Raw genomic sequence first — 115,343 nt, 5'->3', positions numbered from 1 at the left:
GAGGACGCCATGGTCGGCACCATCGGCCTGTTGGTAGAGGATTTCGGCAGCAGCGCGATGATCGGCGGTCTGGTCATGGTTCCGGAAGGGACGCTGCGTGCGGGTGGAATCGAGGCGGGGCGGCTCATGGCGGCATTCGCCTTCGGGCCGCTCGGGATTCACCGGGTATGGGCGGGGCACCGCCACGATCATCCGGTGATGGACACGGTGATGTCGGGAGTGGGCTTGACGCCGGAGGCGCGGCTTCGGCAGCTGTACCGAACCCAGGGCCGGTGGCGCGATGTGTGCACCTACGCGGCCTTGCGGCCGGAATGGGCTGCGACGGCGACACCGGCCGAGCGTCGAATCCTGGCGTTACGGCCTACCGCGCCAAGGGAACACGCCACCACAGGTCGGTGAGCAACCCTGCCGAATCGGGCTCCGGGCGCGCCGGGGCGCGATAGCATCGCCGAATACTGGCCCGTGCAATCACCTTTGCCCGAATTGCCACCACCCGAAACGCGCAGCGGCCGGCGACGGGAGGAACTCCACCGCCGGCGAGATCCGAAGTGGAGATCACCGATGGCAGTGCTGATCGACTCCGACTACTTCACACCGGCGGACCGGCGGGAGGCAGTCACCGCGATCCTGCAGGAAGCCGACATCGGGGCGAACCTGCAGATGTGGGATTCGCCGGCCGAAGTGGTCAGCCGGCACCAGGCCTGGATGCTGGGTCCGATCGCGCTCACCCGCTCGGAGGTATCCGGTCACCAGGTCTGGCGGACACGTCGGCATGAGCGAACAACGCCCAGCGACACCCTGACGGTCACTGTTCAGAACGGACAGGTCCGCAGGCACGAACAATTCGGTGCGCAAACGCTGATCGAGCCCGGCGCCTGCGAAGTGATCGACCTGGCCACCACGTTCGCCTCCGGCTGGCACGGTCTCGGGGGAACGCTGTGCCTGCAGTTGTCCAGGGAGCGCCTCGGCATTTCCGCGGAAACGGTCGTCGCGGCTCACGGGCGGCTGGCGGCATCGCCGCTGTACCCGATGGTCACGGCGCAGATCCAGCATCTCGTCGCGATCGCCGACCAGCTCGAAGCAGATCCGGCCGCCGCTTCCGTGGGCGAGTCGTGCCTGGAAATGGTTCGGGCGCTACTGATCTCGGCAGCGGGCCGCGGTCCGGGTGACGGCGCAGCCATGCCGGAGCAACTGCTGATCGAGCAGATCCTCGGGTATGTGCGGACACACCTGTCCGACTCGACCCTGAAGATCCCCGGTATCGCCGCCGCCAACAACATCTCCGTCCGGCACCTGTTCAAGGTTTGCGCGCAGTCGGGTATCAGCCTCGAGCAGTGGATCATCGAACAACGCCTGGTCAGGGCCCGCGACATGCTGATCGACAGAGGTTACGCGCACCGGTCCATCGCGTCTGTGGCCGGTGCCGTGGGTTTCCGCGACGCCGCTCACTTCGCCCGGCGATTCCGCGAAGCATTCGGCATCACGCCACGTGACTGGCGCCGCAGCGCCACTGATACGGACAACCCACCGAAGTAGCCGGGGTTGTCGCGCCCGGCTGCAAGCACGTTTGTGCGTGCACAGTCAGTTGCCGTGCAGTGACAGCCTCCTTCGAAGGCCGATACACCGATATCTTTCGAATGTGGCTGCGCGAGACCGCATCAGGAGTACGAGTGTTCGCTACGGGCACCCGCGCCGATGCAGTCCGTGCCGAGGGCATCGAGAGAGAGGGGAGACCATGTCCACAAAGATCGGCAAAGCGATTCGGGCGGCGAGGATGGCCTCCGGATTCACCCAGGCGGAGTTGGCCGACTGGATCGGAATCGCGGACGGAAACCAGATCAGCCGTTGGGAACGCGATGTGGTGACACCCAGTGCCGACAGTGTCGGCGAATTGTCGCGAGTCCTGGGGGTGCGTCTCGACAACTCGGTCGGAGATGCAGTGGCGTGCTGATCTGAATGCCGTTCGCCGAGCCCCGGCTGGCTTCCACAGCTACGAAACGACCTGGGAGCTCAGGTCGCTCAGGAGGATTCGGACGGCGTCGCCGTCATTGCCGATCAAGGTCGCATCGTGGAGGTCGAGCTGGTCGTGTCGTGCATGATGGCGATCATGGGCGGCCCGGCACTTCCAGAAACGCGCGGTCACGCGCAGGCGACGGTGTGGCTGTGGCCGGGGCACGCTGTGTACCGAGGCCCTTCCCTGCAGCTCGACGCGCACTGCGGCACCGTGCATTGCCTGGCGGTCGGGCTGGACGCGCCGTTCACCTTGCACGTGGGCGGCCGGGAGGAGACCGCGCGTTCTGCGCTGATTCCGCCCCGGATGATCCATCGGATCGTCTGCAACGGCGAGCGGATGCTGTTCTGCTATATCGATCCGAGCTCGCCGCAAGCAACCAGTTGCTGGAATCGCATGACCGCGCACGACCAGGGAGTCGGTCTGGCGCACAGCAAGGAAGATGACCTGATCGATCTCGCCGCGCGGCCGCGGTTCGATCCCGTCGCGGCAGTAGACCTGGCCTGCGGCCCCGGCGTGGCGAACATCGACGCCAGGATCGTGGCCGCGGCGGCGACCCTGCAGGCCCACCCGGCCCGCTCGAACTCGGCCGCCGAACTGGCTGCCGAAGCTCACCTGTCCACGTCACGTTTCCTGCACCTGTTCAACGCCGACGCAGGCACCAGCTTCCGCCGATACCGGATGTGGGCTCGCATGCTCAGCGTCGGCCGTGCCGTTGCGAAAGGCACCGATTTGACGACAGCGTCCTCGGACGCCGGATTCGCCAGCCCTTCCCACTTCAGCGACGCCTTCCACGCCATGTGTGGCCTCACCGCCAGCAGCCTGCTCGCCGCGGGCACTCGCGTCGTCGTCCTGGATGGAGTACCGGGCAGGAACGACCTCGCCTGAGCGGTGTCGAGAGCGAGGCGCGTGCCGGGTCGGTGCACGAGAATGGTCAGATGCTCATCCGAATCGTGGGGACGCAACTGCCCGGGTTGTCCTGCCGGCCGGCGGGGATCGAGACGCCGTACTCGAACATCCATGTATGCGTGCAGCGGAAGAATCGTCCACAGGAGCTGCTCGATCCGCAGCGTGGCGACGCGGACGCTGTCACCTGGACTGTGGAATGCGCCGTCGACGGCGCCGATATCCGCGGGCCCTACATTCAGGGCAGGCCGGGGGAGCGGTTCCTCTATCTCAGCTGGGGCACCGTCGATGACACGGGAACCATCACCATGTTCCGGCGGGCCAAACTGATGCTCGCCGACGTGCCCGCCGAGGTTCTGGCCGCCGCGACGGAATCGGGCGTACTCGAGGCTCGGCTCGGTCTCACCGATGCGACCGGAAACCCGGTGTGCGCCAGGGTGAAACCGGCCCTGATCCGCTGGACCGACGCGACTTGACCGCGGCGCCGACCTCGACCGGCGGGCGCAGGCAGGTCGGGTACGAGGGCGGTCTTCAGTGGCAGGATGTGGGCGTGGGTGACTTCTTCGAACGGATCGTCGATCTCGAGGTGTCCGCGGCCGACGCGGGTGCGTTGGCGGAGCGGATGGTCGACTGGATGGTGGGGCGGGGGTGGCTGCTCCGGGAAACCTCGGGCGCGGCGATGTACAGCCTCCAGGTCGACGAAGGGTATGTGGCGGGCCCCGAGTGGGCCGAGATCGCCCAGAATTGGGGCGGCGATTGGACCCCCGCGCCGGTCGCCGTGATAGTCGGCAGAAATGCCCACTACAGCGGTCAGGGTGAGATCGAACCGGCCGCCGCGATGTGTCCACAGTGCCAGGCGCGCACTGTGATCATCGACTACCCGCAGGTATGGGAAGCTGATCCCGCAGTGTGGCAACCATTTTCGAACGCCATCGACTCCTGGAAAGAAACCGGCGAAGGCGCGGCCACCTGCGCCACCTGCACCACGACAGGCCCGATCACCAGCTGGCAGTGGGCCGACGATTTCGCCCTCGGCGCCCTCGCCTTCGACTTCTGGGGCTGGCCACCCCTGACCGACGAGTTCGTCACCGAGTTCACCGCCCAGCTGGGCCACCGGACCGAACACCACATGGGCAAGTTCTGAGTCGAGGCCACGTTCGGCGGCCGAACAACCCGCGGATCATCGTCAGCGCGCTCGACCAGCCGGGAAACCGGCGGTCCGATGATGGCCGTGCTCACGGATCAAGGTCGCTGAAATGCCTCCGACCAGCGCGTATTCGCCAGGCGGCAACCCGTACGCCCTGCGCGCAGGGTCGGCGGGCGTCCGTCGGTGAGCGGGGTTCAGTGCGACGCCGATCTCACCAATGGGGAGCGGTCCACAGTGAAATTGCGGCCCTCACTACCATGGATATGGCGCAAATATCGATGAACCCAGAGGACGTGTGTTGACTACCGAACAACTTGATCGCTGGAACGCTCAGGAAGCTGCTGCTGAGGCGATGATTCCGATCATCGGGACGTTGTACCGCAGCAAGGGTGTGACGATTCTGCTGCACAGTCGGTCGCTGGTGAACAAGTCGGTGATCAGCATTCTGCGGACGCATCGATTCGCGCGGCAGATCGGCGGCGAAGAGCTGTCGGTGGACGAGACGTTGCCATTTCTGCAGGTGATCAGCCGGTTGGATCTGGGGCCGTGCAAGATCGATCTCGGTCAGCTCGTGATGGCCTATCACGCGGATGAGCGTGGGCTGTCGGTCGAGGAGTACACCACGTCGGTGCTCGCGCAGGTGAGTGATGACAACAAGGCCGTGTCGCAGGGGCCGCGCGATGTGGTGCTCTACGGGTTCGGGCGGATCGGGCGGCTGGTCACCCGGCTGCTGATCGAGAAGGCCGGGTCGGGCAACGGGCTGAGCCTGCGTGCGGTGGTGGTTCGCCGGGGTGGCGATGACGACCTGGCCAAGCGGGCGTCGCTGCTGCGCCGGGATTCGGTGCACGGGCACTTCAACGGCACGATCAAGGTCGATACCGACAACGAGACGATCACCGCGAACGGCAACGTCATCAAGTTCATCTACAGCGATGACCCGACGACGATCGACTACACCGCCTATGGCATCGACAATGCGATCCTGATCGACAACACCGGTCGCTGGCGTGATCGTGACGGCCTGGAGCAGCACCTGCGCCCCGGCATCGCGAAGGTGCTGCTCACCGCGCCGGGCAAGGGTGACGTGCCCAACATCGTGCACGGCGTCAACCACCGCGATCTGGACCTGTCGCAGCAGATCTTCTCCTGCGCCTCGTGCACGACCAACGCGATCGTGCCGCCGCTCAAGGCCATGGACGACGAATTCGGGATCGTCCGCGGACACGTCGAGACGGTGCACTCGTTCACCAACGACCAGAACCTGCTGGACAACTACCACAAGGCCGATCGTCGCGGCCGCTCCGCGCCGTTCAACCTGGTGCTCACCGAGACCGGCGCCGCCTCGGCCGTCGCGAAGGCGATGCCGGACTTCAAGGCCAAGATCACCGGTAACTCGATCCGCGTTCCCACCCCGGACGTCTCGGTCGCGATCTTGAACCTGCAGCTGAAGCAGGACACCACCAAGGAAGACGTGCTCGCCTACCTGCGTCAGGTCTCCCTGGCGGGCCCGTTGAGCCGCAACCTCGACTACACCGCCGCCACCGACGCGGTCTCGAGCGACTTCATCGGCTCGCGCGCGGCCTCGATCATCGACGCCAACGCCACCATCGTCGAGGGCGACACCGCGATCCTCTACGTCTGGTACGACAACGAGTTCGGCTACTCGTGCCAGGTGGTACGGACCGTGCAGTACATCTCGGGCATCGAATACCCGACCTACCCGCAGCTGGGTGCGCAGTCCGACGTACGCGAACTGACCGACGCGCGGTAGCGACACGGTGGTGAGGCGGGCACCGGGTCTCTGACCTGGGCCCGCCTACCTCGTCGACCGGATGCGGAGCGCGTGCGGCGAACGTGACCGCTTGTCGGGCCGCGCGATGTTGTGCATACTGGCCACATGACATCGAGTCGAAAGGGCGTCCTGCGCCCGGGCCGTTGAGCCCCACGCCGGTCATCGAACCGGCTTCTCTCCCGCATGAACGCGGGGAATTCACCGATAATCCGCAGTGCTCCCGTGTGTCGTATGACGATTCGCGCCTGGCCCTCTGGCTGCGTGTGCGCGAACTCGCCGTGCCGCCCGGGATGATCGATGTCGCCGGGTCCCGGCGTCTCGTCGGCGACTGGTCCGGGGCATGCGCCGCGGCGCACGTCGATGTGGATATCGATCTGCGGTCGTTGGCGCGGACGCACGGGCGGGGACTCGCCGCTCGCGTGCGGGCCGACCTGCGGTATCTGGCACCGGATCTGTTGCGCTGGCATCTACCCAGAATCGCGCCGGACGGATTGTTGCGGCCCGGGTTGACGATGGTGTTGGCTCGCTACGATGCCGACGACGTCGCGAACCTCGGCACCGGAACACCGTGTCCCAGTAGCCTGCACCTGGTTGTCCGTACGCCACCGGCGTGGGCGGCTGCCGGTCAGCGGATCAGCCTCGCGCTGTGGGACACGATGAGCCCCGCGACGAGTGCCCGCATGCACCCACACCCGCGACCCAACAGTCGCTACCGGCTCGACCTGCACCGTCACCTGTGGGATTCGCGCAGAGTGGGGGAGTTGCGAACCCGCTCTGGGGATTCCGTGTCGCTGCCGCCGGATGGCGCCCCCGGCTTCGGGCTGCCCGGTCCGATCGCGTGGGCAGATCGCCCCGACCACGGGCCGGCTGATCCGATCACGCAGGCCGGTGGGCTCGACTTCGGCCTGTCCGCAACGGTGCTGCCAGGTTGTGCCGTCGACCGTTGGGCGGACGAAGCGGGAATTCTGCTGCGGGCGCAGGGATGCCGGTCCGGACTGGTTCTGGTGCGGTGCGGTGCGCGGAAGCGGGTCGTGTTGGACGTGCGTGCGGATGACTCACCCGCAGTAAGGATTTCGAGGGAGCACCCGCGCGGCGGAATCTCCGCCCTTCCGGTCCTGCCCGATGCTGCGACCTGGGTGCTCCCAGACCTGGAATTGCTGCGCGCGGGTGCGATCACCGCCGATCGACTGCATCCACTGGTCGCTTCCGCGCTCGGACGCGACGGCGCGCCGACCGAGACACCCGGGGTCACCGCCGATCATCGGATCGTCGAGTGCCGGGGCGAGCGCCACCGGATCGGTTTGGTGAACGGGGTGCTCGCCGCCTTGGACCACGACCCCACCGAAATCCGGCGCGAGGAACTCCTGGCAGCCCTGACCGGAACCCCGATGCCCTGCCTGCAAGCCATCGACCGATCACTGCGCCAACCGGATTGGCTCGTCGGCGTCTGCGACCGACTGGACCACGGCGATATCGACGGTGCCCTCACCATCGTCGAAGCCAGGCTCGGTGCCGACGCGGTGCTGCGTGACGGGCCACTCAGGGACGCACTCGAAGCCGCTGTACGGCAACGGATTACCTACGGCTTGTTTCGGGCCGGCCTCCCCGCACCGGGTCGCGGCCACGTCCCTCCCATCCGGCGCGACCGCCGCGAGCGTCGAGCACATCCGCGACACGCGGCATTGGGCTGACGCGACCGGCACATCGGGGTCATGCGTTCTCGCACCGGCGAGCGCCTGCCAAGCATCCAGCGCGTCCACACTCCATGGATTCGCACTGACCTGCTGATCGGTGTATCGGGTCAGCCGACTTCGCGTTGACGGGCCGAGCTCACATCCGGCTCGGTTGTTGGCCGGCCTTCGCCCGCACGTCAGCCGGCTCGCACTGAACTCGACTTCGCACCAACCGTCCCATCCATCGAATTCTTCTGGACCCAAAGGTGATTCGCACATGACTGTTCCCACTCTCTGCCCGCCGCTCACGATTCGCGCCGCCGGCTCCCAGCTCGATGTCGCCGGTGAACTCCTCGCTCTGCTGGGCGCGGTGAAGACGGAGCCGCGTCGCAACGCGCAACTGGAAGCGCTGACCTTGGCCGTGGCCGCCGACCTGCCGGTGCTGCTGTGGGGTGAGCCGGGCATCGGCAAGACCGCCGCGTTGACACAACTCGCCGAGTCCCTGGACCTACCGCTGACCACGGTGATCGCGAGTGTGCATGAGCCGTCGGACTTTTCGGGTCTGCCGATCATCGGCGACGACCCCGCGAACCAGGGTGTGCCGATGGCGCCGCCGGATTGGGCCGTGCGGCTGGTGAAGGTCGGGCGCGGCTTGCTGTTCCTCGACGAACTGTCCACCGCACCTCCCGCCGTGCAGGCCGCGCTGCTGCGCGTGGTCCTCGAAAGGCGGGTCGGCGCACTGGAATTGCCGCCGGGCGTGCGCATCGTCGCCGCCGCCAACCCGCGCTCCTCGGCGGCCGACGGCTGGGAGCTGAGTCCGCCGCTGGCGAACCGATTCGTGCACCTGCAGTGGGCCCACGACCACGACGTCGTTGTCCGAGGTCTCGGCGGGACATGGCCGCGCGCGACCCTGCCCCGTATCGCACCCGAAAGACTCTCGGAGGCAGTGGCATTCGCTCGTCGCTCGGTGTGCACGCTGCTCGCGGCGCGGCCGAAGCTCGTGCATCAGATTCCCACCACCGAGACCCGAAGGGGCGGTCCTTGGCCGTCGCCGCGAAGCTGGGAGATGACCGTGCGGCTGATCGCCTTCGCCACCGCGGCCGACACCAGTCGCGATGTGCTGTCGCAGTTGATCCGCGGCACGGTCGGTGACGGCGCCGGTTTCGAATTGCTGACCAGCATCGATCGGATGGATCTGCCCGACCCGGAGGCGCTGCTGACCGATCCCGACACCGCGGAGCTGCCGGAGCGGGGCGACCTGCGCCAGGCGGTGCTCGACGGTGTGGTGGCCGCCGTCCGCAAACGACCGGAGAAGTCTCGTTGGGACGCGGCCTGGTCGTTGCTGGTCAAAGCCGTGGAAACCGGAGCGCCTGACCTGGTGGTTGTTCCCGCGACCACCCTCGCCACGCTGCGCCGCGACGACTGGGAAGTGCCCGCGTCGATCGAACAGCTCGCCGCGGTGGTATCGGTGTCCCAGAGTGCCGATCGCGCCGCCGCCCGCGTTGCCGTCAAGGCGGGCCGATGAGGGCCGACATCACCGGGCTGGATTTCGTCAAGCTGTATGCCGCACGGCTGCACGCGGTGTCGGCCCGACCGTATTTGGCCACCGCCCTGTACGCGCTGCACATCGTCGAGTCGCCGGTGGTGCCGACGATGAGCGTGGACAAGCACTGGCGGTGCTACGTCTCGCCCAGGTTCGTCGACCACACGCCGGTGGAGGAACTGGCTTCGATACTGGTGCACGAGGTTTCGCACCTGCTGCGTGACCATCACGCGCGCAGTGACCGCTACGCCCATACCCACGACCTGACCGGCCCGGGCGAGCGACTGCGGATGAATATCGCCGCGGATGCCGAAATCAACGATGACGCGTTCGGCGACGGTCTGGTCCAGCCGGCTGGGGCGGTCCTGCCCAGAACACTGGGACTCGACGAAGGCCAGCTCATGGAGGACTATCTGGGCCAGTTCCGGCTCGGGCGTCTGACCCAAGACCTGGCCTGGCTCGACTGTGGCAGCGGTGCGGATGGATCGGACCGCGAGTGGGACCTGGGGCCCGACGGTGCGGACGGGCTCAGCGAACAGCAACGCGACGGCGTCCGGTTCCTGGTGGCGCAGGGCATCATCGGCCGTCCCGGTGACGCGCCACAGGGGTGGCGGCGCTGGGCGAAAGAGGCCTTGCACCCGTCCCAGCCATGGCGGGATCTGCTCGGCGCCGCCCTCCGCGCGGCAACATCGGCCCCCGGCGTCGGCGAGGACTACACCTACCGGCGCCCGGCCCGGCGTTCGACGGCACTACCCGGCATCGTGTTGCCGAGCTTGCGCCGCACCCCACCTCGGGTCAGCGTGGTCATCGATACCTCGGGATCGGTCAGCGATGACGAACTGGGCAGCGCCCTGCTCGAAGTGGCCGCGATCGTCCGCGCCGTCGGCGGCCGCCGCGACCTGGTCACCGTGTTCTCCTGCGACGCCGCGGCCCGCATCGCCCACCCGCTGTGCCAGGCCGAGGGGATGCTGCTGATCGGCGGTGGCGGCACCGACCTGCGAACCGGCTTCACCAAGGCCCTGCGCACCCGCCCGGATGTCCTCGTGGCCCTGACCGACGGCCAGACGCCCTGGCCGTCCCAACAACCGGCGTGCCGAACCGTGGTCGGCCTGTTCAGCCGGGAGCGCGCGTGGCAGGAGAACAACCCGGACTACGTCCCGGACAGACCACCCGCGTGGGCGCGGGTGGTCGACATCGGCTGACGCCGGGAAGTCGCCCTCCTACTGGACGCGCCGCGCCCGCACCAGCGGCGCTACCAGCATGATCGAGCCCGACAGGAAGAGTCCGGCGAGCGGGATCAACGGAAGATAGGACACCCACACCACCGGCTCTTGCCGCGCCAGCGCGATCACCGTCGCGACAACCGTGACGACGAACACCACCGCCGACCACCGGTGCGCTCGGCGAACGCGCCGGACACCCGAACTCTGGCCGGATGCCGGTGCGCGTCGCGAGCCGCGGTAGACCAGCGCGAACATCAGCGAACCGGACAGAAAGAGTCCGGCTAGCGGAAACAGCGGCAGGTAGACCACCCATTCCGGTCCACTCAGCGACAACCCGATCACCGTGATCAGTACTGCCGCGAGAAAGCTGACGGCAAGCCATCGATGAGCTCGTCGAACCTCGATGATGTTCATCGAAAACCCTTTCGTTGATCGGTGGAAACAATGCTTCCACGGCACCGACTTCGAAACTTCTCGATTCGTGATCGTTTCTCCCGCTCCGTGTCCGACGGTCGATGGGAACCGACCCCGCCGCCTCGTATCGAACATTCCGATCCGTCCATTGAATTTCCCGATCGAATCGACGCAGTCAGTGCGCTGACCTGTGAAAACAGTCGGAAGAGCGTTGCGGCGGAGCGGATTTCGGAATTCGCGGCGTCCGGCACCGAATACCGTTGATCAACGTTTGCGAGCAGGCGCTGCGAAAATGAGAACGAGGATTGTGATGACCAACGGTGTGAGTTCTTCGATGGGCCGGGAATTGCCGCTGCGCGGTGCGGTGAACGCACGGGATCTGGGCGGGTTGCGCACGAGGGACGGGCGGCAGGTGCGCCGCTTGCGGGTGCTGCGGTCGGATCTGCTCACCGGGCTGGACGCCGAAGATGTGTCGTTCCTGCTGACCGAGTGTGGGCTTCGCACGATCGTCGACCTGCGTGCGCCGGGCGAGATCGTCACGGACGGAACAGGTGTCGTGGTCGACGCCGTCGCTGACTACCGCAACCTGCACGTCTACGGCGCGGACCGGGTGCGCCTCGACCTCACCGAGGTCGCGCCCGACGGAAGCATGTTCGACCGGTACTGCGAATACCTCGAGCACAGCAGCGAGAACATCGCCGCCGTGCTGCGCCTGCTCGCCACCCCGGGTCAGTTGCCCGCGCTGGTCCACTGCGCCGCGGGCAAGGATCGCACCGGGGTGGTGATCGCGCTGCTACTGGCCGTCGCCGGGGTGCGCGCGGACGACATCATCGCCGACTATGCCGCCACCACCCCGAACATCGCGGCGCTGCGGGCTCGCGGCGGGCGGGTTCGACCGGTGGATGACGCGGCAGATCGGCTCCCCGCCTGGGTCTTCGCCGCCGACGCGGCAACCATGCGCCAGTTCCTGATCCACCTGGACACCGAGCACGGTGGCGCCACCGCGTGGGCGACCAGCGCCGGTCTCGACGAGGCGACGCAGCGGCAGCTGGCCGAGAACCTGCTCTGTGACTGAGGTCACAAATCGACAGCGATTTCGTCCCATTCTTCCCAGAACGTTTTCTAGCGCTTGGGAAGGTCTTTACTATTGACGCGACTCTGTGTCTGGAGTCCGCTCTCTTTCGAGCAGTGCTGCAGATCCGTCGTTCGCTCGCAGCTCAGCATCAATTGCCAGTGCATGTTCGACCGATGAACCGGGAGCTCATCCGCCCCGGCGAAGGAGAATGATGACCGACAATGATCCGGGCACCACCACCGCGACGGCGCGCACGCTGTCGCATGCGTCACTGAAATCGGTTCTCCAACAAGATCTTCCAGCGTCACTCGTGGTGTTTCTCGTCGCGCTGCCGCTGTCGCTCGGGGTCGCGCTCGCCTCCGGCGCGCCGGTCGTCGCCGGGCTCATCGCCGCCGCCGTCGGCGGGGTGGTCGCGGGATTACTCGGCGGCTCGAAGGTTCAGGTCAGCGGACCCACCGCGAGTCTCGCTGTCGTGGTGGCGGGAGCGGTCCAGCAATTCGGTTGGGCCGCCATGTGTTTCATCACCGTCGGGGCGGGTGTACTGCAGATCTTGTTCGGGCTCAGCCGCGTCGCGCGAGCCGTGCTCGGTATCGCGCCGGTGGTGGTGCACGCGATGCTCGCCGGCATCGGGGTGGTCATCGCCCTGCAGCAGGTTCACGTGCTCCTCGGCGGAACGACGGTCAGCTCGCCGTGGGGCAGCATCGTCGAGCTACCGCGTCAGGTGATGTCGGTGCAGAAGGGCGACTTGTTCGTCGGGCTGCTGGTGATCGCCGTGCTGATCGGATGGCAGTATCTGCCGCGCCGGGTTCGGGTGGTGCCCGGCCCGCTGGTCGCGGTGGTGGCGGCCACGGTGGTCTCCTTGATACTGCCGGTGACGGTGGAACGGGTGCGCCTCGACGGCTCGCTGCTCGACGGGATCGGGTTGCCCGCGTTGCCGCACGGCGGGTGGCTGCCGCTGGTGCTCACCATGCTCACCGTCGCACTCATCGCCAGTGTGGAGACGCTGCTCTCGGCCGTCGCGGTCGACAAATTGCGCCCCGACCAGCGCACCGACTTCGACCGCGAACTCTGCGGTCAGGGCGCGGCGAACATGGTCTCGGGCGTGCTGGGTGGTCTGCCGATCGCGGCGGTCATCGTCCGCAGCATCACCAACGCCAACGCGGGCGCCCGCAGCAGGGCGGCGACTGTGCTGCACGGTGGCTGGATCCTGGTGTTCGCGGTCGCGCTGGTCGGCCTGGTCCGGCAGATCCCGACGGCGGCGCTGGCCGGGCTGCTGGTGCTGATCGGGGTGCAGTTGGTGAAGCTGGCGCATATCAAACGTGCCCGCCGCACCGGCGACATCTACGTCTACCTGGTCACCGTGATCGCGGTCGTCGCGCTGAACCTGTTGCAGGGCCTGGTGATCGGGCTGCTCGCCTCGTTCGCCTTGCTGCTGTGGCGGGTCGTGCGGTTCACCATCGTCGCGGCGCCGCGCACCGACGGCACCTGGCTGGTGCGCATCGCGGGCACCTGCACCTTCCTGGCCGCGCCCCGGCTCACGACCGAACTGGCGAAGGTGCCCGACGGTGTGGACGTGACGGTCGAGATGAGTGTGGACTTTCTCGACCACGCGGCGTGCGAGTTGCTCTCGGACTGGGCCGACGCCCGTGAATCCGGCGGCGGCACAGTCGACTTCGTGGAACTCGGCACCGCCAGGATGGCCCGCACCCACGACGGGCCGCCGGAACACGGGCACGCGCGCAAGGCGGTCGACGAGGCGATTCGGCCATGGCGGCGCAGCGGCGGCGTCGACCCGATCGCCGCAGGCATCGCGGCCTATCACCGCAAGCACGCGCACCTGATGCGGCCGCATCTGGCCGGGTTGCGACACCGGCCCGATGCCGACACCTTCTTCCTGGCGTGCGCCGACGCCCGCATCGTGCCCAATGTCATCACCAACAGCGGTCCCGGTGATCTGTTCACCGTCCGCAACGTCGGCAATCTGGTACCGGTCGGTGGCAGCGACGTCTCGGTCGAGGCCGCGCTGATCTACGCGCTGGACAAGCTCGACGTGCGCTCGGTGGTGGTGTGCGGGCACAGCGCCTGCGGTGCGATGGAGGCGCTGTACCGGCAGGTTCAGGCCGGGCCGGGTCTGGACGACTGGCTCGCGCACGCTCAGCCGACTCTGGCCGCGTTCCACAGCGGTCATCCGGTCGCGACGGCGGCCGAGCTCGCGGGCTTCGGCCCGGTCGACCAGCTCGGCATGGTCAATGTCGCCCGCCAGGTGCAGACCCTCGTCGACTATCCGGCGATCCGCAGCGCGATGGCCGAACGCGGTGTCGCGGTGACCGGGTTGTTCTTCGACCTGGCGACCGCGCGGGTGATCGAGATCCACGCCGACGGGATCTCGGGTTCAGAGGAGGCCCGCAGGGTCGCCGCCGAGCCCGTGTAAAGGGGGGTAGGTGTGGGTCACACCACAGACTGCCTGCCGTTATGGCGAGACCCACTGTTTCTGCGGCACACTGGCTTTGCCAATTCTTTACCAATAGGTTGGTTCTACCCGTACCCGGTTCGCCGATGCACCGGAATCTTGCTTCATCCCCCTTTGCTTCACCACCGCCCTCGTGATGATCGGCCTCGGCCCTGCGCCGGGAGTCGGCGAAGGAGAGTCATGTCTGTCGAGAACGACCTTGCCCCGCCCCGGGTGGACGGCCCGTCGAACGAGCCGTCCCGCCCCGCCTGGCAACAGACGCTGCTGCGTCACGATCTACCCGCTTCCATCGTTGTTTTCCTTGTCGCGCTGCCGCTTTCGCTCGGCATCGCGGTCGCCTCCGGCGCGCCGATCGCCGCCGGTCTCGCCGCCGCCGTGATCGGTGGTGTGGTCGCGGGCCTGCTCGGCGGCTCGGTCCTGCAGGTCAGCGGCCCGGCCGCGGGTCTGACCGTGGTCGTCGCCGAATCCATCGCCCAATTCGGTTGGCGCACAACCTGTTTCATCGTGGTCGCCGCGGGCGTGCTGCAAATCCTGTTCGGACTCAGCCGGATCGCGCGCGCCGCGCTAGCCGTCGCCCCGGTGGTGGTCCACGCCATGCTCGCCGGTATCGGCATCACCATCGCCCTGCAGCAGATCCATGTGCTGCTCGGTGGTTCCTCGCACAGCACCGCGCTGCGCAATGTGATCGAACTCCCCGGTCAGCTGCTGTCGCTGCACGGTAGTGACGCGCTCGTCGGCGCCGTGGTGATCGCGGTGATGCTCGGCTGGAAGTACGTCCCATCGAAGCTGCGCGCGGTGCCCGGTCCGCTGGTCGCGGTGCTCGTGGGCACCGTGCTCTCGCTCGGTCTGCCCGATGTCGAGCGGATCGCGCTGAGCGGGTCGGTCTTCGACGCGCTCGGCCTACCGGAACTGCCATCGGGCAACTGGTCGGCCATCGCCATGATGGTGCTCACCATCGCGTTGATCGCGAGCGTGGAGAGCCTGCTCTCGGCCGTCGCGGTCGACAAGATGCACACCGGTCCGCGCACCGGATTCGATCGGGAACTGCTCGGTCAGGGCACGGCGAATGTCGTATCGGGTCTGGTCGGTGGCCTGCCGATCACCGGCGTGATCGTGCGAAGCGCCACCAATGTGCAAGCGGGCGCGCGGACAAGGGCTTCCACTGTGCTGCACGGACTCTGGATTCTGCTGTTCTCGGTGGCCCTGGTCGGCCTGGTGGAACAGATTCCCAAGGCCGCGCTGGCGGGCCTGCTCATCGTCATCGGCATGCAGTTGCTGAAACTGGCCCACATCCGGTTGGCCAGGCGCACCGGTGATCTGCTGGTCTATGTGGTGACCGTGCTCGGCGTGGTGTTCACCAACCTGCTCGAAGGCGTCGTCATCGGGCTCGCGCTGGCGTTCGGGCTGCTGCTGTGGCGGGTCGTGCGCGTGCAGGTGACGGCGTCCCCGCTGTCCGACGGACGCTGGCAGGTCCACATCGACGGCTCGTGCACCTTCCTCGCGCTGCCGAAACTGTCGGGCGAGCTGGCGAAGGTGCCCACGGGCGTCGATGTGATCGTCGAGATGACCGTCGACTTCCTCGACCACGCCGCGTTCGAGGCGATCGAGGAATGGCAACGTCAGCAGGAAAGCGGTGGTGGTCGTGTCGATTTCGTCGAAATCGGCAGTGCGCGGATGGCCGATACCCCCGCCGCGCCGCCGATTCGCGGATTCGGTCGCGCCGCCATCGACGACATGCTCCGTCCGTGGCGGCACCAGAAGTCCGGCGGCGACGCGGTGACCGCGGGTGTCGCGGCCTTCCACCGCGGCCACGCCCACGTGGTGCGTCCGCATCTGGACGGGCTGCACCACAGCCAGGATCCGGACTCGTTCTTCCTGACCTGCTCGGATTCGCGGATCGTGCCCAATGTGATCACCAACAGCGGACCCGGCGATCTGTTCACCGTGCGCAATGTGGGCAATCTCGTGCCGGTCAGCGGTGACGATTCCGTCGAAGCGGCACTGAGTTTCGCGCTGGACAGTCTCGCGGTGCGTTCGGTGGTGGTGTGCGGGCACTCCTCGTGCGGCGCGATGAAAGCGGTCTATTCCGCCGCCGACACCGCGGGTGGCCTGAGCTCCTGGTTGCGGCACGCCGAGCCGACACTGCAGCGGTTCCTCGCGGGCCATCCCGTGGCCGCCGCGGCCAGGGCAGCCGGGTACGACGAGGTGGATCAGCTGAGCATGGTCAATGTCGCCGTGCAGCTCGAGACGCTGGGACGTAATCCCGCGGTGCGCCGCGCTGTCGCCGAGCGTGGGTTGGCGGTGTCGGGGCTGTTCTTCGACATCGCGACATCGCGGGTGCTCGAGGTGACTGTCGACGGAGTGAGCGCGATCGACGATCACGCGGCACTCACCGTCACCCGTTGACGACACTCCGCCGGTGCCGCGGGCATCGGCGGAGGAACGCTTGCACGGCTGCGCCGATCAGGACACCGCGACTCGGCGGTGGTCGGACTCGTAGGCTGGAAACCATGACCAGCGATCCGACCGCCGCCGAGCGCGTCACCGACGGCCCCGAATCCGCGGACACCGAGTCCGCCGACGGGCCGGGGCGGTGGGATGGAGTCAAGGACCGCGGGCGCGCCTTCCGGGGACACGTCGCGCGGCGCCCTACCCTCAACCTCGGCTACCGCATCGCCGTCGGCGTGGTCGGTGGGTTGGTGCTGATCATCGGGATCATCACGATCCCGTACCCCGGACCCGGCTGGGCACTGGTGTTCGCGGGATTCGGCATCCTGGCCACCGAGTTCGTCTGGGCCCATCACACATTGAACTGGGTGCGCGGCAAATACCGGATCGTCATGGACTGGTACACCTCGCGCGGCTGGTTCATCAAGGTGCTCGGCGCGGTGGGCACCTTCGCCCTCGTCCTGGTGACGTTGTGGCTGCTCGGTACTTATTCGATGGTCGCAGGGTGGATCGGAGTCGATTGGCCATGGTTGCGCAGTCCCCTGATGTCGTGAGCACGGTTCCGGGCCACCTACTCACCGACCCCGCCTGGGTCGCGGCCCGGATCGACGCGATGAGCCATACCTGGGGCACCGATGTTCCCCGGGTCGCGGGCACCCTGTGGTGGTGCATGGTCGCCTCGACCTTGGTCGAACAGATCACCGTCGCCTACGCGGCGGGCACGCCAGCGCCGGTCGCCGCGCTCGGCGAATTCGACTGTGCGGTCCGTCCCGACGGTGGTGTCGAGCACGCGGAATTCCGCCGGGTGCCGGTCGACGCCACCGGGCGCTCGGTGCGCTCGGACGTGGGTGGCGAGACCGGTGCGGCGGCGGCCGAGGAGGTCGCGACCGCCTTGCGTGACACCTTGACCGCGGTGATTTACCAGGTCGCGGCAGTGTCCGGGGCCGGGGCTCCGTCGCTGTGGGCGGTCGTCGCCGATGCCATCGGCAACCGGGCACTCGACGCGGGCACCAAGGAGGCCGCGACCCGACTGGCGGCGGATGTGGGCTCGCGCCTGCCCGCGCCACGGTTCGTCACCGTCGAGGGCCGCACCTTCGTCCGGCGCGCCTCGTGCTGCCTGGTCTATGAGGTGCCCGGCCGGCAGATGTGCACGAGCTGCCCGAAACGTTCGCCTGCCGATCGAGCCGAACAGCTGGCCGCCGCCGCACGCACCCGATTCTGAATCGGCGACCCGGTCCCTCGACGCCGTCGCCGGACAGCCGCGTGCCCGGCACGGACAGCGCCCACCTTCGCCGTCACTGACCAACACGCGGTCATAGGTCCATCGACACGGCGCATCGGGCCTCCCGATAGCATGGTGCGGCGCGCAGGTGCCCCTGCGCGAGCCGCCGGACGGACCCGGTATCGACGTCAAGGAGAACATTCCCGTGACCACCTCTGCACCCATCAGTCCCGTCGCTCTCGTTCGGGTGCCGGCCGGGACTACCGCGGGCGCAGCGGTGCGGGAAGCGGGCTTGCCCACGAAGGGCCCGGATACGGTCGTCGTCGTGCGTGATGTCGACGGCGCACTCAAGGATCTGTCCTGGATCCCGGCCGAAGACGCCGACGTCGAGCCGGTGCCCGCGAACAGCGAGGACGGGCGCAGCGTGATCCGGCACTCGGCCGCGCATGTGCTCGCCCAGGCGGTGCAGCAGGAGTTCCCCGACGCGAAACTCGGGATCGGCCCGCCGATCAAGGACGGCTTCTACTACGACTTCCAGGTCGACAAGCCGTTCACGCCCGAGGATCTGGCCAAGCTGGAATCGCGGATGAAGAAGATCATCAAAGGCGCGCAACGCTTTTCGCGTCGCGTCGTGGAGATCGATGACGCCCGCGTCGAACTGGCGAACGAGCCGTTCAAGCTGGAGCTGATCAGCGACAAGTCCGGCATCGACGATCCCGAGATCATGGAGGTCGGCGGCAACGAGCTGACCATCTACGACAACCTCGATCCGCGCACCGGCGACAAGCTGTGGGGCGACCTGTGCCGCGGCCCGCACATCCCCACCACCAAGTTCATCCCCGCCTTCAAGCTGACCCGTTCCTCGGCCGCCTACTGGCGTGGCGACCAGGACCGCGAGGATCTGCAGCGCGTGTACGGCACCGCGTGGGAATCGGCCGAGGCGATGGACGCCCACCTGGAGCTGCTGGCCGAGGCCGAGCGCCGCGACCACCGCAAGCTGGGCCTCGAACTCGACCTGTTCTCCTTCCCCGACGCGCTCGGGTCGGGTCTGCCGGTGTTCCACCCCAAGGGCGGCATCATCCGCAAGGAGATGGAGGAGTACTCGCGTCAGCGGCACGTCGACGCGGGCTACGAGTTCGTCAACACCCCCCACCTCACCAAGGGGCATCTGTACGAGATCTCGGGCCATCTCGACTGGTACAAGGACGGCATGTTCCCGGCCATGCACCTCGATGCCGAACTCAACGAGGACGGCACTGTCCGCAAGCCCGGCCAGGACTACTACGTCAAGCCGATGAACTGCCCGATGCACAACCTGATCTTCGGCGCGCGCGGCCGGTCCTACCGTGAGCTGCCGCTGCGGATGTTCGAGTTCGGCTCGGTGTACCGCTACGAGAAGTCCGGCGTGATCCACGGCCTGACCCGGGTGCGTGGCATGACCCAGGACGACGCGCACATCTACTGCACCAAAGAGCAGATGCACGCCGAGCTCACCAGCACCCTGCAGTTCGTCCTCGGCCTGCTGAAGGACTACGGCCTCGACGACTTCTACCTCGAGCTGTCCACCAAGGATCCGAAGAAGTACGTGGGTTCGGACGAACTCTGGGCCGAGGCCACCGAAACCCTCGAGAAGGTCGCCGAGGCATCCGGCCTGGATCTGGTGCCCGACCCTGGCGGCGCCGCGTTCTACGGCCCGAAGATCTCCGTGCAGGTCAAGGACGCGCTCGGCCGCACCTGGCAGATGTCGACCGTGCAGCTCGACTTCAACCTGCCCGATCGTTTCGACCTCGAGTACACCTCCTCCGACGGCACCAAGCAGCGTCCGGTGATGATCCACCGCGCCCTGTTCGGCTCGATCGAACGGTTCTTCGGCGTGCTCACCGAGCATTACGCCGGTGCGTTCCCCGCCTGGCTCTCGCCGGTGCAGGTCGTCGGTATCCCGGTGGCGGAGAACTTCGCCGAGCACCTGGATGGCGTGATCGAGCGGCTGCGTGACGCAGGGGTGCGCGCGCAGGTCGACCGCAGCGACGACCGGATGCAGAAGAAGATCTTCAACCAGACCGCGCAGAAGGTGCCGTTCATGCTGCTGGCGGGCGCACGCGACGTGGAAGCGGGCGCGGTGAGCTTCCGGTTCCGCGACGGCACCCAGGTCAACGGCGTGCCCGTCGCCGACGCGGTCGCCACGATCACCACCTGGGTCGCCCACCGCGAGAATGCCTCACCCACCGCCGCGGGGTTCGAGGTCGTCTCCGCTGCGGTCGGGTCATGAGCGAGAACCTCGCCCCCGACGCCGGCTCGATCGTCGACGCCGGGGCGGGCCAGCCCGACCGCCTCCAGCGGTTGTGGACGCCGTACCGGATGTCCTACATCACCGGTGAGATCAAGCCCAAGGACGCGACCGGGCATCCGTTCACCGATATCCCGAAAATGTCGGATGAGGACGGCCTGATCATCGCGCGCGGCGAGCACGTCTACGCCGTGCTCAACTTGTACCCGTACAACCCAGGGCACATGATGGTGGTGCCTTACCGCCGGGTAGCCGACCTGGAGGACCTCACGCCCGCCGAGAGCGCGGAACTGATGGCCTTCACCCAGCGGGCCATTCGCGTGATGAAGCAGGTCTCGCGGCCTGCCGGATTCAACGTGGGTCTCAATCTCGGTGGTGTGGCCGGTGGTTCGCTCGCCGACCACCTGCACCAGCACATCGTGCCGCGCTGGGGCGGGGATGCGAACTTCATCACCGTGGTCGGCGGGGTGAAGGTGATGCCTCAGCTGTTGCGCGAAACGCGGCAGCTGCTGGCGGAGGCGTGGGAGGAATAAAGACCGTGCTCAGCTTCTTCGGCCGCCAGACGTTTGCGAAAGCGACTGCGCCGCTGGGCAAAGCGCTCGTCGGGACCGGGCTCACCCCGGATGCGATGACGCTGATCGGCACCACGGCGACGATCGCCGCCGCGGTGACCCTGTTCCCTTCCGGACACCTGTTCTGGGGAACGATGGTGATCTGGCTGTTCGTCATGTTCGACATGCTCGACGGGGCGATGGCGCGCGCCCGCGGCGGCGGCACCAAGTACGGCGCGGTTCTCGACGCCACCTGTGACCGGGTGGCCGACGGCGCGATCTTCGGCGGACTCGCCTGGTGGGCGGTCTATCACGAGCACAGCAGGCAACTGTTCGCGCTGACCTTGATCGTGCTGGTCACCTCGCAGGTGATCTCCTACGCCAAGGCGCGGGCCGAGGCGAGTGGGCTGTCCGCCGACGGTGGACTCATCGAACGCCCGGATCGCCTGGTCATCGTGCTGGTCGGCGCGGGGCTCACCGGCATCGGCGGGCACTGGGGGATCGGCTGGCTGACCTGGGCCGTGTACGTGGCGATGTGGGTGCTGGCGGTGCTGAGCATCGTGACGGTGTTCCAGCGGGTGCTGGCGGTGCGCAATTCGCCGGGTGCGCGGGTGGTCATTCCGCCGACGCCGCAGCCGGACGCGGCGGAGGGGTCGGCCTCGTGAGCCTCAAAGATCGGTTGAGCGACTGGGGGTACGCCGCAGGCTGGGGTCTGGTGCGTTCGGCGCCGGAAGGGTTGGTGCGCAAGGTCTTCGACCTCGGCGCCGATCGTGCGGTGAAGGGCGGCGGACCGCAACAGTTGCGCCGCAACCTCGCCCGTGTCCTCGGTGTGCCCGCCGACCAGGTGCCCGACGAGCTGATGCGGGCGAGCATGCGCTCCTACGCCCGCTACTGGCGTGAAGCGTTCCGGCTGCCGTCGATGGACCACAGCGCGATCGACTACTACGTCGACGGTCTGGAGAATGTCGACGCCGCGCTGGAACAGGGTCGCGGCCTCATTCTGGTGCTCCCGCACTCGGGCAACTGGGATATGGCCGGTGTGTGGCTGGTGCAGCACTACGACAACTTCACCACTGTGGCCGAACGACTGAAGCCGGAATCGCTGTTCGAGCGGTTCGTCGCCTACCGCGAGAGCCTCGGGTTCGAGGTGTTCCCGCTGACCGGTGGCGAGCAGCCGCCCTTCGCCGCACTCGCCGAACGGCTGCGCCAGAACCGGATCGTGTGCCTGATGGGCGAACGCGATCTCACCGGCAAGGGCGTGCCGGTGGACTTCTTCGGTGAACGAACCTGGATGCCCGGCGGTGCCGCGAAACTGGCCATCGAAACCGGTGCCGCGCTGGTTCCGGTGCACGGCTGGTTCACCGTCGACGACGACGGCACCGAGAATTGGGGCCTGAAAGCCGAACCGGCACTGGATGTTTCCGGTGGCGTGTCGGCCGCGACGCAGGCGCTGGCCGACCGGTTCGCGGCCAATATCGCCGAACATCCGGCCGACTGGCACATGCTGCAACCGCTCTGGGAGGGCGACCTGTCGTCCGAACGACTGTCGCGGATGCAGGACACAGGGGGCCAGCGGTGAAGATCGGGATGATCTGCCCGTATTCATTCGACGTCCCCGGGGGCGTGCAGGCGCATGTGGTCGAGCTCGCCCGGGTGTTCATCGAACGTGGGCACAAGGTGAGCGTGCTCGCCCCGGCTTCCGACGACACACCGCTGCCCGAGTTCGTCGTCTCGGCGGGTCGCGCCGTCGCGATTCCCTACAACGGGTCGGTGGCGCGATTGTCGTTCGGCCCGATGGCCTACACCAGGATCCGCCGCTGGATCGACAGCAACGACTTCGACGTGCTGCACATCCACGAACCCAACGCCCCGAGCCTGTCGATGCTGGCGCTCAAGATCGCCGAGGGGCCGATCGTGGCGACCTTCCACACCTCGACCACGAAGTCGTTGGTGCTCAGCACTTTTCAGGGTGTGCTCCGCCCGTATCACGAGAAGATCAGCGGGCGGATCGCCGTGTCCGAGCTGGCCAGGCGCTGGCAGGTCGAGGCGCTGGGATCCGACGCGGTGGAGATCCCCAACGGTGTCGATGTATCCGCGTTCGCGCGCGGTGAGCCGCTCGACGGATATCCGCGCGCGGGCCGCACGGTGCTGTTCCTCGGTCGCTACGACGAACCACGCAAGGGCATGGACGTGCTGCTCGGCGCGCTGCCCGCGCTCATCGAACACCATCCCGGCGTGGAGATCCTCATCGTCGGGCGCGGTGACGAGGAACGGTTGCGCCGTGAGGCAGGCGAGCACGCGGGGCATCTGCGGTTCCTCGGACAGGTCTCCGACGCCGAGAAGGCCGCCGCGCTGCGCAGCGCCGATGTGTACGTCGCGCCGAATCTGGGCGGCGAGAGCTTCGGCATCATCCTGATCGAGGCGATGGCCGCTGGCACCCCGGTGGTCGCCAGCGAGCTCGACGCCTTCCGGCGCGTGCTGCGCGACGGGACAGCGGGCCTGCTCACCCCGATCGGTGACTCCGACGCGTTGGCCACCGCCATCGACACCCTCCTCACCGACGACGAGACGCGCGAACGACTGGTCAGTACCGCCACCCAGGTGGTCGCGGGCTACGACTGGCCGGTCGTGGCCGAACAGATCCTGCGGGTGTACGAGACCGTCACCATCGGCGACAACCGGGTGCGGGCCGCCGGATGATCACCTTCTCCGCGACCACCGTCCTCGTTCTCGGGCTGGTCGCACTGCTCGTCCTCGCCCTCGGAGTGTGGGCCTACTCCACCGCGAACCGCCTGGACAGGCTGCACGTGCGCTCCGATCAATCCTGGCAGGCACTCGATGCCGCACTCGCCCGTCGTGCCGTGGTCGCACGTGCGGTGGCCATGTCGGAGGCCGGTCCGGTGAGCACCGATCCGCGCCGCGCAGAACGGGCCACCCAGCTCGCCGCGCTGGCCGATCGCGCCGAACGCGCCGATCGCGGCAACCGGGAAACGATCGAGAACCAGCTCTCCGCCGCGCTGTCCCTCGTCGACATCGACCACCTGCGACCCCAGCTGGTAGCCGAACTCGCCGACGCCGAGGCGCGCGTGCTGATCGCGCGCCGCTTCCACAATGACGCCGTGCGCGACACCCTGGCCCTGCGCACCCGCAGGCCCGTGCGCATCCTGCACCTCGGCGGTACCGCACCGCTGCCGCACTATTTCGAGATCACCGAGCGCGCCACACCCGCCGCCGCCACCGGCCTGGTCGTGCACATCACCCGCACGTCCGCGCGGGTGATCCTGCTCGACGAGCAGAACCGGGTGCTGCTGCTGCGCGGCCACGACCCGATGATCCCCGAGGTCGCCTTCTGGTTCACTGTCGGTGGCGGGGTCGAACCGGGGGAGACCCTGCGCGACGCCGCGGTCCGCGAGATCCACGAGGAGACCGGTCAGCGCGTGGATCCCGCGTCGCTGCGCGGTCCGCTGTGGCGTCGCGTCGCGGTGTTCCCGTTCAACGGCGAACTCATCCGTTCCGAGGAACTGTTCTTCACGCTGCGCTCGCCGGGTTTCGAATGGCGCCCCGCCGACCTCACCGCCCTGGAACGCCGCACGATCACCGACCACCGCTGGTGCTCCGCCGACGACATCCGCGCACTCGACGACGCGGGCGAGGCCGTCTACCCGTATCACCTCGACGAGCTGCTCACCGAGGCCGTGACCGCGGCCGCGGACGATACCCAGCACGTCGTGCGCTCGATCCGCTGAGGCGGCCGGGGCACGGAACTCGACGCCACTGGAGAAGGCCAGACGGGGGCGGTGTCTGCATCGCTGCTGGTCGTGGCAAGGCCAGTGGTGCTCAACTGGCTATGAAGGCCGAATTCGGGCAGTTCTAGAATCGACGGTGACAGCAACCCCCGAGCGACTTGATTGGCGCCCATGACACAGGAGACATTCGTGACTACGCCTGAGACCACCAACACCGTCGGCACCGCCCGCGTGAAGCGCGGCATGGCCGAGATGCTCAAGGGTGGCGTGATCATGGATGTGGTCAACGCCGAGCAGGCCAAGATCGCCGAAGACGCAGGCGCCGTGGCCGTGATGGCGCTCGAGCGGGTGCCCGCCGACATTCGCGCCCAGGGCGGCGTGTCCCGGATGAGCGACCCGGACATGATCGACGGCATCATCTCCGCGGTCTCGATCCCCGTGATGGCCAAGGCCCGCATCGGCCACTTCGTCGAGGCTCAGATCCTGCAGAGTCTCGGCGTGGACTACATCGACGAGTCCGAGGTCCTCACCCCCGCCGACTACGCCAACCACATCGACAAGTGGAACTTCACCATCCCCTTCGTCTGTGGTGCCACCAACCTGGGTGAGGCGCTGCGTCGCATCACCGAGGGCGCGGCCATGATCCGCTCCAAGGGCGAGGCCGGCACCGGCGACGTGTCCAACGCGACCACCCACATGCGCACCATCCGCGGCGAGATCCGTCGCCTGACCTCGCTGTCCGAAGACGAGCTCTTCGTGGCCGCGAAGGAACTGCAGGCCCCGTACGAGCTGGTCCGTGAGGTCGCCCAGACCGGCAAGCTGCCGGTCGTCATGTTCACCGCCGGTGGCATCGCCACCCCGGCCGACGCCGCCATGATGATGCAGCTCGGCGCCGAAGGCGTATTCGTCGGCTCGGGCATCTTCAAGTCCGGCAACCCCGAACAGCGCGCCGCCGCCATCGTGAAGGCCACCACCTTCTACGACGACCCGGACGTGCTGGCCAAGGTCTCGCGTGGCCTGGGCGAGGCCATGGTCGGCATCAACGTCGAAGACATCCCGCAGCCGCACCGTCTCGCCGAGCGCGGCTGGTGATCGTGGGCCCGATTTCGTTCGGGCACTGAAACATTCGCCTCGGCGGGCGTCGTGATCGCGACGCCCGCCGAGGCATTTTCGTGCTAGGACTCAGCGTTCCAGGATCGGTGTGAGGGTGTCGAGACGGGTCGCGTTATCGGTGGCGCCCTGCGGGTGAACGGGCGGAGCGTCGATCTGTTCGAATGATAGGGTCGCGCCGAACAGGTTGTAATCGATTGCAGCTCAGGCAAATTCATGTCAGGAGTGGGTGGCTTCATGAGCCTGAAGGTCGCAAAGATTCTGCTGCTGATCACTGACGCATTGCTGATGCTGTACTGGGTGGCGGTAGCGGTGGACGCGATTCCGAAGGAGTCGGCCTTCCGTGACTACTCCGATCCCATGATGCAGGCATGGAATTGGTCCTTCTTTCCACTCGATCTCGCCGCCGCGGTGTTCGGGTTCGCTGGGGTCTATCTGGTCAGCCGCCGTCATCGGCTCGGCTGGGTGGTCCTCACGATCGGGCTCACGCTGACCTTCTGTGCCGGGTTCATGGCGATCTCGTTCTGGGCCTACTACGGAGACTTCAACGCGATCTGGTGGATCTCCAATGCGGCGCTGATGGTCGTTCCGGCCATCGTCTTCACGATTCTCGTTGTCGACCGCGCCGCCGGTGCTGAGGTCGGCTCCGGACCAGGTCGGTGACGAAGCTCGCTCCTACGGCTGGCCCGCCGCGCCTTCGGTGTCGGCGGTGAGGGCGTCGGCGAAGTTCTCGGCGTAGCCGAGGATGAGTTGGCGCTGGGTGGGCAGGAGGACGGCTAGTTCGTGCCAGGCGATGGCGGTGGGTGAGCCGTAGAGGTGGGTGAGGTCGGTGACCAGGGCTGCTGCTTGTTCGGGGGTGGGAGGGGTGGGGCGGGCGAAAGCCAGTAGGGAGGCGCCGATGGCGATGTGGCGGTAGCCGTGGGTGGTCATGCGGCGGATGACGGTGTGGTTGTCGTAGGTGCTCCAGTCGTCGGCGAAATACCCGTTGGGGATGCCGGCGATGGCGAGGTCGTCGCGGTCCACCGGGACGCGCTGGATCAGGATGACGTCGTCGACCACGCGGTCGGGGGAGCGGTTGGCGGCGACGAGTGCGGTGAGTTCGTCCTCGGAGGCGTTGCGGGTGTCGCGCAACGATTCCCAGGGCACGCGGGCGGACGGGTTGTCGAGCAACGCGGCGATCCGGGAGACCGTGGCGTTCTCGGCGTGGTGGGTGGCGGCAGGGTCGTCCGGGTCGTCGTGTCCGTCGCCCTCCACGAGCCCGAGGGTGGCGTGCATGCTCGTGTACGCGCACTGGCCGAGATCGTCGAGCGTGCACAGGATCCGCGCGTCGGGATGATCCATGCGGACGAGCTCTAACGCGTCGAGCAGCTGGGCGAAGGTGGTGACGTCGTCGAGGCGGGCAACGGTGTTGGAGTCCAGCCGGTTACGTCGAACGGGTGGTTCGCCCGGCTCGAAAGTCGTCATCTGCACGGTGACATCCTGGCACGGCCCTCGGCGCGTCGTCGCGATCCCGCGGGCGGTGTTCGATGTGGGTCTCGGATGGCCCGCGCCCCGCGGCGTCGCGCGCATGCCGCGCGGTGGATGCCCGGGAATTGCTGCCAACTGGGCATACCGTACAGTCGGTCCGTGACCGCGCTCGACTTGTCCTTGCTGGTCGTCGCGGGATTCTTTACCGGGTTGATCGGTTTCGTCACCGGGATGGCCTCGATCGTCTCCTATCCGGCGCTGCTGGCCGCCGGTCTGCCGCCTGTCGCGGCCAATGTCACCAACACGGTCGCCATGGTCGCCGTCGGTGTCGGGGCGACCGCGAATTCCGGACGTGAACTCATCGGGCGCGGGGCCACTCTGGTGCGCTGGGCGGTGCTGTCGGCTGTGGGTGGGCTGCTCGGTGCGCTCGCCCTGCTGGTCGCGCCGGACGGCGCGTTCGAGGTGGTGGTGCCGTTCCTGGTGGCCATGGCGTCGATCGCACTGCTGGTGCAACCACTGGTCCGCCGCCATGTCGGCGAGCTCAGCGCGCCCTGGATCGTGCCGGTCGGCATCCTGCTCACGTCGGTGTACGGCGGGTATTTCGGCGCGGGCGCGGGCGTGATCTACCTGTCGATGATGCTGCTGTGCACCTCCGAATCCATCTGGAGCGCATCGATTCTCAAGAGCTACCTGCTCGGCATCGCGAACCTGGTCGCCGCGATCGGATTCGCGGTGTTCGGGCCGGTGCACTGGGGTGCGGCGCTGGCGCTGGGCGCGGGTGCGCTGGCGGGTGGCTGGTGTGGTCCGCCGGTGGTGAAAGTGATCCCACCGAGTGTGTTGCGGGTGACTGTCGGGATCGGCGGACTCGGCCTCGCCGTATTCCTGGCCCGATAGGCGTACCTCCGCATTCGCTCCGGCCGTGCGCGATAGAGGACCGCTGCGCGTCTGCGCCCGATAGGCGTACCTCCGCATTCGCTCCGGCCGTGCGCGATAGAGGACCGCTGCGCGTCTGCGCCCATGAGGCGTACCTCCGCCTTCGCTCCGGCCGTGCGCGATAGAGGACCGCTGCGCGTCTGGGCCCATGAGGCGTACCTCCGCATTCGCTCCGGCCGTGCGTGGTCGAGGACCGCTGCGTGTCGGCGCCTATGAGGACCGCGGGTTCGCCTGCCGGGGTGCGGCGCTGTCCGTAGCCTGGAAACGGTGCACCAGTCAGACAGTGAAATCGCAATCCACGCAACAGAAGTCGCTTCTGAAGTGATTCGGTCGGCGTTCCACGCTCCGCTCACTCACTACGCCAAACAGGGCGACGATTTCGCCACGCAGGCCGATATCGCGGCCGAGGATGCCATCCTCGACGTCCTCGCGGCAGCGCGTCCCGGCGACCGGTTCGTCGCCGAGGAATCCGGAGTCACCGGTTCGGCCCGTAGCGATCGGACCTGGTTCATCGATCCACTCTGTGGCACCAGGAATTTCGCTGTCGACACCGCGTTCGTTGCGGTCAATGTCGCCCTGCGCGACGGCGATACCGTGCAGGTGGCGGCGACCGCCGACCCGTTCGCCCGCGAAGTGTTCTGGACCGCGGGGGAGGGTGCGTTCCGGCGCGCCGACGGTCGCGACGAACCATTGCGCCCGCAGGCCGGAAGTCACCTGGTCGATGTCGATCTCGATCACCCGTTCCCGTGGTCGAGCCCGGCGCGACTGTTCGACGCCGAGGGTTTCGCGGGCGAGTTCCATGGCCGGGTGTTGTCGACCTCGCTGGCCCTTGTCTGGGTCGCGGCCGGACGGCGCGCCGCCTACATCACCGGCGGCGATATCCGCGACAGTGTGCATTTCAGCAGCGCGATCGCGGTGTGCCAGGCGGCGGGCTGCGTGGTCACCGGCCTCGCCGGGCAGCCACTGCACACCGCGCCGCACGGGCTGATCGCGGCAGCGGACGCGCCGACCCATGCCCGACTGGTCGAGGCGGTGGCGGGTCTGCGTTCCGGGTAATGCTGGGGTGCATCACAATCCGGTGTATCTCACAGACCCACGTTGTCTGTGTCTCAGAGTTTCCTCAACATCACTGGGTAGCGTCCTGGCCGTGGCATCGAGGCCTGCGCTGAGTGGCGCCGGTCTGGGCCGTCGCCCAGTGGGCGAGATTCCGACCCGACGTAAGGACGAGTGGATGAAGTTTCGTAGGACCGGACGAGTCGCGATCGCAGGACTGGCTGTGGTCTTTGCCCTCGGCCTGAGTGCGTGCAGTGACGACAAGGGTGACAAGCCCGCCGCCAAAACCACCACCAGTGCCAAGGCTGAGGCTTCGGCGGCTGCGAACCTGCCCGCCGTGCCGACGGTGGAGCAGCTCAACGCCCAGCTCACCACCGCGCTGGATCCGTCGGTCCCCAATGATCAGAAGCTGGACTTCGTGCAGGGCGGCGAGGCCGATCCCGAGCTGCCGAACCGCTTGGCCCAGGCCGCCTCGGATGCCAATGTCGTGGTGCAGGTCACCGAGGTGACCTCCTTCGGTGACAGTGTCAACGCGAAGGCCAATTTCACGGTCAACGGTCAGACCAATGTCGTCGACGTGCCGTTCGTGGCCGAGGACGGCAAGTGGAAGGTCCAGAAGTCGTGGGCCTGCGGCATGATGACCAACCTGGGTCAGACCTCGGTCGCCTGCGCCTGATCGTCCTCGCTCGAGCCCCGTTCGGAATTTCCGGACGGGGCTTTCGCGTCGGCGCCTCGGTGTGCGCGATGTCAGCTGCGCAGTGCCGCCCGATCGGGATGGTCCCAGCGAACCGTCCAGGTCGCTTCCTCGGGATTGTCGGCAGTGTGATCGCGCACAGCGGGCAAGGTCCATCGCTGTTCGGCGGGCGTGCGGCGCAGCGCCGCTTGCACACTCAGCTCCAAGCGGATCGTGAGATCGAAATCCAGGCCGCGACCCAGCAGCATCGGCCCGGCGAGCACCAGCACCAGATCGGCCTGCGCCACGCGAATCGCCGCCCGTGCGGACCTGTCTCGCTCCTCATCCCACAGCGCGGGCAACCAGCGCCCTTCGGTCCGCATCGCGTCCACGATCTCGCGCCGCACCGCCTCGTAGTCGAACCATGCTGTGCGATAAGACCATTCGTCGGCGCGCCCGTATTCCATGCGCAGCGACGCGGGTCGCACGTAGTCGTGCATCGACACCACCGCCGCCGATCGGCCCCGATCCGAGAGCGTCTCCACGATCCGGCGGCCGAGCTCGACGGGTGCAGCGGCATCGGCACCGTCGACCGCGAGCACCCGCCGCCCCGGCAGCTCGACGAGCCCGTCCGCGACGAGTCGGGCGAGGGCGGCGGGCGAGGTGGGAGTGAACGTCGGCACCGGACCATCTCAGCAAAATTCGGGGCCGCCGTGCGGAGCCGGACATACCGCCCGGTCGGCAAGGCGATAATCTCGAGCGCATGGCGACAATCGAAGAGGCGCTCGCGATCGAGCGGCTGGAGCGCGACATCTTCCGTGGTGCTTCCACGGAGTCTCAGCTACCGCGCACCTTCGGCGGTCAGGTGGCCGGGCAGGCGCTGGTCTCGGCGGTTCGCACCGTGGACCCCAGCTTCCAGGTGCATTCCCTGCACGGCTACTTCCTGCGACCGGGCAACCCGGAGGAACCCACCGTCTACCTGGTAGAGCGCATCCGCGACGGCCGGTCCTTCTGCACGAGGCGGGTCACCGGCGTGCAGGACGGGCAGGCGATATTCACGATGTCGGCCTCGTTCCATCACGGTGACGAAGGGCCGGAGCACCAGGACGTGATGCCCTCGGTCGAAGGCCCCGACGACCTGCCCGACGCCAGCGTGACGATGACCCCGGAGCGGCTGTGGGCCATGCGCGAGTGGGAGCACTGGGACATCCGCACGCTCCCGCAGGAACAGGTCGTCGCGCGCGACGGCGCCGTCTCCCCGCAGCAGGTGTGGTTCCGGTACCGGCACGCGCTGCCCGACGACCCGATGTTCCACGTCTGCACGCTGGCCTATATGAGCGACATGACGCTGCTCGGCTCGTCGAAGGTGACCCACCCCGACGAACCGACCCAGAACGCGTCCCTCGACCACGCCATGTGGTTCCTGCGCCCGTTCCGCGCCGACGAATGGCTGCTCTACGACCAGTCCTCACCCTCGGCCGGCTTCGGCCGCGCGCTCACCGGCGGCAAGATCTGGGACCGCGAGGGCAATCTGGTCGCCGCGGTCGTCCAGGAAGGTCTGATCCGCACGCCGCGCCACAAGTAGCACGCCGGTGGTGATCCGGTGCGGGTGGTCGCCGCACCGGATCACCACGACTACCGAACCTGCACGCGCAGGTGGCACACCACGGTGTCGCTCATCCGGCGCAGCACCCGTTCGAGTTCGTCGCTGCGGTGGCTCGGCAGCACCCGATCCCACCCGTTCGGCGGATCGATCTCCGCGATCACCACGACCTTGCGCCGACTGCCGAAATTGTCGCGGACATAGCGGGCCACCGGTCCGCCGACGGTGGCGTCGCTGTCCTCGAGCAGGACAAGGCGCACCCCGGGATGCCAGACATCCCAGGCTTTCGTGAACGCCGACGTCGACTCACCCGGCAGGCAGACGTGCACAGCGGTGACGTCCTCGCCGATCGACAGGGCGGCCGAGAGCGCTTCGCGACTGAGCTCGCACACTTCCGCGATCGGCACGATGATCGCGGTCCCGGTCGGGCGCGGCTGCGCGGGTACCGCACCGATACCGCGGGAACCACCGATCCTGGTGTAGGCGTTGCGAATCCGGTCCATGCCGAGCATCAGCAGCGGCAGCACGAGCACGATCAGCCAGGCACCCTCGGTGAACTTCATCGCGGTGGTGACGACGGCCGCGACGAAGGTCAGCAGCGCGCCGAAGCCGTTGAGCGCGATTCGCCAGCGCCAGCCGTCGGCGCGGGTCAGCCACCAGTGCCGGACCATGCCGGTCTGGGCGATGGTGAACCCGACGAACACGCCGATCGCGAACAGCGGGACGAGCGCGTTCATGCTGCCCGCGGCAGCCACCACCAGCACCGCGGCACTGATCCCGAGCGTCAGCACGCCGTATCGGTAGACCCGGCGCGGGGTGGCCACGGAGAACCGGTGCGGCAGGCAGTTGTCGTCGGCGAGCAGTCTGGTGAGCGTCGGCAGCCCGCCGTAGGAGGTGTTCGCCGCCAGCGCGAGCAGGATGACGGTGGCGAATTGCACCACGTAGTAGCCGACGCCGTGGCCGAGCGCGGCCTCGGTGAGTTGCGAGAGCACGGTGGTGCCCTCGATCGGCCGCAACGAGAACTTCTCGATCAGGATGGCGAGGCCGATCAGCATCGTGCCGAGCAGCAGGCCGAGCGCGACTTCGGCGTGCTGGGCGCGCCGCACGCGCGGCTGCTCGAAGCTGGGCACCGCGTTCGCGATCGCCTCGACACCGGTCAGCGCGGCACAGCCACTGGAGAACGCCTTGAGCAGCAGCAGGACACCCACGGTGTGGATATCGCTGACCGCCGCGGCGCCCGCGGTGACGGCCGCTGGTTCCGAACGCAGCAGCCCGCCGATGATCACCACGAAGATGCCGCCGACGAACACCGCGGTGGGCAGCATGAACGCCTTGGCGCTCTCGGTGATGCCGAGCAGGTTGAGCGCGGTGATCCCGATCAGCACGGCCAGACAGATCCACACCGTGTACCCGTGCAATCCGGGGAACGCCGAGGTCAGCGCCGCCACCCCGGCCGCGATGGAGACCGCGACATTGAGCACGTAGTCGACGATGAGCGAAGCGGCGGCGAGCAGACTGGTTCGGTCGCCGAGATGCTTCTTGGCGACCGCGTAGGCGCCGCCGCCGTTCGGGAACGCGGCGATCACCTGCCGGTAGGAGGCGATGAGGACGGCCAGCAGGGCCGCGATGGCCAGGGTTACCGGCAGGGTCATGCCGAGTCCGAGCCCGCCCGCGGTGGCCAGGACCAAGACGATGGCCTCCGGGCCGTAGGACACCGAGGCCATCGCGTCGAGGGACAGTCCGGCCAGGCCGGTGGGAACGGTCAGTCCGCGGCGCTCCGGGACGATCTGCGCAGGTCCTGGGGACTTGCGTGGCAGCAGTGCAATCACACATTGCAGTGTCGACCCGTTGCGCGCGGATGCACCCACCGTTGACGGAACCTTGACGCCGCGGCGTGAGCGGGCCCACACCGCCGGTGCTCGTAAGCTCAACGGCTGTGAACGCAACCTCGACCCGTACCCGCCCGACCATCGGTGTCCTCGCGCTGCAGGGTGACGTGCGCGAACACGTTGCCGCGCTGGAGCACTGCGGGGCGAAGCCGGTGCTGGTGCGGCGCGAATCGGAGTTGGCGGCCGTCGACGGGCTCGTGCTGCCCGGTGGTGAGTCGACCGCGATTTCCAAGCTGTTGCAAGCGTTCGACCTGCTCGAACCGTTGCGGGCGCGGCTGCGCGACGGGCTGCCCGCGTTCGGTTCCTGCGCGGGCATGATCCTGCTCGCTTCGGAGGTCCTCGACACCAGGGCCGACGCGCAGCACCTGTCCGGCATCGATATGACGGTGCGCCGCAACGCGTTCGGTCGTCAGGTCGACTCCTTCGAAACCGACCTGGACTTCACCGGTCTCGACACGCCCGTGCGCGCGGTGTTCATTCGCGCCCCGTGGGTGGAGCGTGTCGGTGACGGTGTCGAGGTGCTGGCGCGGGTGCCGCACGGTCCCGCGCAGGGGCGCATCGTCGCCGCCAGGCAGGGCAATGTGGTGGCGACCTCGTTCCATCCCGAGGTGACCGGCGATCTGCGGGTGCACGAACTGTTCGTCGACCTGGTCCGCATCGCACGCTGAAAGCCCGCGTAGGCGGGCGTCGCGCGCGGTGAGTAGGCTGGATCGAGCTTGTCCGCCCGGGCAGACGCGCAACCGACTTGAAGGAAGTAGGGCATGAGCGGCCACTCCAAATGGGCCACCACCAAGCACAAGAAGGCGGGAATCGACGCCAAGCGCGGCAAACTCTTCGCCAAGCTGATCAAGAACATCGAGGTGGCGGCCCGCACTGGTGGTAGTGACCCTGCGGGCAATCCGACGCTGTTCGACGCCATCCAGAAGGCGAAGAAGACATCGGTCCCCAACGACAACATCGAGCGCGCCCGCAAGCGCGGCGGTGGTGAAGAGGCCGGCGGCGCCGACTGGCAGACGATCATGTACGAGGGCTACGGGCCCAACGGTGTCGCCGTGCTGATCGAGTGCCTCACCGACAACCGCAACCGCGCCGCGGGCGAGGTCCGGTTGGCGATGACCCGCAACGGCGGCAACATGGCCGATCCGGGTTCGGTGTCGTACCTGTTCGCCCGCAAGGGTGTGGTGACCCTCGAGAAGAACGGCCTGTCCGAGGACGACGTCCTCGAGACGGTCCTCGACGTGGGCGCCGAAGACGTCAACGACCACGGCGATGTCTTCGAGATCATCTCCGAGCCAGGCGATCTGGTCGCGGTGCGGTCGGCTCTGCAGGCCGCGAACATCGACTACGACTCCGCCGAGTCCGGTTTTCAGGCGTCGGTGTCGGTCGCGGTCGACGCCGAGGGCGCCCGCAAGGTGTTCAAGCTGGTCGACGCGCTCGAAGACAGCGACGATGTGCAGAACGTGTACACCAATGTCGACATCTCCGACGAGGTCGCGGCCGAACTCGACGACGAGTAGGTTTCCCAGCCACGTGAACCGCCCCGGCCGTGAATTCGGCTGGGGCGGTTCACGTTTCGGCTAGGACGCCCGCTGTTTGTAGTAGTTCGACATCGACGGGTAGTAGTCGGCGAAATCCGGGCGTTCGGTGTGCGTGCACGCGGCGACGAACATGTCCGCGTAGTACTCCCAGCCCGGACCGATCTGGGGGATCTCCGCCAGCTGGTATTCGGACGTCAGATGATGGACCAGGCGCAGCTCGGTGGCCGCGCCGGTGTCGAGCAAGGTCACCTCCAGGCGCCACAGGCCGATCTGGTCGGTCGAGGAGATGCCGAGGTGGATCGGTGGGGTGCAGTCTTCGATGCGCATCGGCGTCCACGGTTCACCCTCCTCGAACCGCATCTGCACCCGGATGGTGTTGCCGGTCCCCGCTTCGCCTTCCCAGGTGCCGTACCACCCCGAGGTCAGATGCGGATCGGTCAACCGCGCCCACACCTCCTCGATCGGCAACCCCAACGACCGGGCGATCACCAGATCCCGCCCGTCGGGCGTCGACACGATGTCACCGGTGGGTTTGGCCATGCGTGGTTCTCCTCGCCTCGGACGGACCGACCATGCCTGCTCTCCTCGACCGTACCCGTGGTCGAAATCCACCCCCCGGCACAATGCTGATCATGACGCGAATCGATGCGGTCCGGGGCGACATCACCGAACAGCAGGTGGACGCGGTGGTCAACGCCGCGAATTCCTCGCTGCTCGGCGGCGGTGGGGTCGACGGGGCGATCCACCGCAAAGGCGGCCCGCAGATCCTGTCCGAATGCCGTGACCTGCGCGCCTCCCACTACGGCAAAGGTCTGCGAACCGGGCAGGCGGTGGCGACTACCGCGGGTCGGTTGCCGGCGCGCTGGGTGATCCACACTGTCGGCCCCGTGTGGTCGCCGACCGAGGACCGCTCCGAGCTGCTCGCTTCGTGTTATCGCGAATCCCTGCGTGTGGCAGACGAATTGGGGGCGGCGACAGTCGCGTTCCCGGCGATCTCCACGGGCATCTTCGGCTGGCCGCTCGACGATGGCGCGCGGATCGCGGTCGACACCGTACGCGCGGCCGAGACAGCGGTGACGCAGGTGTGGTTCGTGCTGTTCGACGATCGTGCGCTCGAGGTTTTCACCGCCGCGCTCGGGTAAACGCTCGCTGGGCGATGGCGACTGTCGACGGTGGTCAGCCTATCGGGTGGAGCACACGCTCACCAGGCACGACGGTGAGGTTGCCGCGACAGTGTCGTATGTGAGCGGGCTGCTCGACCTGCGCCTGCGCAAGTTGGTCGCGGATCCGGCGCGGGTCTGGGCTGAGCACGCACGCGATCCCGCGTTACTCGGGCTGCCGCCCCGAGCGGCGTGAGAGTCGTGTCGTTGGTCGGTCGGAACCCGGGAATGCTCTAGACTTTCGAACAACTGTTCGTGTCTTCGAAGGGGTGGCCGGTGCGGGTGATGGGCGTCGATCCGGGGCTTACCCGGTGCGGGCTCAGCATGGTCGACAGCGGGCCGGGCCGGAAGGTGGTCGCCCTCGATGTGGGGGTGGTGCGCACGCCGCCGGATGCCGAGCTGGCATTGCGGTTGATGGCTGTCGCCGATGCCGCCGAGGAGTGGATGGATACCCATCGGCCCGAAGCTGTCGCGATCGAGCGGGTATTCGCGCAGCACAATGTGCGGACCGCGATGGGGACAGCACAGGCCGGTGGGGTGATCGCGCTGGCCGCCGCGCGGCGCGGGATCCGGGTGGCGTTCCATACGCCCAGCGAGGTGAAAGCCGCTGTCACCGGCAATGGTACGGCGGATAAAGCGCAGGTCACCGCCATGGTGACGCGGATTCTCGGGTTGCAGGTCGCACCGAAACCCGCCGATGCCGCCGACGCGCTCGCGCTGGCCATCTGTCATTGTTGGCGGGCGCCGCTGATGGACCGGATGGCGGCCGCGCAGGCGCAGGCGGAGCAGGTCCGCCGCCGCTACGAACAACGGCTCGCCGAACAACGGAAGGTGGTGCGCGGGTGATCGCGTCGGTACGCGGTGAGGTACTCGAGATCGCGCTCGATCACGTGGTGATCGAGGCCGCGGGCGTCGGGTATCGCCTCAATGCCACCCCGGCCACCCTCGCCGGGCTCACCCGCGGTGAACAGACCCGCCTCTACACGGCGATGATCGTGCGCGAGGACTCGATGACCCTGTTCGGGTTCGCCGACACCGAAGCGCGCGAACTGTTCGGGCTGCTGCAGACCGTTTCCGGCGTCGGCCCCCGTCTGGCGATGGCGGTGCTGGCCGTGCTCGAACCCGAAGCACTGCGAAAAGCGCTGGCAGAGAGCAATGTCGCCGCCCTGACCCGGGTCCCCGGCATCGGCAAACGCGGCGCCGAGCGGATGGTCGTCGAACTGCGCGACAAGGTGAACCAGGTGGCTGTTCCCACCGGTCCGCCCGGCGCGGAAATGCCGAGTACCCCTGTGCGCGAACAGGTTTCCGAAGCGCTCATCGGCCTCGGGTTCCCCGCGAAGCAGGCCGAACAGGCCGTCGACACCGTCCTGGCCGACCAGCCGACCGCCACCACCTCGGTGGCTTTGCGCGCGGCGCTCGGCCTGCTCGGCAAGAACAGGTAGACCGTGTACGACGACGACATCGACGAGACCGACGAATCCGACCTCACCGCCCGGTATCTCAGCACCGACGGCGAAGCCGAGACCGGCCTGCGTCCCACCTCGCTCGACGAGTTCATCGGCCAGCCCCGCGTGCGCGAACAGCTCGCCCTAGTCCTGCGCGGCGCCAGCCAGCGCGGCGCCACCCCCGACCACGTCCTGCTGTCGGGACCGCCCGGCCTCGGTAAGACCAGCATGGCGATGATCATCGCGGGCGAACTCGGCACCGCCCTGCGCATCACCTCGGGTCCGGCACTGGAACGCGCGGGCGACCTCGCCGCCATGCTGTCCAACCTGGTCGAGGGCGATGTCCTGTTCATCGACGAGATCCACCGAATGGCCCGCCCGGCCGAGGAAATGCTGTACCTGGCGATGGAGGACTTCCGCGTCGACGTGGTGGTCGGTAAGGGCCCCGGGGCGACCTCGATCCCCCTCGATATCGCCCCGTTCACCCTGGTCGGCGCCACCACCCGTTCGGGTGCGCTCACCGGCCCGTTGCGCGATCGCTTCGGCTTCACCGGCCACATGGACTTCTACGACCCCGCCGAACTGCTGCAGATCCTCACCCGCTCGGCCCGCATTCTCGGCGTGCAGATCGACCACGACGCCGCCGCCGAAGTCGCCGGACGCTCCCGAGGTACCCCGCGTATCGCCAACCGGCTACTGCGCCGCGTCCGCGACTACGCTGAGGTCAGGGCGGACGGCATCATCACCCACCCGATCGCGATGGCGGCGCTCGAGGTCTACGACGTCGACGCGCTCGGCCTGGACCGGCTCGACCGCGCCGTCCTCGGCGCGCTCGTGCGTGGATTCGGTGGGGGACCGGTGGGCGTATCGACCCTGGCCGTTGCCGTCGGCGAGGAGGCGGCCACCGTGGAAGAGGTCTGCGAACCGTTCCTGGTGCGCGCTGGACTCGTCGCCCGCACACCCCGCGGCCGGGTCGCGACGGCGGGCGCCTGGGAGCATCTGGGCTTGGTACCGCCGCCCGATCTGGTCATCGGCGCCATCGAAGTGCGTGGGCGTGAACCGCAACCGAGCGCCGAGGGCTACGACTGAGATACCGCGGCTCCAGGCGGGCACGGCGCCGCGACGTCGTCTACTGTCGATTCAGTGGCAGTCCTAGAGGTGGTGCAACGACTCCCCGAGCCGTTGCGTTCCCTGCTGATGAAGCATCGGGAACTTCTGAAATTCGCCGTGGTCGGCGCGATCACCTGGTTCATCGATACCGGTGTCGTGTACGCGGTGAAACTGACCGTGCTCGGCGACAAGCCGCTCACCGCGCGCCTGCTCGGCGCGCTGATCGCGACCATCGCCTCCTACATCCTCAATCGCGAGTGGTCGTTCCGCGCACGCGGCGGCAGGCAGCGCAGTCACGAAGCCGCCCTGTTCTTCACGGTCAGCGCACTGGGCATCGCGGTCACCATGATCCCGCAGGCGATCTCGCTCTACGCGCTGAATCTACGTGTGCCGCACGTGGATCCGACGGTGCAGATGGTCGCCAACTTCATCTCGGGACAGATCTTGGGCGTCCTGCTGGCCATGGCGTTCCGCTTCTGGGCCTTCCGCCGCTACGTCTTCCCTGACGACCTGCGCGAAGCCGAACTCCACAGCATCCAGGGATAGGGAGAGGGGCGGCACCACCGCGGCGCAGCCGCCCATCACGGTACTCGGCCGCCTTGATCTGGACTGACCGGAGGGTGCGACGAAGGAGTGCCCGGAGGGAGGGAAGATCGAGGCTTCCAGGCCGAGAACCCGCGGCGCCAGCCGCAAAAATTACAGTCGTTCGGGGTGTTCCAGGGCCGTGATCACCAGGTCGATGAAGGCGTCCACTTCTTCGCGGGAGTAGCCGCGGGTGCCGAGCCGGGTGTCGGTGAAGCGGACGCTGCGCACATCGGAGGTGGTGAGGCTGCCGGGGCCGTTGTGGGCCAGGGTCGCCGCGACCAGGTCGAGGAAGGCGTCGACCTCTTCCTCGTGGTAGCCGCGCCTGCCGACGGCGGACTGGGTGAAACGCATGCGGTGCACGTCGTCGGGGGTGAGCATCTCGGCGACATCGTCGCCCGCACGCGCCGCGGGAACGGGAGCTCCGCCCTTCTGACGATGTTCGAGCTCGGTCCGCACCCGGTCGAGGAAGTCGTCGACCTGGTCGGCCTGATACCCGCGACCGCCGAAACGCGGTGCGCCGAAGTGCACGTGGCGGATGTCGTCGGCGGTGAGTGCGCCCTGCCCGTCGAGGGTGGCCGACACTCGTTCCAGAAAGGCGTCGACCTCGTCTGCGTGGTAGCCGCGATGCCCCAGCGTCGGCATGGCGAAGTGGGTGCGGCTCACATCGTCGGGCGTCACAGCGGTCATTGTCTCAGGATTGCCCTTCTATCCCACGGCTTTTCGCTATCGGGCAGCGGCGCGCACGCCATCGATGAACAGCCGCCGCACGGCGTGACTGTACACCGCCATCGACGCTGGATCGGGGGTTCGCATGCCCGCGACGAGGCCGGCGACGATCATGCCGAGCGCCGCCTTGGCGGTGTTGGCGGTATCGATATCGGCACGGAGGTAACCGATGCGCACGCCGTGCTCGAGGTAGCGCGTCATGAGGATCTCGGTGACATCGACCAGGCCGTACACCCGTTCGGTGAGTTCGTCGTCGATTCCGGTGGCGTGGAACAGCAGTAGGTGCGCCGTACGCGGATCGTCGAGCAGGACGCGGTTGAGGGAATCGCCGATCCGGTCGATCAACGCGGCGTATTCGGAGATGGTGGACGCGCTCTCGGGCTCGATGTCATCGTCGAGCGCGCCGAAGATGCGCCCGCTCACCTCGTCGATGACATGGTCGATGATGTCGCGCTTGTTCGCGAAATAGCGGTAGAAGGTGCCGTGCCCGATGCCGAGGCGCGTGGCGATATCGGCGATTCCGGTGGCGTGATAGCCCTTCTCGGCGAAGCAGTCGAACGCGGTATCGACTATCTCCCTGCGCAATTCGGCTTTTCGCTGGTCGATTCGCGAGGGTGGCTTCGTCACATTGACGATGTTACAGTCGACGTAACGAGAATGACGCGTCATTCTTGCGATTCGGCATTCACAGATCTCGATGTGGAGGTTCGACGTGGTACCTCAGTTCGACGCGGTCGTCGTCGGCGCGGGTTTCGGTGGCATCGGTGCCGGTATCGAACTCGACCGGCTCGGGTTGCGCGATTTCGTCATCCTGGAACGGGAGGACGACCTGGGCGGCACCTGGCATGTGAACAGGTATCCGGGTCTGGCGGTCGATATCGCCTCGGTGACCTACTCCTATTCTTTCGAGCCGAACCCGCGCTGGACCCGGCTGTTCGCACCCGGCGCCGAGCTGAAGAAATACGCCGAGCACGTGGCAGGCAAATACGATCTGCGCAGGCGGATGCGGTTCGGGACCGTCGTCGACGGTGCGCGCTGGGATGCCGAAGACCAGCAGTGGGTGGTGACGATCGCCGGCGGTGAGACGCTCACCGCGCGCTATCTGCTCGCGGCGACGGGGTTCTTGTCCCAGCCCTACACTCCGCCGTTTCCCGGCATCGAGTCCTTCGCGGGCAAGATCATCCACACCACCGACTGGGACGCCGATTACGACCTGACCGGTCGCAAGGCTGCCATCATCGGCACCGGTGCCACCGCGGTGCAGTTGGTGCCCGAGGTCGCGAAGAAGGTCGGCGAACTGACCGTCTTCCAGCGCACCCCGATTTGGGTGGTGCCCAAGGTCGACGCCCCGATTCCCGGGGTGGTGCGGGAACTGTTCGACAGAGTTCCGCTCACGCAGAAGGCGGCACGGCTGGTCAATACCGGCATGCTGGAGGCGCTGATGGTCGTCGGCGTGCTGCATTACAAGCAGGCCAAACCATTGAACCGGGCGGCCGCCGCGTTGGCCAAGGCGCACCTGTTCGCGCAGGTGCGTGATCCGGCGACCAGGCAACAGCTCACCCCGCACTACGACTTCGGCTGCAAGCGCCCGACGTTTTCCAATCAGTACTTCAAGACGTTCAACCAGCCGCACGTACGGCTGGAAACGAACTCGATCGACCATGTGGAACCCGACGGCATCGTCACCGCCGACGGCCACAAAACCGAGATCGACACCCTGCTGCTCGCCACCGGTTTCAATCTCTGGGACGTGAACTTCCCGGCCATCGAGATCGTCGGCCGCGACGGCGTGAACCTCGGAAAGTTCTGGCGCGACAACCGTTTTCAGGCCTATGAGGGCATCACTGTGCCCAAGTTCCCGAACTTCCTGAGCCTCAACAGCCCCTACTCCTACAGCGGGCTGTCGTACTTCACCACCATCGAAGCCCAGATGAAGCACATGGGCAGATTGTTCACCGAACTGTTCCGCCGCGGCGAGCAGACCTTCGAGGTCACCGACGAGGCCAATGCGGAGTTCCTCGACCGGATGACCGACAAGCTGGGTTCCTCGGTGTTCTACGGCGGCGACTGCGCCACCGCGCGCAGCTACTACTTCAACCAGCACGGCGAAGCGGCGCTGCTGCGGCCGACCAGCACCGCCGCCGCGCACCGCGAGGCTGTCAGCTTCCCACTCGACGATTACACCTACGGCCCCGTCTCCTGAGCACCTCGGCCCCGGTTCGCGCACCCACCGGCCGGGTCGTTTTCACACGCGCGTCGGTGTCCGGTGTGTCGCCGCGGCGGGGAACTGGCAGACTGTCAGGCGTACTTGCACGTCCACCACTGACTAGGGACTGACTTCGACGATGGACTTCCTGTTTCCGCTGCTGATCCTGGCCCTGCTCGTGCCGATGTTCTTCGGTATCCGCAAACAGAAGCGTGAGGCCGAGAAGGTCTCGACGATGCAGGAGGCCCTGAAGGTCGGTGACGCTGTCGTCACCACCTCCGGTCTGTACGGCACCGTCGTCGATCTCGACGAGAACACCGTCGATCTGGAGATCGCCGAGGACGTGGTCACCACCTGGCTGCGCCAGGCGATCCGCGAGGTGCGCGCCGACGAGCAGACGGTCGAGGAGGCTCCCGAGGTCACCGACGCCCCCGCCGAGGAAGCCGTCGAGCAGACCGAGACCCGGCTGACCAAGGACTGACCAGTCCCTTTTTCCCGCCCGGGCGCGTACCAGCGTTCCGGGCCGGGCACCGTTGTGCCCACCGATCCAGCCTCGACTTCCGCCTAGGAGATGACCTGCTGTGCCACCTTCCCAAGGATCGGCGCATCCGTTCCGGCTGCTCGGCGTCTACGCCGCGCTGCTGGCCGTGATCTACGCGCTGGTGTTCTTCACCGGTGACCATTCCCCGTCGGCCAAGCTCGGCATCGACCTGCAGGGCGGTACCCGCGTCACGTTGACCGCGCGTACCCCCGACGGCAACAAGCCGAGCCAGGACAGCCTGAAGAAGGCGCAGGAGATCATCGAGAACCGTGTCAACGGTCTCGGCGTCTCCGGCTCCGAGGTGGTCATCGACGGTGACAATCTGGTCATCACGGTGCCCGGCGAGGACAGCCAGCAGGCACGCGCGCTGGCCACCACCGCCAAGCTCTACATCCGCCCGGTGCTGTTCGCGACCGAGCCGCAGGCAGGCGGGGCGGCACCGCCCGCGACCGGTACCGCGCCACCAGGCACCGCACCCCCGGCCACGGACGCTCCGGTGCCCGCGCCGGGCGAGGCGACCCCGCCCGTGCCCGGCGCGGTGACCCTGCCCGGCGATGCGACGCTGCCCGGCGATGCGACGCTGGCACCGACCACCCCGGCGCCGCAGTCGCGGGTGTTCCCCGCACAGGCACCGCCGACGCCGACCCCGACGCCCGGTGGTCTCACCCACCAGCAGCAGCAGGCGAAGGAGATCGCCGACGCCAAGGCGCTGCGCCAGAGCACCGATCAGCAGGTTCAGCAGGTCGCTGTGGCGGCCATGGACTGCACCAAGCCCGACCCGCTGGCCGGAAACGACGATCCGGCCCTGCCGCTGGTCACCTGCTCGCAGGACGGCACCGAGGTGTTCCTGCTCGGCCCGAGCCGCATCGACGGCCAGGAGATCGCCGACGCGACCTCCGGCCTGAACTCGCAGCAGGCCCGGCACGAGGTGAACCTCGAGTTCAAGTCCGCCGGTGCCGACGCCTGGTCGGACCTGACCGGTGAGTACGTCAACAAGCGGGTCGCTTTCGTGCTCGACTCGCAGGTCGTCAGCGCGCCGCAGGTGCAGCAGGGGCCGCAGCTGGGTGGTCGCACCTCGATCTCGGGTAGCTTCACCGCCGACAGTGCGTCCGAGCTGGCCAACACTCTGAAATACGGTTCGCTGCCGCTGTCGTTCCAGACCTCGGAAGCGGAGACGGTCTCGGCGACGCTCGGCCTTTCCTCGCTGAAGGCGGGTCTGCTGGCCGGTGCCATCGGCCTGATCGCGGTGCTGCTCTACTGCCTGCTCGTGTACCGGATGCTCGGCCTGCTGGCCGGGTTCTCGCTGATCGCGGCCGGTGTGGCCGTCTACGGCATCATCGTGCTGCTCGGCCGGTGGATCGGCTTCACCCTCGACCTCGCGGGTATCGCCGGTCTGATCATCGGTATCGGTCTGACGGCGGACTCGTTCGTGGTGTTCTTCGAACGCATCAAGGACGAGATGCGCGAAGGCCGCAGCTTCCGGTCGGCGGTGCCGCGCGGTTGGGCACGAGCCCAGCGCACCAACCTCTCCGGTAAGACGGTCAGCTTGATCGCCTCGGTCGTGCTGTATCTGCTCGCCGCCGGTCAGGTGAAGGGCTTCGCCTTCACCCTCGGCGTCACCACCGTGCTCGACGTGATCGTGCTCTACCTGGTCACCGCACCGCTGCTGATGCTCGCCGCCCGCTCGCCGTTCTGGGCGAAGCCGTCGGTGAACGGCCTCGGCTCGGTTCAGCAGATCGCCAGGGAACGCGGCCAGGCCAGGTCGAAGGAGATGTCACGATGAGCAACGACAACCCCACCGAGGAATCGGTGAACCTGGACAAGTTCGAGCCCGCGCAGGGCCCGAAGCACGGATTCTTCGAACGTCTCTACACCGGCACCGGCGGCTTCCCGATCGTCAGCAGGCGCAGGTTCTTCTACACGCTGTCGGCGGTGCTGCTGCTGATCTCGCTGCTCAGCATCGCGGTGCGTGGCTTCACCCTCGGTATCGACTTCGAGGGCGGCTCGCGCATCCAGATCCCCGCGGCTGACAACGTCAGCACCCAACAGGTGGAAGATGTCTACGCCGAGACGCTGGGCCATGGGCCGGTCTCGGTGCAGAAGGTCGGCTCCGGGGCCTCGGCCACCATCCAGGTGCGCTCGGAGACCCTCGACCTGACCCAGACCGAGCAGGTCCAGTCCGCGCTGTTCGATCGGTTCCAGCCCAAGGACTCCGCGGGCGAGGTGAGCCGCAACGCCATCAGCATCGCCGAGATCAGCGAGACCTGGGGCGGGCAGATCACCCAGAAGGCGCTGATCGCGCTGGCGGTGTTCGTGCTGTTGACGATGATCTACATCGCCATCCGCTTCGAACGAGACATGTCGATCGCGGCGATCGTGTCGCTGTTCTTCAACCTGTTCGTGACGGCGGGTATCTACTCGCTGGTCGGGTTCGAGGTGACACCGGCCGCGGTGATCGGTCTGCTCACGATTCTGGGCTACGTGCTCTACGACAACGTGGTGGTCTTCGACAAGGTCGAGGAGAACACCCGCGGTGTGCTGCACCTGAACAAGCGCACCTACGCCGAACAGGCCAACCTGGCGGCCAACCAGACCCTGATGCGGTCGATCAGCACCACGATCATCGGCATTCTGCCGATCATCGGCATGCTGGTGATCGCGGTGTGGCTGCTCGGTGTCGGCACGCTCAAGGACCTCGCGCTGGTGCAGCTGGTCGGCATGATCGTCGGCGCCTACTCCTCGATCTTCCTCGCTGTGCCGGTGCTGGTCTCGATCAAGGAACGCTGGGGTCCGGTGGCCGCGCACACCAAGAAGGTGCTGGACAAGCGTGCCGGTGTCGGCGCGGGCGTCCGGGTTCCGGTGGGCGCGTCGGCGGCCCGTGGTCCGCGACCGACCGACGGCGGCGCGCCGCGGCCGGGTTCGCGTCCGAGCGGAAAGCGTCAGAAGAGAAGGCACTGACGACCGACAAGCAGGGGGTCTCATCATGCGACGCAGCACGATTCGACTGATCACCGGGCTCGCCACGGCGGCCGTGACCACCTCCGTGGTGGCCGGCTGCTCGGCGAAGAACCAGGTGCCCTCCATCGGGTACGCGGTCGACGCCGCGGTCGCCAGCTACAACGGCGCGAGCACGCTCGGCGCCAGTAGCGGTGCCACCGCGGTGTTCGGCCGCGTGCTGACCGGTTTCTTCTACACCGGACCCGATGGCCAGCAGGTGGCCGACACCGACTTCGGCACGGCCAAGGAGGTGCCGGGCGAGACGCAGACGGTGCAGTACCGGCTCAACCCGGACGGGGTGTACTCCGACGGGGTGAAGACCTCCTGCGACGACTTGGTGCTGGCCTGGTCGGCCCGCTCGGGCAAGTTCACCCGCCCCGGCGATCGCGGGCCCGTCTCGTTGTTCGACGCGGCGAGCACCGCGGGCTACGACGAGATCGAGCGGATCGACTGCCAGCCGGGATCCAAGGACGCCACCGTGGTGTTCCGGCCGGGCAAGCACTACCTGCCGTGGCGGACGCTGTTCACCGCGGCCGAGGTGATGCCCGCGCATGTGGTGGCGCAGGCGGTCGGCGTGCCGAATGTGGTGAACGCCCTGCAGACCGGCGACGGTGCGGTGATCGGCCGGATCGCCGATTTCTGGAACACCGGCTGGACCGTGCGGGCCGGGGCGCTCGACCTGACGAAGTTCCCGTCATCGGGGCCGTATCGGATCGAATCCTTCAGTGCCAAGGACGGTTTGGTGCTGGTCGCCAATGAGAAGTGGTGGGGTGACCCGCCCGAGACGAAGCGGATCGTGGTGTGGCCCAAGGGCACCGACTTCGCCGCCAAGGCGAAGGAGAACGCACTCGGGGTCGTCGATCTCGGTGCCGGTTCGGTCGCGGACCTGAATCTCGATGGTTTCGACGAGCAGACGGTCGCGAGTCGCAGCACCGAACAGCTCGTGCTCGCTACCGGCGGGGTGTTCGCGCGGGTGGAGGTGCGCCGGGCGTTCGCGCAGTGTGTGCCGCGGCAGGCGCTGTTCGACACCCTCGGTAAGGCAGGAGAGCCGCCGAAGCAGGGGCTCGGTGCTGGTGTTCTGAATGCCCATGTGGTGCAGCAGGATTCGCTGTACTACCCGGCGGTGATCGGGGGCGCCGATCGGTATCGCGGCGCCGATATCCCCGCGGCCACCGCGACTTTGGCCTCCTCCGGCACGGCGCAGCCGACGGTGCGGATCGGTTATCAGGGGCCGGACGCGCGTCGCGCGCAGACTGTGGCGATGATCGCCGAGTCCTGTCGCGGGGCGGGAATCACCGTGGTCGACGCGGGTGCGCCCGATTTCACGCCGTTGCGGCTTCCCGAGGGTGCGGTCGACGCGGTACTCGGCGGAACCGGCGCGGTGCCCGGGCCCGCGGGGTCGAGCGCGGGTGTGGTCGCGCTCGCCGCGTTGCGGGCAGGTAGCGGCCTCGATTTCGGTGGCTTCGCTAACGGTCGCTACGATGCGATCACCGATCAGCTTGCGGGCGAGGCCAACTCGACCGCGACGCTGAACCTGCTGACCGAGGCCGAGAACCTGCTGTGGGCGCAGCTACCGAGCATTCCGTTGTTCGCGACGCCGCGCACCATCGCCTTCGGCAACGGCATGCAGAACGGGATCGCCGGGCCGACGCAGGCTGGTACCGGGTGGAATATGGATCGCTGGGTGTTGCAGCGATGAGTGGACGTGAGAGGCGAGGGTTGATGAGCAAGCACGCGGTGGTCGAGTCCGACGATCGGGCCAGTGAGCGGACCGCGGAGGCGGCCGAGGCGGTCACTCGGCTGACCCGCTGGCACGACGACTTCCCCACGCCGGGTGTGCGTTTCGCCGATCTCACCCCGGTCTTCGCTGACGCCGCCGGCTTCCGCGCTGTCATCGACTGCTTCGCCGCCATCGCCCCCGACGCCGACCTCGTGGCCGGTGTCGACGCGCGTGGCTTCCTGCTCGGCGCGGGCGTCGCGGCGACCCTCGGCACCGGCGTGCTCGCCATCCGCAAGGGCGGCAAGCTCCCACCGCCGGTCGTCTCACGTGAGTACAAGCTCGAATACGGTTCCGCCGCACTGGAAATCCCCGCCGATGGCGTCGACCTCGAGGGCAAGCGGATCCTGCTGCTCGACGACGTCCTCGCCACCGGCGGCACCCTCGCCGCCGCGGCCGCCCTGTTCAAGGAGGTCGGCGCCGAGGTGGTCGCCGCCGCCGTGGTGATGGAACTCGAGTTCCTGAAGGGGCGCGAGCACCAGGGTGACTACCCGGTGACCTCGATCGTCAAGCTCTGATCCGTCCTCAGCGCGCCGCGCGCAGCATCGGCCAGATCGGCGGGCCGCCCGGGACGTGGAGTTCGCCCGTCACCGTGAAGCCGAAGCGTTCGTAGTACGGAACGTTGACCGGGTTGCTGGATTCGAGATAGGCGAGCGCGCCGTCCGCGTCTACGCGCTCGAGCCGGGAGTGCAGCAGGGCGTGGCCGAAGCCACGGCCTCTGGCATCAGGGGTGGTGCCGATCATTCCCAGGTACCAGTGCGGTTCTGTGGGGTGGTTCTTTTTCAGCAGGGTGCCGACCTGGTTGCCCGCCATGGTGCGGCGGCCGAGGGCACGCCAGATGCCGGGCAACGTGCGAAGTTCGGTGATCGTCGACGTCTCGGCCCGGTGCGGCGAGGTCCACAGGGCGGCGCCGCCCACCGTGCCGTCCGGGCGTAACGCCAGGTCGGACGCACCGCCGGGGACGAAGATGTGGCGCGCCATGGTGGCGAAGAATCGACGCAGCCCGACCGCTCGCCGGTGCGGATCGGGCAGGACCCAGCTCATCACCGGGTCGTGCTGGAAGGCCTCGGCCAGCGTCCGCGCCGCCGCCTCGACGTCGCTCTGACCGGCTGTCCGCACCGCAATCGTCTCCGACATCGCACTCCTCGGCCAGTGGGGCTGTGCTCGCGTGCTCGCCCCGAATTCCAGACTAGCCGCGTCATGAGCGGGCTCACAGGTCGAGGAAAAGGGGTGGCGCGCCGGGTACCGGGGGTGTTATCAATGAAGGGTCTTGTTCCCGGCGATCAGAGTCACGCGTTGATTTCTTGAGGTAGCGCTCTCGGGCGGTCCGCATTCTGCGCACCGTGTATCCGTCGCACCTCCAGGGGATCCGCATGACCTCTCTTTCTCTTTCCGATCTCACCTTTCACTGGCCGGATGGCACCCCGGTCTTCGATGGGCTCGATGCTGTCGTCGGACCCGGGCAGGTCGGCCTGGTCGGCAGCAACGGCGCCGGAAAGTCCACGTTGCTGCGGCTTTTGGCCGGTGAGCTGAAGCCGGTGCGCGGGTCGATCTCCGTGCCGGGCAGTCTCGGGTACCTGCGTCAGGACCTGGGCATGCGCACCGGTCAGCGGGTCGACGCCGTGCTCGGCATCGCCGAGGTGCGCGAGGCACTGCACCGGATCGAAAGCGGTATCGGCGAGCCCGCAGACTTCGACACCGTCGGCATGGCCTGGCAGGTCGAGGACGAGGCCGTCGCACTGCTCGGCAGGCTCGGGCTCGACTATGTCGCCAAGTCGGTCGACGACCTGGACCGCACCCTCGATACCCTCTCCGGCGGCGAAACCGTGCTGCTCGGACTGGTCGCCGAACTATTGCGCGAACCCGACGTGCTGCTGCTCGACGAACCGACCAACAACCTCGACGCGGTCGCCCGCGGGCGGCTCTACGAGGTGATCCGGCAGTTCGCCGGCACCGTGATCGTGGTCAGCCACGATCGTGAACTACTCGACCGGATGGACGGCATCGCCGAACTGCGTGCGGGTGAAATCCGGTCCTTCGGCGGTGGTTTCAGTGATTACGAGCGGATCATCGAGGCCGAGCAAGAGGCGGCGCGCGCTGCCGTGCGCGACGCGCGCAGCGATGTGCGCAAGCAGGCGCGCGAACTCGTCGACGCGCGAACGAAACTGGACCGGCGGGCCCGTTTCGCGCAGAAGATGCAGGACAACAAGCGGGTGCCGAAAATCGTTGCGGGACTGCGCAAGAACGCCGCCGAGGTGTCGGCGGGCAAACTGCGCAACTCCCACATCGACAAACTCGACTCTGCCCGCGAAACCCTCGACCACGCCGAGGAATCGGTGCGCGCGGACCGGGAGATCCGCATCGAGCTCCCCGGTACCCGGCTGTATCCGGGTCAGGACGTGCTCGACCTGGAGCAGGTCGAACTGGCCAACGGGCCGGTGGTCGACCTGCGCGTGAGCGGACCGGAGCGGATCGCGTTGACCGGGCGGAACGGAGCGGGCAAAACCACCCTGCTGCGCCGGATCGTCGCCGAGGGGCCGAAGGTGGCCTGGCGGTTGCTGCCGCAGCGTCTCGACGTCTTCGACGAAACGCGAACGGTGTTCGAGAACGTCGCCGCCGCCGCGCCGCACGCGACACCGGAACAGATCCGCGGTCAGCTCGCACGCTTCCTGTTCCGCGGTGCCGACGCCGACATCGCCGCCGCCGCGCTGTCGGGCGGCGAGCGATTGCGTGCGGCCCTGGCGACACTGCTGCTCGCCGAGCCTGCTCCGAAACTGCTGATGCTCGACGAACCGACCAACAACCTCGACCTCCCCAGCCTCGCCCACCTCACTCAGGCACTGGCGAGTTTCGAGGGCGCGTTGATCGTGGTGAGCCACGACGACCGCTTCCTCGACGACATCGGGGTCACCCGCAGGCTCGAGCTCACCCCCGGGGGGCTCGTCGAGTAGTGCCCCGCGATCAGTCCAGCAGGTCGGCGGCGCCGCTCCGTGCCGACCGGAGGTGGCGGGTCGGTGATGTCGGTGGGCAGGGAAGAATCGGGGCATCCGTACCGTGACCGCGGTATCGGCCGGTGACAACGCAATGCGCCCGGAGCGGGGCCGCTCGAGGCAGGATGGGGTGACGTGGAGCAATCCGTTGTGTCGATCGACGTGGTGACATTGCGGTGCTGGGACGCCGACAGCGGCGTTCGCCTCGGCATCGTCCCCCGCGAGTTCGAGCCGTTCACCGGCGAACTCGCGCTACCCGGCGTGCTGCTGGGCCGCGGCGAACGCCTCGTCGACGCCGCCCGGCGCGCCGTACACACCAAACTCGGTGTGCCGGCCGAGGCGATCTGTGCCGTCGGCCAGCTCGTCACGTTCGACGAGCCCCATCGCGACCCGCGCGGCCCGACGCTGGCCATCGCCATGTGGGCGGTGGTCGCCGAACACGACGGGCCTGCCGAGTGGGTGGGTTTCGACGAGGTCCCGCCGCTGGCGTTCGACCACAATCGCATCGTCGACACCAGCCGTGGCTTGCTGGCCGGACTCCTCTGGAAGGACGCGACGCTCACCCGAGCGCTGGCGGGCGACGAGTTTCCCGCTACCCGCGCGGTCGATCTCAGTACCTCCCTGCACGGCGCCCGTCCCGACCCGGCCAACCTCAACCGGACGCTCGCCGCGATTCCGGGGCTGGGCCGGACCGGTGAACGTCGCCGGGTGAAGGCCACCGGGCGGCCTGCGGTGGTGTGGGCGTTCGACGTCGACGAGGGCAGCTCCGCGCGCTGACCCGCGCCGGTGACAGCGTGCTTTCGCTCGGCGAGTCGAGCGCACCGCGGGGCGCGGGCCATCGCCGCGAAGGGTGCTCGAATCCACGGCGATGTCAGTGTTCGCCTGTGCCGCTGGGCCTTTCGCTTGCCGTGCTCAGAGACCGAACGCTGTCGTGTCGAGATCGTAGAGGGCGTAGGTGCGGCGGAGGACCGGGTAGGAAACGTTGCGAACAGGGACGTTTCCGGTGGTGTGGCCGTATTCGGTGCCGGAGTGGGCGTGGCCGTGCAGGGCCAGGGTGGCGGCGGCCGTGTCGATGGCCTGGCCCAGTGCTTCGCAGCCCAGGCCGGGGTAGATCGACGGGGCCTCACCGGTGAGGGTTTCGGTGGTGGGGGAGAAGTGGGTGAGTGCGATGCGGGTGGGGGTGTCGAGGGCGGTGAGGGCGTGGTGGAGGCGGTGCGCATCGACGGTGCCGCGGCGCATGAGGGCGCGGTGTTCGTCGGTGCCGTGCTCCGGGTCGCCGGGGTGCGTGGGGAAGCCGCCGGACCCGCCCATGACGCCGGCGATGCCGATGCGGTGGCCGCGAAGGGTGCGGATCGTCGAATCACCGTCCAGCACTTGGACTCCGATGTCGGTGAGCATGTCGGTGATGAGATCGGTGCAGCCGCCGTCGTGATCATGATTGCCGAGAACCGCGATGACCCGCACGGCGATGTCGAGGAGTTCGTCGCAGAGTAGTTCGGCCTCGTACTCGGTGCCGCCGTCGGTGAGATCACCTGCTAGCAGCAGCATTTCGGCGTGCGTGCCCAAACGGCGGAAGTCGGAACGGAACTTGCCTACGACGGCCGGACGCATATGCAAGTCGGCGGTGGCGGCGATGCGGACGGGCGCTGGGTTCCCCACCTGCCAAGAGGGCCACAACGGCAACCCTGCTGTCAACGGAATTCGCGGACAACAGTGCTGGCGGGCTCGTGGAATCCACGGACGAAATCCTGGCGGGAGGCTGGACGAAACGTGCGGTTCGTGGGTTGTTCAGCGGGGCGTACGGGCGATGCGAACCTGGTGAAACGTCGATGAATGGCGTGGTGGCGGGCTCGCCGAAGCGAACGTGGTCCCTCATTGTGAGGGGTATGCGCGAGATGTCGGCTCCGGCGAAAGTGCTGGTTGCGCTGGTGACCGCGTTGGTGACGATTCCGCTGGTCGGGTCGGCGGCGGGCTCGGTGGCGGCGTTCGACGATGTGGGGGCGACGGTTGACGCGGCAGCCGCGTTCGGGGCTCCGCGACGCGGGGTCGGCGCGGTGGTGAACAAGGTTGTCGTCATCGGGATCGATGGGTTGATGTTCGACAAGGCCGACTCGGCGCAGGCGCCGCGGTTGCGGCACCTCGCCGCGCAGGGGCTGCTTTCGCAGGGGAACATCGCGGGGCACATCACGATTTCCGGGCCGTCGTGGGCGAGCGCGCTGACCGGAGTGTGGGACACCGAGCACGGGATCACCGACAACGAATTCGGCGCGCGCCCGTTCCTGGCGCACCCGAGTGTGTTCACCCGGATCGAACGGGCCGACCCCGCCCGGCAGACGATGTCCATCGGCACCTGGCACCAGATCGCGACGATCGCGGCCACCGGTGACCGGCGCGCCGACGTCGCCCTCACCACCGCGCCGGTCGCCGACGATCCCGACGAGTCGGACACCGACGCCGCTACCGCGACCGAAGTGGTGTCATCGATCGAGCGTTCCGGACCCGATCTGGTCTTCACCCACCTCGACCAGATCGACCTGGCAGGCCATCAGCACGGCGGAGCGTCGCGCGCGTACCTGGCCGCGATCCGCCGGGTGGACGTGCTGGTCGGCCAGATCGTCGCGGCGGTCGACCGGCGCGCGCACACCCATCCGCGAGAACAGTGGACCGTCCTGGTCACCACCGATCACGGCCACCTCCCGACCGGCGGCCACGGCGGCCAGACCCCCGCCGAAACCGCCAACTTCGTCATCGCCCGTGGGCCCGACTTCACCCCGGGCACCATGACCAGCGCCCACACTGGTAGACCTCACGCCCACCGTCCTCGACCTCCTAGCCGTCCCGCCCGGCCGTCTCGACGGCCACACCCTCCGCACCCGCCCGATCCCAGGCGACGAGCGCTGACAGGTTCCCCCACACGCACTCCTCCAACACCTATCCGCAGGCCGGGAAAGTCACTACGCTGCCCGTGAACAACCGGCAGAAACCGCGGAGAAGCGGATTAGCCGCAGGCCTGTGACCCTGGTGACTCGAACACCAGGTCGGTACGGGGACTAAAGTTGAGGCCCCGGGCGGTTGCAGCACTCGGCCGACAGGTCCGAATGCAGCGTGAGAGGTGGTGGCATGACTCGACAACTCGGCGAGGCGAAGGTTGGGCAGGAATCCACCGGAGCCGCGCCAAGCGAAGGTGCCCCGGCGAAAACCCCCGAACCCGCCAAGCAGTCCCCGACAGCCTCGGTGCCCAGCTCCGCTTCGCGGCGGGTCCGTGCGCGGCTGGCTCGGCGGATGACCGGTCAACGTGGGATCGCGGCGGTCAAGCCGGTCCTCGAACCGCTGGCCACCGTCCACCGCGAGCTGTATCCGAAGGCCAACCTCGGCTTGCTCCAGCGCGCCTTCGACGTCGCCGATGAACGCCACGCCAAGCAGTTCCGTAAGTCCGGCGACCCGTACATCACCCATCCCCTCGCGGTCGCCAACATCCTCGCCGAACTCGGCATGGACACGACCACCCTGGTCGCGGCCCTGCTGCACGACACCGTCGAGGACACCGGCTACTCGCTCGAGCAGCTCAAGGAAGAGTTCGGCCAGGAAGTGGCCCACCTCGTCGACGGCGTCACCAAACTCGACAAGGTCAACCTGGGCTCGGCCGCCGAAGCCGAGACCATCCGCAAGATGATCATCGCCATGGCGCGCGACCCCCGCGTGCTGGTGATCAAGGTCGCCGACCGGTTGCACAACATGCGCACCATGCGCTTCCTGCCGCCGGAGAAGCAGGCCAAGAAGGCCAAGGAAACCCTGGAGGTGATCGCGCCGCTGGCGCATCGCCTCGGCATGGCCACCGTCAAATGGGAGCTCGAGGACCTCGCCTTCGCGATCCTGCACCCCAAGAAATACGACGAGATCGTGCGACTGGTCGCCGACCGCGCACCCTCGCGCGACACTTACCTGGCGAAGGTCCGCGCCGAGATCACCAACACGCTGGCCGCGTCGCGGATCAACGCGATCGTCGAAGGCAGGCCCAAGCACTACTGGTCGATCTATCAGAAGATGATCGTCAAGGGCAAAGACTTCGACGACATCCATGACCTGGTCGGCATGCGCATTCTGTGCGAGGAAGTCCGCGACTGCTATGCCGCCGTCGGTGTCGTGCACTCGCTGTGGCAGCCCATGGCGGGCCGGTTCAAGGACTACATCGCGCAGCCGCGCTACGGCGTCTACCAGTCGCTGCACACCACCGTGGTCGGCCCCGACGGCAAGCCACTGGAAGTGCAGATCCGCACCCAGGACATGCACCGGACCGCCGAGTTCGGCATCGCCGCGCACTGGCGGTACAAGGAGACCAAGGGCAAGCACTCCGGTGACGCCGCCGAAGTCGACGACATGGCGTGGATGCGTCAGCTGCTCGACTGGCAGCGCGAGGCCGCCGACCCCGCGGAGTTCCTGGAATCGCTGCGCTTCGACCTGAAGTCGCCGGAGATCTTCGTGTTCACGCCCAAGGGCGACGTGATCACGCTGCCGCAGAAATCGACCCCGGTCGACTTCGCCTACGCCGTGCACACCGAGGTCGGGCACAAGTGCATCGGCGCGCGGGTGAACGGGCGGCTCGTGGCGCTGGAACGGCAGCTGGAGAACGGCGAAGTCGTCGAGGTGTTCACCTCCAAGGCGCAGAACGCCGGGCCAAGCCGCGACTGGCAGAAGTTCGTGGTCTCACCGCGCGCGAAAGCCAAGATTCGCCAGTGGTTTGCCAAGGAACGGCGCGAGGAAGCTCTCGAAAGCGGCAAGGAGCAGATCTCCAAGGAGGTGCGCCGCGTCGGACTGCCGCTGCAACGGTTGATGAGCGTCGAGGCGATGACCGCGGTCGCGCACGAACTGCACTACAGCGACATCTCCACGCTCTACACCGCCGTCGGCGAGCATCAGGTGTCGGCGCACCATGTGGTGCAGCGGCTGATGGCCCAGCTCGGCGGCATCGGCGATGTCGAGAACGAGCTGGCCGAGCGGTCGACACCGTCGACCACGCCCGCCCGGCAGCGGGTCACCGGTGATGCCGGTGTGCTCATCCCCGGTGCGCCGGGAACGGTCGCGAAGCTGGCCAAGTGCTGCACTCCGGTGCCGGGCGACGAGATCATGGGCTTCGTGACCCGCGGTGGCTCGGTGAGTGTGCACCGGACCGACTGCACCAACGCCGATTCGTTGCAGGAACAGTCGGAGCGGATCATCGAGGTCGAATGGGCGCCATCGCCCTCGTCGGTGTTCCTGGTCGCCATCCAGATCGAGGCACTCGATCGCACCCGATTGCTTTCGGATGTGACCAAGGTGCTGGCCGACGAGAAGGTCAATATCCTGTCGGCTTCGGTGGCCACCCACGGCGACCGCGTCGCGATCAGCAAGTTCACCTTCGAGATGGGCGACCCCAAGCACCTGGGCCACCTCCTCAACGTGGTGCGCAATGTCGAAGGCGTGTACGACGTCTATCGGGTGACCTCCGCCGCCTGACCCCGACTACGGCCCGGGCACTCTCCGCACGAGGGTGCCCGGGCCGCTGTCCATCCAGGTGATCGCCGAAAGGTTGCTGTCCGCATCGGGTTTGCTGGGGGCAGCGGAAGGGCCGATTAGGGCAGGGGTTGGGTTACCCGGAATCTGTTACGGTTTAGTGCGTTTCAACGCTCCACTGGTCAGCGGAAACGGACTGTGATGCGGATCGATTTTGCTCGGTGCACGACACGACTGACGGGGACGCTCATCGCGTTCACCGTTGCTTCGCTGTCGGTTACGGCGGGGGTGGCCGGTGCGGAAGAGGGTACACCCACCACGCCGTCGACACAGGTACCTCTCGCCGCGTGTCCTGCGTTGTACGCCTTGGGGATTCAGGGCACGGGCGAGTCGTCGCCCGACGCGGCGCCGAGCACCGACACCGGGATGCTGTCGACGGTGTTCCGTCCGATGCTGGCCGGGGCGGCCGACGCGGGACTCGTCGATCGGGCGTACGTGCCCTACGAGGCGGGTTTCGGCGGTGCGGTACAGGGCGGTGCGGTGCCGTACACGGAATCGGTCGCCGGCGGCTTGGAGCGACTGCGCTCGATGGCGACGCAGGTGACGCGGCGTTGCCCGGACACCCGGATCGCGGTCGTCGGATATTCCCAAGGCGCCCACGTCGCCTCGTTGTTCGCCCAGGAAGTCGGCGCGGGCACCGGGGCATTGTCCGCGGACAAGGTCGCCGCGGTCGCGTTGTTCGCCGACCCGACTCGCGCCGAGAACGCGCCACTGTTCCCCGGCGCGCCCGACCGGACGGCCCCGCTGGCGGCACCGGGAACATCCGGTGACGCCGTGGCGAACCTCGGTGCGGTGCGCCAAGGGGTCGCCTCCGGTGGTGGACTCGGACCGGAAAGTGACCAGGCCGACGACTTCGGAAAGCTCACCGGTCGCGTCGCGAGCTTTTGTGCCACAGGCGATCTCGCGTGCGACGCACCGCAGGGCGCGCCGATCGTGCGGGCGGTCACCAACCTCATGAGCCAGTCGAAACTCTCCGGCGGCGACCCGATCGGCTCGTTGACCTCGATCGCGCAGGCGCTGGCGTTCACCTCCATCAAAACCGCCACCGCGGTGGTCGAGGAGGACATCTCCGGCGCCACCCTGGGCGATGTGTCGGTCGCGCCGAAGAAGTCGATCTCGCAGCGACTGTCCGATGCCTCGGACCCGAGCAGCGAACTCGATGTGAACGCCGCCTATCACGCGCTGCTGAAGGTGGGCATGATCGGTCTCAACGCCGTCGCCACCGTGGTGAAGTCGGTGATCAGCCCGGCGAGCATCAGCGAATTGGCCACGGCCACATTGTCGAATCCACTGGCCGGGCTGACCCTGCTCGGGACGAAACTGGCAGGCGCGGTCCCACAACTCGTGCCGCCGACCACCGGGGTGCGGCTGGTCAACGAGGCGTTCGCGGCGGTTCAGCAGAACGTGACCGACAACGCCGAGCTCCTCGATGTCACCACCTGGGTGCGCTACTGGGACACGCTGCAACGCCATGACGCGTACTCGCGCATGGGCGTCGGTGCGAACGGCGCGACACCGACGCAGTATGTCGGCGAGTGGTTCGCCGCTCTCGCCCGTGATGCGGCAGGCGTTTCCGGGAAGGGAGCGGTACCGCTCGGCGGGTCCGACTCGCGTGGTATGGGAATTTTCCCGAGCCCGACCGGCGCGTCTACGACACCCAAACCCTCCGGTGGGGGACAATTTCCATTCGGGACAGGAGCCGATGGCGCCTCATCCGGCGGCGCGACGACTCCGCCTGCCGCGACACCCGTAACCACCGCACCCATCAACCGTCCGTTCTCTGTGAACTGATCACCGAGAGGTCTTCGATGCGAACTGTGCCCGGCGCCGTGGAAAGGGGGGAATGTTGAAGTCGTACAACGAATTGTCGCGCTGGTACTCGGCGCTGGAGCCCGAGACCGATGCCGGCGCCCCCGCGCGCCCGGACACCACCGAACCGGTGGCAGGCGACGACGACAGCATCGACCGATATCCGACGGGTTCGGAGTCTGCCCCGACCGCCGAGCCGACACCGGAGCGGGCCACGGTGGGGGAGCGTCAGCCGGAACCGTTCAGCCTCGCCCTCGACGATCAGCCGAACGCCACCGGCGACCCGCACAGCCGGGACGCGGTGCAACAGGCGACAGTTGTCGGCGACCCGTACACTCAGCACCTGCCGAGCGCGAAGGCCGATCAGGTCCACCGGGTCGCCGAGTTCGATGACGCGACAGCTGAATCCGTCGACATCGCCGCGGCCGAGTACGACAAGCGGCCCTACCCGGTCGAACCCGAACCGGTACCACCACCCCCCGCGCAACTGGCCGGACGGCGCAGCGACTTCACCGGCGGCTGGTCGGACTGGGTCGCCAGCCCGGCACCCGGCCCCGACGACGACTACGACGCCGAACTCGTCCAGTTCCCCTGGCCCGACGCCGCCGTCGACGAATACGACGACGCCCGGGTGCTCGAACCCTCCGGCGCCCTGCGCGCGAACCGGAAACGGCAGCGCACCTGGGTGGTCCTCGCGGTCTCGGTCCTCGTGCTCGTCCTCGCCGCGACCGGTGTGTTCTTCCTGCTCTTCGGACGCGGCGACGGCGACACCGCCCGCAGTGCCGCTCCGCCACTGCACTTCACCGCGGGCAACCTGACCGCCGACACCGCGGGCTCGTGCCCGACCGAACGCACCGAGATCGTGCTGCGCAGCGCCGAAGCGGGCGGCACCGATTCCGGTCCCGACGCCGTGCTCGCCTTCCAGTACGCCTACTACGTGACCCGATCGGGGGAGCAGGCCAGAGCGGTGGTCACCCCCGACGCCGACGTCTCGCCGGCCGCCGTGATCCAGCGCGGTATCGACACCATCCCGGTGGGGACCACCCACTGCGTGCGGATCACCGCTGTCGCGGCCGACCGGTTCACGGTGGAGGTCACCGAGTTCCGGCCCGCGGGCGCACCGGCCACCTACACCAAGCAATCGGTGCGGACAGCGCTGGTCGGCGATCGCACGCTCATCACGGGCATCGCGGCAGGGTAAGGAGAGGCGATGACAGACGACTGGAGCCGTTGGCTCGACGAGGCCCCCGAGGGGGACCCGTCCGATGACCTGGCGCGTGATCCGGCTCCGGTGGTGCGGCTGCGGCGCCGCAACGGTGAGCGCCGCGACGGTACCCGCAGGCCGATCCTGGTGGTCGGCGGCTGCGGCGGCGCGGGCACGACAACGACCGCGCTCGGGCTTGCCGCGGAGTTGGTCACCGCGGGTGCGACGACAGTGGCGGTCGACGCGACCGCGGCGGGCAGCGATATCGCCTTGCGCGGCGCTGACAAGCACCTGCACCCGGTGAACCTGCAGTCCTGGGTATACGGCCGCGGCGACGACGAACCGGCGCCGCTCGAGGACTGTCTTTCCCGCTCCACCTCCGGTTTCGGCCTGCTCTGGCGCGATGCGACCCCGCTGCGCCGCCGCGCGACATTTCTCACTGTCGCGCGAGCGCTGGACACCGGTGGGTACACCGCGGTATACGACGGCGGCAACCCGATTGCCGGACGGCAACTGCGGCCACTGCTCGACGACGCCGATATCGCACTGGTACTCGCCATTCCGGCCCGCGTCGACGCCGCCAACCGGCTACGCGTGACCCTGGAATGGCTCGACGACCACTACGGCGACGACGGCGCAGGGGTGGTCGCCGACACCACCATCGTTGTCTCGCACCAGTACTCGCACGACGACTCGCGCGTAGCGGAGCATTTGCGCGAGCACCTGTCCGGCTGGGTGCGCGAGGTTGTCGAGATTCCCTACGACCCGCATCTCGCGCGCGGGGAACTCGTTCGCCACGCCGAGCTCGCCGAGGTGACGCGTTCGGCGTATGCGAGCTTGCTCGCCGGGGTGGCATCATGACGGCAGCCATGAATCTTCGTCGTCGTCGTGAACCGGACGCCCCCGCCGGTGTAGTCGCGCCGCCAGAATCGCTGCGCGCCAAGATCTGGGAGCGTCCGGTGCCCGGGGTCGGCCGGGCGCCGCTGCTGTGGTTGCTCGGGGTGCACGGTGGCGCGGGCGCGACCACGCTGTCGCATGTGCTCGCCCCGGCCGCCGACGCGCGCGGGCGCTGGCCCGGTGTCTTCGACCGCGAGTCTCCCTACGTCGTCCTGGTCGCCAGGGAAACCATCTCCGGACTCACCCGCGCGCACGATCTGCTGCGCCAGCACCACGCCGGGCTCGCAGGCCCGGCACTGGTTCTCGGCATGATCACGGTCGCCGCGCGCCCGGGCCGGATGGCACCGGAGATCCGGCGCTACCGGGAGGTGGTCGGCTCGCTGGCCGGGCACGTCTGGCAGGTGCCGTGGTTCGAGGAATGGACTCTGGTGGAGTCCGACGCGCTTCCGGTGTGGTCGCCGGGCGACGAGGTGGCGGTCAAGAAGCGCCGCCCCGATCCGCTCGACGACGTGCCGGTCGAAATCGGTGACCTCGGTACCGATGTGGTCGCCGCGATCCGCACGAGTCTCGGCGCGGCCGCGTCGGGCGAGGGTCGATCATGAACGCCGGGCGGGTTGCCGGTCGGTGGTGTACAAACGTGTGTCGTCGTCGAAGTGTTTGTGGCACAACACCTTTACAGTGGGAGAAAGGCACCCGATGAGCATGATCCTCCTCGCCGTGCAGGACACGTACGGCACCGTGCTGGCCCAGGTCGGTAATCCGACTCCGGAAGCTCCCCCCGGCTCGGAGAAGATCCTGCAGCTGGTGCGCTACCTCACCTGGTTCGTACTGCTGTCGGGCATCTGCGGCATCACCTACGCGGGCGGCAAGTTCGCGTGGGAGCGCTGGACCGGTGGTGGGCTCGAGTCGCCGAAGATGGTGGCGGGCGCCATGATCGGTGGCGTCGTCGCGACCAGCGCCGGCACGATCATGAGTGCGGTCATCGGTTAGTGGTCACCGTGCTCGCCTACAAGCAGATCCCGGCCGACGTGTTGGCGCCGATGATGCAGTTGCTCAACTGGCTGCTCTGGTTCGTCCTGCTGTCGTGCCTGGCCTGGATGATCCTGTCGGCGGGTCGATTGTGGATCGCGTTCCGCAGCGACCTGGCGGTCAACGATGCCTCACACGGTGTCCTGATGAGCCTGATCGGCGCCTCGGTCGCCAGTACCGCGTCCGCGATCGCGCTGGCCTTCCTGCCGGCATGAATTCCACAGTGACACGACCGGTCGCGGTCGGTATCGCCTTGCTCGCGGCAGCCGTCGGCTGCGGTGGCGGTGGCGATACCGGCCCGGACCTGACAGCCGCACCGACGGGGATCGGCTGGCAGGACTATCAGGGCATCCCCATGCCGCACACCGACCAGGGCCCGAAAACGGTGGGCCAGGGCGCCGCCACGGGCTTCGAGCATTCCCCGCGCGGGGCCGGGCTGGCGGCACTGACCCACACCATCCGGCTGTCGGTGGCACCGGACAGTCAGTGGGCCCAGGTGGTGAACGCCGAACTCGTCCCGGGACCGGCGCGTGACGAGTGGGCGATCAACCGAGTGCAGCTGTCGATCACCGGACCCGCCACGGCGGAGTACGCGCCGAAATTGTTGGGTTACAAAATTACCGAATATCGTGACGAGCGAACGACAGTCGACGTCTATACCGAATACTCCGACCGGTCACGGGCGGTGAACCACACCACGGTCAGCTGGTACGGCGGAGACTGGCGACTGCAGTTACCCGATCCACGCTCGGTCGACCGACCGATCGACCCGATCGACGAATTACCGCAAGACATCGTGACATTGGAGGCACCGCAGTGAGCGAGAAGGAGCCGGGCACGCGCGACCGCGCGTCCTTCGGCATGATCGCCTCCGGTGCCCTGCTCGCCCTGATCATGGTCGTCGGCGCCGTCGTGTACTTCACTCGCGACGGCGACGGCGAGGCCGATTTCGCGCCACCGCCCGCCCAGGCCGCGGGCGGGACGGGATTCGCCGAGCCCGAGGTCGACCTGCTCGGCAGGCGGGTGGACATTCCGAACAACCCGGCGGGCCAGCCCTTGGCCCAGCAACCGGGTACGCAACGTACCGCCGCGGACCCGGATTGGCTGACCGGCGCGCCGGAGGGCACCACGAAACCGCATGGCTGGCAGCGTGTCTACGGCGCGTCGGTGCCGTTCTCCACCTCCGACGGGCCGTCGCGGATCGAAGACGGACTCGCCGTCGGCTACGCGCGTACACCGCAGGGCGCCGCGCTGGCCGCCGCGCAGATCACCTACCGGCTCAACGCGCGCCCGGCCGACCGCGACCTGTACGTGACGCAATTACGGGTCAGCACAGCACAATTGGCCGCCTACGACTCCGCGCTCTCGGGCGAGCGGTTGCCGAAACAGCAGCCGGAGAAGGTGACCAGGTACTTCGTGGCTTCCGACGCGTTCAAGATCGACGACTTCGCCGAGGATCTGGCGATCGTGCGCCTGGCCTCGCGCGGTCCGGTGATCGACGGCAAGCAGTTATACGCCGCCATGCGGATGATCGTGGTGTGGGACGCCGGTGACTGGCGGCTCAAACCGTCGACGACAGCAAATACCCAGACCGAGTACGTGGAATCGCTGGCGGGGTGGACGACATGGTGATCGAGGTACAGCACAGCCCGGATCGATTCCGCGCGGACCATCGAGGGGTGCCAACTATGCTGAGGCGGATCGTCACTATTTTCGCGGTGATCTTCACCGTGATGATCGCGACGCCGACGGTGGCCTACGGCCAGACCTACGGCTTCGACGAGGCGTGCAACGAATTGCACGACACCCTCGACAGTGTCGCGATCCCCGGAGTCTCACTCGGCGACGCGGCGTCGGCGGTGTGTAAGGCGGGCAATGCCGCCTCCCACCCCGGCGAGGCGGCCACCGCCGTCAAGGACAAGGCGTGGGATTCGACCTTCGGCAAGGTGGTCGACTCGCTGATGAAGGGCCTCGGCGAGGCACTGATCCTGGCGTTGACCTTCTGGATGAAGGTGCCCAACGAGGCGGTGAGCGACTCGGGGGCACTGTTCACCAAGATCAACGACTACACCTATCAGATCCAGATATTGCTGTTGATCGCCTCGGTGATCATCACCGGCGGGCGATTGGCCGAGGCCAGACGCGGGGCGGCCGTGAGCGAGGCCGCCGAATCGTTCCGCCTGTTCGCCAGGGTGGTGTTCAGTTCGTGGATGCTGGGCGCGGTGATCGTCGCGGGCACGCGTGCCTCGGACAAGTTCTCCGAGTGGATCATCGCAGACGCCACCGGCGGCAATGCCAAGAACATGGCCGAGCTGATGGTGAAAACCAGTAAGTTGCAGGCCTTTTCGCCGGGTTTGGTGCTGATCATCGCCATCGTCGGCCTGCTCGGCGCGCTCGCCCAGATCGTGCTCGCCATCGTTCGGCAGGGTCTGCTGGTGGTCGCCGCGGGCGTGCTGCCGCTGGCCGCGGCCGCCTCGGCGACCGGGACCGGCAAGCAGTCGTACCAGAAACTGGTCGGCTGGATCATCGCGTTCATGCTGTTCAAACCGGTGGCCGCGATCGTGTACATGATCGCGTTCACCACCGCGGGCCACGTCGACGAGACCACGGAGTCGGGCGGGCTGCCCAGCGGCGAGGACGCACAGCGGATGCTGGTGGCGCTGGTGCTGCTGTGCAGCGTGGCGTTCGTGCTGCCCGCGTTGATGCGCCTGGTCGCGCCCGCCGTCGCCACGGTCGGCACCGGTGGTTCGGGTCTGATGGTGGCCGGTGGTGCGGCGGTCGGCGCGATGGCGCTGGGTGCGATCGGTACCAAGGCCGTCGCCTCCCGGCCCGCGGCGGCACCAGGCTCTGCGGGTTACTTCGGGAGTGGCGGCGCGGGTTCACGACCAGGTGGACCGGGTGGCGGCGGAGGCGGTGGTGGTGGCGCACCGCGGCCTACGCCACCACCGCGCGGGGGTGCTCCCGCACCGGCGACGACCAGTTCGGGCTCGGTGCCCGCGGGTGCGGCCCGCAATGTGGCGGCCGCGCGGACCGCGGCCAACACCACCGGCCGCGCGGACCAATCGATGGGCGACGTCGCCGGTGACCGCTGGGCGAATCGTTCACCCGACCTCGGCAGGAGCACGATTCCGCGATGACGACCTCGGCGACCGACACCTACGAGCGCCGCTCGTACGGGCTGTGGCAGAAACCACGCAGCGCGGGCCTTTTCGGCCTGCGCTGGGAAGAGACCGTGATCGGTTTCGTCGTGGTGATCACGGCACTGATCTGCGCGATGGTCGGTGGATTCAAATGGGGTTTCATCGTCGGCGGGCTCGGCGCGCTGGTGATGGTGCCCCTGGTGTGGCGGACGGGGGGCCGCTCGGGCTATGAGACGGGACTGATGATGTTCAACTGGAGGCGCTCGCGCAACAACGGCGAGCACGTGTATCGGGGTGGCCGGTTCTCCCGGATTCCCGGCGGTGTCACGAAATTGCCAGGGCTGCTCGCGCCGTCGAAGCTCTACGAAGGTATCGACGCCGGTGGCTATCACTTCGGGATGATCCATCTGCCCGCGTTCGCGCAGTACACGGTGGTGTTGCGGGCCTGGCCGCAGGGGCACGAGGCAGTGGACCAGCCGGTGATCGATCGCTGGGTCGCGGCCTGGGGCACCTTCCTCGCCTCGGTCGGGCAGACCAGCGACATCGTCGCGGTGGTGCCGGTGATCGACACGGTGCCCGAGACCGGAAACCGGTTGCTCAACGAGGTTTCCACGATCACCCGCCCCGAAGCCCCCGAGCTGGCTCAGCAGGTGATGTACGAGCTGGCCACCGAATTGCCGCAGGAGCGTGTGCAATTGCTGCCGCGGGTGGCGATCACGTTCAAGGCCACCACCGCCGAGCGGCGCAAGAACCCGGCCGAGGAAGCGGTGGAGATCGGGCGCAGGCTGCCCGGTATCTGCGCGGCGCTGGCCGAGGCGGGCGTGCGGGCACAGCCGATGTCGGCGGAGGAGGTCATCTCCTTCATCCGCCGCAGCTATGACCCGGCCGCGCAGGCCGATCTTGAGGTGGCCGCGGCCGATCCCGGTGGGCACGGCCTCGGCTGGGACGACGCGGGCCCGGTGTCCTACGACGAGAAGTGGGATCACCTGATCCACGACGGTGGCCGCTCGGTGACCTGGGAGATGGACGCGGCGCCCGAGGGCGCGGTGGACGAGCGGGTGCTGCAGCGACTGCTCGCGCCCAATCCCGAAGTGCCACGCAAACGCATCGCGATCGTCTATCGGCCGCACTCGGCCGCCGATGCCGCCGAGATCGTCGACGACGACTTCAAGAACGCGCTCGTCGCGCAGCAGAGCGAACGCGGTGTGGTCTCGGCGGCGGCGACGCTGCGTGTCGGCGCCACCCAGCAGGCTCGCGAGGAACAGGCACGCGGACACGGTGTCACCCGTTTCGGCGCGCTGGTCACGATCACCGAACCGCTGCGCGGTGACCTGCCCCGGATCGAGGCCATCACCCGTGACCTCTCCACGCAGGCCCGGCTCAAGATCCGGCGCTGCTACCGCTACCAGTCCGCGGCGTTCGCGGCATCTCTGGGTTGCGGCGTGATCCTGCCCGAACACGCAACCATTCCGAAGGCATTGGCGGGGTGAGGCGATTATGGGACGCGACTACGAACCCCCGGTGCGCGATCGCGACGATGTCGCGTTGCGCCCGGTCCACCGGCCGCCGCGCATTCGCGGCGAACGCGAGCCACGGCCCGCGGGGAGCGCGCCGCGCGTGAGCGACGACGTGCTCGGCCTCGACGAGCGCACCGAACGCGACGAGCGCGAGAGCTCGTCGCGGGGATCACGCACGGCCGAAGAACGTCCGCCGGGCGAGCGCAGGTCGCGCGAGGAACCGCGTGCCGATCGAGGTCGCCCGACGCGTCCGCGTGGTGAGGAACCGCGCAGGCCGCGCGAGGACGAGGACGGTCGCCTCCGTTCCCGTGGTGACGAGATGCGTGGTCGCGGTGACGGATCGCGGGCAGCCGGCCGCGACGGTGCGGGGGAGCGGCGCGCTCGGCGCCCGCATCCCGATGCCGATCGGGCCGCCAGGGCGCGGGCCGAACGTGGGCTGCGCGAGGAGGACCACGGCCCACGTCTGGAACATCAACGCCCCCAGGGTGATCCGCGTCGACGGCCCAAGCAGGCCGAACCCAAGCTGACGAAGAAGAAGCCGAGGCCGGCGAAGGCGGTACGCGCGATCCGGCCCGACGAGGCCGCCGACCGTGCGATGGGTTCGGGTCGGTCCGTGAAATCGACCAAGCCGGACCGGCGTTCGCAGTCCGGTCCCACGCTGCTCGATGACGCCACCCGTGCCCGCTACGAGATGATCGCCCGCGAGCAGTCGGGCCTGCGCGCGGCCTGGGCGACCTTCCGCATCCACACCGACGACCTGCGTCGCAACAACGCGCAGGCGCGAACCGATGCCGTTGTCAAAGACGGATTCGACCGCACCACCGCCGAATTGACCGACCGCGGATACTCGGGCGCGGGCGGCGGCAAGATGAACGTCGTCGGCCGCCCGGTGGAATATCGGGCCACCACCGCGCAGGTGGCGGGTCTGTGGCCGTGGTCGGTCGGTGCCGGCGCGCCGCTGATCGGCACCCCGCTCGGCTCGCATCTGCACACCGGCGCCCCGGTCTGCTTCGATCCGATGAACTGGTTCATGCGCGGCAGCTTCATCACCGCGCCCAGCCTTTTCGTGCTCGGCCTCAACGGTTTCGGCAAGTCGTCGTTGGTGCGTCGGATCGTGCTCGGCGGCATCGCCCAGGGCATCACCCCGCTGATCCTGGCCGACGTGAAACCCGACTACCGCAAGATGGTCGAACTCGTGGGCGGCCAGGTGATCGATCTCGGCTACGGGCACGGCAAGCTGAACCCACTGGCGGCGGGCGTGCTCGGCTCGGTCGTGCCGCGCCTGGAAGACCAACCCGCACTGCAACGTCAGGTGCTGCAGGATCTGCGGGCCAGGCAGGTGACGCTGATCGCGGGTCTGGTGGAACTGGTCCGCGGCGCTCGCGTCGCCGACTTCGAGGAAACGCTGATCGCCACCGCGCTGCGCATCCTCTACCAGCCGGGCGGCTTCACCCCCGACAAACCACCGATCATGGAGAACCTGCTCGAGGTGATCGTCGGCGGCGGCGCCGAAATGATGCTCGACGCGGGCGCCGACAACGCCGACGAGTACCAGAACGCGATCAAGGGTCTGCGCCGATCACTGCGCGCGCTCACCCAGGGCCCGTTCGGCGCGATCTTCAACGGCCAGACCAGCGTTCCCATCGATACCGGCGCCGTCGCGGTGTGTATCGATGTCTCGCACATCCCCAGCGGTGACAAGAAGCTCAAGGCCGCGGTCATGCTGGCCTGCTGGGCCGACGGGTTCGCCTCCGTCGAGGCCGCGCACGTGCTGGCCGACGCCGACCTGGGCCCGCAGCGCTACTTCCAGGTGGTGATGGACGAGCTGTGGCAGGTGCTCGGTCTCGGCGACTTCATGGTCGACCGCGTCGACGAGCTGACTCGTCTGCAGCGCGGCCTCGCCACCGCCTTGATCATGATCAGCCACACCATCAAGGACTTGCAGGCGCTGGGCTCGGACGCCGCGATCGCCAAGGCCATCGGCTTCCTGGAACGCGCGCGCGCCAAGATCTTCGGCGCGTTGCCCGGCGAGGAGATCAGCAGGCTCGACTCCACGGTGCCGTTCACCTCGGCCGAGCAGGAGATGGTGACCAGTTGGTCGGCGCCGCAAGCACTCACCGGTGAGGCGCTCAAGCCCGGCCAGCAGCGGCCATCGCCGCCCGGTACCGGCAAGTTCCTGCTGAAGGTCGGCGAGGATCGCCGGCCGGGTATTCCTTTCCACATGGAGTTCACGGTGTCGGAGCGAGAAAGCGGAATTCACGACACGAACCAGCGCTTCAGCGAGTTCGGCGACAACCCACGTGGCACTCCGGACTACTCGAACGGGAGTGAGCAATGATGCCGCACCGGTCCTATCGCCGGGTCTCGCCGGAGGTTCGCAATGCCGCCGTCGCCCAAGTGGTCGCGCTGACCGACAAGTTGCGCAGCGAATCCGAGGCCTGCCGGATGGTCGCCGACCAGATCGGCGTGCACGCCAATTCGGTGCGCAACTGGGTCCGCGCGACGCAGGACCCGAGCCTGGACCGGATGGACGCCACCGCGCTACGCCGCAAAGTGGCGCTGCTGCAACAACAGTTGGCCGCCGCCGCGGAGATGAACCGCACGCTCGCCGACACGCTCAACGAGTCCCGGCGCCGCACATGAACCCCGCCGCGGCAGGCGTTGTTACAGTCGGCGCCCGGCGCGGTACCCGGGGAGGCGGCCGGTGAACTTCCGCACGATCATGATGACCTCGCTCGGCTCGGTCGTCGGATTGGTGGCGCTGGTGCTGGTGATCGTGCTGCCGTCTTCGGACGAGACCTGCGAGACCGGCGATGTGCTGGTCGGATCGTCGGTGCCCACACTGCCCCAACTGGGCGGTGACCATCGCGCGGGTGCGACCAGTGCTGCCGCACCTACCTCGAATCCGGCGGTCACCGGCACTCCGGTGCTGGCGGCCGGCGTCGGTCCGCTGCGGCGCACGCTGCCGCTCGAGATCGGCACATTCACCATCTCCGATGTGTTCGGTTCGCGCGGCGGCGATCACAAGGGCATCGATATGGCCGCCACCGACGGCACCACGATCTACTCGGTCTCCGATGGCCGCGTCGTCGCCGCCGGTGCCGCTTCGGGTTTCGGCAACTGGATCGTCGTGGATTCGGTCGACACCAACGGTCGCGCCTACTCCGCGGTCTACGGCCACATGTGGGACGCGGGCGTCAGAGTGCGCACCGGCCAGACGGTGACCGCGGGTCAGCCGATCGGGATGGTCGGTTCGGCGGGCGAATCCAGTGGCCCGCACCTGCATTTCGAGATCGTGCCCGGTGGCCGGTTCACCGGCGGCCGTCAGATCGACCCGATGCCGTGGCTCGACGGCGCACCGACCCCGGATGTCGGTGGCGCGCGGGCATTTTCGAGCGATCCGAACTGTGTGCGTGGATTCGGTAGTGCCGGTGGGGCACTGGCCGACGGGAAGGTGCCCGCCGAACTCGAGATCTGGTATCGCCGCGCGGGGACCGTATGCCCGGAGATCTCGTCGTCGCTGCTGGCCGCCCAGGCCAAGCAGGAGTCGGGATTCCGGCGCGGACTCACCTCGCCCGCTGGTGCCCAGGGCTTGGCCCAGTTCCTCCCGGGCACGGCGGCGAGTATCAATCCCGACGACGGTCAGCCCTACGTCATCGATGCCGACGGCAACGGTTCGGCCAGCGTGTGGGACGACGGCGACGCGATCATCGGCCAGGCCCGCTACATGTGCTCGATCGCCCACAAGATCGCCGGGTGGCTGGCCGCGGGGCGCGTCTCGGGCGATCTGACCGCACTCACCCTGGCCGGATACAACGCCGGTGAGGGCGCGGTGCTGTCCTCCGGTGGCATGCCCAATCAGTATGCGGCGCACTATTCCGAGACCAGGCCCTACGTCACCAACATCTTGTCGATGGAACCGCAGTACCGGGCGCCCGGCGCGCAAGGCCGATTCACCCCCGGGCAGGGGTCCGGCGGCGAACAGGTCGTCGAGGCCGCCCACGACTGGCTCGGCACACCGTACGTATGGGGTGGCGGCGGCGTGCAGGGACCGAGCGGTGGCGGTTTCGACGGGCCGGGACTGACCGCCGCGGCGGTGTTCGCCGCCTCCTCGGGCGCGGTCACGTTGCCGCGCACCGCCGAACAGCAATGGGAGGCCGGGCGGGAGGTACCGATCGCGAAGGCGGCGGCCGGTGATCTGGTGTTCAGCGGCTTCGGACGGCAGGGGCCGACCCAGGTCGGGATCTACGCGGGTAACGGTCAGGTGATCCAGGCGGTACCGCCGACGAGCAACCGCGGCGGCGGGGGTGTCGCCGAGGTGGCGGTGCCCGGCGACGCACGGGCGAGGAGGGTGTTGTGAGCGCGCGACCAGCGATAACCTGGTGGGAGAGAACACGAATCCGCACAACCGGGGCGGTGATGCTCGTGATGGTCCTGTTCTCGGTTCCCGCCTGCGGTGGCGACGCCGAGCCGACGCGGCCCGAGACCACCCCCACCACCCGCCTGCTCGAAGCCGCGGTCGACCCGACCACTCCCGACGGGGTCGCGGTCGTCGCCGTGCGCGAGGTCTACACCTGGAACCCCGCGACCGAGCAACCGGGATCCTCGCTGCAGCGCGCGCGAGAATGGCTGGGGCCCAGCATGATACGTATGCTGGACAGTTCGATCGGCGCCACCGAAACCCCGAAACCGTCGCTGCAGTGGGCCGACTGGGCGAAGGCGAAAGCGCACGTGGAGGCGTTCACCTTCGCCTCGGGGGAGCCGGCGCCCGCGAGCGCCGATCCCACCGTGGCGCAGTACAAGATCGGCATCGAACAAACGGTCGTCTACCCGAACGGACGCACCGAAGCCCTACCGCCGAGCACGGTCATCGCGACCGTGGTGCAGACGCCGCAAGGCTGGCGCCTCGACGCGTTCCGCTGACCACCAACCACGTCCACACAAGGAGGCACCCGTGGCGAAGAAGAAGGTGACGGATCCGGCCGCGGTCGGACCCGACACAACGCTGATCATGATCGTGTTCGGCTTCGCGGCGCTGTTCACCCTCGCCGCCGCCCTGCACCTGGGCAACGCGCTGGCGGTTGTGCCGCAGAGCATTCCGGCCAACCCGATTGCGGTGGTGGCCGATCTGGCGCGGGGCAAGCTGCACTGGCCGCGCGCGTCGACGGTGATCGTGCTGTTGGTGATCGCGACGGCCATCGCCTATGTGGTGATCCGCAAGCGGTTGAAGAAGCGGGCGGTCGCGGGGCGGTTGGCGATCGACGACAAAGCCGACCACATGGGTAGTGGCAGTGCGATCGGGTCGATCACCGAGGCCGGGGTCCGGGAGAAGGCGGCTGACCTCGGAATGAAGCTGGGCACCAACGATTCACCCGGTGTGCCTATCGGTATCGCGGTCGCGGACGGATCCCAGCTCTACGGCTCTTATGAAGACCTTCACCTCGATATTTGGGGCCCACGTCAGGGCAAGTCATCCTCACGAGTAATTCCGGCGATCCTCTCCGCGATCGGCCCGGTACTGGCGACATCGAATAAGCGTGACGTTGTCGACGCGACCCGTGATGTGCAGGAAGCCAAGGGCAGTCGCACCTTCGTGTTCGACCCGCAGGGCGTAGCCGGTGAACGACCCACGTGGTTCTGGGATCCGCTGGCATGGGTCAACCACCGCACCGAAGGCTGCGAGATGCGGGCGGCGCGGTTGGCCGGCCATTTCGCCGACGCGGAGACTGGCGCCAGTGCCGACGACAGTGACAGCTTTTTCGGCCCGGAGGCCGAGGATCTGCTCGCGGCGCTCTTCCTCGCGGCCGCGATCGCGGGAAAACCGATTACGCAGGTGTGGGAGTGGGTGACCAATCCGCAGGACACCGAGCCGATCCAACATCTGCGTGATGTGGGCCACCACTTCACCGCCTCCGGCCTGGCCATGCAGTACAACGCCGAACAGCGCACCAAGAGCGGTATCTTCGGGTACGCCAAGAAGATGATCCGCTGCCTGCAATTGTCGAATGTGCATCCCTGGATCACCCCGGGCAACGAAACTCGCAGACAATTCGACGAGCTCGAGTTCATCGAGCGCAACGGCACGCTGTATTGCCTGTCGCTCGAGGGGCGTGGGTCGGCCGCCCCGCTGGTCAGCGCGCTCACCGAGGCCGTCATCGACGTGGCCACGCGCAAAGCGTCGCAGTCCTCCGGTGGGCGGTTGCCGATCCCACTGCTGGCTGTGCTCGATGAAGCGGCCAACGTGGTGCGCTGGAAGGATCTGCCCAAGCAGTACAGCCACTTCGGCTCGCGCGGCATTGTGGTGATGACCGTGCTGCAGTCGTGGGCACAGGGTGCGCGCTGCTGGGGGGAGGACGGAATGAACGCGCTGTGGTCGGCCGCCAACATCAAGGTGCTCGGCAGTGGTGTCGACGATATGGCCTTTCTGCGCGACCGCTCCGAGGCCATCGGCGAGTACGACTCGATCTCGTCGTCGATGTCGCAGTCGGGCAACAGCAAAAGCTATTCGCGCTCGCTCTCGTCATCGGTGACGTTCACCGCGCAGGGCCTGGCGACGTTGCCACGTGGTCGCGCCATCGTCTTCACCTCCGGCCAGCCCGCAGTGCTCGTGCGGACGGTGCCGTGGTGGGAATCGAAATATGCCGACGCGGTCAAGGAATCGATCGCGTACAACGATCCGACACGCAAGACGCGCATCGACGACCTGTTCGGGTCGCCTACGCTCGCGAAATCCATTCCGCCGGACGAAATCGGTGAAGTCGAGGAGGTCAAGCCGCTGTGAGCGAAGATATTTCGGGTACAGGCAAGCAGGGACGGGTCTATGCCGGTGTGACCGAGTTCGTCGGCGAATATTTGAGCCAGCTCTACCAGCGTCAGGTCACCGATATCAGTGACACGGTGTGGTGCCCCGAATGGTGGCGCCACCCGGAGGCCGCCGTGCGCTTGGATGCGTTGTGGCAGGCGTGGGAGCACTATCGGATGAAGGGCGGCCCGGGCATCAGTGTGTGGTTCCTCGAACATGCCGACCCGCATATGACCAAGCTGTTCGACCCGCGTGGGCCGTTCAAGTACTGCAGTGTGCGCAACGGACACAAGGAAATGCTCTCCTCGTTGCCGTTGAAGAAACCGGACTTGGATCTATGGACCGAGCCGGAGAACGGGCTGTGGGACAAGGGAGATGCCCGCGGCGCATGACCTGAACCCGACCTCGGCGGCACCCGTCCGGGACCGCCGAGGTCAGCGGCCGCGTTCGACCCCGCGTTCGATTCCGAGTTCGATTCCGCGTTCCAGGCCACGTGCCCGCACCTGGGGGGTCCGGGTTGCTGCGTCGCGCAGACGGATCGCCTCATCCGGCGAGATTCCGTGGCCCATCTCGACCAGCATGCGCACTTGGCTCAGCTCCGGGGCAACGCCCGCCCGCTGCAGATGTGCCGCGATCGCCGCGCGCCGCTCGGTGGAGTCGTAGGCCGCTGCCTGTCCGACGTTGCTCGAGCTCCCGGTGGCGCTCGACGCGAAGGGGGAACCCGACTCCTTGTTGAGGCTGATGCCGCGCGATTCCACACCGCGTGATTCCACCGTGCGCGAACCCACCGACATCATCTGCACGAGTTCGATATTGCGTGGATCCTTGGCCTTGAGATCGCGCGCCTCGCGGATCTGCAGCTCCCGGGCTTCCTTCATCTTGGCCTCGATCGCCTTCGCGCGTGACTCGGCGTCTTTCTGACCGTGTTCACGCGACTTGAGGGCGACCAGGGTGGCCATCTGCAGCATGGTGCGCATCATGGACGCCGTTTCGCTGCCGATGTCGTCGAGTTCCGCCATGACTGCTCCCCGATGCTGCTGTGGAAGTGGACATCTGAGCCTACCGCGCGAAGGACACAGTGTGATGTCCGGCGGGTCCGGTGACGGCGGAGAAAATGCGGGTGGGCGGGTTGCGGGCCGAATTGATCGAAGGGTTGCCTAGCCTCTGATGATCTTCTTCGCACGTCGGGGCCCGAAAACCGGAAACGGACCGGACACGCGAGCGTGTCCGGTCCGTTTCGTCGTCGAGAAAAGCGGTGTCAGCCCACCTTGACAGAGTTGAACGAGATCGGGATGGCGGGTCCACCGTCTTCCGCGCCACCCTTGACGCCGCCGCCCGCGACCTTGTCCAAGGTGGCGAGTCCGGCCTCGTCGATCGTGCCGAAGATGGTGTAGTTCGGCGGCAGCTGGGTGTCGCCGAAGACCAGGAAGAACTGACTTCCGTTGGTGCCCTTGCCCTCGGGCGAGGTGCCCGCGTTGGCCATGGCGACCAGGCCGCGCTTGTAGTTCACCGGCTGCTGCAGTGCCGGGTCCTCGGCGGCGAACAGGTCGGTCGGGTACTCGTTGTCGAAGCTGTAGCCGGGGCCGCCCTTGCCGGTGGCCGTCGGGTCACCGCACTGCAGGATGCCGAAGCCCGGCGTTGCCACGATGCGGTGGCAGCTGGTCTTGTCGAAGTAGCCCTGCTGGGCCAGGCTCACCAGCGAGTTGACCGTGCACGGTGCCTGTGCGCTGTTGAGCGACAAACCGATCGGCCCCTGCGTGGAATCGATCGCGACCTTCACCTCGGGACCATCGGTGGCGACCGATGTCGTGGCGGGCGCGGTAACGGGCTTCGCGGGGGGCTCCTGGCCCACCGGGTAGCTGCAGTCGACGGTCGCGGGCTTGGCCGCGGGGGGCGGCGGACCGGGGATGTCCAGGGGAGTGTTGACGAACTGGGTGGTCGGCACGGCCGAGGACGTCTCGGCGTTCGTCGCCGCGTCGTCGTCGCCCCTGGTGAGGAAATACACGCCGGTCGCGGCGGCCGCGACGACTATCACACCCAGTACCGAGCCCGCGATCGTCAAGCGCTTGCGCTTCTTCTCCTGCTCGGCCCGTCGTACCAGCTGGCGCTCCAGCTTGCGCTTGGCCGCCGCCCGTCGCTGTTCGTTACTCGGCACTACCGCGTTCCTCCCGTGTCGTCAGGTTCGTCTAGAGGGTAACCGGTTGGACGCGGGGGGCGCCCGTGGGGAAAACTGGACCATCGTGACCAAGACCAGCAGCTTCACCGCCCCGAAGGGGGTCCCCGACTACCTGCCGCCCGGTTCGGCCGAGTTCGTCGCCGTACGCGACGGCTTGATCCACGCCGCCCGCCTCGCGGGGTACGGGCATGTCGAGCTGCCGGTATTCGAACAGACCACCCTGTTCGCACGGGGTGTCGGCGAGTCGACCGACGTGGTCAGCAAGGAGATGTGGACCTTCGCCGACCGCAACGGGGAAAGCTTCACCCTGCGTCCCGAAGGCACCGCGGGCGTGATGCGCGCGGTGATCCAGCACGGTCTGGACAAGAGCGGTCAGCTGCCGGTGAAGCTCTGCTACGCCGGACCGTTCTTCCGGTACGAGCGCCCGCAGGCCGGTCGCTACCGACAGCTGCAGCAGGTCGGCATAGAAGCCATCGGCATCGACGATCCGGCACTGGACGCCGAGGTCATCGCGATCGCCGACGCCGGTTTCCGCTCGCTGGGCTTGGACGGATTCCGGCTCGAGATCACCTCACTCGGCGACGAGACGTGCCGTCCGCAGTACCGCGAACTGCTCCAAGAGTTCCTCCTCGGGCTGCCCCTCGACGAGGAAACCCAGCGCCGCGCGCTGATCAACCCGCTGCGCGTGCTCGACGACAAGCGTCCCGAAGTTCGCGAGCTGACCGCGAACGCGCCGCTGATGATCGACCACCTCTCGGAGTCGGCGAAGGCCCACTTCGAGCAGGTGCTTGCCCACCTCGACGCGCTCGGGGTGCCGTATGTGGTGAACCCGCGCATGGTGCGCGGCCTGGACTACTACACCAAGACCACGTTCGAATTCGTGCACGATCAGCTCGGCGCGCAGTCGGGCATCGGTGGCGGTGGGCGCTACGACGGATTGATGGCCGAACTCGGCGGACAGCCGCTGTCGGGCATCGGTTTCGGGATCGGTGTCGACCGGACCGTGCTGGCACTCGCGGCGGAGGGCAAGTCGGCGGCCGATCCGGCGCGCTGCCAGGTCTACGGCGTCGCGCTCGGTGACGCTGCCAAAGCGAAGCTGGTCACGCTGGCCGGCGAGCTGCGCGCTGCCGACATCAGTGTCGACCTGGCCTACGGCGGACGTGGGATGAAGGGCGCGATGAAGGGCGCCGACCGTTCGGGGGCGAAGTACACCCTTGTGCTCGGCGATCGCGATCTCGCCGAGAACACGATCGGCGTCAAGGAGATGGCGACGGGCGAGCAGCGGTCCGTCCCGCTCGACGGCGTAGTCGCGGTGCTGCGCGAGGAACTCGGGTAGTCGGCTCGGCGCTGGGCGATCGAACCGCTGTCCGGGTGGCCGCGCGGCGCGGCGTTATCGAGCGCGGAGTTGGATCACCGACTCCGCGCTCGGCTGCTGCGGCCGGTGGGGCGCGGTAATCTGACCGCGCCTCACGCCGGGCGGGCCGGTGGGGGTGGAGAGGCACTCGTGGACGGGCAGTCCGGGCAGTCGGCGGCGACGGAACCGGTCGGTATCGACCTGGTGGCGCCCGAGGTGTTCGCGCCGATGTTGCGCAGGCTCGCGCTGGCCGCGTTCGGCGTCGGCGTCGGGGCGGGGTTGCTGTCGGCGGTATGGCTGAGCTGGCCGTACGCGATCCTCATCGGACTGGTGGTCGCGGTCCCGACCATCGGCTATGTGTTCGCGTTCCAGCGTCGGCGAATGTGGTTGAGCGGCACCGTGATCCGCGCACACCGGCTGTTCGGTGAACACACTGTCGACCTCGTCGACGCCACCGGCGTGCACCTGCTGGTGTACCCGGCCCGGCTCAGCCGCATCGTCTTGCGGGTCACCGCGGGCGGCGACACCCAGTTGGTGCCACTGGCGATGTACACCGACGTGGGCAGCGGCCGCGAACTGCACCTACTCGGCTTGCGCAAACTCGCCGACGCGCTCGCCGCCAGCGAACTCGTCGCCGCCATCGCGATCTCGGAAGTGCTCGTGCGGCAGTTGCGTGCCGAGGCCCGCGACGCCGGTCTCGACGAACGCCCGCTGTACAACGCCGTGCAGTCGGTGCGCGGCAGGGACAGTGTCTCGCCGGTGGTGCTCACCGATTCCGAGGTCGCCGCACTCGGCTGAGCCTCGCCGTTCGCGGACGGCGCTGTGGTCGAACCCGGGTCAGCCGAAGAGGGCGAGCTGCGCGTCCTGCGGTGTGGGTGGGGGAGCGGGTGGGGTGGTGGGGCCTTGGATTCGGCGCAGGCCGTGGTGGTCGAGGAGGGGGTTCACGCGGTCGCGCAGCCAGTCGCGATAGAGAGGGGTGACGTTGCCGCCGCGGGCGTACAGCTGGCGGTAGCGGCGCATGAGTGCGGGGTGTTCGGTGCCGAGCCAGGTGAGGAACCAGTCTCGGGTGGGGCCGCGCAGGTGCATCGGGAAGGCCATGGCGCTGGTCGCGCCCGCGTCGGCGATCGCCGCGAACAGGGCCTCGAGGTGGGCTCGGCTGTCGGTGAGACAGGGGATGATCGGCGCCGCCATGACGTGGACGGTGAAGCCGGCCTCGGCCAGTGCGCGGACCAGGTCGAGTCGGGCGCGGGGTTCGGGCGTGCCGGGTTCGAGGCTGTGGTGCAGGTCGGGATCGAGGATGGCGATCGACACCGCGACACTCACCTCGACCCGCCGGGCCGCCTCGGTGAGCAGCGGGAGATCGCGGCGCAGCAGGGGACCTTTGGTGAGGATGGAGAAGGGGGTGCCCGAATCGGCGAGTGCGGAGATGATGCCGGGCATCAAGCGGTATCGGCCCTCGGCGCGCTGATACGGGTCGGTGTTCGTGCCGAGCGCCACCGCCTCGCGCTGCCAGGACCGTCGCATGAGTTCGCGGCGCAGTACCGCGGCGATATTGGTTTTCACCACGATCTCGGAATCGAAATCCTCGCCCGCGTCGAGGCCGAGATACTCGTGGCTGCCACGCGCGAAGCAGTAGCGGCAGGCGTGTGAGCAGCCGCGCATGGGGTTGATCGTCCAGCGGAAGGGCAGAGCGGAGCTCTCGGGCATCTTGTTCAGCGCGCTCTTGCACAGCACCTCGTGGAAGGTGATGCCGTCGAACTCGGGGGTGCGGACGGAGCGAACCAGCCCGGCCCTGGTCAGGCCTGGCAATGCGCCGTCATCGGCGCCTAGGGTCTGGGCTTGCCACCGCACCCAACGAGTCGAACATGCGTTCGACTGCGTTGTCAAGCGTGACTCGGCCCCTCCGCCGATGGCACGATCAATTGGCTGAGCCACTGATGCGCCGCCACCGTGGATGGGCAGGGCTTCGGCGGTGTCATTCGTTCGCGGCGCGGGTAAAATGGCTGATGACGGACCGTTCGGCCCGGCGGTCTGTGGTGTCGGTGTCCAGGTAAGAAGTGTTCGATGGAAAGGCCGTTGCTCGTCGCGGTCGTCGCTCAACTCGTCGTCGGCCTGCTGTTTCCGGGTGCCGCCTCGGCGCCCGCGATGTCCTATGTCGCGCTCGGTGATTCCTACACCGCCGCGCCGGGGCTGCTCGAACCGGTGCCGGGCAGTCCGCCGTTGTGTACCCGATCGGTGTCGAACTATCCGCATCGGCTGGCCGCGGCGACGGGGTGGGAGCTCACCGATGTCAGCTGTGCGTCGGCAGCCACCGCGCACATGACCACCGCCCAATATCCCGATCAGCCACCGCAATTCGACGCGCTGTCGCCACGGACCAGGGTCGTCACCTATCAGATAGGCGGCAATGACGACAATCTGTTCCAGACGATGGTCATGTCATGTATCGCGGTCAATCTCGGTAATGCCGCCGATGTCGGCGCACCGTGCCGCGACACCTGGGGGTCGCGGTTCAGCGACGACATCGCGGTCAACGAGCCCGCGATGGGTGCCGCCATCGCGCGCATCGCGACACTCGCCCCGAACGCGCGCGTGTACGTCGTCGGATATCCGGCGGTACTGCCCGAATCGGGGCGCTGCTATCCCCAGATCCCGCTCAGCACCGGCGATATCGCCTATGCGCGGGGTGTCGAACAGGAGCTCAACGCCGCGTTGCGGCGACAGGCCGAAGCCAACGGCGCGAGCTATGTCGACATCTACACCCCGGGCATCGGGCACGACGCTTGCCGTGATGCCGCGACGCGGTGGGTCGAGCCGCCGGTGCCGGGTCAGCTCAACGCGACACCGGTGCACCCCAACGCCGCGGGGCAGCAGGCGACGGCGGACGTCATCCGCGAAGCGGTGGCGGCGTAGGGGTGTACGGGGTCAGACGGTGCGCGGTGCGCGCAGGAAGTCGACCAGATCGGCGATGGTTTCCTCGGTCGGGCGAGGACGGTAGCCGAGTTCGCGTTCGGCCTTGCCGTGATCGACGATCGGCGCCGAGAGCAGCGCGCCGAGTGCGGCCTTGGACAGGACGTCGGAGCCGAGGCGCCTGCTGATCGGCTCGAGTACCGGCAGCAGCGCGCCGAGTGCCTTCGCGGGAACGGCGAAGCGTGGACCTTTGGCGCCGGTGCGAGCCGCCGCGATCCGGCAGAAGTCGATCATCGTGGTCATCTCGCCGCCGAGCAGGTAGTTCTCACCGGTGCGGCCCTTCTCGCCGGCGAGGATCAGGCCCTGCGCGACGTCGCGCACGTCGACCAGGTCGAAGCCACCGCCGATCATCACCGGAACCTTGCCGCGCATCGCCTGGGCGGCGATGGTGTTCAGTCGCGACAGTCGCTCGGGGTGATCGACCGGGCCGTAGACGCCGGTCGGATTCACGATCACCGCGTCGAGCCCACGCTCGATCACTGGGCGCAAGGCCAGTTCGCCGGACCATTTCGACCGGTCGTACACCGGCAGGCCGGGATCGTCGGAGCGGCTGGAGGTCTCGTCGATGTGTCCGCCTGCCCGATACTGATCGAAGGCGTGGATCGAGCTGGTGTGCACGAACCGGCGCACACCCGATTCCAGCGCCGCCTCGGCGGTGACGCGCACGCCTTCGGTGTTCACCCGCCACGCGAGATCGTTGCGTTCGGCGAGGGTGATCAACGCGACGAGGTGGTAGACCACCTCGGTGCCCGCCAGTGCCGCACGCATCGACGCTGGGTCGAGCACGTCGCCGTCGACCCAGGTCACGGCCGGATCGGCGGTGGTAGGGGCTGCGCGGTCGATCGCGACGACCTCGTGGCCGCGCTCGAGGAGCAGAGGGATCAAGTTGGTACCGAGGTAGCCGGCTGCGCCGGTCACTGCGACCTTCATGTGCCCGAGGATATAGAACATGTTCTAGTTTTGAAAGTGGACCACGCGGATCGAAGGTGGCACGACTCGAAAACTGTCGGGGAGTTCGGCTATATTTGGCGCCAATCGCAGTTGGATGGTCGCGTCGGGAGTTTCGCGTCCGTCGCTCGCTTCTGTCGAGCAGACTTTTCACGACGAGTTGGGGGATTTCGCATGACCGATCTCTCGGTGCAAACCGAAGAGGTCGCTGCGTTCGCGGCGACCAATGGCGGAGTGGCGGCACAGGTCGCCGCGGCGGGCAATATCGACCTGGTTGCCAGCGTGTCGGCGGCCACGCCGGTGTTCGGCCTCATCGGCGCCGACTACCTCGCGATGTTCGCGGCCGCGCAAGCGTTGCAGGCCAAGGACATCAACGATCTGTCGGCCAAGTTCAGCTCACTCTCCGACGCGGCCTTCAAGTCGTCGGTGACCTTCGAGACGACCGATATCGACAATGCCGCCCAACTCGCACGTCAGGCTGCCGGCCTGTGAAGCCGCTGAGTTCGGACGCGGGTGTCATCGCTCCCGACGCCGCCATGGCCGCTGCCGATGCTGATGCCGCGTCGGTGATGGGCGCGGCACCTCTCGACTCGCAGGCGATCCTGGATGTGTCGCTGATGCAGGTGCCCGAGGAGGCCGCCGAGACCGAGGAAGCGGCCTTCACGCTCGCGCAGAAGATCACCGACGAAGCCCAGAACGGCAGCATGTCGCCCGCCGGGTTGGGTGGGCTCGGTGGCCTCGGCACCGGCATGCAGCCCCAAGACATCCTGTCCGGCGTCTCCGACGATGCCTCGTCCGCGCTCAGCGGCTTGCAGGGCACGGTGGCGCAGGTCGCGGCGCCCGCGTCGGCCGCCGCGCTGACAGCGTTCGACCAGGCCAAGGCCGCGCTCACCGGTACCTCGGGCGCCGGTGCCGCGAGCACCTCCGGCGCGAGCACGTCCGCCGCCGCGACGACGCTGACCGAAGACCCGGTCGCCGCGCTGATGAGCGGACTGTCGCTGCCCGCGCTGCCCGGCATCGACACCCTGTTCCAGCCGTTCCTCGACCTGCTCAGCAGCTTCGGTACCGGAGTCTTCAGCTCGCTGGACCCCACCGCGATCCTGAGCAGCTCCTCCGCGGTCATCGAACAGGCGATGAGCCTGGCCCAAGGTGGGGTGAAGACCGTCCAGCAGTTGTGGGAAGGCGAGGCCGCCGACGCGGCGACCACCGCCAGCCAGCAGGCTCAGACCCAGGGGCAGGACACCAGCCAGCGCGGCATCGACATCTCCGCGCTCACCCAGCAGGCAGCCGCTGTCGTCCAGACCGGCAACGCGCAGCTCACCACGATCGCCACCACCTTCGCGGCCCAGGCCACCGCGCTCGCGCCGACCATCATGCTGCCGCCGACCCAAGCCACCCTGATCGGCTTGGCCACCACGCATCTCGGTGAAGCGGTGTCGGTCGTGAACGTCACGCGTGGGCAGTTGATGGGCTACACCGGCGAACTCAGCGGCGTCGTCGGGCAACTCGCCAGCCAGAGCGGCCTGCCCTCGCCTGACGAAGTCCTGTCCGCGGCCTCGGAGAACATCGGCGAACCGCTGCTCACCCAGGCAGAGGAAGCCCTCACCGGCGGCGATTCCTCCACCACCGCGGCGAGCACCACCGCGGGCACCACCACTGCTGGCTCGACGACACCGTCGAGCCTCGGCACCGGTGGTTCCGGTGGCAGCGGCGGTGGCTCCGGTGCCTCGCTCGGTGCGCTCGGCACCGCGCGCGGTGGCGCGGGCGGTGGCGCGGGCGGCAGTACCGGTGGCACGCCGAGCGCGGGCACGCCGAAGACCACGGCGGCCGTGCCGGGCGCGGCGGTTCCCGCGTCGGGCCGTGCGATGACCGGTCTGATGGGCTCGGGTACCACCACGGCCGCGAGCACCGGCGGTAGCTCCGGCATGATGGGCGGCGGCGCGGGAGCGGGCGCGGGCCGTGGCAACAACGAGGAAGAACACGGTCGTACCGTGCAGCCCTACCAGAGCCGCACCGGCAACGACGATCTCACCGGCCCGCTGGGCGAATCCACGCCCGATGTCATCGGCGCCGTCCACGAGGACGAACGCGACGAGGACGCGACCGCAGACCGGTTCTGACCGACCAGGGCCTCGCCGGTGGAAACCGGCGAGGCCCTGCGGGTCAGCGTCGAACGATCAGCTCTTGAAGGCGTCGACAAGCTTCTTGTAGAGGTCGGTGAAGCGCTTGCGGGCGGCCTTCTGCTCCGGGTTGAGGCCTTCGGACGCCTCGGGGGAGTAGATCACCAGGTGGGCTTCGTCGGCCGGATCGTCGGGCATCAGGTCGATGATCTGGGTGCCCTTGTTTTCACCTGCCGGCATCCCGAAATCGATGTCCTTCAGCGCGTTGATCTCCTCGCGCGCGGCCGAGATCACGTCGGGGGCGACCTTTCCGGTCACCTTCTTGGGCGCGGTCTCGGGTTTGCGGTCCTTGCTCACGGCATCGGGCATGTGCACCGCCTTGCCATCGGGAAAGACCTGCAAGACCGGGCGCAGGTCGGTGCGCTGCGACCAGCCGTCGGGGATCGTGGTCAGGCTCACCAGCGGTAGTGGCGCCGGATCGGCATGGGCGAGTGCGCTCGCGCCGGGTAGGGCGAGAGCGCAGACGAGCAGTCCGGTCAGGGTCGGGCGCATGGGTTCCCCTCGATCGAAAGACAGTGCGTGGGTATCGCGTTCGGGGGTCAGCGTAGCCCGGGCGGGTTGTCGAGGTCACGCGCGGAATAGGTGTCGCAGGACTGCACCGACCCGGTCCGGTACCCGACGAGGAACCATTTCTGTCGCTGATCCGATGACCCGTGGGTCCATGACTCGGGATTGACGCCGCGACCCGCTGAGCGCTGGATGCGGTCGTCGCCGACGGCATTGGCGGCCGACAGCGCGTCGCGAATGTCCTTGTCGGACAGGGGCTTCAGGAAGGGCTGCCCGCCGCCCGGTGAGGGTTGCTTGTCGGCGAAGTTGGCCCAGATGCCCGCGTAGCAGTCGGCCTGCAGTTCGGTGCGCACCGCACCCGAGGTCGCACCCTGCGGATCGCGCTGGGCCTTACCGATATCGCCGAGCTGGTTCTGGATGTGGTGGCCGACCTCGTGCGCGACCACGTACTCCTGCGCCAGCGGTCCCGCGCTCGCGCCGAAGCGGTCGGTCAGTTCCTGGAAGAAGGCGGTGTCGAAGTAGGCGGTCTGGTCGGCGGGACAGTAGAACGGGCCGACATCACTGGTGGCATTACCGCACGCGGTGCTCACGGCACCGGTGAACAGCACCAGTTCGGGCTGCACGTATCTCTTGCCGGTCTGTTCGGGCAGCTGCACCGACCACACCGCGTCCAGGCTCTGCGCGGTGGCCACCACCCGGCAGTCGACGTACTTGTTCGCGTCGGCGCCGGTCTTGCAGTGGGTCGGCGTCCCCGCGGTCCCCGGCTGCGGCTGCTCGCCCTGCGCGCCGGTGAAGTTGCCGAGCACCGACCCCGGATCGCCACCCATGAGCAAGGTGATCACCAACAGGATCAGGCCGCCCGCGCCGCCGCCGAGGGCGAGTTTGCCGCCCGTGCCGGGTCCGCCACCCGAGGAAGCCCGGCCGGGATCGATCTGCATACCTTCGTTGAAGGTCATCGCGTACTCGCCTTCGCTCGGATGTCGGGCTGCCTCACAGCATGATTCACCGTCGGCGGGACCAGCGACGGCGAACAAGTGTCACAAGCTTGACACGGTCGGGTAGATATCGGTTTTCACTCGGGCACCGTGTCTCACTACGATGGCAGTGCACCCGGACATCCGCGCCGGTGCGACAAGTCCGCGAAAGTCTGTCGAAAGGAATACCGTGCTGCGCACCCACTTGGCTGGTTCGCTGCGAGGCGAGCACGCCGGTCAGACCGTCACCCTCACCGGCTGGGTGGCGAGGCGTCGTGACCACGGTGGTGTGACCTTCATCGATCTGCGCGACGCTTCTGGCGTCTCGCAGGTGGTTTTCCGCGAGGGCGAGGCGGCCGAACAGGCCCACAAGCTGCGCGCGGAATTCTGTGTGCAGGTCACCGGTGTGGTGGAACGGCGTCCCGACGGCAACGAGAACCCGGAGCTGCCGACCGGGCAGATCGAGGTCGACGCCAAGGAACTGGTCGTGCTCAACGAGAGCGCGCCGCTGCCGTTCCAGCTCGACGAGACCCCCGGCGACGAGGCCCGCCTCAAGCACCGCTACCTCGACCTGCGCCGCGAAGGTCCCGGCCACGCCATCCGGCTGCGGTCCAAGGTCAACGCCGCCGCCCGCAACGTGCTGGCCGGCCACGACTTCGTCGAGGTCGAGACTCCCACGCTCACCCGCTCCACCCCCGAGGGTGCGCGCGACTTCCTGGTTCCCGCGCGCCTGCAGCCGGGCAGCTTCTATGCACTGCCGCAGAGCCCGCAGCTGTTCAAGCAGCTGCTCATGGTCGGTGGCATCGAGCGCTACTACCAGATCGCGCGCTGCTACCGCGACGAGGACTTCCGTGCCGACCGTCAGCCGGAGTTCACTCAGCTCGACATCGAGATGAGCTTCGTGCGTCAGGACGATGTGATCCTGCTGGCCGAGGACATCCTGACCGCGCTGTGGAAGCTGGTCGGCCACGACATCGTCACCCCGATCCCGCACATGACCTACGCGGAGTCGATGCGGCGCTACGGCTCCGACAAGCCCGACCTGCGTTTCGGCGTCGAGATCACCGAGCTCACCGACTACTTCAAGGACACGACCTTCCGGGTGTTCCAGTCGGAATACGTCGGCGCGGTCGTGATGCCCGGTGGCGCGAGCCAGCCGCGACGTCAGCTCGATGCCTGGCAGGAGTGGGCGAAGCAGCGTGGCGCCAAGGGCCTGGCCTACATCCTGATCAACGAAGACGGCACCCTGGGCGGTCCGGTTGCCAAGAACCTGACCGACGCGGAACGTGACGGCCTGGCCAAGCAGGTCGGCGCCGAGCCGGGCGACTGCGTGTTCTTCGCCGCCGGTGCGGTGAAGTCGAGCCGTGCCCTGCTCGGTGCCGCACGTGGCGAGATCGCCCGCAAGTGCGACCTCATCGACCCGAACGCCTGGGCCTTCGTCTGGATCGTCGACGCCCCGATGTTCGAGCCGACCGCCGAGGCGACCGCCAGCGGTGACGTCGCCCTCGGCTACTCGGCCTGGACCGCGGTGCACCACGCGTTCACCTCGCCCAAGCCGGAGTCCCTGGACACCTTCGACACCGACCCCGGTGCCGCGCTGGCTTACGCCTACGACATCGTCTGCAACGGCAACGAGATCGGTGGCGGTTCTATCCGTATCCACCGTCGCGATGTGCAGGAACGCGTGTTCGCGGTGATGGGCATCGACCACGCCGAAGCCCAGGACAAGTTCGGCTTCCTGCTCGACGCGTTCGCCTACGGCGCCCCGCCGCACGGCGGCATCGCCTTCGGCTGGGACCGCATCACCGCGCTGCTGGCCGGCGAGGACTCGATCCGCGAGGTGATCGCGTTCCCGAAGACCGGTGGCGGTGTCGACCCGCTCACCGACGCGCCCGCGCAGATCACCGCGCAGCAGCGTAAGGAAGCGGGCATCGACGCCAAGCCCGAGGTCAAGGCCAAGGGCGACGCCACCGCCGCGCCGAAAGTTGTTCCGGCCGAGAAATAGCGGTCATCGAGGATAGCCCGGTACCTTCTGGTCAGTTCCCGTATCGCCACCGGCGATACCGATCAGAAGGGCACCGGTGCTACATCTTCGCGTGATCAGCCCGCCCGAGCAGACCGACGAGCTGGTGCGGATGCTCGAAGCCGACGCCGGCGTCACCCACCTGACGGTGATGCGCGGCGTCGCGCTCGACCCCGTGGGCGATCTCGTCCAGGCCGACGTGGCCCGGGAGGCGGGCAACACGGTGCTCGCCGACGTGAAGTCGCTCGGCATCGTCGAGCACGGCGGAATCACCCTCGGCCCGGTCACCGCGGTGCTCTCCGATGCCGCGGACCGCGCCGTCCGCGCGGCGCCCGGCGATCCGAGTGACGCGGTGATCTGGGAGCAACTGCTCAAGGAAACCCACGAGGAATCCTCGCTCAACGCCACCTTCGTCGCGTTCCTGACCATCGCCTGCCTGCTCGCCGCGATCGGTGTGGCGACCAACTCGCCGGTCACCATCGTCGGCGCGATGGTGGTCGGCCCGGAGTTCGGTCCCCTGGCAGCGCTCTCGGTGGCGCTGGTGCGCCGCAACTGGCGGCTGGCGCGGCGCTCCGTGATCGCGTTGGCGGTGGCGTTCCCGATCGCGATGGTGGTCACTCTCGGCGCGACGATCGTGTGGGAGAAGCTCGGCTGGATCACCACCGCGGGTGTGATCGACGCGCACAGCGTCGACTTCATCTACGAAGTCGGTCCGTTCTCCCTGGTCGTGGCCTTGCTCGCCGGTGCGGCGGGCATGCTGTCGCTGGTCACCGCGAAGTCGGCGGCCCTGATCGGGGTCTTCATCTCGGTGACGACCGTGCCCGCCGCCGGGTACGCGGTGGTGGCGGCCACGCTCGGACAATGGCACCGGGCGTTCGAGTCGGCGGGGCAGCTCGCGGTGAACCTGGTCGGCATTGTGATCGCCGGGGTGCTGGTGCTCGAGCTGCGGCCGAAGGCGGGCGACGACAAGGGCCCGATCGGCCGATTCAAGCGGGCCATCGGCATGCGGAGCGCGCTCGAACGCTGACCTCAGACGCGGGCCACCGGCCCCGCCGTCAGCATCCGATAGGAGTAGGTCACCGCGATCACGCACACCGGCCCCGCGACGAACAGGCCGAGCCCGCACAGTGCCGCGCCGACGACGGTGACCAGCATGACGGTCAGCGCCAGCAGCAGCGACGCCCACAGATTCGCCAGCACCAGCTGCGCGCTCGCCTTGATCGCTTCCACCGGGCCGTAGTCCTGATCGATCACGAAGTGCAGCGAGAACATGCACAGGAACCCGGCGATCACCCCCGGCGCCAGGCACAGCGACGACAGCAGCAGGGTGATGGTGAACGCCAGCAGCGAGGTCAGCAGGACATTACCCGCGTTGACGAACCGGAAGAACGACCCGAAAGCAGGTGGGTACCCGTCGGTTTCGTAGAGCGCGCCGCGCACCATCGCCGCCTGCAACAGCCACAGCGCGACGATCACCATCAAGAACAGGAACAGGACACTGAACGGTGATGTCGGTTGGACGATCTGGACGACGGCGACGAAGCCGAGATAGATCAACACCCCCACCGCGGTGACGCCGAGCCACGGACCAGGATTGGCCCGGAATCGCTCCCAGCCGTAGCTCAGCGAACGGCCGATATCGAGGGCTTGTGCTCCCGAATGGTAGTAACCGGGCGTCTGCCCACCACCGCCCGGCGACACGCCGGATGCGGGGGCCGCGGCGTACACCGGATTCTCCGGTTTCGCCTGGGGGACCGCGTAACCGGGACCGGTGCCCGCGGGCCCGTACTGCGGTGCCGACCCGCCATGGCCGGCAATCGGCGGTGGCGGCTCGACCGGCTCCTGCCCGTACTGGGCGGCGCCGGGGCCTTCGAATTGCGGATAGCCTGCGCCACCGGCCATTCCGTGTCTGCTCGGTCCCGCGCCGGAAGCCGGTGGTTGCCCGGTTCCCTCATGTCTGCCCCCGGGTCCGGCGAACTGTCCGCCACCGCCAGGAACTGGCGACCCGCCCGGAGAATCGCTCGATGCGGCGTACGGAGTGTCGGTCACTGTGATAGACCTTTCGACTCAACCGGTTTGCGGTGTGGCGCACAGCAGTTCACGATGAGAAAACCCGAAGACCGACTGATGTGTCAAGCGAACAGGCACACACGCGCAACCTCGGCGCCAACACGCCGAACGACGCGGAAAGGTTGTCCAACCGCTCGCTAGAAGTGACCGGGTACGAGTAGCTTGAAAGGCGATGACCGCACTATTGGCCGAACGCGCCGCCGACGTCGTGTCCGCAGCACAACAGTTGCTCACAAAGCGAATGGGTGCTCCGGTAAAGCTGAGTGATCCGATGGAGCTCAGCGGCAGTGGTAGGACAACCGTCCTACGCGTGCGTGTTGCGGAAAACGCATTTTCCTTGCCGCGCACGCTGATCGTCAAGCAGGTGCGCGGTTCCAGTCCTGACCGCCGCGCCGGTGGTTTGGCGCCCGGCGTCGCCAGTATCGACGCGGCGTTCCTGCGCGAGGCGGTGTCCTACCAGTTCACCACCGCGCTGAGCCGCGAGCAGCGTCCCGGTGCCTTCCTGATCGCGCACAGCGTCCCCGATCGGCTCCTCGTGCTGTCCGATCTCGGCGACAACGCGCTGCTCACCTCGGTGCTGCAGGCCCGCGTGGAGCCCGGTACCCGGAACTCGCTGATGGCGTTCGCGCAGGCGCTCGGCCGGATGCACGCCGCGACGGTCGGTCGCGAACCCGACTTCGTCGCCCTGATGCGTCGGGTCGACTCGGTGCACCGCGTCGACGGGATCGCCCAGCAGGCCCAGGCCGCCATCGCCGAGGTTCCCGGTCTGCTCGCGGCCGAGTTCGGCATCGAGGTGCCCGGCGAGATCGCCGAACGCATCGTGCACGGCAACCGCCTGTTCACCGGCGGCCGCTATCGCGCGTTCAGCCCGTCTGACCTGTGCCCCGACAACGTGATCATGAACGAGGAAGGCGCGCGGTTCCTCGACTACGAGTGGGGCGGTTTCCGCGACGCCACGCTCGACATCGCCTACGCGCTCGTCTCCTTCCCCGGCTGCCTGTGCGATTTCGAACTCTCGCGCAGCCGCGCCAAGGAAATGGTCGAGGCCTGGCGCTCGATCGTGGTCGGCGTCTGGCCGTCGCTGGCCGACGACACGGTCCTGGCCGAACGAATTCTCGAAGCCCGGTTGATCTGGGTCTGGCTGTCCACCTACTGGTTCCTGCCCGCCGACCACGCCCGTATCGCCACCGCCCGCGAACACGGGCTGTCGGTGCCGCGCTCGGAAGCCCTGATCAACCGTTGGTCGGCACTGGCCGAGGACGCCAGGATGACCGGTGACGACGCGGTCGGCGACTTCGCCGAACAGGTCTCGGCGATGCTCGAGGAGCGCTGGTCGGAGTAGCGGCGCGAGCGGGCTCCCCACTTCCCGGCGCGACGCGGGTACCGTCGGCAAGCATCTGAGGAGTTGGGAGCAGCCGTGCCGATACCGGTCACCGTCACAGTCGTCCGCAAGCAGTGGTTGACCCCGCACCTGGTGCGGGTAGTCGGCACCGTTTCGGACGGATTCACACCGAACTCGTTCACCGACGCCTATGTGAAATTGATCTTTCCGGTGCCCGGCGTCGAATACCCCGAGCCGCTCGACCTCGACACGACGCGGGCGACGCTCGGCCCGGAGAGCCAGCCCGTGCTGCGCACCTACACCGTGCGGTCCTTCGACGCCGAGCTGCGAGAGATCAGCATCGACTTCGTGGTGCACGGTGACGAGGGCGTCGCCGGTCCGTGGGCGCGGTCGGTGGAGCCGGGCGAGCGGTTCTGGCTGAACGGACCCGGCGGTGCGTTCGCACCCGATCCGGCGGCCGAGTGGTACCTGCTCGCCGGCGACGAATCGGCGCTGCCCGCCATCGCGGCCGCGCTCGAAGCGTTGCCGACCGGTGCGCCCGCTCTCGTGTTCGTCGAGGTGGGCGGTACCGAGGACGAGATCCCCCTTGTCTCGCCTGCCGACCTGCGCTTGCACTGGGTGCATCGCGGTGTGTCCTCGGACGGGATCACCGACGACCTCGCCGGGGCACACTCGCCGCTGGTGGCCGCGGTGCGCGCGGCCGAATGGCTGCCGGGACAGGTTCAAGCGTTCGTGCACGGCGAGGCCGAGTCCGTGATGCGTCACCTGCGCCCTTACCTGCGCAAGGAACGTGGCGTCGCGCCGAAATGGGCCTCGATCTCGGGATACTGGCGGCGCGGCCGCACCGAGGAGGGCTTCCGCGAATGGAAGCGGGAGCTGGCCGCCGAAAGCGCCTGATCCCGATCACGGAGTGCGCCAAGTGATCAGCGGGTCAGCGCGGCGAGTTTGCCTCGCAGATGGGCACGTTCGACCGCGTTGTCGGTGAGCAGCAGCGCCGACTCGTAGGCGACGATCGCTTCGTCGGTGCGTCCGAGCTCGGTGAGGAAGGCGGCGCGGGCGGCGTCGAGATAGCCGTAGGTCGCCAGCGCCGGTTCCGCGCCGAGCGGTTCGAGCAGTGCCAGCGCCTGTGCCGGATCGCCGGCCAGGCCGACCGCGATGGCGTGATTGAGCCCGGCGACCGGCGACGGCGAATCGCGCAGCAACAGCCGATAGAGGCCGATGATCTCCCGCCAGTCGGTGTCGTCCCAGGTGGGCGCCTCGTCGTGGACAGCGGCGATCGCGGCCTGCAAGGTATACCGGTCGGTATGTGGCAGAGCGTGTTTCACCAGCGCGATGCCCTCGGCGATGGCCGCTCGGTCCCAGCGGTCCCGGTTCTGGTGTTCGAGCGTGCACAAATTGCCCTCGTCGTCGACGCGCGCTGCTCGGCGGGCGTCGGTGAGCAGGATCAGCGCCAGCAGCCCGGTCACCGAGGGATCGTCGGGGACGAGCGCGTGCATCATCCTGGCCAGCTGCAGCGACCGGTCGACGAGATCGGCACGGACCAGGACCTCGCCCGCGGGCGAGGTGTGGCCGGTGGTGAACAGCAGATGGATCACCGCGCAGATGGAATCGAGCCGCTGCGGCAGCTCCCGTACCGAGGGCACCCGGTACGGGATGGCAGCGACCGCGATCTTCTTCTTGGCACGGGTGATGCGCGCGGCCATGGTCGCCTCGCTCACCAGGAACGCGCGAGCCACCTCGGCGGTGGTGACACCGCAGACCAGCCGCAGTGTCAGTGCGACCTGCGCCTGGGGTGCGAGGGCCGGGTGGCAGCAGGTGCTGATCAGTCGTAGCCGGTCGTCGGGGATCGCCGGGTCGTCCAGGTCGGCCAGCGCCAGGTCGGCGGTGTCGGCGATGGGTTCGTCGATGACGAGCCGGGGCAGCGTGCGGCGGAAGGTGCCCTCGCGACGCAGCAGGTCGAGGCCGCGGCGCCGCGCGACCGTCGTCAGCCAGGCGCCGGGTTTGGCCGGGATACCGTCGCTCGCCCAGGCGGTCAGCGCCGTGGCGTAGGCGTCCTGCACGCATTCCTCGGCGAGGTCGAAATCGCGGACCAGCCGCACCGTCGCGGCGAGCACGAAAGCCCATTCACGACGGTGCGCCTGCTCGACGGCCACGGCCGCCGCCGTGGTCACGACCGCGGGTAGACCTGGATCGGGCGCACTTCGACGCCACCGGTGGGGGCAGGCACCTGTGCGGCGATCGCGATCGCGGCGTCCAGGTCCGGCGCCTCGAGCAGGTAGTAGCCGCCGAGTGCTTCCTTCGCCTCGGCGAACGGCCCGTCGGTGATGACGACCTCGCCGCCCGCATCGCGGCGGATCGTGGTGGCGGTCGCGGTGGGCTGCAACGCTTGCCCGCCCAGGTTGGCGTCACCGGCGATCTGCTGGAAAGTGCGATGTGCGGCGAGCATGTCATCGAGCTCGGCGGGGGAGTACGCGGCGTAGGTGGATTCGTCGCCGTAGATCAAGACCAAGTACTGGCTCATGATGTGCTCCTTCGGTGTGTGGCTGCCCGCTCGTCGGGTGGCCGTACTCACCCGACGAGCGAGGGTGGGCGCAATCGACAACCCTGTCCGAAGAATTCTGCGCCGATTTCCGCGGCGCCGCGGCGAACCGCGGTCAGAGCACCGGAGTCGGCCGCGGTTCGACCCGTCCGCCCGCCGCGACGGCGAACGACGCGCCGTGCCGCACGCCGGTGGCGGGATCGGTGACGTCGGCGACGTAGAACCAGTCCATCTGCGTCTGCGTCGCGGTTACTTCGAGGACACCGAAGCCGTGTGAGTCGAGTTCGGTGTAGCGCAGGTGGTGGTTGGCCGCCTTGATGGCCTCCTCCGCCGGTACCGACGCGGTGCGGGCGGGCATCTTCAGCAGGTCGCCGACGCTGGAGGAGGTGACCGACGGGATGACGAACTCCGCGCCGACCGTCGGCCCGCCCGGGTAGTTCGCGGCGTTCACCGGCAGGTCGGCGGCCCAGGAGGTGTGGATGTCGCCGGTGAGGAACACGACCTCGCCCACCTCGTTGTCGGTGATCGTCCGGAACAGGGTGTCGCGGTCGGCGGTGTAGCCGTCCCACTGGTCACCGTTGACGGTGATGCCGCCCTGCGGAATACCGAGCGCCTCGGTGATCGCCTGGGTCGTGGCCGCGTCCAGCGGCGGGAACACCAGCGGCGCGACCATCACCGAGTTGCCGATCAGCTTCCAGCGGGTGGGGGAGGAGGTGAGTCCGGCGGTGAGCCAATCCATCTGGGCGCGGCCGGTGATCGTGCGGGACGGGTCGTCGGCGTGGCGCCAGCCCGCGCCCGGCCCTGCCTCCTCGTCGCGGTAGCTGCGCAGATCCAGCATCGACAGTTCCGCGAGCGTGCCGAAACGCAAGCGGCGGTAGATCTGCACCTGACCGTCGGACCGGGTCGCGCGCACCGGCATCCACTCCAGGTAGGCGCGGGCCGACGCGGCCTTGCGGTCGACCCAGGGGCCTTCGGTGGCCGGGTCGTGGTTCTCCGCGCCCTCGCGCCAGGAGTTGTCGGCCGACTCGTGGTCGTCCCAGGTGCAGATGAACGGCACCGCCGCGTGCAGGGCCATCAGGTCGGGATCGGTCTTGTACTGGCCGTGGCGGGTGCGGTAGTCGGTGAGGGTGACGATCTCGTTCGCCGGTTCATGTGCGCGGACCGCGCCGTTGCGGCCGGTGTACTTCCCGCGGCCGTACTCGTAGATGTAGTCGCCGAGGTGCACGATCGCGTCGAGATCGGTGCGCGCGGCCAGGTGCCGATAGGCGCCGAACCAGCCAGCTTCCCAGTTGGCGCAGGAGACCAGGCCGAAGCGAAGGCGGTCGACCTCGCTGTCCGGTGCGGGCGCGGTCCTCGTACGGCCGACGGGGGAGGTCTCGCCGAGTGCGGTGAAGCGGTAGAAGTAGTCCTGACCGGGGGTGAGGCCGGTTGCGTCGACCTTGACGGTGTAGTCGGTATCGGTCGTGGTCGTGACGGTGCCGGACGCGGCGAGCGCGCCGAAACCGGCGTCGGTGCCGATTTCCCAGCGCACCGCCGTCGCATCGCCGATGCCGGAACCGGGCGTGGCGTCCTCGGTGACGGTCACCCTGGTCCACAAGATGACCGCGCCCGGCAGCGGATCCCCGGACGCCACACCGTGCCGGAAGACGGCTCCCGCGGCCTGCGCGGGCGCGGCGGTGCCCAACACCGCGACCGCCGCTACCGCCGTGGAACCGGCGAACAGGGTGCGGCGGGCGAACTCGACCGGCTGAGACGGTACGGCGCTGTTGTTTTCGACCACGATCAGCGATCACAGCCCACGAATCGCTCCCGCGCAAGTCCACGCTCGGATTATTGGTCAACTGTCCATCTCGGTGGAAGGCGCTGATGGATGTCAGGGGCCCGAGCGGGCGTCTGTTGGTGATCTTCGCAGAACATGTCCGAGCGCCTCGGTACCCTGCACAACGTGACCGACAGCCTTTTCGACGTGCCCGGCGAACACCCGTCCGCCGAACCCGGCGCCGATGCGGTGTTCCGTCGCGACTCGGGCGCGCCGCTCGCCGTGCGCATGCGCCCCGCGAACTTGGACGAGGTGATCGGTCAGGCGCATCTGCTCGGTCCCGGCTCCCCGCTGCGCAGGCTCGTCGAAGGCTCGGGTGCGGCATCGGTACTGCTCTATGGCCCGCCCGGGACCGGCAAGACCACGCTGGCCTCGCTGCTCTCACAGGCAACCGGTCGGCGGTTCGAAGCGTTGTCGGCGCTCTCGGCCGGCGTCAAGGAAGTGCGGGCGGTCATCGACCTCGCCCGGCGCCGCCTCGCCGCGGGCGAGCAGACCGTGCTGTTCATCGACGAGATCCACCGCTTCTCCAAGACCCAGCAGGACGCGCTGCTTGCGGCCGTCGAGAACCGCGTAGTGCTGCTGGTCGGCGCGACCACCGAGAACCCCTCGTTCTCCGTCGTCTCCCCGCTGCTGTCACGCTCACTCGTCCTGCAACTGCAACCGCTCACCCCCGACGACATCCGCGCCGTCCTCGCCCGCGCGACCAGCGACCCGCGCGGGCTCGCCGATGCCTACACCGTCAGCGACGAGGCGATCGAGCACATCGTCCGGATCGCGGGTGGCGACGCGCGCCGCGCGCTCACCGCCTTGGAGGCCTCGGCGGAGTCCGCGACCGACGGCGCCGTCGACCTGGAAACGGTCGAGGCGACCGTCGACAAGGCCGCTGTCCGCTACGACCGCGCGGGCGACCAGCACTACGACGTGATCAGTGCCTTCATCAAGTCCATTCGTGGCTCCGATGTCGACGCGGCCGTGCACTACCTGGCCCGTATGCTCGCCGCGGGCGAAGATCCCCGCTTCATCGCGCGCCGCCTGATGATCCACGCCAGCGAAGACATCGGTATGGCCGATCCGATGGCGCTACAGACCGCCACCGCCGCCGCGCAGGTCGTTCAACAGGTCGGCCTGCCCGAATGCAAACTCGCCCTGGCGCAGGCCACCATCCACCTCGCTACCGCCCCCAAATCCGGCGCGGTGACCACCGCCATCGGCACGGCCATGGCCGATGTCTCGCGTGGCAAGGCCGGTGCCGTCCCGCCCTACCTGCGCGACGGCCACTACGCGGGCGCCGCCCTGCTCGGCAATGCCCAGGGCTACAAGTTCCCGCACAAGTACCGCGAGGGCGTCGTCACCCAGCAGTACCCGCCCGACGAACTGGTCGGCACCGACTACTACCTGCCCACCGATCACGGCAACGAACGCACGATCGCCCCGCGCCTGGAGAAGTTGCGCCGGATCATCCGCGGAAAGTAGCTGTACGGAGAGCTCGCGGTTCGCCGTGGCGTGGACCACCCCGGTCGATGAAAAACCACGTGCGCCACACCGGTAGGCTGGGTATTTGTGCAGACCCACGAGATTCGCCGACGCTTCCTGGACCATTTCGTCCGCGCCGGACACACCGAGGTGCCCAGTGCCTCGCTGATCCTGGCCGACCCGAACCTGCTGTTCGTCAATGCGGGCATGGTCCAGTTCAAGCCGTATTTCCTGGGACAGGAAGCGCCGCCGTACTCGCGCGCGACCAGCGTGCAGAAGTGCGTGCGCACCGGCGACATCGACGAGGTCGGCGTGACCACCCGCCACAACACCTTCTTCCAGATGGCGGGCAACTTCTCCTTCGGCGACTACTTCAAGGAAGGCGTCATCACCCTGGCCTGGGAGCTGATCTCGAAGCCCCAGGAGGAGGGCGGCTTCGGTTTCGACCCTGAGCGCATCTGGGTCACCGCCTACGAATCCGACCCGGAGGCCGCCGAGATCTGGCACCGGGTCGCCGGGATTCCCGAGGAGCGCATCCAGTTCCGCGACGGCAAGGACAACTACTGGGACATGGGCGTGCCCGGTCCCGGCGGTCCCTGTTCGGAGATCTACTACGATCGCGGCCCCGCCTACGGCAAGGAAGGCGGCCCGGTCGCCGACGAGGATCGCTACCTCGAGATCTGGAACCTCGTCTTCATGCAGGACATCCGCGGCGACCAGAGCCCCAAGCTGGGCTTCCCGCCGATCGGTTCGCTGCCGCGCAAGAACATCGACACCGGCATGGGCGTCGAGCGCGTTGCGATGCTTCTCCAAGGCGTCGAGAACGTCTACGAGACCGACCTGCTGCGCCCGATCATCGACAAGGCCGAGCAGCTCACCGGCCGCGCCTACGGCGTCGAGCACGCCGACGACGTGCGCTTCCGGGTAATCGCCGATCACGCCCGCAGTTCGGCCATGCTCATCGCCGACGGCGTGAATCCCGGCAACGACGGCCGCGGCTACGTGCTGCGCCGCCTGCTGCGCCGCATCGTGCGTTCGGCGCGCCTGCTCGGCGCCGAGAAGCCGGTGATGGCCGAGCTGATCAAGGTCGTCACCGACCTGATGGCGCCGTCCTACCCCGAGCTGGGCACCGACTTCTCCCGCATCGAGACCGTCGCGGTAGGCGAGGAAACGGCCTTCCTCAAGACCCTCAACACCGGCGAGACCCTCTTCGACAACGCCGCCTCCGCGGTGAAGTCCAAGGGCGGCAAGCAGATCACCGGTTCCGACGCGTTCGCCCTGCACGACACCTACGGCTTCCCGATCGACCTCACCCTCGAAATGGCCGCCGAGGCGGGCCTTTCCGTCGACGAGGACGGTTTCCGCTCGCTCATGGCCGAGCAGCGCAAGCGCGCCAAGGACGACGCCCAGGCCCGCAAGCACGCCCACGCCGACCTCACCGTCTACAAGGAACTGGTCGACCGCGGCGCCACCGAGTTCACCGGTTTCGACGAGCTGACCTCCGAGGCCACCGTGCTGGCGCTGATCGTCGACGGCGTGCGGGTCCCGGTGGCGACGGCCGGCCAGAACATCGAGGTCATCCTCGATCGCAGCCCGATGTACGCCGAGTCCGGCGGTCAGATCGCCGACCGTGGCACCATCACCGCATCGGGCATGAAACTGCAGGTCAACGACGTGCAGAAGATCGCCAAGAAGGTCTGGGTGCACAAGGCCACCGTCGAGTCGGGTCAGATCACCGAGCGCGATGTCGTTCTCGCGCAAGCGGATCCGGCCTGGCGCCGCGGCGCCACCCAGGGGCACTCCGGCACGCACATGGTGCACGCCGCGCTGCGTCAGATCCTCGGCCCCAACGCCGTGCAGGCGGGTTCGCTGAACAAGCCCGGCTACCTGCGGTTCGACTTCAACTGGCAGGGCGCGCTGTCGGAGCAGCAGAAGGCCGATATCGAGGCCGTCTCCAATGACGCTGTCGGCGCGGACTTCCCGGTGAACACCTTCGTCACCGATCTGCCCAAGGCCAAGGAAATGGGCGCGATGGCGCTGTTCGGCGAGAACTACGGCGACGAGGTGCGCGTCGTGGAGATCGGCGGCCCGTTCTCGATGGAGCTGTGCGGCGGCACCCACGTGGAGCACTCCTCGCAGATCGGCCCGATCACCCTGCTGGGTGAGGCCTCGGTCGGTTCCGGTGTGCGTCGCGTCGAGGCCTTCGTCGGCCTCGACTCCTACAAGTACCTGGCCAAGGAGCGTGCGCTGCTGGCCGGTGTGGCGTCCTCGTTGAAGGTGCCGTCGGACGAGGTGCCCGGTCGGGTGGAGCAGCTCGTGGAGCGGCTCAAGGTGGCCGAGAAGGAACTCGAGCGCACCAAGATCGCCGCGGTGCTGTCCTCGGCGGGCACGTTCGCCGAGCAGGCCGAGCGGCTCGGTGCGGTGCGTCTGGTGGCCGCCGCGGCGCCCGAGGGCGTGTCGGCGGGCGACCTGCGGACTCTGGCCACCGATATCCGTGGCCGTCTCGGCAGCGAGCCCGCTGTCGTCGTGCTGCTCGGCAATGTCGAGGGCAAGGCGCCGTTCGTGGTGACGGTGAACAAGGCGGCCCAGGATCTGGGCTTCAAGTCCGGCGATCTGGTCGCGGCCTTCGGACCGAGTATCGCCGGGCGTGGTGGCGGCAAGCCGGAGATGGCGCAGGGCGCGGGCTCGGATCCGTCGGGTATCCCGGCCGGTTTGACCGCGGTCCGTGCCCGGGTGGCTGAACTCGCCGGCTGATGACCACCCCTGGTTCGTCCAGCGAGGAATCCGCCGATCGCCCTGACCCGGCCACTGACCCGGGTCGGGGCCGCCGGATCGCCATCGACGTCGGTAGCGTGCGCATCGGAGTCGCCTCGAGCGACCCCGATGGCATTCTCGCCACCCCCGTCGAGACCGTCGCGCGCGCCAAGTCCGGTGGGCGCGCGGGCGGTCCACCCGCCGACATCGCAAGAATTGCCGACATTGTGCGGGAATACGAAGCGGTCGAGGTTATCATCGGCCTGCCACGCACCCTGCGCGGCGAAAATGGCACCGCGGCCGCCATCGCGCGCAAGTTTGCCAAGCAGTTGCACCGGGTGATCGACCCGATTCCGATACGCCTTTCCGACGAACGTTTGACTACGGTGTCTGCTGCACGTGCGCTGCGCGACAGTGGAGTTCGCGCACGTGGCCAGCGGCAGATGATCGACCAGGCGGCAGCCGTGTCGATTCTGCAAGGATGGTTGGACGAGCGGAGTTCGGTGTTGAAGGACGCAGCAGATACGGCGAGGGTCGGAGACGATGCATGACCGACCGATGGACCAGGGCCGAGGAACGCTACCGGGCACGGGAAGCTGATCGGCGCTACCCCCGCCGCGATGATTGGGGCCTGGACGCGCGCGAGGTACGCGATGACGAGCCGCAGCACGCCGGGCCCGCCGGGTGGGACGACGAAGACGGCACCGACGTCATCCCGCGCTACGACGACGAGATCTACGACGAGCCAGACCCCGAGCCCGCGCCCGAACCCGAACCGGCGCCCCCACCGCGCCGAGTCGGGCAGCGCGCGGCGCAGTCCGGCCGCGCGTCAGCGTCCGAACGTGGCCGTGCGGCAGGGTCCGGCCGTGGCCGCGCTCGCCCGTCGGGACGCGGCAAGCGATCGCGGATCGCCTCACGCAAGGCGGCCGAGCGTAAACGGCGCCGCCGCAATATGTGGGCCGTCGCCGCGGTGTTCGTGGTGCTGTTCGTCTCCGCCGCGGGTTTCGCCGGATACAAACTGATGGGCAGCCTCACCCCGGCCGAAGATTTCGCGGGACCGCCCGGTGCCCCCGTGGTGGTCCAGGTGCACTCCGGTGATACCGCGACGCAGATCGCCGAGACGATGCACGAGAAGGGCGTGGTCGCCAGCTCCGCGGCCTTCTACGAAGCGGCCGTGCGGAATTCGGGCATGAACAGCGTCCAGCCCGGTTTCTACGCGGTCGGTGCGAAGAGTCCGGCCGTCGACGCTGTCACCGCGTTGGTCGGCGGGAAGGCGCGGGTCGGCAATGTGACCATCTCCGAGGGTCGGCTGCTGCACGACAAGCACGACGCGTCCACCGGCGGTCGATACGACGGCATCTACCGCAAGATCGCCGACGCCAGCTGCGTCGGCCCCGAGCGCAAATGCGTGACCTACGAACAGCTCGACGCCGCGGGCGCGAGTATGGACTTGACCGCACTCGGCGTGCCCGCATGGGCGGTGCAGGCGGTCAAGGAATGCCCCGACCGAGCACGGCAGCTGGAAGGCCTCATCGCCGCCGGGAATTGGGATTTCGATCCGAGCGGGACGCCGGAACAGATCCTGCGGCAGCTGGTGACCGCGAGCGTGCAGGCCTATGAAGCCACCGGCCTGCTCCAGTCGGGCGCCGACACGAAGCTGTCGCCGTATGAGACGCTCGTCGCCGCCTCGCTGGTCGAACGTGAGGCGAAACCCCAGGATATGGGCAAGGTGGCACGGGTGATCGTGAACCGGCTGCGGGTCGGCCAGATGCTGCAGTTCGACTCCACGGTGAACTACGGGCTCGACACCACCGAAGTGGCGACCACCGATACCGACCGGGCCACGGAAACTCCCTGGAACACCTACGCGATGGAGGGCCTGCCCAAAACTCCGATCGCCGCTCCGTCGGTGGGCGCGTTGCGCGCTATGGAGAATCCGGAGCCGGGGGCGTGGTTGTACTTCGTCACCGTCGACAAACAGGGCACGACGAAGTTCACCGATTCCTACTCGGAGCATCTGCGGCTGGTCACGCAGGCACAGCGCAGCGGCATCCTCGACAGCTCGCGGCCCTACGGTGGCTGAGGTTCGCAAGGCGGCGGTGCTCGGCAAGCCGATCGAGCACTCGCGTTCGCCACAGCTGCACCTGGCGGCCTATCGGGCGCTCGGATTGCCCTGGAGCTATGAACGCGTCGAATGCTCGGCCGAGCAGTTGCCCGGCCTCGTCGACGGGCTCGGGCCGGAATGGGTCGGGTTGTCGGTGACCATGCCGGGCAAGGAAGCGGCGCTGGCGGTGGCCGTCGAGCGCACCGAACGCGCGGTCCTGGTCGGCTCGGCCAACACCCTCGTGCGCACCGATGGTGGGTGGCGGGCGGACTGCACCGATGTCGACGGCGTCCTCGGTGCGCTGCGCGGTGGTGGTGTCTCCTCGCTCGACGAGGCCGTCGTGCTCGGGGCCGGTGGAACTGCCAGGCCCGCGCTGCTGGCGCTGTCGGAACTCGGGGCGAAGACGGTCACGGTGATCGCCCGCGATGCCGGGCGGGCGCGTAGCGCGCTGGAATTGGCCGATCGGCTCGGTATGCGCGCCACGGTCGTGCCGCTCGACGCGGAGCAGGTGCGCGCGGCGTGCGCGTCGGCCGGTGCGGTCGTCAGTACGGTGCCCGCCGAGGCGGCCGCGGTGATCGCCTCGGCGGTAGCGGCGGCACCGGTCGTGCTCGACGCGATCTACAACCCGTGGCCGACCCCGCTGGCAACGGCTGTCGAGGCCGCCGGGCACACGGTGGTCAGCGGGCTGCAGATGTTGCTGAACCAGGCATATGGGCAGGTCGAGCTGTTCACCGGACAACCGGCGCCGCGCGCCGCGATGGCGGCCGCGCTGGCGGAAACTTCGCCGCGACCGTGATCGCGCGGTTCGCCGATGCGGACCCGATCCGCAGAATTGATACCGGTTCTAGTTTTCTACCGCTAAGGTATTGCCCATGACCGCTTGGGTGTTACGAGCCACCGTCCTCGCCGCGCTGGTCGTCGCCCTCCGCGTCTCGCTGGGCTTCGCCATGGCCTTCTGGCCCACCTACGGCACCTTCTGGCGCGCAGCGTGCCTCCTCGCGATCGTCGCGGTGGTAGTCGCCTGGGGCGTACGGGACGGCCGCACGGGTGCCGACGGCCTGACCGTCCGCTGGTTGGCCGCCGGCTTCGGCGCGGGCCTGGCCAGCTCGGCAGTGTGCTGGATCCTCGATCAGGTGCCCGGAATCGAACTCGGCGAGGTCGGGATCCTCTACGAAATGACCTCCGCGGCGTCGTTCATCCTGCTGCTGGTGTTCCTGCCCTCGATGGCCGGTGTTGCCTACGGCCACACTCGGTCTCGGCGTTCGAACGAATCCGCTACTCCCGCAACGGAACCAGAACTGGCCATCGCGAGCTGAGTGGGCAGTACCCGGACGGTCACTCCCCGGCCCATGCCGGGGAGTGACCGTCCGGTGGTACGGAAGTCAGAGCATTATCGGCGACGTGCCCGGTGTGGTGTCGCGGGCGATGGCCGAGTAGGCGGCGGCCAGCAGAGACGGGTCGGGGCCTTCGAGGCGGCCGGGCTTGGCCAGACCGTCCAGGACCACGAAACGCAGGACGCCGGAACGGGTCTTCTTGTCGGTCTGCATGGCGTCCATCAGGTGCGGGAGGGCGTCGCCGTCGTAGGTGACCGGCAGGCCGACGCTCTCCAGGATGGTGCGATGCCGATCGGCCGTGGCGTCGTCGAGACGCCCGGCCAGACGGCCGAGTTCGGCGGCGAAGACCAGGCCGACCGAGACCGCGGCGCCGTGACGCCAGCGGTAGCGCTCGCGGCGCTCCACGGCATGGCCGAGGGTGTGGCCGTAGTTCAGGATCTCGCGCAGGCTCGATTCCTTGAGATCGGCGGCGACCACATCGGCCTTGACCTGGATGGCGCGGCGGATCAGTTCGGGCAGCACGTCGCCGGTGGGGTCGAGGGCGGCCTCGGGGTCGGCTTCGATGAGGTCGAGGATTACCGGGTCGGCGATGAAACCGGCCTTGATGATCTCGGCCATGCCGGCCACGATCTCGTTGCGCGGCACCGTTTCCAGGGTCACGAGGTCGACCAGCACGGCGCTGGGTTCGTGGAAGCTACCGACGAGGTTCTTGCCCGCTTCGGTATTGATGCCGGTCTTGCCGCCGACCGCCGCGTCGACCATCGCCAGCAGCGTGGTCGGCACGTGTACGATGCGCACCCCGCGCATCCAGGTGGCGGCGACGAAGCCGGCCAGGTCGGTGGCGGCGCCACCGCCGAGACTCACGATGGCGTCGTTGCGGGTCAGCCCGATCCGGCCGAGCACCTCCCAGCAGAACCCGGCCACGGCCAGTTCCTTGCCGTCCTCGGCGTCGGGAATCTCGATGCGGTGCGCGTCGATCCCGGTGTCGGCCAGTGCTTTACGCACCGCCTCGGCGGTTTCGGCGAGCGGCGGCTGATGGAAGATCGCCACGGTCCGCACGGCATTGCCCGCGTTGACCGCTTCGACGAGATCGCCGAGCAGCCCGCGGCCGATGATCACCGGGTACGGGTCGGCGGTGCGAACCTCAATGATGGACGGTTCTGTCACGTGCGCTGCTCCGATTCTTTCTGGTCATTGTTATTACGTCGCCCGCTGCGTCGCCGCGGTTGCCCGCGTCGCCTGCGTTCGTTGGTACTCGTCCCGCGTTCCGCGTCACCGGGTGGCCCGGCCCGCTGAACCTGTTGCGACGTCGCCGAGCCCGAGGGTTCCGCGGACTCGCCACTACGGTGACCCGCCCGTCCCGGGGCACCGGCCTCGCGGCTGGATGCCCGCCTGCCTCGGCCGACGCTGCGACTGCTCGCCTGGGCGCCCGAGACCGCGTTGCGCCCGCCGACCCGGCTACCAGCGGCATTGCGGTTGCCCGCCCGACCACCGGCGGCGTCGCGGTTGCCCGACGGGTTCTCGGCGTTGCCCGCACGGCCTGCCGTCCGTGAGTCCGCGCGGCCTTCCTGGTTCGCGGGCGTGGCACTCGACGAGCTGTCCGAATCTCGGGTGGTAGCACTGGTCGCCGACCGGATGCGTGCGCCTCCTCGGCGCGACCTGGTACGCCGCGACCGTCGACTGCCTGCCGTGCGTGACTCGCTCTGTGCTGTACCACCGGTGCGAGCGGCACCGGTTGTTTCGTCGACCGCGGCACCGTCGGCTGCGGATTGTGTTGCCGCCGAACGATTCCGGTCGTCGACGCTGCCGCGACGCTCGGTTGCCACCACGCCCGTCTGCTCGCTGCCGCCTCTGCGCGCGGCGGCGGCACGTGCCCTGGCCCGCCGCCGGTTCTTGGACCGGTTGCTCCCGGTGCCGGGCCTGCTGGTGACCGAACCCGAAGCCGCGGTGACATTTCCGGTGGTCGAGCGCGTGGCGTCGAGGTCGGTGCGTACCGATTCCAGGCCCAGCTTGGCCAGGATCATCCGCACCACCCGACCCGGACTCCGTCCGTCGGTGCGCACGCGCACGGTGGCGATCTCGCGGTAGAGCGGGCGACGCTCACGCATCAGATCCCGGTACTTGGCGGCCGGGTCGACACCGTTGAGCAGCGGGCGGGTATTGCTCGCGCCGGTGCGCCGAACCCCTTCGGACACACTGATTTCCAGGTAGACGACCGTCGCGTCACGCAGCAGATCCCTGGTCCGCGCGGACAGCACCGATCCACCACCGAGGGAGACCACACCGGCGTGGGAGAGCACGGCGCGGCGCACCACCTCTTCTTCGATCCGGCGGAACTCCGCCTCACCGTCGGTGGCGAAGATATCGGGAATGGTGCGCCCGGTATCGGCCTCGATCCCCGCGTCGGTGTCGTAGAGCACCACCCCGAGTTCCCTGGCCAGCTTGCGCCCGATCGTCGACTTCCCCGAGCCGGGCAGCCCGACCAGCACCACCCGCGCCAGCGGTGCGATCCGGTCGTCGGCGCCGGTGTCAGGAGCACCGGGCTCGACGGTCGCCGGTGAGGGGTCCGCGTCGCTCTCCGGCGCGGTCCCCTCCTGCCCCTGCTCGGTCACGGGATACGGCTGTCCGCGGGCACGTGTGGGCGGCTGCCGATCCGCTTGACGTAACTGGTGATGTTGTCGACGGTCTCGGCCAGCGAGTCACCACCGAACTTCTCCAGCGCGGCCTGCGCCAGCACCAGTGCCACCATCGATTCCGCGACAACGGCCGCCGCGGGCACCGCGCACACGTCGGAGCGCTGGTGGATGGCCACGGCCTGTTCGCCGCTGGACATGTCGACCGTCGACAGCGCGCGCGGCACGGTCGAGATCGGCTTCATCGCGGCACGCACCCGCAGTGCTTCGCCGTTGGTCATGCCGCCTTCGAGTCCGCCTGCGCGGTTGGTCGAGCGCAGCACGCCGTCGGGACCGGGACGCATCTCGTCGTGGGCCAGGCTGCCGCGTCGGCGCGCGGTCTCGAACCCGTCGCCCACCTCGACACCCTTGATCGCCTGGATGCCCATGAGGGCGGCGGCCAGGCGCGAATCGAGGCGTTGCTCGCCGCTGACGAACGAGCCGAGCCCGATGGGCAGCCCGTCCACGATCACCTCGACGACACCGCCGAGGGTGTCGCCGTCCTTCTTCGCCGCTTCGATCTCGGCGATCATGGCCGCCTCGGCCTCGGCGTCGAACGCGCGCACCGGGCTGGCATCGATCGCGTCGAGATCGGCCGGACCCGGTGTGACACCGGTGGTGTTGGCCGCGGTGCCGATCGACACCACATGCGAGATGACCTCGACGCCGAAGGCCTGACGCAGGAAGTTGCGCGCGAAGGTTCCGGCGGCGACGCGGGCCGCGGTCTCCCGGGCGCTGGCCCGCTCGAGCACCGGGCGGGCGTCGTCGAAGCCGTACTTGAGCATCCCGGAGTAATCGGCGTGCCCGGGGCGCGGGCGGGTCAGCGGCGCGTTGCGCGCCATTCCCGCGAGCTCGGCTTCGTCGATCGGATCGGCCGACATCACTTCGGTCCACTTGGGCCACTCGGAGTTGGCGATCTCGATCGCGACCGGACCACCCATGGTGCGGCCGTGGCGCACGCCACCGACCAGGGTGACCTTGTCGGCCTCGAACTTCATCCGGGCGCCGCGCCCGTAACCGAGCCGGCGGCGGGCGAGCTGTGCGGAGACATCGTCCGATGTCACCTCGACTCCGGCGACCATCCCTTCCAGGAGGGCGACGAGAGCGGGACCATGGGATTCTCCGGCAGTTATCCAGCGCAACACGCCGACCATCTTCCCATGTCGACACGTGTAGTCGGGAATGCGGGCCGACGTGATGAGCGGCACGTGGCCGCCGCACCGGGCCGCGCGGTGGCGACCACCGCCCTGATCCAGCCGAACCGGCCTGCTCCGGGCCGGCGACAAAACCCCGTCACCGGGATCATCTCGGCGCGTCGCACCGCCTGTCATGCCAGCGCCATCGCGGTCACCGTGGCCAGGCACATGGCCGGCCCATGCGGAACCAACCGTCGAGACGGTGCCGCCCGCACCCGGCGTGAACCATGTCCGAGCACCAGCCGCAGTCGATCACCGCCGAGCAGCACCACCGCTGCCGCGGCAGTCAGCAGCGGAGCGGCCACCGCGGCCCACACCCAGGCAGGTGGCCCGGCGATCGCCGCGGCGGCCCCGAGCGCCACCGCGAGCTTCACATCACCGGCCCCGAGTGCGGCAGGGGAGAGTAGGTGGGCAACCAGATACGGCATCGTCAACAGCGCGGCACCTATCACCGCGGTCCCCAATTCCCCGGTCGACAGGGCGAACAGGAACACCGCGGCCGCACCGACGCCGGTCAGCGCGTTGGGCAGACGACGGGCATGGATATCGATGACGCCGAGCAGCAGACACCAGGCGATGAGGCAACAGAACGCGGCAGTGGTCATGGGATCGATCGTGCTGCGGCGTGACCGCCGAAAGTGGGTCGTACCCGAGAATGTGGACAACTTCCGCGCATGTGAACAAAGCCGTATCCAATTGCCGGCCGACACGAAATCCCGAGCATCGCGTGCCGACGTGTCGCCCGTTGGGCGGTAGCGTTGACCCATGTGTGCTGACTACACGGCTCCCGATTACGCGGCCCGGCGCGGTGCCCTGCGGAGCCTGCTGGTGGAAAACGGTGTCGACGCGTTGCTGGTGACCGATTTGGTCAACGTCCGCTACCTGACCGGCTTCACCGGATCCAATGCCGTTGTGCTGGTGCATTCGTGGGATATGCGCGGCGCCGAGGACCGCACCATCATCGGCACCGACGGCCGGTACTCCGCTCAGGTGGGCGCTCAGGTCCCCGATCTGCAGGCCGAGATCTGCCGGGCCACCGCGCGTCGCATACTCGAGCTGGCCGGGGAATGGCAACTGGGTCGCGTCGGCTTCGAAAGCCATGTGGTGACCGTCGATCAGCACTCCGCGTTCCGGGAACTGCGCACCGGGCTGCAGCTCGTCCCCGCCGCGGGCCTGGTCGAACAGTTGCGCATGGTCAAAGATCCCTACGAGGTCGACCAGTTGAGCGCGGCGTGCGCGGCCGCCGACGCGGGTCTTGCCACCTTGCTCGAGCGCGGTCTGCTGCGTCCGGGCCGCACCGAACGTCAGGTTGCCCGCGACCTCGAATGGGCGATGTTCGAGCACGGTGCCGAGGCGATCTCCTTCGAGACGATCGTCGCGGCGGGAGCCAATTCGGCGATCCCGCATCACCGTCCGACCGGCGCGATCCTGGCCACCGGCGACTTCGTGAAGTTCGATTTCGGCGCGGTGGTCAACGGCTACCACTCCGATATGACCCGCACCCTGATGTTGGGCACCCCCGCCGACTGGCAGCGCGACATCTACGAACTGGTCGCCCGGTCACAACGCGCGGGAACCGAGGCGCTCAAACCCGGCGCGCAGACCAGCGAGGTCGACGCCGCGGCCCGGATGATCATCGAAGACGCGGGGTACGGCCCGCAGTTCGTGCACGGTCTGGGTCACGGGGTCGGGCTGCAGATCCATGAAGCACCCGGAGTGGCGAAAACGAGTACCGGTACACTTCTCGCTGGTGTGGCGGTGACCGTCGAACCTGGTGTATACCTTCCCGGCCGCGGCGGGGTCCGGATCGAGGACACGCTCGTGGTGCGCGAAGCGGGCCCGGAACTGCTCACCCGCACCAGCAAGGACTTGATCGTCGTCGACTGACGTCGGCGCGCAGAACGCAGTAACCCCCAGTACGCAGTAAAACGAACGAGGAGATCCGAGGACAGTGGCGGACACCAGCGACTTCAAGAACGGCCTTGTGCTGAAGATCGACGGTCAGCTCCAGCAGATCATCGAATTCCAGCACGTCAAGCCGGGCAAAGGCCCTGCGTTCGTGCGGACCAAGCTGAAGAACGTCGTGTCCGGCAAGGTCGTCGACAAGACCTTCAACGCGGGTGTCAAGGTCGAGACCGCGACCGTCGACCGTCGCGACATGACCTACCTGTACCACGACGGCACCGACTACATCTTCATGGACGGTGACACCTACGACCAGATCTCCATCCCGGAGGCGACCATCGGTGACGGTGCTCGCTTCCTGCTGGAGAACATGGGCGTGCAGGTCGCCGTGCACGAGGAGGCGCCGCTGTTCGTGGAGCTTCCCGTCACCATCGAGCTGGTCGTGCAGCACACCGACATCGGTCTGCAGGGCGACCGCTCCACCGGTGGCACCAAGCCCGCCACCCTGGAAACCGGCGCCGAGGTGGCCGTCCCGCTGTTCATCAACACCGGTGACAAGCTGAAAATCGACTCGCGCGACGGCAGCTACCTCGGCCGCGTCAACGGCTGATCGTGACCGACTCCCCGGCAGACAAGAAGGGCTCGTTCAAGAAGCTCGGCGCGCGTCACAAGGCGCGCCGCCGGGCCGTGGACCTGCTGTTCGAGGCGGAGGCGCGCGATGTCGACGTCTCCGTGCTGCTCTCGGATCGCGCTGAGCTCGCGACCCGCGACCAGAGCGTGGCCCCCGTGCACGCCTACACCACCACCCTCGTCGAGGGCGTCGCCGACGACCTCGACCGGGTCGACGGCACCATCGAGGGTTACCTCCAGGACTGGACCCTGCAGCGGCTGCCCGCCGTCGACCGGGCCATCCTGCGGATCGCGGTGTGGGAACTGTTCCACGCCACCGACGTGCCCCCGGTTGTCGCGGTCGACGAGGCCGTCGAGCTGGCCAAGGAACTGTCCACCGACGACTCCCCGTCGTTCGTGAACGGCGTGCTCGGCCAGGTCGTGCAGGTGGCACCCCAGGTTCGCGCCGCGGCGGCTGCCACGGCCGCCACGAAGGCCGCGCGCGGCGAGACGGAGTCCTGACCGTGGCGCGCAAGTACCTCGTGATGGCCGTGCGCACCCCGAAGTTCGATGCCTCGGTGATCGAACCGCACCGCACCTTCCTGCAGGAACTGCTCGCGCAAGGCCGACTCCAGGAAAGCGGCGGCTTCACCGACGGCACCGGTGGTGCCTACGTTGTGCTGGCCGAAAGCCATGCTGCCGCAACAGCACTGGTGCACACCGATCCGCTGCACAGCACCGGCGCATCGGAACTGACGATCCACGAATGGGAAATCACCGTCTCGGCGTGAATCCCGTTGTCACAGCCGCATGTTCACTGTGAACGTGCGGCTGTTGTCGTCTGCGGGCTCGCCTGGTCGGTCAGATCTTGTGTAGGCAGAACGAGACCGCCGGCGAGGTGTGGGTCACCGCCTTCGTCTCGCGAAACTGCTTGCGTGCTGTGTTGCAGACGTTCGGGTCAGTGGCTTCGACGCGAGTATTGACCTTGAATGCCCCTGCGCCACAGGGAATTTTGCGTATGCGGTACAGGTGGGCGTTCACGTTGCCCGGATCGTTGACACACTCACCGACTTTCGCGTTGAGGTGAGTGCACAGGTGCTTCATGGGGTTGTTGACATTCTTCCGGCGACTGCGGGAGAAATCCGTGTCACCCGTCGCGCATTTCTGCGTACTCCACGCGCTGGTGATGACCAATACCGCGTCAGAGTCGGTACATGCCCGTCGATGGAAGTCCCAGCCACCTCGCGTCGGATCGGTGTAGTACCCGCAATCGCCGGTCCGCTCCGTATCCGATCGCGGCGAGATCAGACCCCAGGCGACCAAGCCGACCGCGCTGATCGGCACGACCGCCGCCAGCGCGAGCAGAACCCACTTACGTTTGCCGCCGAACAAACGCGCATTGCGCGCCTGCTGCTCCCGATGGCCCGGCCGCTTGCGACGACCGCGGGGCGGTCGCCACTGATCGTTCGGCCCCGGCGGCGGTTGCCAGGTCTGGTGCCCCTGCGGGACGTTCGGCTGTTCCACTCTGCCAGCTTGCCACTGCCGCAATCGAACTCGTATCAAGGGGTTCCCCGGCTGCTGTTGTCGCGGCCCAGCACCGAAGGGCGACCCTTACGCTGCGGTATCGCCCGCACCCCGGACCGCTCGATCGCGGTCCTGGAGTGCTTTGGTGATGATGTCTGCGACGTCGGCATTGTCGAAATCGCCGGGCAGGCCCATGTCCAAGGTGTCGAACAGTTCGCGTACCTGGTCGACGGTCGGCTCGTCGTCGAGCCGAACCGATGTCGCGCGGTCGATCGCGACCGGCCGGGATTCGGCGAAGCTGGTCCTGAGTTCGATGTTCCAGGAGTCGTAATAGGGGCGGTCGCGCTCGATGATCATGGCGGGGAATCGCGGTCCGCGCTGGGTGACGATCAGAAAGCGGGTGGACAGATCCCACCGGAACAGCGACACCGATGACGTGAGGCCGATCTGGATGTCGAGCAATTGCGGCAGTCGTTGTTTGTGCCAGCATGCCGCGGCGATAGTGGCATACACCTCGATCTGCGTGCCTTTCGCCGTCCAGGTACGCGCGTCGTCGTCGGCGCCCTCGGCCAGCGAGCGGTAGAGCGCGGCATAACGAGAGCACAGGTCGCGATCGGTCGGATCGAGGATTTCCAGTCGGACCAGCAACTCCCGGCGATTGCGATGAGCCCGGTGCAGGCAGTCGGGCAGCGTGACAACGCGGGTGTGAGCCCCGGTGCCGCCCTTGAAGATCCAGCGATCGGTTTCGGTCCGTGCCTTGGCGAGCACTTCCGATACCTCGTCGCCCTTGGCGAATCGGACTGCCGACATGCTGTCGAGCGTGCGCTGGGTACTGGTGAGTAGTTCGTCGATCGCCGAGGCCCGGTCGCGCCGGTCGTTCAGCTCGTGCAGTGTGTGCGCGATGTCGGTGAGGGACTGTCGTACCTGGGCGTTCATCGCCTCCTGTCGCCATCGATCACGCAGAATGGCGAAGGCGATCACGCCGAGAGTGAGGGGAATGACCTTGGTCAGCAGCTCTTGCCTGCTGGGGTCGACCAGCCCGAGCACGCTCAGTGTGACAGCCAGGATGATGGCGATCGCAGTCTCGAAATTGCTCTTGATCCACATCGCAGCTGCGACGACGCGTGCGGGAAAACTCATGGCGGCCACCCCTTTTCGCCGAGATCGCCCGGGTGATTCGTCCGCGGCGATGCGCTACAGGCTAGCGGGCGGATCCGGCTTGCGCACGACAGATCGGACGAGCTGCGCCAGCTCGTCGACGGCCACCGGCCCACCGGCCAGGAAGCTCACTTCGCCCGACGGGTCATCGATGGCTTCGGGCAGTGGAGTCCGGTCGAAGCCGGTGATCTCGACACCGCATTCACGGGCGATCACACTGCCTGCGGGGAAGTCGATCAACCCGGCGCGGTAGCCGACGAAACCGTGTATCAGCCCACGGCTCAACATGATCCAGCACAGCAGGGGCGACCACAGCTGGATGAGGCGCCGGGAGTGGGTTTCCAGCGCGAGTCGAAGCGCGATGGCTGTCGGGTCGGTACGACCGACCGGATACCCCTGTAACCACGCCAGGACGGGACCGCCCACCGGCCGGGGTGGCACCTGAGGTCGCAGCGCACCATTCGGCCCGACCGCGCCTCGTCCCCGAATGGCCGACCACGTACTGCCGGTCATCGGTTCGTGTACGACACCCATCACCGGGGTCCCGAAGTGGCACAACGCGATACCGATGCTGAAGACCGGCAGACCGACTGCGAGATTATTGGTGCCGTCGAGTGGGTCGATGAACCAGCACCATTCCGGCTCGCCGTCGAGTTCGCCGGATTCCTCGGCGATGACGCGGTGGTGGGGGAATGCTCGGCGCAGATCGCGAAGGATGATCTTCTCGGCGCCGATGTCCAGATCGCTGACCAGATCGCCGCCCGCGTCCTTGACCCGGATGCCGAGCGGCTGGGTCAGACGTGAGTGGATCAGCTGCCCGGCGCGGATCGCGGTCTCCCGTGCGGTCGCGGCGGCGCGCTCGACGACGTCTCGTTCGAGTGTGAGATCTATGAGTTCGCTGTGTCGCACCGTTCCTCCAGGCCATTGGTGGGGCAATCCGTTCGGAGGCGCGCCAGGACGGCTTCGGCTAGCTCCCGCGTCCGCTGGGAACTGTGCGGTGTGCGTTCGACACGATGATCGGTGGTGCCGGGATCACCCAGTGACAGGTCGAGTTCGCCGGGGATGTGTTCGCCCAGGACCAGGGTGGCGGCGGTGCTCAACACATCGGTGACGTGGAACTCGCTGTGCGGCAACGTGTATACGTCGCCGTCGCGGAACACCTCGCGCGAGCGGCTGCGGTATCGGACCGAGCGGTGGGTGGCGCGGACGGTATCGCCGTCGATGTCGCTACGCACTTCGAAAACCAGATGTGTACCCGCGTCCGAATCGGCCGAGACATCGATGATCTCGTTGACGACCGTGCCGTACAGGACATGGCTGACCAGGTTCCAGCTGTGGGCGTGCACCATCGACGTCGTCGTCGCGGCACGCCGGTCAGTACTCCACACATGCAAGCAGATGCCGGAGTCCTCCTGTCGCCAGACCGGAAAACAGGTGAACCCCAACGGATGCCGCACCGCCACGACCTCGACCACGCCGGTCGCCACGTCGGTCAGATAGCCGTGCACCCAGGCACGCACCTCGGCGGTCGCGTCCGCCGAGGCGAGCAGCGAACGGAGCCGGGTGTAGGCCGACATCAGTACGGGTTTCTCGGCTGGAGCGCACGGCGCACGATATCGGCGACGTCGCGGTCGGTGAACGAGGTCGGCAGCCCCAATCCCAGCGCGTCGAACAGTCGCCGGGTCTGGTCGACGGAAGGTTCGTCCGCCAACGGCAGGTCCTCGCACCGATACAGCGGAACCTGGCTGGTCTGCTTGAAACTGGCGACCAGCTCGCGGCTGAAGTCACGGTAATAGGGTCGGTCCCGTTCGAACATCAGCGCCGGGGTATTCGGATTGTCCTGCGTGACAATGACGCAACTCGACGAGAGGTCCCAGCGGAAGGTCGTCATCACCGCGGACAATCCCACGTCGATGGTCAGGAAGGTGAACCGTTGCCGGTACCAGCAGGCCGCGAGCACCGTCGCGTAGGCCTCCTTGCGGGTGCGTTCGGTGGTCCACTGCTCGCCGGTGCGGTCGGCTTCCGGCGTGAGCGAGGACCGGAACTGTGCGTAGGTCTTACACAGCGCCTCGTTGGACGGATCGAGGATCTCGATCTGCATGCGCAGAGGGCGTTGCTCACGCCGCGCGTTCTCGACGCACGCGCGCAGGGTGACGGCTCGGATGTAGGTTCCGGTGCCCCCCTTGAAGATCCACTGCTCGGTGTCGCGTCGAGCGAGGGTGTGCGCGTGGCCGATCTCGGGTCCGTACAGCAGATGGACCGCGGTCGCGTCGCTGACCGCTTTGGTGGCGATGCGCCGGTCACGCAGCAGCGTGGTCGCGAGCAGGGCGAGCACGAGCAGCATCGCGCCGTCGATGACCGCTGGTTCGAGCTCGATCTGATTCGACAGCGGATCCATCACAGCGATCGCGCCGATGATCACCGCGATGGTCAGAGCCAGCGCGCCATCGACGTTGGTACGCAACCAGTTCAGCAGTCGTGACATCGGGCCCCCTCCCGGTTCGGTGATTCCAGGATAGGCCGCGCGACCCCGTCGGTGGGCCGGGAAATCGAGAAGTCAGGCGGTGAGCAGCAGCGCGATGACCGCGGCGGCCGTCGCGCCGAGGGCCAGTGCGAACCCGGTGCAGACGAACCGGAGCATCGGGACGCGCACCCCGTGGGTGCGACAGAACTCCAGCCCGATCAGCGTCGCCAGCGACGCCCACGGAGTGACGACCGGCCCGACGTTCGTGCCGATGAGCAGCGCGAGCAGCTGTGTCCCGTTCTCGACCGGGATGACGGATTCCCCAGCGGTGTAGGCAGGCAGATTATTGGCCACGTTGGCCAGACCGGCGCCCGCGGCCGCCGCGCGGAACGCCCCAGCGATACCGTCGTCGACGCCGATCAGGCCGTGCATGATGTCGTTGAGTCCCCATCGGCTCAATGTCGGCACCACCAGGAACAATCCGACCACGAAGATCAGTAACTGGAACGGGATCAACGACAACCGCAGTGCGCTGGGGCGCAGAATCGCGAAGGCGATGACCGCGATCGCAGCGGCTACCACCGCGGCGAGACCGATCTGATCACCGACCACCGGAATCGCGAGAATGAACAGCAAGCACGCACCCGCGGTCGCGTACAGCAGTGTCCGCGCACGCATTCCGTCGGTGCGGATGGGTTCCGGCGGCACGTAGCGGTCGGCGTCGCGACGACCACGGCGCCAGTACCACAGCCACAGCAACAGCATCGTCACCGTGATCGAGGCGATCTGCGGCGCCCACATACTCGCCGCGAATTCGGTGGAGCTCTTGGCGATCCGATCCGCCGCCAGCAGATTCGTCAGATTGGAAACGGGCAACAGCAGACTCGCGGTGTTGGCCAACCACAGCGTGGTGATCGCCAACGGCAGCGGCGGGATGCGGGTCGGTCCTGCGAGCGCGAGCATGACCGGGGTCAGTAGTACGGCGGTGGTGTCGAGATTCAGCAGAATCGTTGTCGCGGAGGCGAAGGTCACGCACAGCGCGAACAGGGCCAGGTAGTTGCCGCGTCCGATGATGGCGATGCGATGGGCGATGACATCGAAAACCTTGGCTTCCCTGGTGAGCTCGGCCAGCACGATCACGCTGGCGAGAAACAGCAACAACGGTCCCACGCGACGCAGGTTCGCCGCCGCCTCGGCGCGTGGCAGCAGCCCGGTCGCGACGAACGTCAACCCGGCCAGGAGCAGGCCGACGCGAATCCGGTCCAGCACCGACAGCCGTGGTAGTCGTGCCATCCACGGTCGTGGTGTGACGCAACGTCGCTGGTCGACCTTTTCGGACACCGATCCATGATCGCATTGCGGCTCCAGGGACGCGTGCTCGTCCGCGCAAGAGGCTGTCGCGGTGATCATTCGGAGCGCATACTCGAAGCTGTGACGGACCTGGGGCGGGCACGCGAGTTCTTCTTCATCAGCTATTCGCCGGCCGACGAGCGCTGGGCAACCTGGGTGGCGTGGCAGTTGGAGACCGCCGGATTCCGCACGCTGATCCAGGCGTGGGACTTCGTGCCGGGCACGAACTTCATCGACTTCATGGACCGTGGTGTGCGTGACTCGGCCATCGTGATCGCCATCCTGTCCGACAGTTACCTGAGCTCCTATTACGGAACAATGGAGTGGCAGGCGGCAATTCGCACCGACGAACACAAGCTGTTGCCGGTGCGGGTCGCCGATTGCGCGCTGGAAGGCCTGCTCGCGACCCGCACCTATCTGGACCTGCTGAATGTCGCCAGCGCCGAGACCGCCCGCAATATCCTGCTGGATCGCGTCGGCCACATGCGTGATGGTCGAGCCAAACCGGTGCGCGGGCCGGAGTTTCCGGCTGGTGCCGGTGCCGCGGTGCGGGATCGGCTGGTGCCCAACGGCTTCGGCCCGGCACAGACTGTGGAGCACCGGCGGACTCCTGTTGTGCCACCGAGCTTTCCTGGATCAGGTGGTTCTCGCGAGGCGCGCGACGGCCTGTCGGTGCTGCACGTCGCCGGACCACGATTCGGGCGCGGGCTGTTCGGGCGCGACGAGCCCGCCGATCCCGGTGAACTGCAATCACGCATCTGGGCCGATGTCATCCATTTGTCCGATCAGGGCGTGCCGTCACCGGATCTGATCGTCGTCTCCGGTGATCTCACCGAATCAGGGCATCCGCGCGAGGTCGATGACGCACTCGCGTTCCTGACCGGGCTGCGAATTCTGCTCGGTCTCGAACCTGATCGGCTGATCGTCGTGCCCGGCAATCACGATGTGTCGAAGAAGGCGTGCGAGAGCTACTTTCTGCGCTGCGAGTCACGCGACCGGCTACCCCAACCGCCCTACTTCGAGAAACTGGAACAGTTCGAGCGCATGTTCGGCGAGCTGTACCAAGGCCTGGATCATCTGGTGTTCGACGCCGGGCAGCCGTGGACCCTGTTTCCCATCGCGGACTTGCGCGTTGTCGTCGCCGGTCTGAATTCGACGATCGCCGCGACGCATCGTCAAGAAGACGACTACGGCAGTGTGGGGCAGACCCAGGTCGCCTGGTTCTCCGAGCAACTGCGCGCGTTCGAGGGACGCGGATGGCTCCGCCTCGGTGTGGTGCGCCACGATCCCATGCCGGGTGCGGGAGCCGCACGCACCGACCCTGCGCTCCTACGCGACGCGACGACGCTCTCCCGGCTGCTCGGCAACCGGTTGAACGTCCTGCTGCACGGGCCGGGACCCGGTGGTGTGCACGCCGATCTGTTGGGTGGCGTGCTGCCGGTGCTGCCTGCCGTGGCACCGGGCAGTGCGGAGATCATCCACCTGACGACCGAGGGCATGTCGCGCTATCCCGCCCAGCACCATGATCGAGCGGTCGAGCGCACGGTCATCCCCGTGTCCTGGTCGAACGTCTCCGCGACCTTGGCCGCGCCCGCCGAGGCGAAGATGATCGAATCCGCGGGGAACGACGATCCGGATT

The 115,343-nt window shown here is 68.0% G+C and carries 109 protein-coding genes and 1 pseudogene (2 of these 110 running past the window's edge); 81 read left to right on the top strand and 29 right to left on the bottom strand.

Translation table 11 applies throughout. From position 1 onward, the window contains the following. From ACFXKN_RS04110 to ACFXKN_RS04065, 10 genes are all read left to right on the top strand, one after another. Positions 1–399, top strand: the 3' portion of a protein-coding gene (locus ACFXKN_RS04110; RefSeq protein WP_379432327.1) for a GNAT family N-acetyltransferase. 234 nt of this gene lie to the left of the window's left edge; the window shows 399 of its 633 coding nt (coding positions 235–633); its start codon lies off the left edge, out of view; it ends in the stop codon at positions 397–399. 162 nt (positions 400–561) lie between these two features. Then, positions 562–1,536, top strand: coding sequence for a helix-turn-helix domain-containing protein (locus tag ACFXKN_RS04105; RefSeq protein WP_378945125.1), 975 nt, complete (start codon positions 562–564; stop codon positions 1,534–1,536). Positions 1,537–1,735: 199 nt separating this feature from the next. Next, positions 1,736–1,951: a helix-turn-helix domain-containing protein gene (locus ACFXKN_RS04100; RefSeq protein WP_378945128.1), complete on the top strand. Its 216-nt coding sequence runs from the start codon at positions 1,736–1,738 to the stop codon at positions 1,949–1,951. Positions 1,952–2,068: 117 nt separating this feature from the next. Beyond that, positions 2,069–2,899, top strand: a complete 831-nt coding sequence (locus ACFXKN_RS04095; protein WP_379432326.1) for a helix-turn-helix domain-containing protein — start codon at positions 2,069–2,071, stop codon at positions 2,897–2,899. Between the two features lie 50 nt (positions 2,900–2,949). After that, positions 2,950–3,393 (top strand): DUF5990 family protein, encoded by a 444-nt coding sequence (locus tag ACFXKN_RS04090; protein WP_379432325.1) that lies wholly within the window; start codon positions 2,950–2,952, stop codon positions 3,391–3,393. A 74-nt stretch (positions 3,394–3,467) separates the two neighbouring features. After that, positions 3,468–4,061, top strand: a complete 594-nt coding sequence (locus tag ACFXKN_RS04085; RefSeq protein ID WP_379432324.1) for a hypothetical protein — start codon at positions 3,468–3,470, stop codon at positions 4,059–4,061. A gap of 355 nt (positions 4,062–4,416) precedes the next feature. After that, a complete protein-coding gene (locus ACFXKN_RS04080; protein WP_378946214.1) occupies positions 4,417–5,835 on the top strand; it encodes a glyceraldehyde-3-phosphate dehydrogenase in 1,419 nt (472 codons plus the stop codon). Between the two features lie 311 nt (positions 5,836–6,146). Beyond that, the gene (locus ACFXKN_RS04075; protein WP_379432430.1) at positions 6,147–7,547 is read left to right on the top strand and encodes a hypothetical protein; all 1,401 of its coding nucleotides are present in this window, start codon (positions 6,147–6,149) and stop codon (positions 7,545–7,547) included. A 259-nt stretch (positions 7,548–7,806) separates the two neighbouring features. Then, a complete protein-coding gene (locus ACFXKN_RS04070; RefSeq protein WP_379432323.1) occupies positions 7,807–9,054 on the top strand; it encodes an AAA family ATPase in 1,248 nt (415 codons plus the stop codon). Continuing rightward, entirely contained in the window at positions 9,051–10,274 is a 1,224-nt protein-coding gene (locus ACFXKN_RS04065) for a VWA-like domain-containing protein (RefSeq protein ID WP_379432322.1), read from the top strand. The genes ACFXKN_RS04070 and ACFXKN_RS04065 overlap by 4 nt, the downstream gene beginning before the upstream one ends. Positions 10,275–10,292: 18 nt before the next feature. Here the strand turns inward: ACFXKN_RS04065 and ACFXKN_RS04060 are convergent, their stop codons facing one another. Next, positions 10,293–10,709 (bottom strand): heparan-alpha-glucosaminide N-acetyltransferase domain-containing protein, encoded by a 417-nt coding sequence (locus ACFXKN_RS04060; protein ID WP_379432321.1) that lies wholly within the window; start codon positions 10,707–10,709, stop codon positions 10,293–10,295. Positions 10,710–11,019: 310 nt separating this feature from the next. Between ACFXKN_RS04060 and ACFXKN_RS04055 the strand changes: the two genes are divergently transcribed. From ACFXKN_RS04055 to ACFXKN_RS03995, 13 genes are all read left to right on the top strand, one after another. Continuing rightward, positions 11,020–11,784 (top strand): tyrosine-protein phosphatase, encoded by a 765-nt coding sequence (locus ACFXKN_RS04055; protein WP_379432320.1) that lies wholly within the window; start codon positions 11,020–11,022, stop codon positions 11,782–11,784. 208 nt (positions 11,785–11,992) lie between these two features. Continuing rightward, entirely contained in the window at positions 11,993–14,215 is a 2,223-nt protein-coding gene (locus tag ACFXKN_RS04050; RefSeq protein WP_379432319.1) for a SulP family inorganic anion transporter, read from the top strand. Positions 14,216–14,434: 219 nt separating this feature from the next. After that, a complete protein-coding gene (locus tag ACFXKN_RS04045; RefSeq protein ID WP_378945163.1) occupies positions 14,435–16,660 on the top strand; it encodes a SulP family inorganic anion transporter in 2,226 nt (741 codons plus the stop codon). A 104-nt stretch (positions 16,661–16,764) separates the two neighbouring features. Further along, the gene (locus ACFXKN_RS04040) at positions 16,765–17,256 is read left to right on the top strand and encodes a TIGR02611 family protein (protein WP_378945166.1); all 492 of its coding nucleotides are present in this window, start codon (positions 16,765–16,767) and stop codon (positions 17,254–17,256) included. Further along, positions 17,253–17,924 carry a (2Fe-2S)-binding protein gene (locus ACFXKN_RS04035; protein ID WP_379432318.1) on the top strand — a complete coding sequence of 224 codons (672 nt, stop codon included), beginning with the start codon at positions 17,253–17,255 and terminating at the stop codon, positions 17,922–17,924. The genes ACFXKN_RS04040 and ACFXKN_RS04035 overlap by 4 nt, the downstream gene beginning before the upstream one ends. A gap of 205 nt (positions 17,925–18,129) precedes the next feature. Next, positions 18,130–20,193, top strand: a complete 2,064-nt coding sequence (gene thrS / locus ACFXKN_RS04030) for a threonine--tRNA ligase (protein ID WP_379432317.1) — start codon at positions 18,130–18,132, stop codon at positions 20,191–20,193. After that, positions 20,190–20,744, top strand: a complete 555-nt coding sequence (locus ACFXKN_RS04025; protein ID WP_378945177.1) for an HIT family protein — start codon at positions 20,190–20,192, stop codon at positions 20,742–20,744. Before thrS ends, ACFXKN_RS04025 begins: the two co-directional genes overlap by 4 nt. A gap of 5 nt (positions 20,745–20,749) precedes the next feature. Further along, positions 20,750–21,427 carry a phosphatidylinositol phosphate synthase gene (gene pgsA / locus ACFXKN_RS04020; protein ID WP_378946224.1) on the top strand — a complete coding sequence of 226 codons (678 nt, stop codon included), beginning with the start codon at positions 20,750–20,752 and terminating at the stop codon, positions 21,425–21,427. Continuing rightward, positions 21,424–22,341: a phosphatidylinositol mannoside acyltransferase gene (locus ACFXKN_RS04015; RefSeq protein ID WP_379432316.1), complete on the top strand. Its 918-nt coding sequence runs from the start codon at positions 21,424–21,426 to the stop codon at positions 22,339–22,341. The genes pgsA and ACFXKN_RS04015 overlap by 4 nt, the downstream gene beginning before the upstream one ends. Then, a complete protein-coding gene (locus ACFXKN_RS04010) occupies positions 22,338–23,462 on the top strand; it encodes a glycosyltransferase family 4 protein (protein WP_379432315.1) in 1,125 nt (374 codons plus the stop codon). The genes ACFXKN_RS04015 and ACFXKN_RS04010 overlap by 4 nt, the downstream gene beginning before the upstream one ends. After that, entirely contained in the window at positions 23,462–24,508 is a 1,047-nt protein-coding gene (locus tag ACFXKN_RS04005) for an NUDIX hydrolase (RefSeq protein WP_379432429.1), read from the top strand. The genes ACFXKN_RS04010 and ACFXKN_RS04005 overlap by 1 nt, the downstream gene beginning before the upstream one ends. A 171-nt stretch (positions 24,509–24,679) precedes the next feature. Further along, positions 24,680–25,600: a pyridoxal 5'-phosphate synthase lyase subunit PdxS gene (gene pdxS / locus ACFXKN_RS04000; RefSeq protein ID WP_378914592.1), complete on the top strand. Its 921-nt coding sequence runs from the start codon at positions 24,680–24,682 to the stop codon at positions 25,598–25,600. A 255-nt stretch (positions 25,601–25,855) separates the two neighbouring features. Further along, positions 25,856–26,281, top strand: coding sequence for a DUF5360 family protein (locus ACFXKN_RS03995; RefSeq protein ID WP_379432314.1), 426 nt, complete (start codon positions 25,856–25,858; stop codon positions 26,279–26,281). 12 nt (positions 26,282–26,293) lie between these two features. On the opposite strand, the gene ACFXKN_RS03990 is transcribed toward ACFXKN_RS03995, so the two are convergent. Further along, positions 26,294–27,082: a hypothetical protein gene (locus tag ACFXKN_RS03990; protein WP_379432313.1), complete on the bottom strand. Its 789-nt coding sequence runs from the start codon at positions 27,080–27,082 to the stop codon at positions 26,294–26,296. Positions 27,083–27,244: 162 nt separating this feature from the next. Here ACFXKN_RS03990 and ACFXKN_RS03985 point away from each other — a divergent pair, with 162 nt between their 5' ends. The 3 genes from ACFXKN_RS03985 to ACFXKN_RS03975 all read left to right on the top strand — a co-directional run bounded on the left by ACFXKN_RS03985 (position 27,245) and on the right by ACFXKN_RS03975 (position 29,747). Beyond that, entirely contained in the window at positions 27,245–27,979 is a 735-nt protein-coding gene (locus ACFXKN_RS03985; RefSeq protein WP_379432312.1) for a TSUP family transporter, read from the top strand. Between the two features lie 306 nt (positions 27,980–28,285). After that, the gene (locus ACFXKN_RS03980; RefSeq protein WP_379432311.1) at positions 28,286–29,074 is read left to right on the top strand and encodes an inositol monophosphatase family protein; all 789 of its coding nucleotides are present in this window, start codon (positions 28,286–28,288) and stop codon (positions 29,072–29,074) included. A gap of 175 nt (positions 29,075–29,249) precedes the next feature. Then, positions 29,250–29,747, top strand: coding sequence for a hypothetical protein (locus ACFXKN_RS03975; RefSeq protein WP_379432310.1), 498 nt, complete (start codon positions 29,250–29,252; stop codon positions 29,745–29,747). 71 nt (positions 29,748–29,818) lie between these two features. Here ACFXKN_RS03975 and ACFXKN_RS03970 read toward each other — a convergent pair whose 3' ends face one another. Beyond that, on the bottom strand, positions 29,819–30,427 hold the full coding sequence (locus ACFXKN_RS03970) for a hypothetical protein (RefSeq protein ID WP_379432309.1): 609 nt from the start codon (positions 30,425–30,427) through the stop codon (positions 29,819–29,821). An 80-nt stretch (positions 30,428–30,507) separates the two neighbouring features. On the opposite strand from ACFXKN_RS03970, the gene ACFXKN_RS03965 reads away from it, so the two are divergent. Continuing rightward, a complete protein-coding gene (locus tag ACFXKN_RS03965; protein ID WP_378945228.1) occupies positions 30,508–31,329 on the top strand; it encodes an acyl-CoA thioesterase in 822 nt (273 codons plus the stop codon). A 50-nt stretch (positions 31,330–31,379) separates the two neighbouring features. On the opposite strand, the gene ACFXKN_RS03960 is transcribed toward ACFXKN_RS03965, so the two are convergent. Next, positions 31,380–33,071: an APC family permease gene (locus ACFXKN_RS03960; protein ID WP_379432428.1), complete on the bottom strand. Its 1,692-nt coding sequence runs from the start codon at positions 33,069–33,071 to the stop codon at positions 31,380–31,382. A 212-nt stretch (positions 33,072–33,283) separates the two neighbouring features. Here ACFXKN_RS03960 and pdxT point away from each other — a divergent pair, with 212 nt between their 5' ends. Together pdxT and ACFXKN_RS03950 are read left to right on the top strand one after the other, a co-directional pair. Then, complete coding sequence (gene pdxT, locus ACFXKN_RS03955; RefSeq protein ID WP_379432308.1) at positions 33,284–33,904, top strand: pyridoxal 5'-phosphate synthase glutaminase subunit PdxT; 621 nt, start codon at positions 33,284–33,286, stop codon at positions 33,902–33,904. A gap of 93 nt (positions 33,905–33,997) precedes the next feature. Further along, positions 33,998–34,753: a YebC/PmpR family DNA-binding transcriptional regulator gene (locus ACFXKN_RS03950; RefSeq protein ID WP_378945235.1), complete on the top strand. Its 756-nt coding sequence runs from the start codon at positions 33,998–34,000 to the stop codon at positions 34,751–34,753. Positions 34,754–34,813: 60 nt separating this feature from the next. Here the strand turns inward: ACFXKN_RS03950 and ACFXKN_RS03945 are convergent, their stop codons facing one another. Next, positions 34,814–35,314 (bottom strand): SRPBCC domain-containing protein, encoded by a 501-nt coding sequence (locus ACFXKN_RS03945; protein ID WP_379432307.1) that lies wholly within the window; start codon positions 35,312–35,314, stop codon positions 34,814–34,816. Between the two features lie 92 nt (positions 35,315–35,406). Here ACFXKN_RS03945 and ACFXKN_RS03940 point away from each other — a divergent pair, with 92 nt between their 5' ends. The 6 genes from ACFXKN_RS03940 to ACFXKN_RS03915 all read left to right on the top strand — a co-directional run bounded on the left by ACFXKN_RS03940 (position 35,407) and on the right by ACFXKN_RS03915 (position 39,035). Further along, a complete protein-coding gene (locus ACFXKN_RS03940; RefSeq protein ID WP_379432306.1) occupies positions 35,407–35,916 on the top strand; it encodes an O-acetyl-ADP-ribose deacetylase in 510 nt (169 codons plus the stop codon). 46 nt (positions 35,917–35,962) lie between these two features. Continuing rightward, positions 35,963–36,130, top strand: coding sequence for a hypothetical protein (locus tag ACFXKN_RS03935; RefSeq protein ID WP_379432305.1), 168 nt, complete (start codon positions 35,963–35,965; stop codon positions 36,128–36,130). Positions 36,131–36,210: 80 nt separating this feature from the next. Beyond that, positions 36,211–36,780, top strand: coding sequence for a crossover junction endodeoxyribonuclease RuvC (gene ruvC, locus ACFXKN_RS03930; protein WP_056810781.1), 570 nt, complete (start codon positions 36,211–36,213; stop codon positions 36,778–36,780). Continuing rightward, positions 36,777–37,376, top strand: a complete 600-nt coding sequence (ruvA, locus tag ACFXKN_RS03925) for a Holliday junction branch migration protein RuvA (RefSeq protein ID WP_379432304.1) — start codon at positions 36,777–36,779, stop codon at positions 37,374–37,376. The genes ruvC and ruvA overlap by 4 nt, the downstream gene beginning before the upstream one ends. 3 nt (positions 37,377–37,379) lie before the next feature. Continuing rightward, entirely contained in the window at positions 37,380–38,468 is a 1,089-nt protein-coding gene (gene ruvB, locus ACFXKN_RS03920) for a Holliday junction branch migration DNA helicase RuvB (protein WP_379432303.1), read from the top strand. A 54-nt stretch (positions 38,469–38,522) separates the two neighbouring features. Then, positions 38,523–39,035 carry a GtrA family protein gene (locus ACFXKN_RS03915; RefSeq protein WP_379432302.1) on the top strand — a complete coding sequence of 171 codons (513 nt, stop codon included), beginning with the start codon at positions 38,523–38,525 and terminating at the stop codon, positions 39,033–39,035. A gap of 150 nt (positions 39,036–39,185) precedes the next feature. On the opposite strand, the gene ACFXKN_RS03910 is transcribed toward ACFXKN_RS03915, so the two are convergent. Beyond that, entirely contained in the window at positions 39,186–39,761 is a 576-nt protein-coding gene (locus ACFXKN_RS03910) for a DivIVA domain-containing protein (RefSeq protein WP_379432301.1), read from the bottom strand. Between the two features lie 36 nt (positions 39,762–39,797). Further along, entirely contained in the window at positions 39,798–40,427 is a 630-nt protein-coding gene (locus ACFXKN_RS03905; protein WP_378945270.1) for a TetR/AcrR family transcriptional regulator, read from the bottom strand. 85 nt (positions 40,428–40,512) lie between these two features. Here ACFXKN_RS03905 and ACFXKN_RS03900 point away from each other — a divergent pair, with 85 nt between their 5' ends. The 6 genes from ACFXKN_RS03900 (at position 40,513) to ACFXKN_RS03875 (ending at position 47,839) form a co-directional block, all read left to right on the top strand. Beyond that, complete coding sequence (locus ACFXKN_RS03900; RefSeq protein ID WP_379432300.1) at positions 40,513–42,003, top strand: flavin-containing monooxygenase; 1,491 nt, start codon at positions 40,513–40,515, stop codon at positions 42,001–42,003. Between the two features lie 142 nt (positions 42,004–42,145). After that, positions 42,146–42,487, top strand: coding sequence for a preprotein translocase subunit YajC (yajC, locus tag ACFXKN_RS03895; protein ID WP_379432299.1), 342 nt, complete (start codon positions 42,146–42,148; stop codon positions 42,485–42,487). A gap of 100 nt (positions 42,488–42,587) precedes the next feature. Continuing rightward, positions 42,588–44,330, top strand: coding sequence for a protein translocase subunit SecD (gene secD / locus ACFXKN_RS03890; protein ID WP_379432298.1), 1,743 nt, complete (start codon positions 42,588–42,590; stop codon positions 44,328–44,330). After that, on the top strand, positions 44,327–45,505 hold the full coding sequence (gene secF / locus ACFXKN_RS03885; RefSeq protein WP_378945289.1) for a protein translocase subunit SecF: 1,179 nt from the start codon (positions 44,327–44,329) through the stop codon (positions 45,503–45,505). Before secD ends, secF begins: the two co-directional genes overlap by 4 nt. Before the next feature lie 25 nt (positions 45,506–45,530). Further along, positions 45,531–47,243, top strand: coding sequence for an ABC transporter substrate-binding protein (locus ACFXKN_RS03880; RefSeq protein WP_378945293.1), 1,713 nt, complete (start codon positions 45,531–45,533; stop codon positions 47,241–47,243). Between the two features lie 23 nt (positions 47,244–47,266). Beyond that, entirely contained in the window at positions 47,267–47,839 is a 573-nt protein-coding gene (locus ACFXKN_RS03875; protein ID WP_378945296.1) for an adenine phosphoribosyltransferase, read from the top strand. A 7-nt stretch (positions 47,840–47,846) separates the two neighbouring features. Here the strand turns inward: ACFXKN_RS03875 and ACFXKN_RS03870 are convergent, their stop codons facing one another. Then, positions 47,847–48,458 (bottom strand): GNAT family N-acetyltransferase, encoded by a 612-nt coding sequence (locus ACFXKN_RS03870; RefSeq protein WP_378945299.1) that lies wholly within the window; start codon positions 48,456–48,458, stop codon positions 47,847–47,849. Between the two features lie 236 nt (positions 48,459–48,694). On the opposite strand from ACFXKN_RS03870, the gene ACFXKN_RS03865 reads away from it, so the two are divergent. Together ACFXKN_RS03865 and ACFXKN_RS03860 are read left to right on the top strand one after the other, a co-directional pair. Beyond that, the gene (locus ACFXKN_RS03865; RefSeq protein WP_378945303.1) at positions 48,695–50,272 is read left to right on the top strand and encodes an ABC-F family ATP-binding cassette domain-containing protein; all 1,578 of its coding nucleotides are present in this window, start codon (positions 48,695–48,697) and stop codon (positions 50,270–50,272) included. A 174-nt stretch (positions 50,273–50,446) separates the two neighbouring features. After that, a complete protein-coding gene (locus ACFXKN_RS03860; protein WP_378945306.1) occupies positions 50,447–51,088 on the top strand; it encodes an NUDIX hydrolase in 642 nt (213 codons plus the stop codon). 135 nt (positions 51,089–51,223) lie between these two features. Here the strand turns inward: ACFXKN_RS03860 and ACFXKN_RS03855 are convergent, their stop codons facing one another. Continuing rightward, a complete protein-coding gene (locus ACFXKN_RS03855; protein WP_378945311.1) occupies positions 51,224–51,970 on the bottom strand; it encodes a metallophosphoesterase in 747 nt (248 codons plus the stop codon). 227 nt (positions 51,971–52,197) lie between these two features. Between ACFXKN_RS03855 and ACFXKN_RS03850 the strand changes: the two genes are divergently transcribed. The 18 genes from ACFXKN_RS03850 to ACFXKN_RS03765 all read left to right on the top strand — a co-directional run bounded on the left by ACFXKN_RS03850 (position 52,198) and on the right by ACFXKN_RS03765 (position 72,651). Then, positions 52,198–53,280, top strand: a complete 1,083-nt coding sequence (locus tag ACFXKN_RS03850; RefSeq protein ID WP_378945314.1) for an alkaline phosphatase family protein — start codon at positions 52,198–52,200, stop codon at positions 53,278–53,280. Positions 53,281–53,431: 151 nt separating this feature from the next. Next, positions 53,432–55,804 (top strand): RelA/SpoT family protein, encoded by a 2,373-nt coding sequence (locus ACFXKN_RS03845; RefSeq protein ID WP_378945317.1) that lies wholly within the window; start codon positions 53,432–53,434, stop codon positions 55,802–55,804. A gap of 198 nt (positions 55,805–56,002) precedes the next feature. Continuing rightward, positions 56,003–57,652: a cutinase family protein gene (locus tag ACFXKN_RS03840; RefSeq protein WP_378945320.1), complete on the top strand. Its 1,650-nt coding sequence runs from the start codon at positions 56,003–56,005 to the stop codon at positions 57,650–57,652. A 52-nt stretch (positions 57,653–57,704) separates the two neighbouring features. Further along, positions 57,705–58,871 (top strand): hypothetical protein, encoded by a 1,167-nt coding sequence (locus ACFXKN_RS03835; protein ID WP_378945323.1) that lies wholly within the window; start codon positions 57,705–57,707, stop codon positions 58,869–58,871. A gap of 9 nt (positions 58,872–58,880) precedes the next feature. After that, complete coding sequence (locus ACFXKN_RS03830) at positions 58,881–59,735, top strand: MinD/ParA family protein (RefSeq protein ID WP_378945326.1); 855 nt, start codon at positions 58,881–58,883, stop codon at positions 59,733–59,735. After that, positions 59,732–60,373 (top strand): hypothetical protein, encoded by a 642-nt coding sequence (locus ACFXKN_RS03825; protein WP_378945331.1) that lies wholly within the window; start codon positions 59,732–59,734, stop codon positions 60,371–60,373. Before ACFXKN_RS03830 ends, ACFXKN_RS03825 begins: the two co-directional genes overlap by 4 nt. 94 nt (positions 60,374–60,467) lie before the next feature. Beyond that, complete coding sequence (locus ACFXKN_RS03820) at positions 60,468–60,761, top strand: hypothetical protein (RefSeq protein ID WP_378913069.1); 294 nt, start codon at positions 60,468–60,470, stop codon at positions 60,759–60,761. Beyond that, a complete protein-coding gene (locus tag ACFXKN_RS03815; RefSeq protein WP_378945334.1) occupies positions 60,761–61,015 on the top strand; it encodes a hypothetical protein in 255 nt (84 codons plus the stop codon). Before ACFXKN_RS03820 ends, ACFXKN_RS03815 begins: the two co-directional genes overlap by 1 nt. After that, the gene (locus ACFXKN_RS03810) at positions 61,012–61,620 is read left to right on the top strand and encodes a hypothetical protein (protein ID WP_378945337.1); all 609 of its coding nucleotides are present in this window, start codon (positions 61,012–61,014) and stop codon (positions 61,618–61,620) included. The genes ACFXKN_RS03815 and ACFXKN_RS03810 overlap by 4 nt, the downstream gene beginning before the upstream one ends. Next, positions 61,617–62,432, top strand: a complete 816-nt coding sequence (locus ACFXKN_RS03805; RefSeq protein WP_378945341.1) for a hypothetical protein — start codon at positions 61,617–61,619, stop codon at positions 62,430–62,432. Before ACFXKN_RS03810 ends, ACFXKN_RS03805 begins: the two co-directional genes overlap by 4 nt. Positions 62,433–62,488: 56 nt before the next feature. Continuing rightward, positions 62,489–63,937, top strand: a complete 1,449-nt coding sequence (locus tag ACFXKN_RS03800) for a hypothetical protein (RefSeq protein ID WP_378946235.1) — start codon at positions 62,489–62,491, stop codon at positions 63,935–63,937. Then, positions 63,934–65,430 carry an SCO6880 family protein gene (locus ACFXKN_RS03795; RefSeq protein ID WP_378945346.1) on the top strand — a complete coding sequence of 499 codons (1,497 nt, stop codon included), beginning with the start codon at positions 63,934–63,936 and terminating at the stop codon, positions 65,428–65,430. The genes ACFXKN_RS03800 and ACFXKN_RS03795 overlap by 4 nt, the downstream gene beginning before the upstream one ends. 7 nt (positions 65,431–65,437) lie before the next feature. Continuing rightward, positions 65,438–67,795, top strand: coding sequence for a hypothetical protein (locus tag ACFXKN_RS03790; protein ID WP_378945351.1), 2,358 nt, complete (start codon positions 65,438–65,440; stop codon positions 67,793–67,795). Then, positions 67,792–68,100: a transposase gene (locus ACFXKN_RS03785; protein WP_378945354.1), complete on the top strand. Its 309-nt coding sequence runs from the start codon at positions 67,792–67,794 to the stop codon at positions 68,098–68,100. Before ACFXKN_RS03790 ends, ACFXKN_RS03785 begins: the two co-directional genes overlap by 4 nt. A gap of 61 nt (positions 68,101–68,161) precedes the next feature. Then, positions 68,162–69,817 (top strand): peptidoglycan DD-metalloendopeptidase family protein, encoded by a 1,656-nt coding sequence (locus tag ACFXKN_RS03780; RefSeq protein ID WP_379432297.1) that lies wholly within the window; start codon positions 68,162–68,164, stop codon positions 69,815–69,817. Beyond that, positions 69,814–70,380, top strand: coding sequence for a hypothetical protein (locus ACFXKN_RS03775; protein ID WP_378945360.1), 567 nt, complete (start codon positions 69,814–69,816; stop codon positions 70,378–70,380). The genes ACFXKN_RS03780 and ACFXKN_RS03775 overlap by 4 nt, the downstream gene beginning before the upstream one ends. 31 nt (positions 70,381–70,411) lie before the next feature. After that, on the top strand, positions 70,412–72,238 hold the full coding sequence (locus tag ACFXKN_RS03770; protein ID WP_378945363.1) for a type IV secretory system conjugative DNA transfer family protein: 1,827 nt from the start codon (positions 70,412–70,414) through the stop codon (positions 72,236–72,238). Further along, positions 72,235–72,651 (top strand): DUF4913 domain-containing protein, encoded by a 417-nt coding sequence (locus ACFXKN_RS03765; protein ID WP_378945367.1) that lies wholly within the window; start codon positions 72,235–72,237, stop codon positions 72,649–72,651. Before ACFXKN_RS03770 ends, ACFXKN_RS03765 begins: the two co-directional genes overlap by 4 nt. Before the next feature lie 42 nt (positions 72,652–72,693). On the opposite strand, the gene ACFXKN_RS03760 is transcribed toward ACFXKN_RS03765, so the two are convergent. Both ACFXKN_RS03760 and ACFXKN_RS03755 read right to left on the bottom strand, forming a co-directional pair. Next, positions 72,694–73,278 carry a hypothetical protein gene (locus tag ACFXKN_RS03760; RefSeq protein WP_379432296.1) on the bottom strand — a complete coding sequence of 195 codons (585 nt, stop codon included), beginning with the start codon at positions 73,276–73,278 and terminating at the stop codon, positions 72,694–72,696. A gap of 239 nt (positions 73,279–73,517) precedes the next feature. Then, positions 73,518–74,414 carry a peptidylprolyl isomerase gene (locus ACFXKN_RS03755; protein ID WP_378945373.1) on the bottom strand — a complete coding sequence of 299 codons (897 nt, stop codon included), beginning with the start codon at positions 74,412–74,414 and terminating at the stop codon, positions 73,518–73,520. 85 nt (positions 74,415–74,499) lie between these two features. Here ACFXKN_RS03755 and hisS point away from each other — a divergent pair, with 85 nt between their 5' ends. Further along, on the top strand, positions 74,500–75,771 hold the full coding sequence (hisS, locus tag ACFXKN_RS03750; RefSeq protein WP_378945376.1) for a histidine--tRNA ligase: 1,272 nt from the start codon (positions 74,500–74,502) through the stop codon (positions 75,769–75,771). Positions 75,772–75,939: 168 nt separating this feature from the next. Further along, the gene (locus ACFXKN_RS03745) at positions 75,940–76,587 is read left to right on the top strand and encodes a hypothetical protein (protein WP_379432295.1); all 648 of its coding nucleotides are present in this window, start codon (positions 75,940–75,942) and stop codon (positions 76,585–76,587) included. 39 nt (positions 76,588–76,626) lie between these two features. Here ACFXKN_RS03745 and ACFXKN_RS03740 read toward each other — a convergent pair whose 3' ends face one another. Continuing rightward, a complete protein-coding gene (locus tag ACFXKN_RS03740) occupies positions 76,627–77,640 on the bottom strand; it encodes an Rv2578c family radical SAM protein (RefSeq protein WP_378945383.1) in 1,014 nt (337 codons plus the stop codon). A gap of 213 nt (positions 77,641–77,853) precedes the next feature. Between ACFXKN_RS03740 and ACFXKN_RS03735 the strand changes: the two genes are divergently transcribed. Next, positions 77,854–78,702: an SGNH/GDSL hydrolase family protein gene (locus ACFXKN_RS03735; RefSeq protein ID WP_378945387.1), complete on the top strand. Its 849-nt coding sequence runs from the start codon at positions 77,854–77,856 to the stop codon at positions 78,700–78,702. 12 nt (positions 78,703–78,714) lie between these two features. On the opposite strand, the gene ACFXKN_RS03730 is transcribed toward ACFXKN_RS03735, so the two are convergent. Beyond that, entirely contained in the window at positions 78,715–79,689 is a 975-nt protein-coding gene (locus ACFXKN_RS03730; RefSeq protein ID WP_378945393.1) for an NAD-dependent epimerase/dehydratase family protein, read from the bottom strand. A 192-nt stretch (positions 79,690–79,881) separates the two neighbouring features. On the opposite strand from ACFXKN_RS03730, the gene ACFXKN_RS03725 reads away from it, so the two are divergent. Together ACFXKN_RS03725 and ACFXKN_RS03720 are read left to right on the top strand one after the other, a co-directional pair. Beyond that, complete coding sequence (locus tag ACFXKN_RS03725) at positions 79,882–80,199, top strand: type VII secretion target (RefSeq protein ID WP_378945397.1); 318 nt, start codon at positions 79,882–79,884, stop codon at positions 80,197–80,199. Next, positions 80,196–81,827: a hypothetical protein gene (locus ACFXKN_RS03720; RefSeq protein WP_378945401.1), complete on the top strand. Its 1,632-nt coding sequence runs from the start codon at positions 80,196–80,198 to the stop codon at positions 81,825–81,827. The genes ACFXKN_RS03725 and ACFXKN_RS03720 overlap by 4 nt, the downstream gene beginning before the upstream one ends. Before the next feature lie 57 nt (positions 81,828–81,884). Here ACFXKN_RS03720 and ACFXKN_RS03715 read toward each other — a convergent pair whose 3' ends face one another. Together ACFXKN_RS03715 and ACFXKN_RS03710 are read right to left on the bottom strand one after the other, a co-directional pair. Further along, the gene (locus ACFXKN_RS03715) at positions 81,885–82,379 is read right to left on the bottom strand and encodes a hypothetical protein (RefSeq protein WP_378945404.1); all 495 of its coding nucleotides are present in this window, start codon (positions 82,377–82,379) and stop codon (positions 81,885–81,887) included. A 47-nt stretch (positions 82,380–82,426) separates the two neighbouring features. Further along, entirely contained in the window at positions 82,427–83,350 is a 924-nt protein-coding gene (locus tag ACFXKN_RS03710; RefSeq protein ID WP_378945407.1) for a neutral zinc metallopeptidase, read from the bottom strand. A 208-nt stretch (positions 83,351–83,558) separates the two neighbouring features. On the opposite strand from ACFXKN_RS03710, the gene aspS reads away from it, so the two are divergent. Together aspS and ACFXKN_RS03700 are read left to right on the top strand one after the other, a co-directional pair. Then, on the top strand, positions 83,559–85,373 hold the full coding sequence (gene aspS / locus ACFXKN_RS03705; RefSeq protein ID WP_378945410.1) for an aspartate--tRNA ligase: 1,815 nt from the start codon (positions 83,559–83,561) through the stop codon (positions 85,371–85,373). A 76-nt stretch (positions 85,374–85,449) separates the two neighbouring features. After that, on the top strand, positions 85,450–86,418 hold the full coding sequence (locus tag ACFXKN_RS03700; protein ID WP_378945413.1) for a DUF389 domain-containing protein: 969 nt from the start codon (positions 85,450–85,452) through the stop codon (positions 86,416–86,418). Positions 86,419–86,420: 2 nt separating this feature from the next. Here ACFXKN_RS03700 and ACFXKN_RS03695 read toward each other — a convergent pair whose 3' ends face one another. Then, entirely contained in the window at positions 86,421–87,293 is an 873-nt protein-coding gene (locus ACFXKN_RS03695) for a hypothetical protein (RefSeq protein WP_378945416.1), read from the bottom strand. A 340-nt stretch (positions 87,294–87,633) separates the two neighbouring features. Between ACFXKN_RS03695 and ACFXKN_RS03690 the strand changes: the two genes are divergently transcribed. Both ACFXKN_RS03690 and ACFXKN_RS03685 read left to right on the top strand, forming a co-directional pair. After that, positions 87,634–88,803 carry a phosphotransferase family protein gene (locus tag ACFXKN_RS03690; protein ID WP_378945419.1) on the top strand — a complete coding sequence of 390 codons (1,170 nt, stop codon included), beginning with the start codon at positions 87,634–87,636 and terminating at the stop codon, positions 88,801–88,803. Positions 88,804–88,878: 75 nt separating this feature from the next. Then, entirely contained in the window at positions 88,879–89,700 is an 822-nt protein-coding gene (locus tag ACFXKN_RS03685; RefSeq protein ID WP_378945422.1) for a siderophore-interacting protein, read from the top strand. A gap of 26 nt (positions 89,701–89,726) precedes the next feature. Here ACFXKN_RS03685 and ACFXKN_RS03680 read toward each other — a convergent pair whose 3' ends face one another. The 3 genes from ACFXKN_RS03680 to ACFXKN_RS03670 form a co-directional block, all read right to left on the bottom strand. Further along, the gene (locus ACFXKN_RS03680; RefSeq protein WP_378945425.1) at positions 89,727–90,974 is read right to left on the bottom strand and encodes an RNA polymerase sigma factor; all 1,248 of its coding nucleotides are present in this window, start codon (positions 90,972–90,974) and stop codon (positions 89,727–89,729) included. Then, on the bottom strand, positions 90,971–91,324 hold the full coding sequence (locus ACFXKN_RS03675; RefSeq protein WP_378945428.1) for a YciI family protein: 354 nt from the start codon (positions 91,322–91,324) through the stop codon (positions 90,971–90,973). Before ACFXKN_RS03675 ends, ACFXKN_RS03680 begins: the two co-directional genes overlap by 4 nt. Positions 91,325–91,457: 133 nt before the next feature. Beyond that, positions 91,458–93,122 (bottom strand): alkaline phosphatase D family protein, encoded by a 1,665-nt coding sequence (locus ACFXKN_RS03670; protein ID WP_378945430.1) that lies wholly within the window; start codon positions 93,120–93,122, stop codon positions 91,458–91,460. Positions 93,123–93,257: 135 nt separating this feature from the next. On the opposite strand from ACFXKN_RS03670, the gene ACFXKN_RS03665 reads away from it, so the two are divergent. From ACFXKN_RS03665 to ACFXKN_RS03640, 6 genes are all read left to right on the top strand, one after another. Beyond that, complete coding sequence (locus ACFXKN_RS03665) at positions 93,258–94,634, top strand: replication-associated recombination protein A (protein ID WP_378945433.1); 1,377 nt, start codon at positions 93,258–93,260, stop codon at positions 94,632–94,634. A gap of 87 nt (positions 94,635–94,721) precedes the next feature. Then, complete coding sequence (alaS, locus tag ACFXKN_RS03660) at positions 94,722–97,388, top strand: alanine--tRNA ligase (RefSeq protein WP_378945436.1); 2,667 nt, start codon at positions 94,722–94,724, stop codon at positions 97,386–97,388. Continuing rightward, entirely contained in the window at positions 97,388–97,939 is a 552-nt protein-coding gene (ruvX, locus tag ACFXKN_RS03655) for a Holliday junction resolvase RuvX (RefSeq protein ID WP_378945442.1), read from the top strand. The genes alaS and ruvX overlap by 1 nt, the downstream gene beginning before the upstream one ends. Beyond that, positions 97,936–99,471, top strand: a complete 1,536-nt coding sequence (mltG, locus tag ACFXKN_RS03650) for an endolytic transglycosylase MltG (protein ID WP_378945445.1) — start codon at positions 97,936–97,938, stop codon at positions 99,469–99,471. The genes ruvX and mltG overlap by 4 nt, the downstream gene beginning before the upstream one ends. Next, positions 99,464–100,288 carry a shikimate dehydrogenase gene (locus ACFXKN_RS03645; protein WP_378945448.1) on the top strand — a complete coding sequence of 275 codons (825 nt, stop codon included), beginning with the start codon at positions 99,464–99,466 and terminating at the stop codon, positions 100,286–100,288. The genes mltG and ACFXKN_RS03645 overlap by 8 nt, the downstream gene beginning before the upstream one ends. 76 nt (positions 100,289–100,364) lie before the next feature. Next, positions 100,365–100,808 carry a B-4DMT family transporter gene (locus ACFXKN_RS03640; protein ID WP_378945451.1) on the top strand — a complete coding sequence of 148 codons (444 nt, stop codon included), beginning with the start codon at positions 100,365–100,367 and terminating at the stop codon, positions 100,806–100,808. Positions 100,809–100,874: 66 nt separating this feature from the next. On the opposite strand, the gene aroB is transcribed toward ACFXKN_RS03640, so the two are convergent. From aroB to ACFXKN_RS03620, 4 genes and pseudogenes are all read right to left on the bottom strand, one after another. Next, entirely contained in the window at positions 100,875–101,993 is a 1,119-nt protein-coding gene (gene aroB, locus ACFXKN_RS03635) for a 3-dehydroquinate synthase (RefSeq protein WP_062983000.1), read from the bottom strand. A gap of 626 nt (positions 101,994–102,619) precedes the next feature. Further along, positions 102,620–103,336 (bottom strand): annotated as a pseudogene (locus tag ACFXKN_RS03630) (shikimate kinase); the annotation flags it as partial. A 98-nt stretch (positions 103,337–103,434) separates the two neighbouring features. Then, positions 103,435–104,643 (bottom strand): chorismate synthase, encoded by a 1,209-nt coding sequence (gene aroC, locus ACFXKN_RS03625; RefSeq protein WP_378945456.1) that lies wholly within the window; start codon positions 104,641–104,643, stop codon positions 103,435–103,437. Positions 104,644–104,825: 182 nt separating this feature from the next. Then, positions 104,826–105,299: a prepilin peptidase gene (locus tag ACFXKN_RS03620; RefSeq protein WP_378945461.1), complete on the bottom strand. Its 474-nt coding sequence runs from the start codon at positions 105,297–105,299 to the stop codon at positions 104,826–104,828. A 160-nt stretch (positions 105,300–105,459) separates the two neighbouring features. Here ACFXKN_RS03620 and ACFXKN_RS03615 point away from each other — a divergent pair, with 160 nt between their 5' ends. The 4 genes from ACFXKN_RS03615 to ACFXKN_RS03600 all read left to right on the top strand — a co-directional run bounded on the left by ACFXKN_RS03615 (position 105,460) and on the right by ACFXKN_RS03600 (position 107,999). Continuing rightward, positions 105,460–106,581 carry a M24 family metallopeptidase gene (locus ACFXKN_RS03615; RefSeq protein ID WP_378945465.1) on the top strand — a complete coding sequence of 374 codons (1,122 nt, stop codon included), beginning with the start codon at positions 105,460–105,462 and terminating at the stop codon, positions 106,579–106,581. Between the two features lie 64 nt (positions 106,582–106,645). Beyond that, positions 106,646–107,209: an elongation factor P gene (gene efp, locus ACFXKN_RS03610; RefSeq protein WP_056810621.1), complete on the top strand. Its 564-nt coding sequence runs from the start codon at positions 106,646–106,648 to the stop codon at positions 107,207–107,209. Positions 107,210–107,211: 2 nt separating this feature from the next. After that, on the top strand, positions 107,212–107,730 hold the full coding sequence (gene nusB, locus ACFXKN_RS03605) for a transcription antitermination factor NusB (protein WP_378945470.1): 519 nt from the start codon (positions 107,212–107,214) through the stop codon (positions 107,728–107,730). A gap of 2 nt (positions 107,731–107,732) precedes the next feature. Continuing rightward, positions 107,733–107,999: a YciI family protein gene (locus ACFXKN_RS03600; protein WP_378945473.1), complete on the top strand. Its 267-nt coding sequence runs from the start codon at positions 107,733–107,735 to the stop codon at positions 107,997–107,999. A gap of 70 nt (positions 108,000–108,069) precedes the next feature. Here the strand turns inward: ACFXKN_RS03600 and ACFXKN_RS03595 are convergent, their stop codons facing one another. From ACFXKN_RS03595 to ACFXKN_RS03570, 6 genes are all read right to left on the bottom strand, one after another. Further along, positions 108,070–108,732: a hypothetical protein gene (locus tag ACFXKN_RS03595; protein ID WP_379432294.1), complete on the bottom strand. Its 663-nt coding sequence runs from the start codon at positions 108,730–108,732 to the stop codon at positions 108,070–108,072. Between the two features lie 87 nt (positions 108,733–108,819). Beyond that, positions 108,820–109,872: a hypothetical protein gene (locus ACFXKN_RS03590; RefSeq protein ID WP_378945479.1), complete on the bottom strand. Its 1,053-nt coding sequence runs from the start codon at positions 109,870–109,872 to the stop codon at positions 108,820–108,822. 54 nt (positions 109,873–109,926) lie between these two features. Next, positions 109,927–110,799 (bottom strand): inositol monophosphatase family protein, encoded by an 873-nt coding sequence (locus tag ACFXKN_RS03585; RefSeq protein WP_378945482.1) that lies wholly within the window; start codon positions 110,797–110,799, stop codon positions 109,927–109,929. After that, the gene (locus tag ACFXKN_RS03580) at positions 110,778–111,467 is read right to left on the bottom strand and encodes a hypothetical protein (RefSeq protein WP_378945485.1); all 690 of its coding nucleotides are present in this window, start codon (positions 111,465–111,467) and stop codon (positions 110,778–110,780) included. Before ACFXKN_RS03580 ends, ACFXKN_RS03585 begins: the two co-directional genes overlap by 22 nt. Beyond that, on the bottom strand, positions 111,467–112,375 hold the full coding sequence (locus tag ACFXKN_RS03575) for a hypothetical protein (RefSeq protein WP_378945488.1): 909 nt from the start codon (positions 112,373–112,375) through the stop codon (positions 111,467–111,469). Before ACFXKN_RS03575 ends, ACFXKN_RS03580 begins: the two co-directional genes overlap by 1 nt. A gap of 72 nt (positions 112,376–112,447) precedes the next feature. Further along, entirely contained in the window at positions 112,448–113,647 is a 1,200-nt protein-coding gene (locus ACFXKN_RS03570; RefSeq protein ID WP_378945493.1) for an SLC13 family permease, read from the bottom strand. Positions 113,648–113,785: 138 nt separating this feature from the next. On the opposite strand from ACFXKN_RS03570, the gene ACFXKN_RS03565 reads away from it, so the two are divergent. Next, positions 113,786–115,343, top strand: partial view of a TIR domain-containing protein gene (locus tag ACFXKN_RS03565; protein ID WP_378945497.1) — the 5' end (the start) only. The gene runs 4,187 nt beyond the window's last position; 1,558 of the gene's 5,745 nt are visible here — the first part of the coding sequence; it begins with the start codon at positions 113,786–113,788; the stop codon falls past the right edge of the window.

This window comes from Nocardia sp. NPDC059195 (assembly GCF_042754695.1).
GTDB lineage: Bacteria > Actinomycetota > Actinomycetes > Mycobacteriales > Mycobacteriaceae > Nocardia.
This window is presented reverse-complemented; position numbering and strand designations above follow the sequence as displayed.

Coding starts and splice junctions, on each gene's coding strand:
- ACFXKN_RS04105 (WP_378945125.1), top strand. CDS start 562: ATGGCAGTGCTGATCGACTCCGACTACTTCACACCGGCGGACCGGCGG.
- ACFXKN_RS04100 (WP_378945128.1), top strand. CDS start 1,736: ATGTCCACAAAGATCGGCAAAGCGATTCGGGCGGCGAGGATGGCCTCC.
- ACFXKN_RS04090 (WP_379432325.1), top strand. CDS start 2,950: ATGCTCATCCGAATCGTGGGGACGCAACTGCCCGGGTTGTCCTGCCGG.
- ACFXKN_RS04080 (WP_378946214.1), top strand. CDS start 4,417: ATGATTCCGATCATCGGGACGTTGTACCGCAGCAAGGGTGTGACGATT.
- ACFXKN_RS04075 (WP_379432430.1), top strand. CDS start 6,147: ATGATCGATGTCGCCGGGTCCCGGCGTCTCGTCGGCGACTGGTCCGGG.
- ACFXKN_RS04070 (WP_379432323.1), top strand. CDS start 7,807: ATGACTGTTCCCACTCTCTGCCCGCCGCTCACGATTCGCGCCGCCGGC.
- ACFXKN_RS04065 (WP_379432322.1), top strand. CDS start 9,051: ATGAGGGCCGACATCACCGGGCTGGATTTCGTCAAGCTGTATGCCGCA.
- ACFXKN_RS04060 (WP_379432321.1), bottom strand. CDS start 10,709: ATGAACATCATCGAGGTTCGACGAGCTCATCGATGGCTTGCCGTCAGC.
- ACFXKN_RS04055 (WP_379432320.1), top strand. CDS start 11,020: ATGACCAACGGTGTGAGTTCTTCGATGGGCCGGGAATTGCCGCTGCGC.
- ACFXKN_RS04050 (WP_379432319.1), top strand. CDS start 11,993: ATGATGACCGACAATGATCCGGGCACCACCACCGCGACGGCGCGCACG.
- ACFXKN_RS04045 (WP_378945163.1), top strand. CDS start 14,435: ATGTCTGTCGAGAACGACCTTGCCCCGCCCCGGGTGGACGGCCCGTCG.
- ACFXKN_RS04040 (WP_378945166.1), top strand. CDS start 16,765: ATGACCAGCGATCCGACCGCCGCCGAGCGCGTCACCGACGGCCCCGAA.
- ACFXKN_RS04025 (WP_378945177.1), top strand. CDS start 20,190: ATGAGCGAGAACCTCGCCCCCGACGCCGGCTCGATCGTCGACGCCGGG.
- pdxS (WP_378914592.1), top strand. CDS start 24,680: ATGACACAGGAGACATTCGTGACTACGCCTGAGACCACCAACACCGTC.
- ACFXKN_RS03995 (WP_379432314.1), top strand. CDS start 25,856: ATGAGCCTGAAGGTCGCAAAGATTCTGCTGCTGATCACTGACGCATTG.
- ACFXKN_RS03990 (WP_379432313.1), bottom strand. CDS start 27,082: ATGACGACTTTCGAGCCGGGCGAACCACCCGTTCGACGTAACCGGCTG.
- ACFXKN_RS03975 (WP_379432310.1), top strand. CDS start 29,250: ATGAAGTTTCGTAGGACCGGACGAGTCGCGATCGCAGGACTGGCTGTG.
- ACFXKN_RS03965 (WP_378945228.1), top strand. CDS start 30,508: ATGGCGACAATCGAAGAGGCGCTCGCGATCGAGCGGCTGGAGCGCGAC.
- ACFXKN_RS03960 (WP_379432428.1), bottom strand. CDS start 33,071: ATGGCCTCGGTGTCCTACGGCCCGGAGGCCATCGTCTTGGTCCTGGCC.
- ACFXKN_RS03950 (WP_378945235.1), top strand. CDS start 33,998: ATGAGCGGCCACTCCAAATGGGCCACCACCAAGCACAAGAAGGCGGGA.
- ACFXKN_RS03945 (WP_379432307.1), bottom strand. CDS start 35,314: ATGGCCAAACCCACCGGTGACATCGTGTCGACGCCCGACGGGCGGGAT.
- ACFXKN_RS03940 (WP_379432306.1), top strand. CDS start 35,407: ATGACGCGAATCGATGCGGTCCGGGGCGACATCACCGAACAGCAGGTG.
- ACFXKN_RS03910 (WP_379432301.1), bottom strand. CDS start 39,761: ATGACCGCTGTGACGCCCGACGATGTGAGCCGCACCCACTTCGCCATG.
- yajC (WP_379432299.1), top strand. CDS start 42,146: ATGGACTTCCTGTTTCCGCTGCTGATCCTGGCCCTGCTCGTGCCGATG.
- secF (WP_378945289.1), top strand. CDS start 44,327: ATGAGCAACGACAACCCCACCGAGGAATCGGTGAACCTGGACAAGTTC.
- ACFXKN_RS03880 (WP_378945293.1), top strand. CDS start 45,531: ATGCGACGCAGCACGATTCGACTGATCACCGGGCTCGCCACGGCGGCC.
- ACFXKN_RS03875 (WP_378945296.1), top strand. CDS start 47,267: ATGAGCAAGCACGCGGTGGTCGAGTCCGACGATCGGGCCAGTGAGCGG.
- ACFXKN_RS03870 (WP_378945299.1), bottom strand. CDS start 48,458: ATGTCGGAGACGATTGCGGTGCGGACAGCCGGTCAGAGCGACGTCGAG.
- ACFXKN_RS03865 (WP_378945303.1), top strand. CDS start 48,695: ATGACCTCTCTTTCTCTTTCCGATCTCACCTTTCACTGGCCGGATGGC.
- ACFXKN_RS03850 (WP_378945314.1), top strand. CDS start 52,198: ATGCGCGAGATGTCGGCTCCGGCGAAAGTGCTGGTTGCGCTGGTGACC.
- ACFXKN_RS03845 (WP_378945317.1), top strand. CDS start 53,432: ATGACTCGACAACTCGGCGAGGCGAAGGTTGGGCAGGAATCCACCGGA.
- ACFXKN_RS03840 (WP_378945320.1), top strand. CDS start 56,003: ATGCGGATCGATTTTGCTCGGTGCACGACACGACTGACGGGGACGCTC.
- ACFXKN_RS03835 (WP_378945323.1), top strand. CDS start 57,705: ATGTTGAAGTCGTACAACGAATTGTCGCGCTGGTACTCGGCGCTGGAG.
- ACFXKN_RS03830 (WP_378945326.1), top strand. CDS start 58,881: ATGACAGACGACTGGAGCCGTTGGCTCGACGAGGCCCCCGAGGGGGAC.
- ACFXKN_RS03825 (WP_378945331.1), top strand. CDS start 59,732: ATGACGGCAGCCATGAATCTTCGTCGTCGTCGTGAACCGGACGCCCCC.
- ACFXKN_RS03820 (WP_378913069.1), top strand. CDS start 60,468: ATGAGCATGATCCTCCTCGCCGTGCAGGACACGTACGGCACCGTGCTG.
- ACFXKN_RS03810 (WP_378945337.1), top strand. CDS start 61,012: ATGAATTCCACAGTGACACGACCGGTCGCGGTCGGTATCGCCTTGCTC.
- ACFXKN_RS03800 (WP_378946235.1), top strand. CDS start 62,489: ATGCTGAGGCGGATCGTCACTATTTTCGCGGTGATCTTCACCGTGATG.
- ACFXKN_RS03795 (WP_378945346.1), top strand. CDS start 63,934: ATGACGACCTCGGCGACCGACACCTACGAGCGCCGCTCGTACGGGCTG.
- ACFXKN_RS03790 (WP_378945351.1), top strand. CDS start 65,438: ATGGGACGCGACTACGAACCCCCGGTGCGCGATCGCGACGATGTCGCG.
- ACFXKN_RS03785 (WP_378945354.1), top strand. CDS start 67,792: ATGATGCCGCACCGGTCCTATCGCCGGGTCTCGCCGGAGGTTCGCAAT.
- ACFXKN_RS03760 (WP_379432296.1), bottom strand. CDS start 73,278: ATGGCGGAACTCGACGACATCGGCAGCGAAACGGCGTCCATGATGCGC.
- ACFXKN_RS03735 (WP_378945387.1), top strand. CDS start 77,854: ATGGAAAGGCCGTTGCTCGTCGCGGTCGTCGCTCAACTCGTCGTCGGC.
- ACFXKN_RS03730 (WP_378945393.1), bottom strand. CDS start 79,689: ATGAAGGTCGCAGTGACCGGCGCAGCCGGCTACCTCGGTACCAACTTG.
- ACFXKN_RS03725 (WP_378945397.1), top strand. CDS start 79,882: ATGACCGATCTCTCGGTGCAAACCGAAGAGGTCGCTGCGTTCGCGGCG.
- ACFXKN_RS03715 (WP_378945404.1), bottom strand. CDS start 82,379: ATGCGCCCGACCCTGACCGGACTGCTCGTCTGCGCTCTCGCCCTACCC.
- ACFXKN_RS03710 (WP_378945407.1), bottom strand. CDS start 83,350: ATGACCTTCAACGAAGGTATGCAGATCGATCCCGGCCGGGCTTCCTCG.
- ACFXKN_RS03695 (WP_378945416.1), bottom strand. CDS start 87,293: ATGGCCGGTGGCGCAGGCTATCCGCAATTCGAAGGCCCCGGCGCCGCC.
- ACFXKN_RS03690 (WP_378945419.1), top strand. CDS start 87,634: ATGACCGCACTATTGGCCGAACGCGCCGCCGACGTCGTGTCCGCAGCA.
- ACFXKN_RS03675 (WP_378945428.1), bottom strand. CDS start 91,324: ATGAGCCAGTACTTGGTCTTGATCTACGGCGACGAATCCACCTACGCC.
- ACFXKN_RS03665 (WP_378945433.1), top strand. CDS start 93,258: ATGTCCGAGCGCCTCGGTACCCTGCACAACGTGACCGACAGCCTTTTC.
- ruvX (WP_378945442.1), top strand. CDS start 97,388: ATGACCACCCCTGGTTCGTCCAGCGAGGAATCCGCCGATCGCCCTGAC.
- mltG (WP_378945445.1), top strand. CDS start 97,936: ATGACCGACCGATGGACCAGGGCCGAGGAACGCTACCGGGCACGGGAA.
- ACFXKN_RS03640 (WP_378945451.1), top strand. CDS start 100,365: ATGACCGCTTGGGTGTTACGAGCCACCGTCCTCGCCGCGCTGGTCGTC.
- ACFXKN_RS03620 (WP_378945461.1), bottom strand. CDS start 105,299: ATGACCACTGCCGCGTTCTGTTGCCTCATCGCCTGGTGTCTGCTGCTC.
- ACFXKN_RS03615 (WP_378945465.1), top strand. CDS start 105,460: ATGTGTGCTGACTACACGGCTCCCGATTACGCGGCCCGGCGCGGTGCC.
- ACFXKN_RS03590 (WP_378945479.1), bottom strand. CDS start 109,872: ATGAGTTTTCCCGCACGCGTCGTCGCAGCTGCGATGTGGATCAAGAGC.
- ACFXKN_RS03580 (WP_378945485.1), bottom strand. CDS start 111,467: ATGTCGGCCTACACCCGGCTCCGTTCGCTGCTCGCCTCGGCGGACGCG.
- ACFXKN_RS03575 (WP_378945488.1), bottom strand. CDS start 112,375: ATGTCACGACTGCTGAACTGGTTGCGTACCAACGTCGATGGCGCGCTG.
- ACFXKN_RS03570 (WP_378945493.1), bottom strand. CDS start 113,647: ATGGCACGACTACCACGGCTGTCGGTGCTGGACCGGATTCGCGTCGGC.